The sequence below is a fragment of the Sphingobacterium arenae genome (assembly GCF_014692505.1).
Lineage (GTDB): Bacteria > Bacteroidota > Bacteroidia > Sphingobacteriales > Sphingobacteriaceae > Sphingobacterium > Sphingobacterium arenae.
The window spans coordinates 1-115,343 of record NZ_JACNYK010000007.1; the positions used below are offsets into that span (position 1 = coordinate 1).

A 115,343-nucleotide genomic window follows, 5' to 3' on the forward strand; every position below is an offset into this window, starting at 1 on the left:
CTTCCCATTCCGAACAGAGCAGTCAAGCCCGCCAGAGCCGATGGTACTGCCGTAACAGGTGGGAGAGTAGGTCGGTGCCGATCTTTATACAGAGCCCCTGCAGCATATGCAGGGGCTTTTTTTATGGCCGGATATCAAAGTTCGTTCATTACTCGCTACTAATTATTACCTTTGTTTAATATCGCTTTGCCATTTTACAGATGATAAAAAGAGAGACTATTGAGAAAGTTTTAGATGCTGCTAGAATAGAAGAAGTAGTAGGTGACTTCGTAGATTTAAAAAAGCGAGGCACTTCTTTCATTGGTAACTGTCCTTTTCATAATGAAAAAACGCCATCTTTTCATGTATCGGTAGCTAAAGGCATTTATAAATGCTTTGGTTGTGGCGCCGGGGGGGATGCGTTAAAGTTTGTTATGGAGCTGGAGAAATATTCCTATCCGGAGGCAATACGTTATTTAGCTGATAAATATAGTGTTCCGGTAGAAGAGATAGAGCGTTCCCCTGCCCAGCTTGCTGCTCAAGATAGACGAGAAAGCCTGTATGTGCTCAGCACATGGGCCGGTAAATATTTTAAGGAACAGCTATGGCATACGGAATCGGGTCAAAGTGTAGCCTTATCTTATTTTAAAGAACGTGGATATCGAGAGGATATCATTAAGAAATTTGATTTAGGTTATTCATCGGATCAATGGTCTGCTCTTGCAGATGCAGCTGCCGAAAATGGGTTTCACAAGGATTATTTAAAGGAAATCGGACTTGCTATCGAACGAGATGATGGGAGTCTATACGATCGTTTTAGAGGTAGGGTCATCTTCCCTATCCATAATTTAACGGGACGAGTTATCGGTTTTGGTGGTCGTACATTGAAAACAGAAAAAACGGTTCCAAAATATGTGAACTCACCTGAAAGCGATATATACCACAAATCGGATGTTCTGTATGGGCTTCATTTTGCGAAGAAAACCATCAAGGATAATGATGTATGTTATCTCGTAGAGGGGTATGCTGATGTTCTATCGATGCATCAAGCAGGAGTGGAAAATGTGGTGTCCTCTTCTGGAACTTCTTTGACTTCTGGCCAGATTCGTCTGATTTCTCGCTTTACGAATAATGTTGTTATTCTATATGATGGAGATGCAGCCGGTATTAAGGCTTCCTTGCGGGGAACAGACATGTTGCTGGAAGAGGGGCTTAATGTGAAAGTGGTGTTGTTTCCTGATGGTAATGATCCCGACTCTTATGTACAGACGTACGGATCAACCGGATTTAAGAAATATATCGCCGAGCATCAGGAAGATTTTATTTTCTATAAAACAAATATTTTATTAAAGAATACCGGTGGGGACCCGATCAAACGCGCAGAAGTCATTAGAGAAGTAATAGAGAGTATTGCTTTGATACCTGACGAGATAAAGGTTTCCGTCTTTATCCAACAATGTTCACATTTGCTCGATATTGAAGAGCGTGTATTGCTAACCGAGTTGAATAAAATACGGATTCAGAAAGCAAAGGCACAGGATAAGAAGATACAGCAAGCATCTAAGAGCTCAAATGAGAGTAGTCCGCCAGATATGCCTCCTGCTGATTTCTTTCTGACTGATGCAGAACGAACGAAAGAAGTTTCGTCGGAAGGAGTTACTCCTCAGACCCTTACATCAGATACCTTACAAGAAAGAGAAATCGTACGTATTTTATTAAATTACGGTGAGGAACTTGCCGAATGGGAAGGTGACGGGGACGTTCCCATAGCGCCCTTACTTTTAAACGCTTTGGACGATGTTACTTTTGAGGATAGACCAAGTGCGTTTATTGTTAATGTTTTTAAACAAAAAGCAGAACATTTTGAAATTCCGGATGTAAAGTATTTTTTCTCACATAAAGACAGGGAAGTTCAAGATTTAGCGATCACATGTGTGGCAACGCCCTATGAACTTAGTCCAAATTGGAACGATGATAAGCGAAAAATTTATGTTCGCCAGGAGCGTGAACATCTCCGTGAACTTACCATACAGGGTATTTACCGTATAAAAAAGCGAAAGATTGAAAAGGAGATGATCAAAATCCGAGAGGAATTAAAGATAATCGATGTCGGAGAAAATATGGAGATATTATTAGCTAAATATCAAAAGCTGAAAGAAGCAGAGAAGACGTTAGGAGAGTTTTTGGGAAATATTGTCGTGAAATAGGTGTGTGAATGATGTTGTCATTTTATTTCTGTAAATTTGCCTCGCAAACACGCGAAAGATGAAATTGAATATACATAACATGCTGGTCTTTGTTGCATCTGTTGCACTACTATTGGCCGGATGTAAATCACAGAAGGGAAAATTTGAATTTTTATCACCAAAATCTGGTGAAACGCTTATTTTAGGAGAAAAAGTAGCAGTACGCATGCAGTTTCCAGACAGTACACTTGATTCTGTTGTGTATTCATTAGACGGGGAGATTATTGAAAGAAAGAAGGATACAACGGAACTCCTACTAGACACCGAATCTATCGGTCTTGGAGCACGTAACCTCGTAGCCAAACTCTACCGGGAGGGAAAAGAGGAGGTGGCCTTTAGTAATGTGATCATTTTACCGGAATCGCCTCGTCAATATACATTCGAGGTGGTGAATGAATATCCGCATGATACAACGGCGTTTACGCAGGGGCTGGAATTTGAAAATGGTTTTTTGTATGAATCCACCGGTGCGGGGAACGATTTGATAACGTCTTTAAGAAAAGTAGAACTTACTACGGGAAGGGTTATTCAGAAAAGAGAAATTACAGGGAGTGATGCATCTGGTGAACCTTACTTCGGTGAGGGAATGACTATTGTTGGAGATAAAATTGTAATGCTAACCTGGCGGAATAAGTTGGGATATGTATTTAATAAAGAAACGTTCGAGCAGGTTGGAACATTTAATTATCAACAAAGTACGCAGGGTTGGGGATTGTGTTATGATGGGAAGCGGCTTATTAAAACAGATAGTTCCAACAAATTATATTTTCTAGATCCTAACACCTATCAAGAATTGGGGTTTATCCCCGTGTATGATCACAATGGGGCAGTTGATTATATTAATGAATTGGAACATATCGACGGGAAAGTATATGCCAATATATATGGAAAGGATATTGTCGTTATTATTAACCCTGAAACAGGTGCCGTAGAAGGACAAATAAATTTTGTAGGTCTGTATAAAAATGCCAAGAGAAACGCGGTAGATGAAGAAATGAACGGGATTGCCTATGATAAAGTGAGCAAGCGATTCTTCGTTACAGGCAAACAATGGAATAAGCTCTACGAGGTAAAAGTAGTAGAACGTTAAGAAAGTGAAAGCTGGTGTTGACTAGTATTCGTATGTTTGTGCAAACTGACACATATGCGCGTTATGGCTTTTGATTACGGGACGAAGCGGATAGGCATTGCGGTTACCGACCCCATGCAGCTTATCGCAACGTCTCTAACGACTATCCATCCGAAGGAGATTTGGACATTTTTAGCGGATTATCTTTTAAAAGAAGGTGTAGAAACATTTGTCGTGGGTAAGCCCTTACAGATGGATGGAACAGCATCTCAATCTGCACAGCATATTGTTGGTTTTATGCGAAAGTTGAAGAAGACTTATCCTCGTATCCCGATTGTCGAAATCGATGAGCGTTTTACATCTAAAATGGCTTCTAGCATTATTGCTCAAAGTGGTATGAAAAAAAATAAACGACAGGAAAAGGGGTTGGTCGATGCTGTATCAGCAACTATCATTCTACAAACTTACATGGATTCCAAAGCATTTTAATACGATGGCGTTAAAAGATATTTCATTTTTCACCGAAGACACGGATTATAAAATTAAGGATAAACAAAAAATAAGGCAGTGGGTGGGTGCCACGGTGACCGCGGAGGGCTTTGATCGAATCGGCGAATTGAATTTGATTTTCTGCTCAGATACTTATTTGTTAGCGATTAATAAACAATATCTGCGTCACGATACATACACGGATATTGTGACATTTGATTCTTCAGAAGAAGATCATGTTATTGCGGGCGATATTTTTATATCCGTAGAAAGAACAACAGAAAATGCGTTGAAGTTTGGCGTCTCAGAACGGGATGAGCTGCATCGTGTGATTATTCATGGTATATTGCACCTTTGTGGATATCTGGATAAGAAAAAGGAAGATAAAGAATTGATGACCGCGAGGGAGAACGAATATTTGAGCAAACGCGCGTTTTAATAAGGATAAAAAAGGGAAATCGTTAGATTTCCCTTTTTTATCCTTATATACCGAACTTTAAAATTTCTCGAACTGAGAGAAAAAGAAACCACCTTCAATTTCTGCATTTTCGTCTGAATCCGATCCATGAACAGCATTAGCTTCGATGGATTTAGCATATTTATTACGAATAGTTCCTTCCGCTGCCTCAGACGGATTTGTCGCACCGATTAATTTGCGAAAGTCCTCAACCGCATTGTCTTTTTCTAAAATAGCAGCTACGATTGGCCCCGAAGTCATAAAGTTGACTAAATCACCATAAAAAGGTCTTTCTTTATGTACAGCATAAAAATTTCCGGCAGTTTCTTTTGTAAGCTGTATGTATTTCATAGCGACGATTTTGAAGCCGTCTGCGATTATATCATTTAAGATAGCACCGATGTGACCATTTGCTACGGAGTCTGGTTTAATCATCGTAAAAGTTTTATTTGTTGCCATATTGATAAATTTTTTTTGTGCAAAATTACATAAAAAGCTTTGTATTCGCGAATACCAATAAGATCCGTTTGCGCGGATTTCTTCTGTCTTGAAAAGTTCTTGCAGGGTAGAAGGAACATCGGGGTTAGTAAAAGATATAAAACAGCAAAAATATAGACTGAAAAATTTGTTTTATCCAAGAGTTTTATTATATTTGTTATGCTCGCATAGTAAATATATAAATCGAATTATGTCTCAAGACAATACTATAGACTACTTTCTGAAAACCTGTTGGCAGACGGTAGCTAACAAGTACAACATCATTGCTTCGCAGTTTGGATTCACGCAGGCTACTGGCTATATTTTAATCAATATACATAAGGAAGGAACCTCGGTTTCGCAAATTGCAAATGCTACCGGTGTAAAAACAACATCGTTGTCTCGAGTATTAAACAATTTAGAGACGTTAGGGTTTATCTATAGGGAGGTAAATGCATCCGATAAGCGTTCGGTAAAGGTCTACTTGACGCCATTGGGTGTGGAGAAGCGAAAGTTAGCGAAAGACGTTGTTCGGAGCTTTAATGAATTTTTAGAGTCTCAGATTCCCGAAGAGGAGCGAATGCAGTTGATTCGAACGTTACAAAAGATCAATACATTGACGGCAAGTTATCAATTGCAACAAGAAGTACGGGTAGAGAAAAAGGCTGAGGGAGTGCGGGACGTCGGTATTAGAAAATAGTTGTGAGACATTTGTACTAAAACGTAACAGAATGGATAAACATATTAAGAAAGTAGCCGTTTTAGGTTCGGGGGTGATGGGTTCGAGGATAGCCTGTCACTTTGCGAATGTTGGTATTGAGGTACTCTTGTTGGATATTGTGCCAAGGGAGCTGTTACCACAGGAAGAAGCTAAAGGATTAACATTAGAAAGTCCGGTCGTTCGAAATCGGATAGTGAACAATTCTTTGGATACGGCGTTGAAAACCAATCCGTCACCCATTTATAGCAAACACTATGTAAAGCGTATACATACCGGAAATTTTGAAGATGATATGCCCGCTATTGCAACGTGTGATTGGGTTATTGAGGTGGTTGTCGAACGATTAGATATAAAAAAAACTGTTTTTGAACAGGTAGAAGAACACAGGAAGACAGGTACGCTCATTACATCGAATACTTCCGGAATCCCCATTCATTTGATGACAGAGGGGAGATCAGATGATTTTAAAGCGCATTTTTGTGGAACGCATTTTTTCAATCCGCCACGTTATCTGGAGTTGCTGGAAATTATTCCAACTGCTGATACCGAACCGGAGGTCATCGATTTTCTATTGCATTTTGGAGACAAAATGTTAGGTAAAACCGTGGTGTTATGTAAAGATACGCCAGCTTTTATTGGAAACCGTGTTGGGGTATACTCCATGTTAGCGCTGACACATCTGGTCGAGCAGATGGGGCTATCGGTTGAGGAGGTTGATAAATATACGGGACCGGCTATGGGACATCCAAAATCGGCCACCTTTCGGACAGCAGATGTCGTGGGATTGGATACATTAGTCAATGTAGCGCAGGGGTTGACACAAAACGTACCTAACGACGAGGCAAAGGAAGTTTTTCAGTTGCCGTCATATATCACCAAAATGGTAGCGAACAAATGGCTGGGTGAAAAATCGAAACAAGGCTTTTATAAAAAGGTAAAAGACGAGAAGGGTAATTCGGTCATTCTTGCACTCGACCTAAAGACACTGGAATATAAAGAACAAGAGAAAGTTAAATCGGCAACCCTTGAGGCAACTAAGCCTGTAGAAGATATCCGTAAACGGATGAAAGTTTATGAGCAAGGTACCGATAAAGCCGGTACATTATTCCGTGCCATGCATTATCCATTATTCGAATATGTCTCCCGTCGTATTCCAGAAATTACCGATGACTTTTATCGGATAGATGACGCGATGCGTGCGGGATTCGGTTGGGAACTGGGGCCGTTTGAGGTGTGGGATGCACTGGGCGTGCGGGAAACAATTGATCATATTCGGACAGAAGAGAAAAGGTTACCGGGACAGCAAGGTGACGTAGCACAGTGGGTACATGATATGCTGGAAGCCGGACACGACTCTTTCTATAAAGTGCAAGATGGTGTAAGGCATTATTACGATATAGGTTCGAAATCCTATAAACCGATTCCAGGAACCGAAGATTTAATCATTTTAGACCATATTCGGGACACAAAAACCATTTGGAAAAATTCTGGGGTAACTATTACGGATTTGGGTGATGGTATCCTCAATTGTGAGTTTCATACCAAGATGAACACTATTGGTGGGGATGTTATCCAGGGCATCAATAAAGCGATTGATTTAGCGGAAAAGGACTACCGAGGTCTTGTTATTACGAACGATGGTAAAAATTTCTCAGCGGGAGCTAATATCGGGATGATTTTCATGATGGCGGTCGAGCAGGATTATGATGAGCTGAATACAGCGGTGCGTATGTTCCAAAATACGGCCATGCGGATTCGCTATTCATCTATTCCCGTTGTCGTCGCCCCATTCCAATTGACGTTAGGTGGTGGTTGTGAGTTTTCGATGCACGCCGACTTCGTACAATTGCATGCGGAGACGTATATGGGGTTAGTAGAATTTGGCGTTGGTGTTATTCCAGGTGGAGGTGGCTCCAAGGAGTTTGCTCTTCGCGCCTCGGATGAATATAAACCCGATCAAATTGTACAGAACACGTTAAAAGATCGCTTCTTAACGATAGGACAGGCGAAGGTGTCAACTTCTGCTGTAGAAGCTGCAGAACTTGGCTATTTGAAAGAAGGCAAATATGCCATTACGATGAATCGTAAGCGGTTGCTAGCGGATGCGAAGTCAAAAGCGTTGGAACTCGCTCATGCAGGGTACATACAGCCCGCTCCACGAACGGATATTAAAGTGCTCGGAAATCAAGGATTAGGAATAGTTTATGTGGGAGCCTCTTCCATGCGGGAAGGGAATTATATCTCCGACCATGATAAGAAGATCTCCGAGAAATTGGGGTGGGTGATGTGTGGGGGCAACCTGTCAGAACCTACCGAAGTCTCCGAGCAATACCTACTCGATATAGAACGGAAAGCGTTTTTGGAATTATGTGCGGAGCGTAAAACATTGGAAAGAATACAACATATGTTGACGAAAGGGAAACCTCTTAGAAATTAATGAAAACATGGAAGCATACATTATAGCAGGATACCGTACAGCAGTAGGGAAGGCTCCGAGAGGGAGTTTTCGTTTCATGCGTGCAGACGATCTAGCGGCCGAAGTTATTAAGCACATGGTGACAACTATGCCGCAATTGGATGTGGCGAAAATTGATGACGTCATTGTAGGCAATGCTATGCCAGAGGCAGAACAGGGATTAAATGTTGGGCGGTTGATTTCGTTGATGGGTTTGGATACCGACAAAGTCCCCGGCGTCACGGTAAATCGTTACTGTGCATCTGGTCTAGAAACCATTGCAACGGCTGCAGCGAAGATTAAGTCCGGGATGGCCGATTGTATTATTGCCGGTGGAGTAGAAGTTATGTCGGGAATGCCGTTTGGCGGTTGGAAAATTGTACCAAATCCGGTGGTAGCGAAAGACCATCCCGATTGGTATTGGGGGATGGGACTAACGGCGGAAGCGGTAGCGAAAGAATATCATGTTTCGCGTGAAGATCAAGATGCCTTTGCACTTCGATCGCACCAAAAAGCAATCGCTGCGATAGAAAACGGTCATTTAAAAGACGGAGTTGTGCCGATTAAAGTTACCGAAAACTACCTAAAGGATAATAAAATTGCGACACGCGAATATGTCGTGGATACAGATGAAGGACCAAGACCGGATTCTTCTGCGGCGGCGTTAGCAAAGCTAAAACCAGTCTTTGCAGCAGACGGTTGTGTTACAGCGGGAAATTCGTCACAAACATCCGACGGGGCGGCCTTTGTTTTGATTGTATCAGAAAAAATGTTGAAGGAATTGAATGTTAAACCGATAGCACGTTTGGTGAGTTATGCGGTAGCAGGAGTACCGCCGCGGATTATGGGAATAGGTCCAATATTCGCGATCCCAAAAGCGCTGGAAATGGCAGGACTACAAAAAGAAGATATAGACCTTATCGAATTGAACGAAGCTTTTGCTTCACAATCCCTGGCCGTTATCCGTGAATTGGGGTTAGATGAAGAAAAAGTGAACGTCAATGGTGGGGCAATTGCTTTAGGGCATCCCTTAGGCTGTACAGGGGCTAAATTGACCGTACAAATCTTGAACGAGTTAAGGCGTCGTGAGAAAAAATACGGTATGGTGACGATGTGTGTAGGAACGGGACAAGGTGCAGCGGGAATCTTTGAGATGTTAGATTAAGGAATATATAAACAATGGAGACAAAAGCTATGAAAGGCGGGGAATTCGTGGTCCGTGAAACCCCTTATACGGAAGTTTTTATTCCGGAAGAGTTTGATGAAGAAGCAAAAATGATTCGCCAGACTTGTTTGGATTTTCTTGATGCAGAAGTATTAGATAAGCTCGATAGAATTGATGCACAGGAAGAGGGCCTGATGCAAAACCTGTTGGATAAAGCCGGAGAATTAGGGTTACTGGGTGTCTCTATCCCGGAGCAATATGGGGGATTTGGCAAGAACTTCAATACATCTATGTTAGTTGGCGATGCCGTAGGTGGTGGCTATTCATTTGCCGTGGCACTGTCGGCACATACCGGCATTGGTACATTACCTATCTTGTATTATGGAAATGACGCACAAAAAGAAAAATATATTCCAAAGTTAACGTCAGGAGAATGGAAAGCAGCCTATTGTTTGACGGAGCCTAACGCAGGATCGGATGCGAATTCGGGACGTTCCTCAGCAAGGTTAAATACAGAAGAGACACAATATCTACTCAATGGGCAAAAAATGTGGATTACAAACGGTGGATTCGCCGATGTATTCATTGTATTTGCAAAAATTGATAACGATAAAAATCTCAGTGCTTTTATTGTAGAAAGAGATTTTGGGGGGATTACCATGAATCCCGAAGAGCATAAGATGGGTATCAAAGGGTCATCCACAAGACAAATATTTTTTAATGATTGTCCGGTTCCGGTAGAGAACCTATTGTCTGAAAGGGAAAATGGCTTTAAGATTGCCGTTAATATTCTAAATATTGGACGGATCAAATTAGGTGCCGCGACCATTGGTTCTGCACGTTCTGTCGTTACGCAAGCCATAAAATATGCGAATGAGCGCGTACAATTTAACTTGCCCATATCCAAATTTGGGGCAATTCGTCATAAATTGGCTGAAATGGCTATCCGCCTGTACGCTAATGAATCTGCTGCTTATCGGGCCGGACAGAATATTGATGATGCTTATGCTGCGCTTGTTGCCGGCGGAATGGATGAAGCTAAAGCCAAATTAAAATCTACAGAACAGTTTGCTATCGAATGTGCGATTATAAAGGTATGGTGCTCTGAGATGCTGGATTATGTCGTCGACGAAGGCGTACAGATTTATGGAGGTATGGGTTATTCGGCTGAAGCGCCGATGGAGAGAGCCTACCGGGATTCGCGTATCAATCGGATTTTTGAAGGTACAAATGAAGTGAATCGCTTATTGGTCGTGGATATGCTATTAAAACGTGCCATGAAAGGAGAGTTGGATTTAATGGGGCCTGCGACGGCTGTTGCAAACGAGCTGATGGCTATTCCTGATTTGGGAGAAGAAGATACCGCCATTTTTGCCCCGGAGAAGAAGATTATAGCAAATTTAAAAAAGATCGGTTTAATGGTGGCGGGTGCTGCCGTACAGAAACTGATGATGAGCTTATCGAAAGAAGAGGAGATATTGATGAATATTGCCGATATCATTGGGTATGTTTATGTAGCCGAGTCGATATTGCTGCGGGCAGAAAAGATTTATCACACTCAAGGAGAAAATGCGGCTATTTTTCCGTTAGATATGGCGAGGGTATATTTATATACTACGCTAGATAAAATAGCTATTGCAGGTAAAGAAGCACTGTACGCCTTTGCGGAAGGAGATGAATTGAAGATGATGCTGGTTGGTCTGCGTCGGTTTACGAAAGCCGAGCCATTCAATACAAAAGCAGCTCGTCAGCGTATCGCGAAAAGAATGATCGAAGAGAATATATATTGTTTTTGAGAATTCATTTTAATTGAGTGAACCTGTTACACACCATGTAACAGGTTTTTTTTATGTTAAAAAATCTATATGTTTGATAGACTTTATGTAGAATGTTTTTATATTTGCGAGGTCTTTACAGAAGCGAGACGAAGACATTTGAAAATAATAAATAAAATAATTAATGGAGAAAGCAATAGCGGTTTTAGGATTAAACAATGTGAGTAAGAAAATCACGTTAAAACACGTAGGCTGGGCTATAATAGCCCTCAAACTGGCTATTGCGGGTTATTTTATTTTTCTTTTAGTGGAAGGTATTAGTGCAAACGCTTTCGAATTTGGAGAACGATTTCTTTGGTTTATTTTGGCAGGTTTTGTTGCCCAGCTGATTGATGGCGCCCTAGGAATGGCCTATGGTGTGAGTTGTACAAGTTTATTACTTTGGTTGGGTATTCCACCAAAATTTGCGTCCGCAAGTGTCCATACGTCCGAGATATTTACAACAGGTGTTTCTGGATTATCTCATATTCGCTTTGATAATATAGATAAAAGGTTGTTTTTCCGGATTGTGATTACGGGCAGTATTGGTGCGATTATCGGTGCTTATTTCATTTCGGATATCCTTGATGGCGAGGTCATAAAGCCTTTTATATCTTTTTATCTGCTTTTATTGGGTATATATTTATTATACAAAGCATTTAGAAAGCAGAATAATGCAAAGAAGAACGTTAAGAATACCCCGCTATTAGCTTTTGCTGGTGGACTCTTAGACGCTATCGGCGGCGGCGGCTGGGGGCCAATCGTTACGTCTAACCTGTTGAGTCGCGGAAACAGTCCGAGGCATACCATTGGGACGGTCAACACGGCAGAGTTTTTCGTGACCTATTTTGCTACCGTCGTATTTATTTTTGTATTAGGTGTCCAGCACCTGGAAATTGTTTTGGGCCTGATTGTCGGGGGGGTAATAGCGGCTCCGTTAGGAGCATATATAGCCTCGCGGATTAATCAGCGTCTGCTTTTAATTTTGGTGGGGATATTGGTTGTTCTCACATCCGGTTGGGGGATTTGGGCTGCGCTATGGTTATAATTTAAGAAATTTCTTTTCTTAAAAACCGTTTCGAAATGAAATTATATTGTTTATTTTCAACCAGTTAAGGGTTCGTGTGTCTTTTTTTAAAATAAAATCTACTTATTTGATAGACTTTATATAAAATGTTTTTATATTTGTCCTGTTCGTTTCAATTGGCGTTGGCAACGATAGTATAAAAAACTAAAAAAACAGATAGTTCGAATGAAAAACTACAACCTAATTTTAGACACAAAAGTCAAAGTAGATTACAATTTAGTCCATCTTTATTGTTTTGCACTTCGCATGCGAATGTGTTGTTATTGATATTTCCCTCTCTATAAAACACAGCAAAGGGAAACATTGCTGTTTCCCTCCTGTGTTCAATAAGTAAATTACAAGTTCAATTGGCGTTGGCACTTGTTAGTATTCACTATTAAACACCCGAAAATATGAAAAATTATGGAGTATTACGATACTCAGCGGTCTTATTGTTTGTTTTTCTATTAAAACAGGACCTATTTGCACAAGTACAATCACAACCCATCATCAATGCTACATTAGAAGGTATCGTGGTTGATTCTATTTCTAAAGAACCAATTGAAGGAGCGACGATCCAACTCGAGGCAGTTACGCATAGTGTCCGCACCGACAGAGATGGAAATTTTGTGTTTGTCACCGGACAGAAATTACCGCTTACTTTAACCGTTTCTGTTGTTGGTTACCAAGCCAAAAAAATTATCGCACATACGTCACCCATTACTATAACATTATCGTCTAAACGAGAAACGTTGGATCAGGTCGTGGTGACGTCTCGAAGGAGAAGAGAACAACTTCAAGATGTACCCATTCCAGTTTCTACGGTGAGAGCAAGTACAATAGAAGATGCAGGGGCATTCAATGTCACCAGAATTAAGGAAGTGGTTCCCACGGTACAGCTTTATTCGTCTAATCCGCGTAATACAACATTGAATATTAGGGGGTTGGGCTCTACATACGGTCTTACTAATGATGGTATCGATCCTGGGGTAGGATTTTATTTAGATGGTGTGTACTTGGCGCGTCCTGCAGCGACTTCATTAGACTTTATTGATGTAGAGCAGATCGAGGTGTTGCGCGGACCTCAAGGAACTTTATTTGGAAAGAATACAACCTCAGGAGCATTTAATATCACGTCGCGTCAGCCGGAATTTACGCCAAGTGCAAATTTTGAATTGAGCTATGGTAACTATGGCTACATACAGGCTAAAACGTCGTTAACCGGCCCTCTGGTGAAAGACAAATTAGCCGCTCGGGTTTCTTTTTCAGGAACACAACGTGATGGAACGTTATATAATGTGCATTCAGATCGGAATATCAACGATATTAACAATCTGGGCGTAAGAGGACAGTTGTTATACACCCCGACGGAGAATCTGAAGATATCATTGGCAGGAGATGTTACGGCGCAACGTCCAGATGGGTATGGTTGGGGTATTGCCGGCGTCGTGGAGAATCAACGCTCGGAATACAGACAGTTTAATAGTATCATCAAGGATCTTGGGTATGAAATCCCATATAACAGTGCCTTTGAAAGAAAAGTGGATTTAGATACCCGCTCTAAAGCAGATAATGAATTAGGAGGGGTATCACTCAATGTAGATTATAAAATTGGAAATGGCACGCTGACTTCGACATCGGCATGGCGTTATTGGAATTGGGTGCCTTTAAATGATCGTGATTACCTGGGGGTACCTGCTTATACCGTTTCCGCCGGAAATTCTGTACATGATCAATGGTCGCAAGAATTTCGATATTCAGGAGATATTAGTGAGACTGTAAGTGGTGTAGTGGGTATTTTCGGCTTGTGGCAGGATTTGAGAACTGATCCGGTTCATACGGAGGAAGCTGGTGATGCGTTATGGCGCTTTCAGCAAAGCGATCCTTCACAAGTGCAATGGGCACGGGGTCTGATTGATCGAGTGGGGATTCGTACGAAGTATGGCATTAAGAGTACGAGCTTGGCTGTTTTCTCACAGGTTGACTGGGCGATTACTCCCAAATTGCATCTATTGCCAGGCATACGATACAACTATGATAAAAAAGTAGCCAATTATGATAGAACAAAATACATCGATAATAATATCGAGTACACTCCCGAGCAATTTGCTGCAGTTAATGGTATTTATGCTGATCAGACTTTTGATGTAAATGCCGATGCCGGAAATCTATCTGGCCAATTGTCACTACAATATAAGTTTACCCCCAACTACAATGCCTATGCAACGTATTCTAAAAGTTATAAACCAATAGGTATCAATGTGGGTGGATTGCCTGTTATTGATGGGGAAGTAGCAACTCATTTAGCGGAAGTAAAGCCAGAATCTGTGAACCATGTGGAATTTGGCGTTAAAACCAGCCCGAGCAGAACTTCTTTCTTGAATCTAACCGTCTATCAAACAAATATTAAAGACTACCAAACGCAAGTCCAAACACCGGATCCGGGTGTAAATAGAGGCTATTTAGCCAATGCGGAGAAAGTGAGAGTACAAGGGATTGAACTGGATGGGAGTGTGAGACCATGGGATTTTCTAAGATTGAACGGAGCCTTGGCTTATACGGATGGTAAATATATCTCGTTTACAAATGCACCCGTACCGCTAGAAGAGGTGGGAGGTGCAGAAGCTTTCAAGGATGTTTCTGGAGGAGAACTCCCCGGAATTTCGAAATGGTCCTGGTCGCTTGCAGCCGAATTGACAGCAAAGGGACGTTTGTTGGGATTACCGGGCAATTATTTCCTAGGCACTGATCTTTTTTATCGATCGAAATTTTCTTCCAGTTCATCCCCCTCGCAATATCTGAACATCGATGCGTATGCTTTGCTGAATGCACGGGTAGGCTTTCGTGCTGCAACAGGAATATCTGTCATTGTATGGAGTAGAAACCTTACAGATAAAGATTATTACGAGCAATTACTGGCCGCTCCGGGCAACTTTGGCCAATATGCCGGTGTGATTGGTGATCCGCAGACCTATGGGGTGACATTAAGATATAGTCTGCGGTAATTTGTTGACGTACGCGGGAAGAGGCATCTATTACGATTCAAATTCTTAAATTGCAGGTATAATACACAATACACTTGTCTTGAAAAAATACGACGCTATTATAGTGGGCTCCGGTCCGAATGGATTTGCTGCAGCGATTACTTTGCAGCGACAAGGACTTTCTACGTTGATCGTGGAAGGCGCTGATACCATAGGAGGAGGTATGCGTACAAAAGAGTTGACCCTGCCGGGCTTTAAACATGATGTTTGTTCAGCGATACATCCCATGGCGATGGCATCTCCTTTTATGCGCTCCCTACCCTTAAAAGAATACGGATTGGAATTTACCCAGGCGACTTATCCCGCTGCACATCCTTTAGATAAGGGAGATGCAGCCGTACTACACCATAGTCTAGAAGAAACCGCACAAGATTTAGGCGTTGATGCGCGAACCTATACAAAATTGATTCTACCCATCATTAACCGATGGGAAAGCTTGGCCTTAGATACTATGGGGCCATTGCGTTTCCCTCGTCATCCGCTGGATTTGGCAAGCTTTGGGTTAAAAGCTTTAAAGCCGGCTACGTGGACAGCCTCGGCCTTTAAAACCCAAAAAGCAAAAGCACTATGGGCAGGAATGGCGGCCCATAGCATACAACCCCTATCTAACTGGGCAACCTCTGCCATTGGCTTGGTGCTGATGGCGGTAGGGCACCGTTATGGATGGCCTATTCCCCAAAGCGGTTCACAGACTATCGCTGATGCGCTGGCCGCCTATTATATTTCGCTCGGCGGCGAAATACAAACAGGATGCTGGGTAAAAGATACACGGGAGCTTCCCCAACATAAGACCTTGATATTGGATCTAACACCCAAGCAAGTGCTGAGCTTGCAGGGGTTGCACTTGCACGATTCCTATCGGAAACAATTGAGAAATTATCGTTATGGCATGGGTGTGTTTAAGGTTGATTGGGCTCTTTCTGATACGACACCCTTTAATGATGGATACAGTCAACAAGCGGCAACGGTGCACCTCGGTAATACCTATGATGAAATAAGGCGGAATGAGCTTGATTCCCATAGAGGCCAGGTAGTAGACAAGCCATTTGTTTTGTTTGCCCAACCGAGTCAATTTGATAAAAGCCGAGCCCCAGAAGGTAAACATACGGGGTGGGCCTATTGCCATGTCCCCAATGGTTCTGCTATTGACTTTACAGCACATATTGAGAATCAGATTGAACGTTTTGCTCCTGGGTTTAAAGACACTATTCTGGCGCGACATACTTTTAATCCTACGCAGATGGAAGCATATAATCCAAACTATATTGGCGGAGACATAAACGGTGGTATTATGGACATCTATCAACTATATACCCGACCGACATTCTCGCTTACGCCGTACCGTACGTCGAATAAAAATGTATATATCGCCTCTTCTTCTACACCTCCGGGAGGTGGAGTCCATGGAATGGCGGGCTTCCATGCGGCCAAATTAATTTTGAAGGACCATTTTAATATGGACGTGAAATTATGAAAAAGATTGTACTTGCCGGAGGAACCGGACATTTAGGAACGCTATTAAAGAAGGTTTTTCTGGATTTAGGATGGGAAGTCGTGATTTTGTCGCGACAGCGGAATAAGAAAGAAGACAAGGTAACGTATGTATTCTGGGACGGAGAACATCTGGGTACTTGGACGAATGTGTTAGAAGGTGCTGACACCGTGATCAACTTGAGTGGTAAAAGTATCCAATGCCGCTTCACGTCGAAAAATAAGGCGATCCTAGAAGATTCCCGTCTCTTGCCCACCAAAGTCTTAGGGAGAGCTATTGCACGATGCTCGAAACCGCCGAGGCTATGGATAAATTTTTCCGGTATATCTATTTTTACAGGATTAAACGAGTTACAGGATGAGACGAGTATAGCGGTTGGAACGGGCTATCTAGCTCGATTAACCCGAAGATGGGAGAGCGCGTTTTCCACATTTGATCTTTCGGATACAACGAAAGTGATACTTCGTGTCAGTCCCGTTTTATCTAAACAACAGGGCATGTTTGCGGAGTTACTTCCTTTAGCGAAATGGGGATTGGGGGGCAAAGTTGCTAACGGACGTCAATATATCAGTTGGATTCATCAGCATGATTTTGTGTCGTTGGTAAGGTGGATAATCGAGCAAACCCATCCACGACGGATTTATCATGCGTGTAGTCCTTATCCCGTGACAAATGCTACTTTTATGAACGTTCTCCGAAACCGCGTGGGGATTTCTTTTGGGTTGCCTCTTCCCCGGATACTCGCCCATATCGGCTCGTTCGTCAGGGGAGTCGACCCGAGTATATTACTCCAAAGTGTTCCGGGGACGACCAAGTCGACCCTGGAAGACGGGTTTACTTTCGAATTTGAGAAGATTAATGGTGCGCTGGCTAATCTCGTGAAATAATAAATACTTATATTGTCCATCATTTACAAAAAACCTTAACTGTATATTATAATGTCATCTTCTAAATCAAAGGTAATGATTAGCGAAGACTGGGTGGTCGTGATACTCGGGTTAGCTATCATTTTTTTAGCGCTGTTTGGTGTCGTTGTACCCAGGCCAACTTTTTCTTGGGATACATCTGCTGTACTTTTTGCAGAAGTCCTATCCCCAGAAAACCTATTGACTATCGGTGCGCAATTTTTATTGGTATTCGCTGCTGCTCTCGTGGGGGCCGTGTTGTTGGGAAAGCCGTTAAAGCCACTTTCGATCGTTTTCCCTTTCATTTTTGTGTTAACCCTATTTGCGTTGATTATAGCAGGCAACAATACCGTACGAGAGTATAACCTCGAAGCCGTCATATTTAGCTTAGGTATCGGTTTGCTGATCAGCAACTTTTTTAAATTACCTTCTTGGTTTAAAGATGCACTTTCTACCGAATTGTATGTTAAAATCGGTTTGGTGCTATTGGGAACGACGGTTATTTTTAGCGAAATATTGAAAGCGGGAGCTCTCGGGCTGATTCAGGCCTTGGTCGTTGTATTGTCGGTCTGGTATTTTGCATTTTGGTTATGTAAGAAACTGAAAATCGATCAGGAAATGGCAATGATGCTTTCGTCGGCCGTTTCCATTTGTGGTGTGTCCGCCGCTATTGCTACTTCTGGCGCAATTAAAGGAGACGCCAAGAAGCTATCCTATGTGGTTTCGTTGGTTTTGATTACCGCGGTACCGATGATGATTTTTATGCCCTATATTGCCGAATGGATGGGTTTGTCGCAAGAGGTCACGGGTGCATGGCTCGGTGGCAGTATTGATACGACTGGTGCGGTGGTTGCGTCAGGATCTTTGGTAGGCGAGCGTGCCTTAGAAATCAGTACCATCGTGAAATTTTCGCAAAATGTTCTACTCGGTATCGCCGCCTTCGCCATCAGTATTTACTGGACGTATTCACATTCCAAAAGCGCGGAACATGCGGAGAAACCAACCTTAAAAATTATTTGGGAACGTTTCCCGAAATTTGTAATCGGATTCGTATTTGCTTCTCTCTTGTTTTCTTTTGTTATTAATCCGGAGCAAGTCAGCGGCGTAAAAGCGGAATTGAAAAGTATACAGGGCTTATGGTTTGCGTTGGCGTTTACATCCATCGGTCTGGAAACGAATTTTAAAGATCTATTTGTGCATAACAACAAGAAACCGCTTTATGCGTTTCTGATCGCACAGGGGTTCAATATTGTGGTTACCTTGGTAATCGCCATGTTGTTGTTTGGATAAGTTATTAACGCCAAAGAAGCTGCCTTGGTAAATTATAGGCAGCCTTTGCGTTTAAGCGATGATTCTGCCAGAATCCACTTATGCAATGTTAAACGCACCCACAATACTTGCTGGGTGAAGGGCTCTGGAATTAATTAATAGATCCCTGCCGCGGGAGTTATTAAAATACAAAACCGATAACCCAACAAAAATTATACATCCCTTGACTGGCGTGCAATCCACCTCTATTCGCTCCGCTTCGCGCCACCCTTCTAACTGCGTACAATTAATTTCTATTTCTGTGTACGATACGATGTGATAGTGTGCTTTGACGAAATCGATAGCCATGGCGTTTATGACAACAATCATCTTTGCGGCAGCATCAAGAAATGTGATATCACGATCTTTTTTAAACGTTGGAATTTCTATAGCGAGTACGTTGTTCTCGTTAAGGGATAATTCGATGTCAAAATAGAGATAATCCTGTGTATTACTTTGTTCATTGAACTGGAAGTTAGCTAGGCGATTCAGTTTGCCGTGTTGAAGACACATTTTACCAGATATTTGGTCGGGGTTAGCGCGCATGGCACGCAATATTTGTCCGTTAAGTCGTCCCACCATATTGCTATCGTATAAGTTTAGGTGTGTGTCTGATAAAGCCGACCGTACAAAGCCTCCAGCATGACTGGCTTGACCAAAATCGACAGAGGCTTTCTTGGTGGCCATGGTTTGCTTCGCCTTGCGAGGTCTAGACTGTAGAATCTGTTGATTTCCAATTTTTCGTGCCACGAGATTTCCTGCTAAACCTCGAATTGCACCATGTGCTGCTATTTTCATAACAGTGAAATTAAGAAATCAAATGTTTGTAAATCAAATAAATGTGAATTTTTAAGAAATTTAAAAAGCGTGTATGTGTGCTTTTGCGATTTTCGTAACCTCCTTTCGAGAACACCTTACCATTTTCGCAACGGGCTGTAACAAGATAATTTTGATGTTGAAGAAGCATCGGGACAAACAGAAGGAACTTCAAGACATCAGAAGAGAGAATGGGAGTGGCTTGTCACCAGACCCTGAGCAACTTGCCCCTGAAAAAAGATTGTCCGTATGATGATAGCTTGATGAATGCAAATTTAAACAGAAATATGTGGAATTATAGTGCAGTTAATATGGACGCAACATGGACTCATGGGCAATTTGGGGTGAGGCTGTATTATCCTTATCCGCATCCTGACCCTGCCTCATCGTCGGGTTTACCTCGTTTCGTGGATGATATTATTTCTTTATAGTTTTCTTATGGAATTTACTATCTTTCCGCATCCTCTAATTGGGTAATGGCGTATGGACGAAAAAGAACAACTCGTATATTATAAGCAGACGGGCGATTTGCACGTATTGGGGAAACTATATACACCCTATATGTCTTTGTTATACGGTGTATGTTTTAAGTACTTTCAGGAACAGACAGCGAGTCAAGATGCAGTTATGCAGATCTTTGAGCAACTCGTACACAAGCTTCGTATACATGAAGTAGATAATTTCAAAAGCTGGTTATATGTGTTTGCCCGAAATTATTGCTTGATGGAACTTCGAAAGCAGAAAGGCAAAATGCATGTGGATATCGAAGAAAACATGCCTGAAAGTGAACAGAAGCTCGTAACCGAAGAGGAAACGAAATGGACGGAAGCTGATTTCGATAAAGTACACGACTGTCTGGCGTCTCTTTCCCCTGAGCAGGCAGTTTGCGTACGCCTGTTCTATCTGGATCAAAAATGCTACAAGGATATTGCAGAAGAGACTGGATACGATTTGAATAAGGTCAAGAGCTATATTCAAAATGGGAAAAGAAACTTGAAAATTTGTATGGAGAGCGGGAAAAATGGAAAATAACTATCAACTGTCTAGAATACATAACTATATCCACGGCTTAATGAGCCGGGAAGAAATGCACGCGTTAGAGCGGGAGGCGTTGGAAGATCCATTCTTGCAGGATGCAATTGATGGCTATAAGATGCAGCAAGGAGTTGACGTGAAATCATTAAGCCTATTGCAACAACGGCTCGAAAGGCGTATAGCAGAACATACCCAACGCAAAAATCGATTCTATTTTAGCTGGCAGCGTTTGGCCATAGGGATGGTAGCTGCGGTGATGTTTATCGCGGTGTGTACACTCTTGTTGATTCGCTATCTCCCTAACCGACAGCACACTAACGTGACCGAAGTAGAGCTGATGGATGATGTTCTTACACAGGCGGTTGTGCATGCATTGCCTGACGGTGATGCGCAGCCGGTAGGTGGCTGGGAAGCATTTTCTGCATTTGTTTCGGAACATTATTCGGGGGTAAACATGGAAAAACGTTTAGAGGTTCGTTTTAAAGTGGGGCAAGACGGGCTTCCGTACGATATACAACCACAAATAGCCAAGCGTCATCAAATCCATAGAGAGATTTTACAGATCTTACAAAAAGGACCCAAGTGGCAAGGAAAAGAAGGACATATTGAGATTGTGTTTCCAGAGTAATTTTTTGTTGTACTTTTTTTAGAAAAAAGTACGGAAAAAATCGTCGCTGCGGATATTTGAGAGGATGGCATCGTGCTAAGGATGTATTTCTACATACCTCAAACATCCGGAGGCGACCCAAAAGGTTAAAGAGGGGGGTGCTATTATTACTACCTAATGTGTATATCGTTCGCGTTTCTTGGCTTTCTTTTCAGCGTATTGACTTGTCCGACGTTACTGGTAATCTTGATGGTGTTTTTATCGATGATTTCAATGTGAAGACGGCTTTCATGTAGTTTCTTTTCCGAGACTAAATCTTTTGTATATACATTCAACGAGATATTTTGAGGATAATTATCAAGGCTGGCATATTCATATTTTTTAAGAATTTTTTGGAAATCCGGAGCGCCGCGAAAAGTAAATGTAATACAGTTAGCACCTAAAAAATCCATACTTTCCAATGGGGAATCAGTGGTCTTCTCGGCAAACCATTTCCCATTGAAAAATTTATCGATCTGATCGAATCGGCCGTCTTTTTCCGCAGCAGGAAATATAAACAACAGCGTTATGAAACCAATAACTTTCGAAATCATCATCTTTCTATATTATTCGTCCAACAAAATGATAACTATTTTAACGATAGAAAGTTACGAACTTTTTTTTATATAGACAAAATATTAGAACCCTATAAAGGCAAACGCTCCAAGACTCTAGTTCTTGGAGCGTTGCCACTTTAATTAATTATAAGTGTTATTTTATATTAAAAAGGTAAATCGTCATCATCTGCTCCCGAAGACGATATGTCGACAGGAGGCATATCCATTTGACCGGGTGCTTGAGCCTGTTGTGGTGTATTGGCAAGCTTTGTTACTCTCCACGCAACCAAGGAGTTGAAATACGTTGTAACCCCTTCTTTATTTGTCCACGGACGGCCACGTAGGTTAAAAGAAACTTCTATATCGTCGCCAACGGCCAAGTTATCAAATATAGAGACGCGGTCTTGCGTTGCCTCAAAGCGAATGTATTCTACAAATTGTGGGTTTTCTGCGTAAGCAACGATCAAATCTCTTTTCTTGAAAGATTCGGTAACCTGTTGCGTAGCACCTATCTCATGAACTTTTCCTCTTATTTCCATATCAAAAACGTATTAAACTGTAAAATTAAGCATTTTTTGCTAAGCAGAATAGTAACTTTGCAAAAAGATGATGGAAGTTTTCAACACACCTAATAAAGTTGTTATTACATGTAATCGACGCTTGTCGCCTTATTTGGCGCAAGAAGTGGAAGCATTAGACTTTGAGATTGTCCGCGCCTTTAATACAGGTGTGGAGATTAACGCTTCTGTAAATGAATGTGTTCGGTTAAACCTAAATTTGCGAATAGCGAGTCAAGTCCTTTATGAAATAAAATCATTTCGTGCCCGAAATGCCGACGAACTTTACAAAGAGCTAGTCGCTATTGCGTGGGAAGAGCTGCTACCGTTTGATGGATATTTCTCTGTTACATCGAATGTGCACAATGAGACCATTACGACACCCCTATTTGCAAATGTCAAAGTAAAAGATGCGATTGTCGACCGTATTAAAGATAAGAAAGGTGTGCGACCCAATACCGGGCCAGAATTAAACCGGGCGGTTATTCATCTGCATTGGATAGACGACAGAGCAGAAATCTTCTTAGATACATCCGGCGAAACACTCGCCAAGCATGGCTATCGAAAGCACCCAGGTAAAGCACCCATGCTGGAAGCATTGGCCACAGCGACTATTATGGCTACACAATGGGATGGTAAATCACCCTTTATCAACCCGATGTGTGGTTCGGGAACCTTGGCTATTGAAGCCGCCCTGATGGCACAAAAGCGGATGCCCGGTTTGCAACGGATGAATTATGCTTTCATGCATTTTATAGGTTACGATGAGGCGGTATTTTTTGAAGAACGTCGTCGCCTGAAAGAGTTGACGGACAAAACGAACCTTCCTCAGATTGTTGCATCCGATATATCCGATGTGGCCATAGAAATTGCAAAATCGAATGCGAAGACCGCAGGTGTGGAGCATCTGATCACGTTTGAAGTAGGGGATTTTGCAAAAACGACTGTCCCAGACGAGAAAGGCATCATTATGTTTAATCCGGAATACGGTGAGCGTCTAGGTGTACATACTAAATTGGAAGCAACCTATAAACGCATCGGCGACTTTATGAAGCAGGAGTGCAAAGGGTATCGAGGTTATATTTTTACTGGAAATCTCGATCTGGCAAAAAAGATTGGCTTACAGGCTTCTCGTAGATTCGAGTTTTTTAGTGGCAAACTAGATTGTCGGTTGTTACAGTACGAACTTTATGAAGGATCGAAGGAACGACCGGGTACTGTCGCTACATCGCAGGAGATTCGGGAGAGAACACCAGAAATATATCCTGAAAGGAGAGCGGACGAGCGCACTAGCGAACGTAAAATACACAAACTTATCCGCAGACGAGACCAGAATAATGACTAAGCTGGATATCATACAGCGTACGGCAGAATTCGTACAGGAAAAACTGAAAAATGCCGAAGCGGGACATGATTGGTGGCACATTCAGCGTGTATGGAAGAATACGAAGTTGATTTTGGAAACCGAAGAAGCTGATGCGCTGGTTTGCGAATTGACCGCATTGCTGCATGATATTGCCGATAGCAAGTTTCATGATGGTGATGAGCACATAGGCCCACGCATTGCTGGCGAATTCCTACTTGACAATGGTTTAGATAGCGATCGGATAGCGCATGTCCAACAGATTATATACAATATGTCATACAAAGCGTCTTTAGGGCAAGTTGATTTCCATTCCAAAGAATTAGAGATCGTGCAAGATGCGGATCGTCTGGATGCTATTGGGGCAATTGGTATTGCGCGGGCTTTCCATTACGGAGGATTTAAAAATAGAGAAATATACAACCCGGACATCCCTCCTCAACAACAATTAAGTAAGGAAGTATATAAAAATGCAACGACGCCCACTATGAACCATTTTTACGAAAAATTATTGCTGTTACGGGACAAGATGAATACGAATAAAGCAAAACAGATTGCTGAACATCGTCATCGTTTTATGGAATCCTTTTTGCAACAATTTTATGGCGAATGGAACGGAGAAATGTGATTTAACACTATGTTAATGGGAATTGGGTATATTCGTGCATAATAAATGTGGATATTTTATATGGCCTTTAAAAGACAAACCGAGTGTAACGAAGTCATTTTTACAAATGATACCTACACTTATAAATAATTATATACATATGAAAGCAACATTAGTAATCTTTACCTTATTAACGGCCATGCATGTGAGCGCTATCGCGCAGACAGAAATGATCGCGCATCGTGGATCTTGGAAAAACACGAAAGTCCCTCAAAACTCACTTGCATCCTTGAATAAAGCGGTAGAACAAAAAGCTTGGGGAGCAGAGTTTGATGTACATCTAACAAAAGATGATGTATTAGTGGTAACCCACGATCAAGATTTTTACGGGATCGACATAGCGACATCAACCTATCAGGAATTGCTTGCTAAGAAACACCCCAACGGCGAAAACATCCCCACTGCGGAAGAATACTTAAAAGAGGGATTGAAGCAAAAAAACACCAAACTGATCTATGAACTTAAAACGAATAAACTTGGTACAGAAAGAACGTTGAAAGCGGCGGAACTAACGGTGGCTTTAGTAAGGAGTTTAAAAGCTGAAAAACAAATAGAATATATTGCATTTAGTTATGATGCGTGTCTGAAACTTAGAGAACTAGATAAGAAAGCAAAAGTTCACTACCTCAATGGCGACAAATCTCCAACAGAAATAAAAGCGGCAGGTCTGACCGGACTGGATTATCATTTGTCTGTTTATAAGAAACACCCCGAATGGATTGGAGAAGCGAAGAAGTTAGGCCTTAAAACCAATGTTTGGACGGTGAATCGGGAAGATGATATGCATTATTTCATCGATCAAAAGATTGATTATATCACGACAGATGAACCGGAATTGCTCAACACCGTACTAAAAAAATAATATTCGATGTATCGCTTAAGAATAAGTATTCTTGTCAGTATTTTCTTTTTTGTTACCACTACGTTTGCACAAGAGAACCAGGATTCCTTGGCGATCGTTACCAACGATTGGAAAAAAACGAAAGTGCACAAAGGGGTAGTATGGAAACAAGGACATTTTAATAATCTCTTTGATAGCGAACAGGAGATTAATTATGTGGAAATCGACCTTAAAAAGAATGGAAAGAACCTTTATTTTGCTGCAGAGCCTTCTGAGTTGAAGCCTACTTCACAATTGGCATCGGAACATCAGGCATTGGTGGCTGTAAACGGTGGTTTCTTTGATATGAAAAATGGTGGGGCAACTGATTTTATTCAGGTAGATAATAAAGTCGTCAACCCCACCAGGAAAAAATCAGACCGCGGGAATGCCCTGCTTTTACTTTCAAAACAAGAGATGAAAATTAAAGCTGCCGTCGATACGCTTTATGAGGCAGAGCGTTATCCAAACGTCATGCTTTCCGGCCCGTTGCTTGTCGTGAACGGGGATTCTTATCCATTAGCCAAAAATGCTTTTAACGAGAACAGACACCCGCGTACTGCCGCTGCATTGACACGGGATGGTAAGTTGCTTCTACTTGTCGTTGACGGAAGGAATAAGGCTTCGCATGGTATGAACCTTCATGAACTTTCCAGCGTATTGCGCTGGTTGGGAGCGAAGGAGGCGATGAACTTGGACGGTGGGGGGAGCTCCACATTGTATATAAAAGGGGCTACCGAAAACGGTGTAGTCAATCATCCGTCGGATAATAAATTATTCGATCATGAGGGGGAACGTGCTGTGGCCAATATCATTTATCTCAAATAATAATATTTATATCCTATGAAAAAGATTTCAATATCCCTGTTGCTTCTTTTCGTCTTTTCCTATACTTTATCAGCACAACAGCTGACAGTAGCTTCTTTTAATATACGTTTGAAAACAACATCCGATGTGGGGAACTTGTGGGATGATAGGAAGCAGGCCGTGACCAACCTCATTCAATTTCATGAATTTGATATTTTTGGTATCCAGGAAGGTTTCTACGAACAGGTACAGGATATGAAGGGTCAATTGCCGGGTTTTGAATATATTGGTGTAGGACGAGATGACGGCGCAAAGAAAGGCGAACACTCAGCTATTTTCTACAATACAGCACGCTTTAAAGTCATAAAACAGGGAACTTTCTGGCTTTCGGCTACAGACACGCAGCAACCGAATAAGGGATGGGACGCCGCGTTGCCGAGGATTTGTACGTGGGGTGTATTTGAAGATAACCAAAATGGAAAGCAGTTTATCTTTATGAATACCCATTTTGATCACGTAGGGGTAGAGGCACGCCGTGAAAGCGCGAAACTTATTTTAGATAAGGCCAAAGAACTAGCAAAAGATTTACCCATTATCTTGACGGGCGACTTCAATGTTGATGAAACGAACGAAGCCTACTTCACGCTTGCAAAAAGTGGGATTGTACAGGATACACATGAATTGGCAAAAATAGTATACGAACCGAACTCCTCGTTTAATGGCTGGGGAAAAGGCCTTAAGCCTAAACAGCGTATCGATCATATTTTTATTACTAAGCCGTTCAGCGTACGGAAATATGGAATTTTAACAGATACGTATATGGGGAAATTTCCTTCCGATCATTTTCCTGTAGTTAGTGTGCTACATTGGTGAGCTCATGTAGTATAAGAGCCAAAATAGGTTTTTTTATAGCTTTGCTGTTATAAACAAGATAGGATATGAAGAAAAATTTAATGGCACTTTGTGCAATAGGAATTTTTTTAGGAACATGCTCTCATGCGGAAGCACAAATAGGAAACAGGTTAAAGGGGATTTTCGGAATGGACGCCACCTCTAGCGATACCGTGAAGTCCGCTAAGAATGTCACTTCACAATCTGCAGGGCAAGAAGTGACTAAATTGGAAGCGAACAGCGCTATCAAGCAGGCGCTGGGAAATGGACTGCAGGCAAGTATCCATATGTTGTCTGCAAAGGATGGCTATTTAGGGGATGCTGCTGTGAAAATCTTGATGCCCGAGCAAGCGCAGAAGGTAGAAAAGGCGTTGCGTGCTGTGGGTATGGGCTCTTTATGTGATCAATTTATCACGAGTATGAACCGTGCAGCGGAAACTGCAGTGAACGAAGCTGGAGAGGTATTTGTTAACTCCTTGTCCCAAATGACCATCAACGATGCGTATAATATTTTGCTTAGCGGACAGGAAGATGCTGCAACATCCTATTTCAAAACAAACACAACAGCCGAATTGAGCCAACGATTTACGCCGGTGATCGAATCGGCAATGGGTGAAAACAACGTTGCAGACTATTGGACACAACTCACTTCGGCCTACAATAGATTGCCGTTATCCAGTAAAGTGGAAACTAACCTCACCACCTATGTGACCCAAAAAGCGATAGATGGACTTTTTGTCAAAGTGGCTGATCAGGAACTCAAAATCCGAAACAATCTCGGCGGTTCCCGTTCAACGGATTTGCTGTCAAAGGTATTTGGTTGGGCAGATAAGCAGAAATAATTCATGCAAGCTTCGTTGCGTTAAGAAGAAGTTATTACAACGAAAAATATTTGGACGGATTGAGTTTCCTGTTGTTTAAGAGAACTTCATAATGTAAGTGAGGTCCGGTGCTGCGACCAGTGCTGCCGAGCAAACCCACAATATCTCCGGCTTCTACAGCCTGTCCTCTTTTAACACGCGTACGGGTTAAGTGTGCGTATCGCGTTTCATAGCCATTCTTATGTTTGACCATGACGACATATCCGTAAGCTCCTTTCCAACCGGCAAACGTCACTCTACCCTTTGCTGTAGACTTAACGGGGTCTCCCGTTCTTCCCTTCAAGTCTACGCCTTGATGCATTTCACGACCTCGATTTGTGAAGGGATTCCGACGGTACCCATAAGGCGATGTGATTCGCCCATGATGTGGCTTGCCTAGCGGCAAACCTTCTAATTTGGATTCAAGGTCTTCCAGTTGCTTTTTGTAAAAAATAGAAAGTTCTACCAGATCGTCCTCTCCTTTTTCGACTGGGCCTCCCATGTTAGGATTCATCTTGATTTCTTTCAGCCCACGCTTTTTCATCTTTTGGTTGATGCGGTCAATAGTACTATCAATAGAGCTAAACGATTTCTTTATTTCTTCCGTTGTGAGCTGATTGTTGAACTCGTCTAGTTCCAATAGGCGGTTTTCAGCTTTCAGCTTGTTTATTTTTTGATCGTAAACCCTAATATATTTTTCGGTTGTCTGCTGTTTTACCACATATACCACGGATAGAACCGTTATAACAGTAAGGGCAATAGCAGCGCCGAGGACCTTTTTCCAGTGCGTTATGACATAGGTGGGTACTTGCATTCTTTTGGTAGATGTACCATCCGGTTCAACGAAAAGCACGGCGGTTTTTTTCTTTAGCATGAGCCTCAACAATAAAAACTTTTATGATACGAAAGCACAAAGGTAACGTATCATGCCACGTAAGGTCAATATTTTACAATTTTTAACATTTTTTAAGACTCTTTTTGTCGAGGAACCTGCAGAGGGCGCTATTTAGAAAAAAATAAATGTAACAGCTCATGCGAGCTTCATGGCCTAAAAAAGCAATAATTTAAAGAAAAAATAAGCAACTTTGTGTATGTCATTCGCTGTAACACTAATGAATTGGTACCGTGAGAAAGGGCGTGATTTGCCTTGGAGGACCACGCATGACGCCTACACTATATGGCTTTCGGAAATTATCCTGCAGCAAACGAGAGTGGAGCAGGGAACACCCTATTTTCATCGCTTTTTGGATGCATTTCCAATGGTAACAAAACTTGCGGAAGCCAGTGAAGATGAAATTTTGCGGTTATGGCAAGGTTTAGGGTATTATTCGCGTGCCCGGAATATGCATAAAGCAGCAAAAATGGTGGTGGAAGATTTTGGTGGAAAATTTCCTCGCGCCTATAAGGACGTTATTTGTCTCCCAGGCGTGGGCGAATACACAGCGGCGGCTATTGCATCTTTTTCGTCGAATGAGCCGAGGGCGGTGGTCGATGGAAATGTGTATAGGGTACTTGCGCGCTATTTGGGAATAAGCGTACCTATTAATGCTACACAAGGAAAAAAGATGTTTGCTGAGATTGCCCAAGAGATGTTGGATAAGCATAATCCGGCTATATATAATCAGGCCATTATGGATTTCGGCGCGTTGCATTGTAAACCCAAGAATCCACTATGCGAGGATTGTATCTTTCGGATGGAATGTGTTGCCTTTCAAGAAAAATTGGTGGAAAAACTACCCGTAAAATTAAAAGGAAAGGGAAGTCGCAATAGATATTTCCATTACTTTATCGTGCTGGAGGACGAGCAGATTTTGATGTCGAAGAGGGGGAAAGGTGACGTGTGGACAAATCTATATGAGTTTCCAATGATAGAAACGATGGAAGATATGTCGATACCAGACTTGATGGCACAGGCTGATTTTGTTCAATACTTTGAGGAAGACACCGCGCTGGAGTATGTTGGTAAACAAGTAAAGCATGTACTCAGCCATCAGAACATTTACGCACGTTTCTATGTAGTGGGCGATTCCGGTACGTTAAAAAATAAAAAAAGAGGCTGGAATTATTATTATTGCGAAAAAATAGATAAATTAGCTAAACATAAACTTATATTCTCTTTTCTGGAAAAAAATGTTGATCTTATCGCAGCCAAACAACTGTAGTGAAATCATAGGTGTTCTTCTAGCCATCGAGTGTATAGTGTAGAAGAAATACGATTGTTTGGAGCCTGTTTGATTGTATTATAAAGTTTTTATAGGCTTTTTTGAATGGGTACAAAAAAAATAAATTTAATCAGGCTCTTAACCCTAAATTATAAAGTATGGCGAGTGTTAACAAAGTGATTTTAGTCGGGCATTTGGGGAAGGACCCCGAAGTACGTTATTTAGATAATAATGTCTCTGTTTGCAGTTTTCCTTTTGCAACTTCTGAAACGTATACCAAAGATGGTGTGCGCGTGAAACATACCGAATGGCACAATATTGTCATGTGGCGTAATCTGGCAGAGATGGCGGTTAAATATCTTCAAAAAGGGAAATTGGCCTATATAGAGGGGCGGTTGCGAACACGAAATTACGAAGATAAAGAGGGGACACGTCGGTATGTTACGGAGATTGTTGGTGAGAGCTTTAAATTATTGGGGCGTCCTTCTGATTTTGGGCAAACAGGAAAAACGACGTCATCAGATGACGAGAAAAATGAGAGTGAAAAAGAGGAAGAGGTCGACTTTACGGAAAACAACCAGGATACAGACGGCTTACCTTTTTAGATTTTGAATGCCGTTACACAAATAAATGAGCCCGTTCGTACGCTGGATTTGCTATTGTACCTTGTAATATTTTAATATTTTGCCGTATCTTTGGCACTATGTTGCAGGACAAAATTAAGCAGTTTACAGCGGAAATAAAGGGATTTACTCCCGCCTCGGTAGTTGATGTTGAGAATTTTCGTTTAAAGTTTTTAGTTGCTAAAGGCATCGTTAAAGCGTTATTTGAAGAATTTAAAACCGTGTCAGCGGAGGAAAAGCGTACGTTGGGTAAAATTTTAAACGAGTTTAAACAACTCGCTGAACAAACATATAGTCATGCTCAGGAACAGTTTGCGGATACAGAAAAGAAAACGCAACGTGAGGAGGGCGACTTAACGCTCCCTGGGGAGGGTTTTCAATTAGGATCCAGACATCCCCTATCGTTGGTACGAAAAGAAATCGTAGAGATATTCAAAAAACTAGGTTTTATCGTGACCGAAGGACCGGAAATAGAAGATGATTGGCATAACTTCTCTGCACTCAATTTTCCCCCTGAACATCCTGCGCGGGATATGCAGGATACTTTTTTTGTGGAAAAGAAAGATGGTAATGATATTGCTCTGCGCACGCACACATCTTCTGTCCAAGTCCGTTTGATGGAAATGGGAAAGCCACCGTTTCGCGCTATTATGCCGGGGCGTGTTTATAGAAATGAAGCGATATCTGCTCGAGCACACTGTTTTTTTCATCAGGTAGAAGGACTGTATGTGGATGAAAACGTTTCTTTCGCGGACTTAAAACAAACCTTGTTTCATTTTGTACAGGAACTATACGGTAAAGATACAAAAGTGCGTTTCCGCCCATCATATTTCCCTTTTACAGAACCCTCTGCTGAAATGGACATCTCCTGTACGATATGTAAGGGTGCAGGCTGTCAGCTTTGCAAACAATCTGGCTGGGTGGAAATTTTAGGATGCGGTATGGTCGATCCAAATGTGTTGGAGAACTGTGGTATCGATAGTAAAATATATTCCGGTTTTGCATTTGGAATGGGGATTGAACGAATAACGAATCTGAAATATGAAATTCGGGATTTACGTCTATTTTCGGAGAATGATGTACGTTTCTTATCCCAGTTTGAGACCGAGCTTGTTTAACCCCCAAGGAATATATGGAGTCTGACCTGGTCATATTATCAATAAAGAAGTCGGCGCGCGAACTTTTCAGACGTTATGGCTATAACAAAACTAGTGTAAATGAACTGGCGAAACAGGCGCGTATAGCAAAAGCAACTTTTTATAAACATTTTGCCAGTAAGGAACTCATCCTGCATGCTGTGTTAATGGATTATATACAGGAAAATGTAGAGGATATCTTAAATAAAAATATTCGGGAAAAGGATCTTTCTACTTTTCTGGCAAATACCATTCTTCGGGTAAGTCGCGTGACATACACGGTGTGTAATGAGTTTGTAGGATGGGAATTTATTCGGGAGTCGGCCAATGCACAAGAGTACTTAAAAACGCTTTCCGACGACTTGGAGTTCTTGTTGCTCAGTTCTTTTATACAGAATGAAACCATTGCACTAACCGTACCCGAAGAAAGATTGACCTTTCTTATCAAATCCAGTAAAAATATAGTCTTTTCATTTGCTTTTACCGCGGTGACGGATGCCGATGTACGTAAAAATTTTATTTCTTTCCAAAAAGAAATTCTTCCTTACCTTGTGCAAGCGACGTTATTAGAGTCGTAGTTTTTCTTCTTCTTTTCACGGGGAAAAGAACATAAAAAAAATCTGTATTTTTGCCCCCATTATGGGTAGACGAATTCCACAGGACAAGCGGTTTGTATCCGATGTCCAAATTATTGATATAGCGGAGGAAGGCAAAGGAGTTGCTAAGCACGACGATTTGGTGCTGTTCATTGAGCAGGCCGTGCCCGGTGATGTCGCTGATGTAGAGTTGCTCCGCAAGAAGAAAAATTTTGCGGAAGGACGCTTAGTGGCGTTAAAGGAAACCTCGAAATATCGTGTAGACCCGTTTTGCCCACATTTCGGGGTATGTGGAGGATGCAAGTGGCAACATATGCAATACCCTGCCCAGTTGTTGTTCAAGCAGCAATACGTTGAGAACGCTTTAAAGCGCTTGGGCAAGGTGGATGTCTCTTCTATTGAGCCTATTCTTGCGTCGGCTGAAACGGAATATTATCGAAACAAGCTAGAATTTACATTTTCCAATAAACGGTGGTTGACGTCGGTGGACGAAGAAGTAAAACCAGATGATTTAAACGCACTGGGGTTTCACGTGCCGGGAAGGTTTGACAAGATTTTAGATATAGACCATTGTTTTTTACAACAGGACCCGTCGAACGCTATTCGAAATGCCGTAAGGTCTTTTGCCCTAGCAGAGGGAATCTCTTTTTATGATTTGCGTGCACATGAAGGTATTTTGCGTAACCTGATAATTCGTACTTCTTCGACGGGAGAAGTGATGGTGATTGTCGTTTTTGCCTATCCGGAAGAAGGGCAGGTCGATTTATTGATGAACTATATCAACGCGCAGTTCCCCACACTTGCCTCCCTACTATACATCATCAACCAGAAGCGTAACGATACTATCTTTGATCAAGATATCCATACCTTTAGCGGTCGTGACTTTATATACGAAGAAATGGAGGGATTGAAGTTTAAAGTGGGCGCAAAGTCTTTTTATCAAACGAATTCTGCTCAAGCGTATGAACTGTATAAGATAACCCGCGATTTTGCGGGATTAACAGGAAATGAATTGGTATACGATTTGTATACCGGAGCGGGAACGATTGCCAATTTTGTGGCTCGTAACGCGAAAAAAGTTGTAGGTGTCGAGTATGTGCCTTCCGCGATTGAAGATGCGAAAATCAATTCGCAGATAAATGGAATCGGTAATACTAGTTTCTATGCGGGGGATATGAAAGATGTGCTGACATTGGACTTTGTACGTGAGCATGGTCGTCCTGATGTGGTGATCACCGATCCCCCTCGCGCCGGAATGCATGCGGATGTCGTGAACCGTATCTTGGAAATGGAAGCAGAAAAAGTAGTGTATGTAAGTTGCAATGCAGCAACACAGGCACGCGATTTAGCTTTATTACAGGAAAAATACCAGGTCGAGCGTATTAAACCTGTGGACATGTTTCCACATACGCAGCACGTAGAAAACGTGGTATTATTAAAATTGAAAAGGGAGAGTTGATTAAACATGGATATAGAAGATTTAATGGCAAGAATGGGGGCGGGGGAAGATCCCACCGCCAACAGCCCGCTGAAAAGTTTGAAAATTGATTTGGATTTCTACCGTGATTCTATAAAAGAAGTAGCTATAGAGATGATAGCGGAAGGATATACATTGTACCCTATTTTTATAGCGCACCAGCATGAGGTCAGTATCGGGGAACTGTTGTTAAATAAGGATGAACTGAACACACAATGGACTATTAACGTTAGCTCGTTGGAGGAATTTATAGATCGCGGCCTTATCAAGGAAGATCGAAAAGACTATTTTACGAAACACTTCAAAAATACCAATGAATATATGTGTCTCTTTGTTATTGTGCCAGAGGGAGCAAACTTTGTGTTCTATCCCTATAGTTAGTTTTGGGTTAGATTTAAAACTTTTTAACATTGGTTAGTCTAAACATTTACTAAATTTATATGAATGTATATAAATAGCAAATATATCGGAGCGCTTTTGAGTTGTGTCGTGCTCTTATTCACAGGGATAGTAGGCGTGTACGCGCAGCAAGCCAGCGGTGTTTCGGGCATGGTGGTGGAGAAGGGCGGAAGCGCACGGCTTTCTGATGTAAATGTAACCAACCTGCGTACAAAAAAGCGTGTACAAACAAATACGTTTGGTGTATTTATTATTGAAGCATCTGTGGGAGATAGTCTTTATTTGACAAAAACAGGCTACGGGCCGGTAAAGACGATTTTGCAGACAACCGAAGACATCCTTATGGAGATGCAGGCCGGCTTAACCCTCGAGACCGTTGTGGTGAGCAGGATGAGCAAAGAAGCCGAAATGCGGGATATGTTGGATGACTACCGGAAGAAAGGCGTATACAATGGTGGGAAGAATACCCTCGGTACCTATTTAGGAAGCCCTGCAACGGCGCTGTATAACTTGTTTGGGCGTGACGCAAAAAATGCTAAACGGTTTGCAAACTTGATGGATAGAGAGCTGGAAGAGAGTCAGGTAGATCGAGTTTTTAACAAAACGACGGTAAGCTCAGTGATTGATTTGGAGGGTGATGAACTCCAATCGTTTATGGATATGTACCGTCCTTCCTATAGTATGGTAAAAAATTGGGGACAATACGATTTTATGCATTATGTGAAGCGGTCGTTCGACTCTTGGGATAAAAATGGCCGCCCTCGTTCTGAACGTCTACCAAAGCTCGATATTCCGCCACAAGAACGGTAATTCTTTTTGTTTTTCCTTTAGATTATGTCGAGATTGACTATTTTGGCATTTACTTTGTTTAAAAAGTAAGTAATAAAGTGAACATAGAAAATAATTAATTATGAAATGTCCATGATTGTCAAACACAAACACCGATGAATATAATCGGGCGAAGAGAACGAGCTCATCGAAGATAATCTAGACATTCCATATGACCATTTAAAATTAAATTTTTACATATGAAACTCAACAGAAAAATAGCTGTATACGGCTTGTCAGTAGCCACTTCAGCAATGTTGTTTGCTAGCTGCGCTACTATACAGAATGCCAGCAGTACAACGAAAGGGGCTGCGATCGGAACAGCGGCGGGTGCTGGTTTGGGTGCATTGATTGGGGGAAAGGCTGGTAATACAGCAGTAGGCGCGATTGCAGGTGCTGCTATTGGCGGTGTAGCGGGCGGTTTGATCGGTAAAAAAATGGATAGACAGGCGAAGGAAATAGAGAATACCGTAGCCGGAGCAGAAGTTATCAAAGCCGATGAAGGTATTATTGTGAAATTTGACGAGGGTATTTTATTCGACTTCAATAGCTCCACCCTAAAGGCGGCCGCGAAAACAAATATTTCGAAACTGGTCGAGACCTTAAACAAGGAGCCAGGAACTAATATCTTGGTTATTGGACATACAGACAATGTTGGTACGTTAGCTGCAAACCAAAAAGTGTCGGAGTCGCGCGCTGCTTCCGTGCGGTCGTATGCCGTGTCGCAGGGATTGAGTGGCTCGCGGATAAAAACCGAAGGCAAAAACTATTCAGAGCCAATTGCTTCAAACGATACCAATGAAGGCCGTGCTGAAAATCGCCGTGTGGAAATCGTTATCGTAGCAGGAGATGACATGATTAAAGAAGCGCAAACTGAAGCTGGAAATTAGATACTAATTTTTAGTGTATGTACGATAAGAGCACTATCCTATTGAGGATAGTGCTTTTTTGTCTATTACGCCCATAAAGGAATTTTTTACAAGCTCTGCCAAACTGTCATCGGTTTGAGTTTTTATTCGTAACTTTGTAGTCTTTTAGTTGATGCTATGATCGAATTACAACACACGACAAAAACACACGACGAGTCTCGCCAAGGTGAGGCTTTGGATATGCTCCCTACCGGACAATCTACTGGAAGAAAGCTGTATATCGAAAGCTATGGTTGTCAGATGAATTTCTCTGATAGCGAAATAGTTGCCTCCATTTTATTGGACAACGGATTTGAAACGACCAGAGATTATAAGGAAGCCGATGTTGTATTTATAAATACTTGTTCTATCCGGGAAAATGCAGAACAACGCGTGCGGAATAGGTTGAAAGAGTTTGAATCTGCCAAAGCGAAGAATCCGGGGATGATAGTTGGTGTATTGGGGTGTATGGCGGAGCGTTTGAAATCAAAATTTCTCGAAGAGGAAAAATTGGTAGATGTTGTTGTGGGGCCGGATGCTTACCGGGATTTACCCAATTTAATCGATAAGGTTGACGACGGAAGCAAGGCGGTTAATGTATTATTGTCCAGAGAAGAAACGTATGCAGATATTAGCCCGGTACGTTTAAATTCCAATGGTATTTCGGCATTTATTTCCATCATGCGTGGATGCGACAACATGTGCTCGTTTTGTGTGGTCCCTTTTACGCGTGGACGAGAAAGAAGCCGTGATTGCCACTCCATTGTGAAAGAAGCACAAGATTTGTTCCATGCGGGGTATCGGGAAGTGACCTTATTAGGTCAGAATGTCGACTCGTATAAATACACAAAACCAATAGGAGAAGGCGAAATACCAGAACCGACGGTGAACTTTGCTCAGCTCTTGGCGATGGTGGCGGAAGTAAGTCCGGAGCTTCGCGTACGCTTCTCTACGTCGCATCCGAAAGACATTACAGATGAAGTATTGTATACCATGGCCCGCTACGAGAATATTTGCAAATATATTCACTTGCCGGTGCAATCTGGGAATTCAAGAGTATTGGAATTGATGAACCGTACGTACGATCGGGAATGGTATATGGATCGGGTCAATGCCATCCGTCGTATTATTCCTACATGTGGTATATCGACTGATGTTATTACCGGTTTCTGTTCCGAAACGGAAGAAGAACATCAAGAAACGCTTTCCATGATGGACTACGTTAAATATGATTTTGCTTATATGTTTGCTTATTCCGAGCGGCCGGGAACATTGGCCGCTAAACGTTATGAAGATGACGTGCCGGAAGAGGTGAAGAAGAGACGCTTGACCGAAGTCGTTAATAAGCAGCAAGAACACAGCCTTTATCGTTTGCAAAATTTTGTAGGCAATGTGCAGAAAGTACTGGTCGAAGGATTTTCAAAACGTTCGGACCAAGATTATTGTGGCCGGAACGATCAAAATACAATGGTTGTTTTTCCTGTTGACGAACGTGTCAAACCTGGGCAGTATGTTCATGTATTGATTGAACGTTGTACCTCAGCAACGTTGATAGGTAGGATTGTAACGTAAAGATCGGGAAGAAAGATGGATATTCAGGATATTAAAAATAGATTTGGAATCATTGGAAATTCCCCCTTGCTAAATCGAGCAATTGATGTAGCCTGGCAGGTGGCACCGACCGATATATCGGTGTTGATACAAGGTGAAAGTGGAGCAGGTAAAGAGGTTTTTTCGCATATCATCCATCAATTAAGTGCGCGAAAACATGGTCCTTTTATAGCGGTAAACTGCGGCGCGATTCCGGAAGGTACGATAGATTCCGAACTGTTTGGCCATGAGAAAGGTTCGTTTACGGGCGCACACGAGGCGCGGAAGGGATATTTTGAAGTCGTGGATGGTGGCACTATTTTTTTAGATGAAGTAGGTGAGCTTCCTTTGGGTACACAAGCGAGGTTGTTGCGGGTGTTAGAGACGGGAGAATACCTTCGCGTGGGCTCTTCGAAAGTGCAAAAAGCAAATGTGCGGGTGGTTGCAGCGACCAATGTCGATGTATTCGAAGCCGTAAAAAAAGGTAAATTTAGAGAAGATTTATATTACCGTTTGAATACCGTCCCGTTGCGGATTCCTTCTTTGCGGGAACGTAAAGAAGATATCAATCTCCTGTTTAGAAAATTTATTGTTGATTTTTCCGATAAATACCGATCTCCAGGAGTACAATTGACACCCGATGCCCAAGAAATGCTGATGAACTACGGCTGGCCTGGAAATGTACGACAGTTAAAGAATATTGCAGAGCAAATTGCTGTGTTAGAAAAGGAGCGTGTTGTCGATTCTACGATATTATCTAAATACTTGCCTATCGTGCAACCTGTATCGTCGTTGCCTGTCTTTGTTAAAGATGCTGGAAAAGAAGATTTTTCAGAACGAGACCTACTATATAAAGTTCTTTTTGACATGAAAAAAGATATGGTAGATTTGAAAAAATTAGTCGTAGAACTTCTCAAAGAAGGTGTAAACCCACGTACTTATGAACAAAATTCACCGTACATTAATCAGCTATATGATGACGTCAAGCCTTCTGCTGGCTATATAGGAGAGGAAGGAACGCATCCCACGTTAACGATACATAATCCGAATCAAGTTTCGAAGAATAATGACTATATGTCGTATGATGCACAGGATGCAGAAGAAGTGGAGGAGTCTCTTTCTTTAGTAGAAAAGGAATCCGATCTAATCAAAAAAGCATTAAAGAAACATAAAGGAAAACGTAAGGCTGCTGCACGGGAATTGGGTATCTCTGAACGCACGTTGTATAGAAAAATTAAGGATTTAAATTTAGATTGATAAATGCCATGGATAGATGGAATAGGTATATAATATATCCTTTGTTAGCTATCGTCGTATGTTTCTTGTTTAATGGCTGTGGGGTAAAATATGGCTTTACGGGAGGATCCATTCCGGAAAATATGAAAACCGTGCACGTAGCTTATTTTGAAAATATTGCCCCGATGGTTTACCAAACCCTCGGTCAGAACTTTACCGAAGGATTGAAGGAGCGTATCCGAAACCAATCTAGGTTAAGTCAAGTAAACGGGGAAGCAGATGCGATGTTTGAAGGGGTTATAACAGGATATGACATTGCTCCTGCTGCTGTAGAAGCGAATACGGACCGTGCGGCCCTGAACCGTTTGACAATTACGGTCAAGGTTAAATATACGAACCGCTTGGATGAAACGGGCGAAAGTAATTTTGAACAATCCTTTTCGCAATTTAGAGAGTTTTCCGGTTTAATACAGAGCCAAGAAGAAAACTTGACAAAGGAAATTATTAATTTACTGACGGAAGATATTTACAATCGAGCATTCGCTAACTGGTAAAATTTATGGGAAATCAAGGGGCCTCATTCATACATTTATATCACCAAGCTTTGGTCAATCCAAAGGATATGACCCTGACAGATTTTGAACAATTGCTTGCTCGATATCCCTATTCACAACCGCTACATTTTGCCTTTGAAAGATGTAAATTTTTGAAGGGGGAACAAAACAGTCCTTTAGGAAATAAGGCGATTCTTTTGTCAAATAATGCCAATTGGTTGGTGGAATATGTTCAATTGCAGGTGGAAGAGGTGCCCATGGTAGATGTGGAGGATGACGATTATGTGCCCTATGAGGATATAGCGACATCATCCGAAGGACGGGAAACACCCTCCATACAAGAAAGTTTAAAAGAAAAGAGCCGATGGCCAGACGAGGAGAAGGATGAATCACAGACGCAGTCTAATGAAGATGAGGAAGATAATGACGTCTTAGAAACCTTAGTGCAAGAAGGAATAGGGGGCGGAGATTATTTTGCCGTGCATGCTAAGGACATACATTTTGAGCAGCCGGAAGATCTTGATCAAACAGAAGAGGGTAGTGAGGGAGAGATAAACGAAGAAAATATCAGTCTCTATAATGACGAGTTAATGCCCTATAGCTTCCGTTGGTGGCTGCATAAGACCCGACTAGAACATGCGGATACTTATCAACCATTTGCGAGTCCGCAACTTCCGGTAACAAATAAATCGTCGTTCGATCCGGCGGAATTAGATCGCGTTATCCTAGACCAACAGATCCGGGAACACATTATTCATTTGCAAAGCCCGGAAGATAAGCTGAGTGAAGAAGTTAAGGGGCGTGAAACCGCCTCGAATGAAACAAGCAAAGTGGCCGAAGTAATAGAGCGGTTCATTCGAGACGAACCGCAAATACAGCCTCCCCAACCGGAGCATCTAAATGTAGAAAATAAAGCTAGAAAAAGTTCAGAAGAACAATTTGATTTAGTGACAGAAACACTTGCCAGTATCTATGCTGACCAAGCGATGTATGTAAAGGCGATAGAGGTCTTTAAAAAATTAATTTTGAGGTTTCCCGAAAAAAAATCGTATTTTGCGACCCGAATTAAGGAATTGGAAGAAAAACTATATTAACGAAATAAGATAATGCAAACATTTTTAATTATCCTGATCATATTGGCGAGCGCTTTATTAGGATTTATTGTATTAATTCAAAACCCTAAAGGGGGAGGCTTGGCATCCGGGTTTGCGGGTAGCTCTAACTTGATGGGCGTACAACGTACAGGTGATTTCTTGGAAAAAGGAACTTGGGGCTTGGCAATCGCGTTGATGGTATTCTGTTTAGCCATGAACATTCTGGGGCCGTCAGCAGGCGGAAGAGCGGGTGGTTTGGGCGATCAGATTGACGCTCCAGCGCAGACTTCTCCATTGAACCTTAATCCAAATCCAACCCAACAGGAAACAGCGCCGCTGACGGAAGGGGTTGTACCGACTGCACCTGTTGATAGCGCAAACTAAGATGTCCATTTTATAGGTATTGGAAGACCTTGTAGATTATCTGCAAGGTCTTTTTTTCTGAAAGTGTCTGTTTAAAAGATCGTCAATAACCTCCATGGCAATTTCCTTACTATGGGGACTCGTACGTTCGAATTGAAAGTTATTGAAATACTGTCTCGTTTAATATGACAGGATGACACGGGTAGGGGAAAAAATGGCAAGAATTTCCTTGTTTCTTCATTTGGCATAGTTGGTGATGGAGATGAAGAGAGAATTTAAAATCAAATATCAAATAAAAAATAAACTAGATTACTATGGCATTAAGTATTAAACCTATCGGAGACAGAGTTGTCGTAGAGGCAGCTCCCGCAGAAGAAAAAACAGCATCAGGAATCTACATTCCAGACACAGCAAAAGAGAAGCCTTCTCAAGGTACGATCGTTGCGGTGGGAGCGGGTAAGCCAGAAGAGCCGTTAACTGTTAAAGTGGGCGATAACGTTTTATATGGCAAATATGCGGGTACAGAAATCACTTACGAAGGTAAGGAGTATTTAATTATGCGTGAATCTGACATTTACGCAGTTTTGTAAGTCAAAGGTAAAATCAATCTCAACAAGGAGTTAGAAAGATCTAAATACTTTATAACTACTAAATACTAATTTAAAAAAATGGCAAAACAAGTAAGATATAACGTAGAGGCGCGTGACGCGCTGAAAAAAGGTGTAGATACCTTGGCAAATGCAGTAAAAGTTACGTTGGGTCCTAAAGGGCGTAATGTAATTATCGAAAAGAAATTTGGTTCTCCTGCAATCACAAAGGACGGTGTAACTGTCGCTAAGGAAATCGAATTGAAAGATGCTTTGGAGAATATGGGTGCTCAAATGGTCAAAGAGGTTGCTTCAAAAACAGCTGATCAAGCTGGTGATGGCACAACCACTGCGACGGTACTAGCACAGGCTATTGTTGCTCCGGGTTTGAAATCAGTAGCAGCGGGTGCTAATCCAATGGATTTGAAACGCGGTATCGACAAAGCCGTTGCGGCTGTTGTTGCTAACTTGCAATCACAATCTCAAGTGGTGGGAGCAGACAATAATAAAATCAAGCAAGTTGCTACAATCTCGGCAAACAATGATGAGGTAATCGGTTCGCTGATTGCTGAAGCTATGGAGAAAGTGGGAAATGATGGTGTCATCACGGTAGAAGAAGCGAAAGGTACAGAAACGGAGGTGAAAACAGTAGAAGGTATGCAATTCGACCGCGGTTATTTGTCGCCATATTTCGTGACCAACTCTGATAAAATGGAGGCGGAACTGGAAAGCCCATATATCTTAATCTACGATAAGAAAATCAGCAATATGAAAGAATTATTGCCGATCTTGGAAAAACAAGTACAAACCGGTAAACCCTTGTTGATTATTGCAGAAGATTTAGATGGCGAGGCATTAGCAACCTTGGTTGTGAACAAAATTCGTGGTTCGCTGAAGGTGGCTGCGGTTAAAGCACCAGGTTTCGGCGATCGTCGTAAAGCGATGTTAGAAGATATCGCCATCTTGACAGGTGGTACAGTTATCTCTGAAGAAAGAGGCTATAAATTGGAGAATGCGGAGCTTTCTTACCTAGGTCAAGCGGAGAAGGTTGTTATAGATAAAGATAACACCACGGTGATCAATGGTTCTGGAAGTGCAGATGATATCAAAGCACGTGTTACGCAGATCCGTTCACAAATCGAAACGACTACTTCAGATTACGACCGTGAGAAATTGCAAGAGCGTTTAGCAAAATTGTCAGGCGGCGTAGCGGTACTTTATGTAGGAGCAACTACAGAAGTAGAAATGAAGGAGAAAAAAGATCGTGTAGACGATGCATTGCATGCTACTCGCGCAGCAGTAGAAGAAGGTATCGTTGCTGGTGGTGGCGTTGCTTTTATCCGAGCTACAGCGGCGTTAGCAGACATTAAGGGTGCTAACGAAGATGAAACGATCGGTATTGATATTATCAAACGTGCCATTGAAGAACCTCTTCGTCAAATCTGTGATAATGCGGGTATTGAAGGAGCGGTAGTTGTTCAAAAAGTTAAAGAAGGTTCCGCTGACTTTGGTTATAATGCACGGACAGATGTATACGAGAACTTGATCGGTGCTGGTGTTATCGACCCGACTAAAGTTTCGCGTGTAGCTTTGGAAAACGCAGCTTCCGTTGCATCGATGCTATTGACTACAGAATGTGTACTAGCCGATGAGCCAGAAGAAGGCGGTGCGGCAGGCGCTGGTGCTCCCCCAATGGGTGGCGGAATGCCAGGCATGATGTAAGATCGGGATCATTTTATCCTATAGAATGGAAACAAAAAGGCTTCGGATATTTTCTGAAGCCTTTTTTCTTTTTTATATTTAATCCATTATATTCATATCAGATGCAAAAATATCATTACACAGATGGATCAAATACATTCGGACCTTTCTCTGTAGAGGAGCTGAAATCTAAGGGTATCACTGGCGATACATATGTATGGGCGGAAGGTATGCCTAACTGGGTGCATGCTAAAAATGTACCTGAGTTAAGCGATATTTTGCCGAACGACTCGCAGCCTTATTTCAAGGAATCATCACAAATTCCACCTCAATTTCCGAATACACCAACTTCGTCGCCTTACAGCCAACGCATGGAACAACCTCCAAAAAGTTATTTGCTGGAAACGATTCTGACGACAATCTTTTGTTGTTGGCCGTTAGGGATTCCGTCGATTATTTACGCTTCCCGAGTAGAAAAGAAATTCTATGCAGGCGATGTAATGGGGGCTGAACTGGATTCCGCGAATGCAAAAAAATGGATGTGGATCAATGTGGGTGTCTGTGTTGGTCTATGGGTGCTTTATTTCATTATTTTTGGTTTCGCTATGTTTGGAGCCGTTATGTCAGGAGACTTTTAACACCATGTCGGAGAGGTCTCGTTGGGCTCTTTTAGGAGCTAGTATACTCCTATTGGGAGCAGCAACCTACATTTATTACACGTATGATCCTGCTGCACATAGTTGGTTCCCACGATGTCCGTTTAAAGCTTTGACGGGCTTGGATTGCCCTGGATGCGGATCCCAGCGTGCCGTTCATGCGATATTACATGGAGATTTTCGGGAAGCATTTCGTTATAATGCGTTGCTGTTTCCTTTTATCCCTTACTTGACCATTGGCTTTGGTTACCGATGTGTGAAAGAGCCGAACCAACGACTATTGAAATGGCGTAGAATCCTATTCGGTGAATATGCTATTAAAGTAATAGCAGCTATAATTTTTGTCTATTTTATTTTGAAAAATATAATGTAGATCTTATAAAAAAGGAATGCATGATTTTAATCGTTGACGATCAAATAGAAAATATCTATTCATTAGAAAAACTGCTAAGATCAAAGGGGTTCGAAGTAGATTCCGCTCCTTCCGGCGAAGATGCGCTAAAAAAGGTGCTGAAAAATGATTATGCTTTGATCATTTTGGATGTACAAATGCCAGGAATCGATGGTTTTGAAGTAGCAGAAACGTTATCAGGTTATAGCAAAACCAAGGAGGTGCCTATTATATTTTTATCGGCTGTAAATACGGATAAGAAATTTATAGCCAAAGGGTATGCTTCTGGAGGGATAGATTATATTACCAAACCGGTTGATCCTGATATTTTAATGTTGAAGGTTAAAACTTTCTACCGGTTATATGAGCAGACCTTGGCATTAAATGAAACCCAAAAGATACTGCAGTCGGAAATTGAATCCAGAAAAAAAGCACAGCAGGAGCTTAAGGATAAGGTCGAGCATTTACATACAACACTGGAGAGCTTGCCGCAAATAGCTTTTACTGCTGATGCGCGGGGCAATATAACGTTTGTCAACGAGAGATGGTATAATTTTTCCCGGTGCCCAGAAACATTTCCAGAAGTGCACCCAAATGACATGTGCATCAAAAAGGTTTGGGAACGTTGCATTGAATCTAGCCAACCACTCGTGTTGGAAGTGCGTATAAAGGAGCTGAAATCGGGCCATTTCTGTTTTCATCTTTTGCGTATCATTCCGGTAAAAGATAAATCTGTTGTACGAAGTTGGGTAGGGACGTTCACGGATATTCATGAGCAGAAAGAAGCAGAAAGAAAAAAAGATGAGTTTCTGAGTATTGCGAGCCATGAACTTAAAACTCCACTGACGAGTATCAAGGCTTATATCCAGTTATTAGAAAGGATGCCGGATGTACACAAAGACAGTAAATTTGCAACTTATATTAGCCGGGCCCAAAACCAAGTGAATAAATTGGATAGTCTGATCGCCGATTTATTGGATATTTCCAAAATCGAAAACGGAAAACTGAAGGTAAATAAAAAACCGTTTGACATGGAAGCGCTTATCGAAAGTGCTATCGAAACGATTCATTATACCCATAGCCACGTACAGGTTAAAATTGAACGGAAAGGGGAGGCGATTACGCGAGAGGTCGATGGGGATGCTTTCCGTATCGAACAGGTGCTTATCAACTTTTTAACGAATGCCATAAAATACTCTCCCGATAGTGATCAGGTGATCATACATACTGCTGTTAATAAAGGGCAGCTAACTATTGCCGTTCAAGATTTTGGTATCGGTATTCCGGAACATAAAAAAAACAATATCTTTACGAAATTCTACCGCGTGGAAGAATCATCGGTGAAATTTCAGGGGCTGGGGATTGGTTTGTATATCTGTGCAGAAATTATTAAGCAACATAACGGCACGTACGGAATAGAAAGTTCTTCAAGCCAAGGAACTACCTTTTATTTTACGATACCATTTAAATAAATCATTATGTCCAAGAAGCTCATTCGGAAATTGCAGGTTGGCTTTGGATTTTCGTTGTTTGTATTGTTGTTAAGTTCATCTGCGTCCTATATCAGTATAAAGACACAGATGAATAACCGCAGCCAGGTTATCAAAACGCAACGAACAATCGATTCGGTTAATCAGATATTGATTAATTTGCAGAACGTGGAAACTGGACAACGGGGATATCTCCTAACAGGAGAAGTGAAGTTTTTAGAACCTTATTATGAAAGTCGAAATTCCCTACCGTTAGCCTTGTCTTCAACTCGAGAATTGACTAAGGATATGCCAGAACAAGCAAGACGCATAGACAGTGTTGAAACATTAATCACAACGAGGCTCGATATTTTAAAAGAACTTATTGCGTTAAAAAAAGAAGGGGGAGCCGGCACGGTTGAGCAGTTGGAGCAGGGTAAACTGTATATGGATAGCTGTAGGAATATTATCGGCCGCTTTGTGACAGAAGAAGCCCGTACGCTCGATTTGCAGACTACGAGAATGGAACGAAATTCCGATTTGACTTCCTTTTTGATATTTTTTGCAGCTTTCGCTTCGTTTATCATCACGATCTTATTCTATTTACAGATTAGAAATGAATTCCGCAGAAGGGAGAGCATGCAGGCGTTGCTTCGTGAAAAAGATGCGGATACCACCTCCCGTTTGGATATTATACAAAACATGGCGCAACAGATCGCAGGTGGGGATTATTCCGTAAGAGTAGAGAACGAGGAAAAGGACACGTTGGGTTATATTGCTTCTTCCCTAAATCGGATGGCGATAGCGTTGGAGGAATCATTTGGAAAGCTTCATGATAACGAATGGAGACAAACCGGATTGGCTAAAATAAACGATATTTTGGCAGGTAACAAGACGGAAGAAATAGTTGCTAATGATGCGTTGGAACTGTTGGTGTCGTATACAGAATGTATGAATGGGGCTTTCTACACATGGGATAAAGGACTGTTGGTACGATCCGCTTCTTATGGGTTAGAAGCGCATATGAAAAAAGAATATCGCCCCGGTGAAGGGGTTGTAGGGCAAGTGTTTAAAGATAAGCGAGTTAAAACGCTTGATAACGTCGCAGATGAGGAGTTTGTCGTTAGCTTTTCTTCAGGACAGATCAAGGTTAATCACCTTCTCTGGTTGCCACTGATGGTGAAGGGACAGTGCTTTGGCGTCATTGAATTAGGAAGTATACTGCCCTTTGAGGAACTTGACCTCGCATTTTATCAAGAAGCTTGTTACAATATTACACTAGAAATCCTAGCGGCAAAAGGGAGGAAGCAGATTCAAACACTATTAGAAGAAACGCAAGCACAGACAGAAGAGCTGCAAACACAGCACGCCGAACTGGAAAACCTAAATACGGAGCTGGAAGCGCAAACGCAAAAGTTACAAGCGTCTGAAGAAGAGTTACGTGTCCAGCAGGAAGAGCTGATGCAGTCTAATCAGGAGTTGGAAGAACGTTCGAAGTTACTAGAAGAAAAGAACCAGCTTGTTGCAGAACGAAATTTAGAAATTCAGAAGAAAGCGGAGGAGCTAGCATTGAGCACAAAATATAAATCCGAATTTCTCGCCAATATGTCGCACGAACTTCGGACGCCCCTAAATTCTATTTTATTGTTATCTCGGTTGATGGTCGAGAACGTTGATGATAACTTGACAGAAGACCAGATCGAATCGGCTAAAGTTATACAAAGCTCAGGCTCCAGTTTATTGAGTCTCATTGATGAAATTTTGGATCTATCAAAAATAGAGGCGGGGAAGATGGAACTCGAGTACGAACATGTGGCATTAACGGATTTGAGAAACGATCTGTTGAGTCTGTTCTTGCCGATAGTGGATGAAAAAGGGCTCGTGTTAAAAGTGGAGATAGCGGAAGGAATACCGGGCTATATCGAAACGGATAAACTACGGGTTGAGCAGGTGCTCCGTAATCTCCTTTCGAATGCGATTAAATTCACGCCAAAGGGTAATGTAAAGTTATCGATATCGCAAAACCCTGAGCGTCCGGATTATATACAGTTTGCCGTCAAAGATACTGGAATCGGCATTAGCCCCGAAAACCAAAAGATCATATTTGAAGCTTTCCAACAGGCAGACGGTTCTACAAGACGTAAGTTTGGTGGAACGGGATTGGGTCTTTCGATCAGCCGCGAAATTGCTCGATTATTAGGCGGGGAAATAACATTAACGAGTACATCAGGGGAGGGTAGTACCTTCTGCCTGGTCATTCCTGTCAGGAAACTTTCAGGATCGTCGGTCTCTCCAGCCGATATTCTGGTAGAGCACATTGTGCAGGATGTGGAGGAGATGACAGCGTTGATTGCTGATACAACATCGTCATTAGCGATATCCAATATCCCGGAAGAGGTGGATGACGATCGCGGTGATATTAAACCAGGTGATAAAGTTATTCTCATTGTTGAAGATGATACACCTTTTGCTAAGATATTACTTAAGTATGCGCACCAAAGCGGTTATAAAGGCGTTATTATTGTGCGGGGAGATTGGGCGGAGGAAGCAGCTGAAAAATATCAACCACTGGCGATTTTATTGGATATACAGCTGCCGGTGAAAGATGGATGGCAAGTGATGGACGAAATTAAGAATAATCCCAAAATCAGACATATACCGGTACACATTATGTCATCGTTAGAAGTAAAGCGGGAGAGCTTGTCCAAAGGAGCCATAGATTTTATTAATAAACCAATTGCGTTGGAGAAGATGGGGCAAATGTTCAATAAGATAGAAGATGCGCTTACCCGGAACCCGAAAAAAGTATTGATTGTCGAAGAAAATCCTAAACATGCCACGGCGTTATCTTATTTTCTAAGTAATTTTAGCATTGCATCAGAAATTAAAAGTAATGTGGAAGATAGTATTCGTGCATTAGCGTCCGAGGATGTTAACTGTGTGATCTTGGATATGGGCGTGCCGGACGATACCGGATATGAAACTTTAGAGGCTATTAAGCAAAAAGAAGGTCTAGAAAACTTACCGATCATTATTTTTACTGGGAAAAATTTATCACAAGCTGAAGAACGTAAAATAAAACAGTATGCAGATTCGATTGTTATAAAAACGGCACATTCTTTTCAACGTATTTTGGATGAGGTGGGCTTGTTCCTTCATCTGGTGGAAGAAAGTAGTCTGGAACCTGAAAAAAGAAAGACCAATAAGCTCGGTTCTCTCAACGAAGTGCTTAATGGAAAAACGGTGCTGATTGCAGACGATGACGTACGGAATATTTTTTCGTTGACTAAAACGTTGGAACGCTATCAAATGAACGTGATTTCGGCTATAGATGGAAAGGAAGCATTGCAGCAATTGGAAAAACATCCGAAGACATCGATTATCCTGATGGACATGATGATGCCTGAAATGGACGGTTATGAAACGATCAGACAGATTAGGAACATGCATGACTATGCTAGGCTGCCTATCATAGCCGTAACGGCGAAGGCGATGACGGGCGATCGAGAGAAATGTATAAAAGCAGGGGCGTCGGATTATATTTCCAAACCAGTCGATAAAGATCAGTTGTTATCCCTGTTGAGGGTTTGGTTATATGAGCACTAACATGGGGACTTAAATGATGATGAAAACGCAAAAGATAATCTTGCTTATCGATGACGACAACCGGAATATTTTCGCTTTGGAATTAACATTAAAAGCTCGGAAATATAGGTTTTTGTCGGCTCAAAATGCCACGGAAGGTTTGCAGCTTTTACACTCCAACCCGGATATCGGGTTGGTTTTGCTGGATATGATGATGCCTGAAATGGATGGTTATGAAGCTATACAGTGGATCCGGAGCTCGGATCAGTTTGGAGGTGTTCCTATTGTTGCCGTTACGGCGAATGCAATGAATGGAGACAGAGAAAAATGTTTGGCGGCTGGTGCCGATAGTTATGTCGCGAAACCTATTGATGTTGATCGGCTAATGTATATTATTGAGGAGTTATTATAGATGATCGAGCTGGATATCGTGAAAGACGACGATATGGAAATGTTGTTAAAAGATATTTCTCATTTGTATGGTTATGATTTTACCCAATATAGTAAGGCTTCTTTAAAAAGACGTCTTAATAGGATCTGTATGCTCGATAAATTCACGAGCTTTGCGGAATTACGATATAGGCTTATTCATGACGATGCTTACCTGTCCCGTTTTATCGAAGAGATAACGGTCAACGTCACGGAGATGTTTAGAGATCCTCATTTCTATGCCGCATTACGGCATCATATTTTACCTATATTGAGAACCTATCCATTCATTCGTATTTGGGTTGCAGGTTGTTCTACAGGAGAGGAAGCCTATTCATTGGCCATACTGTTGAAGGAGACGGATTTATTTAATAAGACGCTGATTTATGCTACGGATATCAATCCTAGCGTGCTAGAGAAGGCCTCTAAAGGTATTTTCCCGCTAAACCAAATGAAACAATATTCCAGAAATTATATCTTATCCGGTGGGAATCGTGACTTTTCTTCTTACTACATGTCGATGTATGATGTCGTAAAATTTAATTCAGATCTAAGTAGCAAAATGATTTTTTCTACACATAATCTGGTGTCGGATTCGTCCTTTAATGAATTTCAGCTTATTTTGTGTCGGAATGTTCTTATTTATTTTGATAAAGACCTTCAAAACAAGGTGTTTAAGCTTTTTGACGACAGTCTTCAACCATTTGGTTTTTTAGCTTTAGGAGCCAAAGAGACGCTTCGGTTTTCCAACGTAGAATATCGCTACAAACAGTGGGACGAAGATAAGATTTGGAAAAAGATATCTTAATGTAATGGAAAATAGAAAGACGACGGAGATTTTATTGATAGGAGGATCTGCGGGTAGCATCAGCGTCTTATTAGAGGTATTGCCTCAGCTTCAGGATCATCTTTCTTTTCCCTTGGTGGTGGTTGTGCACCGTACATCACATCCGGAAAGTATGCTGGAAGACCTGCTGCGGTTCCGTAGCCGTCTACCAGTGGAGGAAGTCTACGACAAGATGACGTTGAAAGACGCGTGTATTTACTTGGTGCCGGCAGATTATCATCTTTTGTTCGAAAACAAGCGAATGGTATCGTTGGATTGTTCTGAAAAGGTGAATTACTCCAGACCATCTATTGATGTTACTTTTCAGTCTGCCGCGCAGATATTTGAGGAACACACAGCTGCGTTATTGTTATCGGGGGCCAATGCGGATGGTATAGAGGGGCTGCGTTGTATAGCTGAAAAGAAAGGTGCCGTGTTTGTACAAGATCCTGAAACAGCCGAAATTGCCTATATGCCTCGACAGGCTCTTCTTAATTTACAGGTTGATACTGTTCTGGAACCAAGAGAAATGGCTTCCTTTATCAATCAGTTAAGTACATATTATTAACGTTTATTATACCATGAAGAATAAAACAATACTTGTGTTTGATGATGATATCAATATTTTGGATGTCTTTACCATTGTACTTGAATCCTCCGGGTACCATGTAGAGATTTCTGAGACCTCTCATAATATTTTGGAACGGGTCAAGGAAGTAAATCCAGACATGATTATTATGGATAATTGGATTCCGAATATTGGGGGAGTAAAAGCCACACAGATACTGAAGGGCGAGCCCGACTTTAAACACATACCCGTTATTTATTGCTCGGCGAATAATGATGTGAGTTTTCTTGCAGAACAGGCCGGAGCGGATGCCTATTTGGCGAAGCCATTTGATTTGGATGAATTGGAGAATAAAGTGGCAGAGTTGCTCCGAAACGTTTGAGCTGCTTAAGGTGTTCTATAATTATGACTATAATAGAGAACAATAAAAAGTTGCTACAAGGGCTACTACGGCTTTTGGTATTATTGCTGTATAGTACTATTCATCCTGTTGCTCAATCTCAAGATTCGCTTCTTTATTCCCAACAAGTCATTTGGAAAGAGCGACAAGCTCAAGTGCAGCATTGGAGACAGGTACAGGATACGATTTCAACTAATGTCGATAGTATAAAAAAAAGTCTTTTTTTCGAACGTGATACGCTCGATTCCGCGGAGTTAGATAGCACTTTGATTTTTCTAGGCACGAAAAAGAAACAGATTTCACAATATATCTATGATATTAAAACAGCTCGAACCACATGGTTGTCGGCATCTACCCAGGCACAGGTCGAAGAAGACAGTTTGACGGAAGGCGACAGCTTGAATGTGGAAGAACTGCTTGGAACGGATTCCGTCGAAAAAATAACGAAAGATTTGGTAGACACTTTGCCGCAGCTAATTCGGGGTTATGAAAGGTTGCTTGGCGATGTGGTTTATTTGGAAAGATGGTTCGGACGTCAACAAGCAGAAATAGGGATAGCTGATGTCGATTCTGGCACCGTTCAGATGCACCCTGTCCGACGACATATGGTGCGAACTGTGCAGACTAATTTAGGGAAAGACGGTTCCTCTTCGGATTTTTTTGATTATCCGGCATGGAGTAGTCGCCTCTTTTTAATTCTAATAAGCCTACTTTATTTTTATTGGATGTATAAATTGGGGCGCAAAACAGAACAGGGGAACGAGGAATTTCGATTATATCAGAACGAACCCTTATGGATCCCGTTTTTAAAAGCATCTATCTTCTTTTTGGTTTTATTACCTTTTACGTCCTTTTCCGTACCTGTCCTTATTCTTGAAATTAGCTATTTTCTTGTCTTTGTTTTCCTTTATATTCTTTTACATAAAGAGCTTTCTGTCTTTAAGCGTAAAGTACTTGGACTAATTTTCATTTCTTACTTTATATTGATAACCGCCAATCTTCTTTTGTCCACACTATGGTGGATGAAGGCTTTCGCTATAGTGGCTAATGCGCTCAATATGGCTGTTGTCTGGTCTATGGGACGTCGGACTGATGTCGATAATCCGATAGGATATATTCATCGATATGCCCGTTGGTTGATTATATTAGGGCATTTTATTGCTATTGCATTAATTATAATGGGATATGCCAGCTTTGCGCGTATGTGGGGTTTGGCAGCAGGTATTGGCCTGTTGCAAGTAATCGCATTGCGTGCGGTACGCGACATGTTACTTCATGATATTGAACAGCAATACGAACGAGCTACACCTGAAGCTATGCTTCGCCGTTTCGATATGAAACGGATGCTGCTCAGCTTTGAACGCTTATTCCGTTTTTGTTCGGCGGTATTAATTGTGCTGGTGTTGTTGAACAATTTTCACCTCGTTCGCGAAGCGAGTGCGTTGTTGGAACGTTTACTCATGACAGAACACAAAATTGGAGGTATAACATTCTCCTATGGTGATTTTTTGCTTGCAGCTGCGGTTATTTGGATAGCAAACTGGGTTCAGAAAAACTTAAAAAATTTGTTAGACGATTCATCTCCTAAAAATGAATTGCAGGTTCGGAAGATGACACTGTTTCCCTTGCTTAGATTACTTATTATTGTTGTAGGTTTTTTGATAGGTATAAGCATATTGGGCTTAGGTCTGGATAAATTGACCGTTATTATCGGTGCACTGAGTGTGGGGATAGGATTGGGGTTGCAGAATGTCATTAATAATTTCGTGTCGGGTATTATTCTGGTTTTTGAAAAACCTTTCAAAATCGGTGATTATGTAGAATTGGCGGATAAAAAAGGGCAAGTGATGGAGATTGGTATTCGTTCTAGCACCTTATTGACTGATGAGGGGGCCCGCGTAATTATACCTAATGGCGATTTGCTTTCCGGAAGATTAGTTAATTGGACATTCAGAGAGGCGGATATTCGTGTAAATTTAAAGTTAACGGTAGATCATACTATTCCGGTAGAAGAAGTCAAGAAAGAATTGAAAACAAAGCTTGCAAGCTTTGAAGAGATAGACCGATCTATTCCAATAAAAATATATACAAAGGAAATTACGGCGGATAACTATCAGCTTGGCATTCAGGTAGGTATCAAAAATGTTCGTTACATTGAACGCTTTCGAAGCCGTTTTTTAGAATCTTTCAAAGAGGATATGGATGCTCGAGGTGCTAAGGTGTCATCGAGTTAAGTGCCTCCATATCATGGCTCTTCTTCTCGCAGAAGTAAGAGAGGGGTATGCGATTTTTTGATCAAATGTTTACTTATGCTCCTATGGAATAGACTTCTAAAAAAGCCATACGATTTGGGGATAGTGATAATTAACCCTGCGCCATGTCCTTCCGCAAAATGCTCTATTTCTTCTGCTATGTCATTGCTTGTACCGTAATGATACTCCGGTTGGAAGATGTCTAGTAGAGCATGCATTTTATATTGCTCCATAATCATATCCGGACTTATCTGTTTTCCTTCTAATGCAACATTTAATACTAGTAATTTTGCTTTCAGTATTTCTAACCACTTGCCAATTTCCACTACAGGCGTACTATGCGATACTTTTCTCAAGTCGCATGCGAAGACGATCTTCTGGATAGGTTGATAATCAGCATTTGCTGGAATGATTAACAGCGGGAGTTTCAAGGATGAAGCTAGATTAACCGTATTGCTGCCGATTAACACTTGTTCTAGATTGCTCCTTCCTGTTGCGCCTGCCACGACCAAGTCTGCTCGCCATTCTTCAGCAATCTCTTCGATTCCACGTAGCAAGGGAAAGTTATTTGTTACCAAATGGACACGCACACTATTATTCTCTCCAAGAACCTGCTCCAGTTCTGCCTGTACGGCTTCCAAATTAGCTAAACTTTGTTCCTTTACAAGCGGAGGGGCTATATCTGTCATGGGAAGATCTGTGGCCGTATTCAAATTGTCGTATGCGTGATAAAGTATAATCTGTTCCACTTCTATGGATTTCGCCATTTTTGCGGCGTATCGAACAGCATTTGATGCTGATTTCGAAAAATCCGTTGTAATAATAATCGTTTTCATCTCGTTTGTTTTTTCGTTACATGTTTGTTTTCACCTGAAGTATTTAATAAACAATCCGTTGGAAGGGATTGTTTCTATAATAAATTTTTAAAAACGAGATAGATACGAAACAAGCGTGAGATACGTGTTTACATGGCGTGAAATACCCAAATTTGATTTTTTGCCAACTATTTTCCCTTCCAACCCTTTTATTAAGAGAGGTATATATTTTTATACTTGAAGTTTTCGATGCGAGCATGTATATGTGCTACCGCCTAAAAAAGTAGGGAAAGAAGAATAGATGGTTCAATTAAAAAAAAATAACATGGAGAATTTACAGAAAAACGTAGATGTGAAAGAAGGAGAGATGACCAAGGACATGGAAAGCAAAACAGCAAAAGTTCCGTCAAAGGTATATCTATGTATTGCACTTACGACGATGGCAGCGTCAGCGACATTGAAATGTATGGGGCATAAACACACGGCTTTGTTTGTTGGGCAGTGGGTCGCTCCCTTTTTACTTTTCGGTATTTACAACAAAATTGTAAAAACGCAGGGACATGACTAGCAAAAATGAGTGGGAACTGTGGCCATCCAGCTATAAATGGAATGGCTTTCGTTCCTGGCGCAGACGACAGTAGAAAAGTTATAAATAAAAGGGCTATGGTAACAAAGGTAGAAAATGAAAATACAGGGATCGGAGAAAAAAGGAAAAAAAGAGAACTGAAAACCTATCGCGAACTCGGTTCGGTTGTCAAAAAGACAGTGCCTACCAAGGGCGGGGACGGGGAGGCTGGAGTAGATCCACAAGTCGAACAATTGAACGATATGCCGAACGATCCTACGGACCGTCCTTTGGAGTCGAAAAAGCCAAAAGACAGAAAAGCCAAATAATAGTTTTACTAATCCGTCAGGTTATATTATATTAGGGTTTTCCATATAGATCGTCATGTATCTATGTATAAACCCGAAATGAATGAAAAAAATAGCTTTACATTGGCAGATATTAATAGGTATAGTAGGCGGTATATTAGTCGGCTTTTTGTGCATTCAATTTGCGGTTGGTAAGGAATTCGTAATTGATTGGATTAAGCCGTTCGGTACTATTTTTATAAATCTATTGAAATTAATTGCTATTCCGCTTATTATTGTTTCTCTCATTAAAGGCGTTTCGGACTTAAAGGATACCACGCAATTGTCGGGTTTGGGGCTGCGTACATTGGGGCTTTATCTCCTTACTACCATCATTGCTGTTACACTGGGGTTGGGGTTGGTTAACCTGGTACAACCAGGAGGTTTTCTTTCTAACGAGACCCGAGAGGAAATGCTACGCTCATTTGGTGGTGTCGTCGATGAAAAAGTGGAAGAAGTTACAGCTATCGAGGAAATGCGAGGGCCGCTGCAACCTCTTGTTGATATCGTTCCGGAAAATATTTTTGAGTCGGCATCCGCTAATAGCAATATGTTACAAATCATATTTTTTAGTATTATCGTGGGTATCGCGATGATTTTACTTCCTTTCAACCAGGTGGAAGCTTTTAAGCGAATAATGGACTCGGGAAATGCGATTGTGTTGAAAATAGTTGATATCATCATGTTCTTTTCGCCTTATGGCGTTTTTGCACTGATGGCTGCGCTTGTTGCCGAGGCCCCTTCTCTGGATGTTTTCAAAGCATTGGGAGTATATTCACTCACGGTTGTGGCAGGATTGCTGATAATTGTGTACGGGGTGTATTCGCTGTTTATCTACTTCTTTAGCCACATGAGTCCGGTACAGTTTTTTAAAGGTATTTTCCCCGCACAATTACTCGGTTTTTCGACGAGTTCCAGTGCAGCGACATTACCTGTGACTATGGAGTGTACAGAAAAGAATCTAAAGGTAAGAAAAGATGTGCTGAGCTTCGTTCTGCCCATTGGTGCGACCGTGAATATGGATGGTACTTGCTTATACCAGGCCGTTGCTGCTATTTTTATTGCACAAGTAATGGGGTATGATTTAAGTACAGCCGAGCAACTGAGTGTTATCGTGACGGCAACCTTAGCTTCTATCGGAGCCGCGGCCGTGCCGGGAGCCGGGTTGTTGATGTTGGTTATTGTGTTAGAATCCATAGGTGTCAGTCCGGCGGGTATCGCGTTGATCTTTGCCGTGGATAGACCACTGGATATGTTGCGGACATCCGTCAACATTACGGGTGACGCTATGGTTGCTGTGTTGATGAACAAATACGGCAAAGAGTAGATTATATCGTCGTCTCCGCATCATACCATTTCACACCATTAGGAGAGGACGAACAGACGGATCAGAATCCTGCCAGCACCTAATAAAAAAGCATCAACCGTTTGTGATTGATGCTTTATCTGGTAGCCCGTAGGGGAATCGAACCCCTGTTTCCAGAATGAAAATCTGGCGTCCTAACCCCTAGACGAACGGGCCGAACTTGTGTTTCGGTGTGCAAATATAGGAATGATTATTTATTATGCAAAATTAAAGTTTAAAAAGAGTGATTTTTGTGTCGAACCGTGTGATTATAATATCGAAAATCTTGTTTCTTCCATTTCCGTAAAGGCAGCTACCGTAGGAAATAGAAGAGTTTTATTGCTGTCTTCGAGATTTCTAAAAGTTGTAGGAAGAAATAATCCTCCACCTATATCTTTATAGTCATTTACAAGATAGGTGTCGCCTTCTTTATCAACAAACTGTTTAATCCGTCCTGTTTCTTCATTAAATAACACTTCACCTGACAATCCTTCTTTCAGCTGAAATGGAAGTGATTTTAATTTTTCTGCATTGAAAATGGTTGAAGATATTTCGCCCGTTTTTGTTTCGGGTTGATCAATTAAGACGGGTAAGAAAAGAAAAGTAACATCCTTTTTAAACTGTTCATTGATTTTGATAAAAAGCTCGTTTGTTTCTGGATTGGTCTGTTTTACTTCATTGCCATTGATGAAAAACTTAGCTAATTTATTCGTCTTAAAGTTGAACAACGATACAATATTGTTTCCGTCGCTAGATTTTCCTTCGAAACGCGCTTTCCCAGACTTCATGTCAATGAGGAACTTTCTACTGTTTTGAAAATGCTCGGTGAGACTCCCTGTTGCTGTAAAAAGAATATAGTTGGTACTATCCCATTTGCTCTGCCCCCCAATCCCCTTTAATAGTATCTTACCTGCTTCTTGTCCTTCCTGCGCCTGCATAGGTGTGTTTGAAAGGAAAAGAATACCGATAATAATTGTTGTTAGGAATGTTCTCATAGTTACCCCCTAATTTTAAAATGTAGCAACAATTATTTATATTTCTTACTGATGAGCGCCATTTGGATGGCTGTGATGGCGGCTTCTTCTCCTTTATTCCCATGTTTTCCACCTGCGCGATCCAAAGCTTGTGCTAGATTGTCTGTAGTTAATACGCCAAAAATAACAGGTTTATTGTGTTTAATAGCGACGTTAGCGAGGCCGTTGCCTACAGCATCACATATAAAATCGAAATGACGTGTTTCACCTTGAATGACACAGCCGAGGCATATTATGGCGTCAAATGATTTGTCGCGAAGCGCTATATCTGCTCCAGAAATTAATTCATAGCTACCCGGAACTTGGATAATATCGATATCATTCTCTACGGCACCGTGTTGCTGTAACCCTTGCAAAGAACCAGTTAACAAAGCTCCCGTAACTTCAGCGTTCCATTGCGAAACAACGACTGCGAATTTTAAACCTTTTGCGTTGCCAACTTCGATATGCGAGAAGTCTGACAAATTTTTCATGCTACTAGACATGGGGCAAAGATATTAAAAAAAGGCTGCTTATAAAAAATAAGCAGCCCGTGTATACGAATAAACTATTTCTTATTATTGTTGTTTTGCCCGTGCACGAGCTATAAGGCCATCTATCATGTTAGCCTCAGGGCTATTTGGATAATCGGACTTGATAGATTGATATGACTCTTCCGCACTTTTGAAGTCTTCTAATGCTTCATATACGATACCTAATTTCTTAAGGAATAGCGGCGTAGTATAGGTGTTTTTACTCTTTTGTGCCGCTTTTTTATAATGCTTTGCAGCACTCTTATAATCTTTAGATTCAGCGTAAGCATCTCCAATTAATCCGGTAACCAAGGGATCTAAAATCTCACTTCCGGTATCAGCGTATTTTTGGAGGCTTTTTATAGCTTCTTGAAAGTTGCCTTGGCGAAGATAGAGTCCACCTAAATAAGCATTGGCAATGTTGGCAGATTTCGTGTTGGAATATTCTTGTGCAATCTCTTTAAAGCCAAGGAACGATCCATCTCCCTCAATAGCTTTGGCTTGCAGGGAATCAATAGCCGCATATTCTTCGGCCTTATATATCTGATTGGACGCCTTTTCCGCGCGCGGGGCTAGATATAGTCGTTGATAGCCTAAATACAACAAAATCAAAAGAATAATACCACCAACGATGAAGGTGATGCTTTTTTGATTATCCTGAAAAAATGAACCGGACGTTTTTTTAGGTTCAGTTTGATTTACGTTTTTATTTGACATTTGTTATTATCGTATAATAAATATGGAACGCAAAATTACACTTTTAAAATTTTAATACAAGTTTTCTTCTGTATTTTACTTGTCTTTTGTCGACAATGGTGTGTGCGGCCGATCAGAGGGTGTACTTTCTATCTCGTTGTTGGGGAGGTAATCTCGCCGTCCAACTGCTCGTATATGGAGTTTTGACTTTTAAATTCGGGTACAATAACTTTCATCTGACGTACGATTTCCACATTGTTGTTTGTTTTAACACGTTCCTCAAGTTGGTTGATCTGTTCGACGACTTCCAAAAGATTGTTTTCTCGTACTTTTGCAATCATAATCTTTTGATGGTGTGTAGGAAGTGTGTTTTCGAGATCATTGAGTAATTCCTCGTACAGTTTTTCACCGGGACGCAGCCCTGTAAACTTAATATCAATATCTTGGTAAGGAATAAACCCAGAAAGTTTAATCATCTTTTCTGCAAGATCAACAATTTTGACCGATTTCCCCATGTCGAAGACGAATATCTCTCCGCCATTGCCCATACATCCCGCTTCGATAACCAACTGGCAGGCTTCTGGAATGGTCATGAAATAACGAGTGATATCGGGGTGGGTCACGGTGAGTGGCCCGCCTTTTTCAATTTGCTCGCGAAAGCGTGGAATAACAGAGCCGTTGGATCCAAGGACATTTCCGAAGCGTGTTGTAATGAATCGAGTTTTCGTATTTGGATGATTTTCTTCCAAATCATTATTCAGCGACTGTACGTACATTTCGGCGATACGTTTGGTTGCTCCCATAACGTTCGTCGGATTGACCGCTTTGTCTGTGGATACAAAAACAAATTTCGATACTTCAAATTCAATCGATAAATTTGATAAAATAAAAGTTCCAAATACATTGGTCCGCACGCCCTCAATCGGATGGTTTTCCATCATAGGCACGTGTTTGTAAGCTGCCGCATGGTATACGTATTGAGGTTTGAACGTTTCAAATAAGATACGCATCCGGTCTTCATTTTTGACATCGGCGATAAAAGATTGGTACGCTTGATTCTTAAAACGATCTTGTAGGTCCAGATGCAGGTTATGTAAGGGGGATTCTGCCTGATCGCATAAGATGATCAGCTGCGGTTCGAAATGACCAAGCTGTTTCGCTATCTCACTTCCAATAGAACCAGCTGCGCCTGTTACCAAGATGCGTTTCCCTCTCAGTTGTTCTAAAAGGGAGTCATTTTTTAATTTTATGGGGGCCCGTTCCAATAGATCCTCTATCTTCACTTTTTTGATCTGTGTAGGGGAAACGGTTCCGTTGATGATTTCACTCACAGGAGGAAGCGTAAGCACATTTATTTTATGCTCTAAGCATATATCGATAACTTGATTCTTTTTTTCGGTACTGATTCTGTGTGACGCAAAAATTAATTCATCAATGGCCAGTTTATTGATTAGACGCCCCAAATCTGCAGAACTGAATATTTTAATACCGTCGATATACTTGCCGATTTTGCTTTCATCATCATCCAGATAGGCCACGATATAGTTATTCGATTTAAGATCGTGGTCGAATGTCCGCTTTACCGCGATGCCTAAGTCACCAGCACCGTATACGATGACATTTTTCTTATCGGACGTTTTCGTTTTATTGTATTGAAAAAATATTTTTATTAATGTTCGGTACGTTGTTAAACCCGTAAAAGCAAACAAACTATATACAATAATAATATTTGTCGGGATGAGCGTGGGAATATTGCCAGCAATCAGGATTAATTTAATGGCGAACAGAACAATAACGTTAAACAGCAATGTCGAGAGAATTCGAATAGAATCCACTGCGCTGGTGTAGCGTACAATGCCGGAGTAAAGTTTGAAAATTAGAAAGGAAACAGAAGTAATTCCTAAACAGTAGATCAATTCAACGGCGAAATTGGGTGTTGCATAAGCGCCGATATCGAAAGAATAGAACAAGCCGTATGCAAATACAAAAGCTATCGCGGCAATGGTCAAGTCAAAAATAAAAATGGTCCATCGGGGAACGATGCCAATTTGATTAAAAACGGGAAACTTCTGCATTGATTTTTTTTTACATAGATTGTAAAAATAGGAAAAAAAGTGGATTTATGAATCTTATTCCCAAAATATCAAGAATAATATCTAAATTCACAAGTGATAAAATAGATAGGATTGTAGCATGAGCGACATGTCAAAAATTGCCCATAAGGCGATATTTCAGCCGAAAGAAGCGCTGGCAAGTGTGGGCAAAAGTCGGCACGCATTAAAAATTGGGGTACCCAAAGAAATTTCTTTTCAGGAGAAGCGGATAGCGTTAACGCCGCTATCGGTTGCTTTACTCGTTGAATACGGCCATGAAATCGTGATAGAGGCGGGAGCAGGGGAAGCCTCGAACTTCTTGGATACCCATTATGCCGAACAGGGAGCACGAATCAGTCACGATAAACAGGAGGTTTTTGAATGTGATCTTGTTGTTAAGATAGCAAGCCCGACTATGGAAGAAGTGAATCTGATGAAAAATAGGCAGGTGCTGCTTTCTTCTCATCAGCCCTCGCTAATGAAACTACCGGTACTACAGGCTTTAATGCGAAAGCAAATCACGGCGGTTTCTTATGAATATTTGCAAGATGAAGGAGGACATTTAACGGTCGTGCGTGCCATGAGTGAAATAGTAGGTGCCACCTCCGTACTCATCGCGGCCGAATATCTGAGTAATATTTTTGATGGGAAGGGTCTGATGTTAGGCGGTATAACAGGGGTCCCGCCGACAGAAATGGTTATCATCGGAGCGGGTACGGTAGGGGAATATGCCGCTCGGGCTGCGATAGCTCTCGGCGCACAGGTCAAAGTATTTGATAGCTCCGTATACCGATTACGAAGATTACAAAACAATGTGGGCAGTCGTGTTTTTACGTCCACGATACAGCCTATCGTATTAAATAAAGCGGTTAAATCTTGTGATGTCGTTATCGGTGCCGTGCGAGCAAAGAATGGTCGTTCTCCTTGTATTATTTCCGAAGACACGGTTTCCAATATGAAGCCAAATGCTGTTCTTATCGATGTCAGTATTGATCAAGGAGGCTGTTTTGAAACCTCCGAAGTGACAACACACGACAAGCCGGTATTTCGAAAATACGATGTTATACATTATTGTGTGCCTAATATTGCTTCAAGGGTTGCACGTACAGCAACCTATGCGTTCACAAACATAATGACTCCGCTGCTTCTCCAAATAGGGGAGTGCGGCGGAATGAACAATATGATCTGGTCTGATAAATGTATTCGAAGTGCGGTCTATCTCTATCAGGGGATGCTGACGAATAAAGACATTGCGGAAAAGTTTAACTTGCCATCAAAAGATTTGGATTTAATTATCGTAGCTAATCAATAAAAAGATGAAATTTATTTATTCTATACTATTTGTCGTGTTATTAAACTATTATACACTTGCGCAAGAAAAAGTTGCACTATATGCCGAGATCCCCAATGCAACAAAATCTGTAGAAGATCTAGGAGATGAAAATATCCCCGTTTTATATAAATATGAACTGCCAAGTGCGAAGCAAGCGGTATTGGTAATCCCCGGCGGAGGATACTCCCATGTTGCTATTAATCATGAAGGGCATGAAATAGCCAAAGCATTTAACGAGGAAGGCTATAGTGCTTTTGTATTGTATTATCGTTTACCTAAAGATGCGTATATGGATGTGCGGAAGATAGGTCCTCTACAAGATGCCCAAAGAGGTATACAATATATTAAAGAACATTACGATTTTGACCGGGTTGGTGTGATCGGGTTTTCGGCCGGCGGCCACTTGGCATCGTCTTTATCAAACCATTTTGACGATGTGAAGATTCGGAATGAAAATGCCATTAATTTAGCACCTGATTTTTCGGTATTGATTTATCCTGTTATTTCGATGGATGATGAAATTACACATAAAGGTTCTAAGAACAACTTGATAGGCGAGGAACCGGGAAACGAAGATCTGATGTATTTTTCGTTAGAGAAACAGGTGTCCGCAAAAACTCCACCTACTTTTTTGGTACACGCAGAAGACGATAAAGCGGTTCCCGTGGCAAATGCAATACGTTATAAAGAGGCGTTGGACAGTACCGGGATAATGAATGATATATTTATTTATAAGACGGGAGGGCATGGTTTTGGATTGCATAACAAAACTGATGCTAGAAAATGGTCAGAAGCCATGTTTAGTTGGCTAAAAGATTTGAAATGAAGAAAATTATATTCACGTTCATGTTGGGTGTTGGATTTTTAACCAGCCAATCTCAAGAATGGAAGGTACCTTTGTATGATAGGGTACCAGCGTTTACGGTGCAGGACAAAGAAGGGAACTCCATTGCGATCGAATCCTTGCGCGGAAAGGTCGTATTGTTGACCTTTTTTGCGACCTGGTGTCCTTCTTGTCGAGAAGAACTGCCTCATATTCAAAAGGACATATGGGATCGTTGGAAAACGCGAGATGATTTTACCGTTATGGTGTTAGCAAGGGAAGAAGGTTGGGATAAGCTGGATCCCTTTATGAAGAATACAGGCTATACTTTTCCAATATACCCTGATTTAGAAAGGAAGGTTTTTAGCTTATTTGGTGATTCCTATATTCCTAGAAATGTATTGATCGATAAAGAAGGAAAAATTATTTACCGATCTATAGGCTACACGGAAAAAGAGTTTTCAGAACTGGTTAAACGTATCGAAACCGAATTGGAAAAAAAATAGAGAAGTCTTATTCGAACGTGACATATCGTTTAATGTCGACTGTCACCTTGCTGCCGATAGAAATGTCGGCTAACGGGTGTAGAATAGCATGCAGCGTAAGCTGCTCGTTGTTCAATACCAACTCTTCGTAAAAGCCACGGAAACGAATGTCCTTTACTAAAAATGTGCCTTGAGGATTTTCCTTAAAGTCCACATCCTCCTGATGTATACCAATCGTTTGTTTTGATGATATACCGAGGCTTGTAGCCTGATCCGGCGATAGGATATTACTTTTTGCCAAAAGTTGTGCCGTGTAGCTGTGTGTAGGTTCGTAGTAGAGCTTTGTAGGAGAACCCTGTTCAATGATCCTTGCGTCTTTCATGACGATTAATTCATCGGCCATGGCTAGGACCTCTGTCGGATCATGCGAAACCAGAAGAATAGTAAGTCCTGTGTCTTCAACAATTTGTCGCATATCTTGTTGCAGTGCATCGCGAAAGGCAGCGTCGACTTGGTTGAATGGTTCGTCCATAAGCAATACCTCCGGTTCGTTCACCAAAGCCCGTGCTATAGCGACGCGTTGTTTTTCTCCCCCGCTTAAGTCAGCAACACGTTGTTGAGCAAGGTGAAGAATTTTTAATCTGTCTAACGTTTCACGTGTCTTCGATTCTTTAAGTGCGAGGTCGGTGTTCGGTAATTGCGACGCAATATTGTCCCAGACCTTTGCATAAAGATTAAGATCATCAAATCCTTGTGATACCAACTTCATAGCAGGATGTCCAGGAATAAGTTTATCTTTTCGTGTGGGGATCAACCATCCCCGATAACGCACCTCTCCTGATGAGGGTTCTAATAATCCATAAATGAGTTTTAATAGCGTGCTTTTACCGCTTCCCGACTCGCCGATAATAGCGGTGATTTTTCCTTCCGTAATACCGAAATCAACTGTATTGACGGCGGTAATGTCTTGGTGCGCATGAAAGGTATGGGAAAGATTTTCACCATTTATCAACGGTAATCCAATCCTTTGCTGGTCGGTCGGGACATATTGACAAGAAGAAGTTTGTTGCGCCATAGAGAATCTTGAACCTTGTGTGGCACAAAAGTAACATATTTTTAAGAATCATCCTTGTCCCCATGTCCCTATACTTAAAATCCTAACGACAATCCAAAAGTCAAATTATTTAATTTTTCTTGATCTGGGCTATTTTCAAACATATCGTTCATATAATATTTAGCAAAAACGCCCAATGACCCAAATCCTACTCTTGCGAATGCACCGTATTGAAAGCTCGCTAAATTGTAGTTATCCTTGAACTTTTGTTTGCCATGTTCTTCACTTTTGAATCGTTGTGTCCCTTTAAGGAGAATACCTGTCATCGCCCCAAAAGCAATTTTTGGCCGATATCCACGATGATTTCTGCGCCCCCGCCATTCGAAACTCAGTGGTGTGCGGAGGTAGGTCGAGGTAAAGATGTTCTTTTTATAGGTAATATCAGATGGCGTATAAGCTAACGGAGTTGCTTCTGTGTCTAAGATAATGTCATTTTTTAGTCGGAGGTAGTTCCATTCAAAACCCGCAGATACGTACATCTTAAAAGCATCATGGAAGCGAACGCCGAATTGTGCAACATCAAATCCAAAATTGGAGGCTTTTTTGTATTTCAAAAATTGATTTCCTTCTCCTAATGTAAAGCTTCCATCGTCCATAAGTCGGGAAAATCCCCAATCTATCCGAGTAAAGGTAAGACCTCCAAATATCCGCGGATATTTGATTACCCGACCACGGTCGTCATAATCTTTTTTTCCTAAGGTCGATTCAAGGTCGATTCTTCTGGAAACCGTATCATTGCTTTCGTCTTCTTGAGCAAAAGAGCGCATGGAGAAAAGTAGCGCTACGCCGATTAATGCAGCAAACAATAAGTTCTTTTTCATAATGTATTATCTTCTTTTTTTATTACGGTTTTTTACTAAACTATTGACTATATCGAGACGAAGAAATCCTTCTTCATCTTTACTGAATTGAATGGTTGTATGATCACTAGGGTTTAAAGCATCTGATATTTTGTTCAAAATGCCGGGTACAATACCTCCGGCTGGTTTTCGCGTGGACGCTAACATACTTTCCTCTGTTTCCGGACTATCAATTAACGGGGCGACCGGTGGAACCGTGATAACATACTCCTGCTGTGCTTTGTCATCCATATCAACACCACGTGCAAGCGGCAATGAGACACCGGCAGGTTTTAGCTCTACAAGTTCTAAACGAGGTTCTTCCGGTTGGGGTAAATGTGCCTTAATAGGTCTTCTTTGCTTGGGTCTGGAAGCATGCTGCGTGGATGCTTGCGTCTTTGTTACTTCTTGTTCTGATGGCTCCAAATATCCATCCGCAACAGCGGGTATTTGTCGAACAGATGTGGCGGAATCTTGCCATGTATTCGCTGGTGCTGTGGGTACCCCTTTTTGCGCTATGGTCGGTATATCACGTACAGGTGTAGGTTGCATCATGTTGTATACCAAGGCAATCAAGCCTAGGCATCCAATAGCTATTGCAGCATAATGTATCCAGCTAAATCTTCCGGCTGATGCAACCCTTGGTTGATCCAATTGGCTTTCAATCTTATGCCAAATATCCTTTTTGGGAGAGACGCTATGCTGTTCCAGTTGTCCCTTGAATAGTTTGTCTAGCTCTTTGTCTTTCATAACCCGATGTTTTCAATTTTCATCAATTGCTCTTTAAGTGACTGCCGCGCTCTGGACAACTGTGATTTGGAATTACCCTCGCTGATAGACAATATTTCGGCGATCTCTTTATGTGAATAACCTTCAATCACGTACAAGTTAAATACCGTACGATAACCTAAAGGAAGCGCGGTCACCATCGCTAGCAGATCTTTATAGTGTAGATGTTCGTCGCTCCCCGAGCAGCTGTCGGGCATGGCATAATCCTGTGCAAGCGGTTCAAAAGAACGTCTGTCCTTATTTCGGTGTAATTCAATGGCGGTGTTGACCATGATTTTACGAATCCATCCTTCTAAGGAACCTTTATTGTCAAATAATTGCCCTTTTGTGAACACTTTAATGAATCCTGTTTGGAGGATTTCTTCTGCTTCCGCCTCCGTTTGTGCATAACGCATGCATACGCTGAACATTCGACCGGACAACGTTTGATACAATTGAAACTGTGCTTTGCGGTTTCCCGCGAGACAGGCATTCCATATCGTATCTAAGTTCATGTAGTCCAATTTCAGTTCAGTCTTTGCTATAAAGACGATCGTAATGACACAAAGGTTGCATGATGCAAGAATTATTTTACTTCAATTGTTCTGCTGTCTGGTGATAATACACGAATTGTTATTTGCCGAGACCCGTCAGGAAGAAGATTGGGTATTTTTTCCGGCCACTCCACGAAACAATAGGCGTCTGTATAAAAATAGTCCTCGTAACCCATGTCTAAAGCTTCTACTTCGTGCTTTAGGCGATAAAAATCGAAATGATATATAGGGCCGGAGGGCGAACGATATTCATTAACGATAGAGAATGTGGGACTACTGGTGCTATCAAGCACGCCCAATGCTTTGCAAAACGAGTTGACCAATGTTGTTTTACCCGCTCCCATATCGCCATACAGCAAAAAAATCCTATCGTCCGGAAAATTGGATAATATTTGCTTCGCTGCTAAATCGACTTCTTGAAGGTTGTTTATGGTAACGTTCATAATGACATTATTTGGGGGTATAAACTGCGTACGGAATAATCATCTCTTCTAAAGAGATGCCTCCGTGTTGAAAGGTTTCATTGTAATAATTGGCAAAATGGTTGTAGTTGTTTGGGTATACAAAGAAGTAATCATCTCTAGCAAACACAAACGCCGAACTTACATGAAGTTTGGGAAGCTGCGCATCGTGCGGATTCTTAATGACAAATACTTCTTTGTTTTTGTAGTTTAAATTTCGTCCTTGTTTATATCTCAAGTTTGTGTTTGTATTTCGATCGCCGATAATCTTACTAGGCTTCTTTACCCGTATAGTACCGTGATCGGTTGTAATGATAATGCGTACATTTCGTTGGGCGAGCCACTTGAGGGCATCTAGTAGCGGAGAATGCTCAAACCAGGATAATGTTAGCGAACGATAAGCCCGTTCATCATTTGCCAGTTCCCGAATCATCGCCACATCCGTTCGCGCATGCGAAAGCATGTCTACGAAGTTGTATACCAGGACGTTTAAGTCGTTTTGCATCAGGTTATTAAGCGACTCAACAATGTCTCTGCCTTGGCTTAAAGTCAGTATTTTATGATACGAGTGTTTTAAATCGCGGCGATAAATACGGCTGATCTGGTCAGCCAAAAATTTGTCTTCATGTAAATTTTTACCTCCGTCTTCATCGTCGTTTTGCCAAAAGTCGGGAAATCTTTTTTCCATTTCCAACGGCGTTAAGCCACTGAAAATGGCATTTCTAGCATATTGGGTGGCCGTAGGCAAAATGCTGTAATAAGCGTCTTCCTCTTCCAACCTGTAATAATCCGTTATGATTTCATTTATTACTTTCCATTGGTCATACCGCAGGTTATCAATTAAGAAGAAGAAAGTAGGACGCTCCTTATCCAGTTGGGGAAATACCTTGTTCTTAAAAAGTTGATGCGATTGAATGGGGCCCTCTTCTCTATTTTGTATCCAATTTAGGTAATTTTTTTCTATGAATTTGGAAAAAAGTGTGTTGGCATCTGCCTTTTGCATCGTCAGAATCTCGTGCATACCCGCATCTTCCAATTTTTGCAACGATAGTTCCCAATAAATCAGTTTACGATACGTACTGATCCATTCTTTGTAATCGAGGTCGTCGTTAATGGTCATCCCCAGATTTCGGAACTCCTGCTGATAAGCCATCGATGTTTTTTCGCTCACCAACCGTTTATTTTCAGTGAATTTTTTTATCGTCATAAGAATTTGCTTGGGATTGACCGGCTTTATTAAATAATCGTCAATCTTAGAGCCTATCGCATCTTCCATGAGGTGTTCTTCTTCATTTTTTGTTACCAAGACCGTTGGGATAGTAGGATTGATTGTTTTCAATATCGCTAACGTTTCCAATCCCGTTTTACCTGGCATATTTTCATCGAGGAAGACTAAGTCAAAGGGTTCATTTTGAAAGGCTTCCACAGCATCGTTGCCGTTATTGACGGTTTTAACCCGGTATCCTCTTTCTTCTAATAATAAAATATGTGGCCTTAGAAATTCAATTTCATCGTCGGCCCAAAGTATATGTATCTTTTGTATCATTTATTTTTAACATTAATTAACTTCATTCTGCTTATCTTTGCGCTTAATTTAGACATCCGAAAACGCTTAAGCCCAACGGAAAAAGAGAGAGATGGACGGCTATGTTGAAGTAGAAGGAGCTTGTCCTCATTGTGTCTCAAACATAGACAAATTCATTTTTATATGCAATATAATTATAAGGCATATAAAAATGATTTGTTCTAGCTCTCCTCGGCCACTAAGTACTTTGGTTAGAGGAAATTTAAAGATAATAATTAACATCAAAGCGTAAAGTTGAATAAGAAAAAAATAATTAACGACCCTGTTTACGGATTTGTCACTATTCCGTCGGCTTTCATTTTTGACCTTATTCAGCATCCATATCTTCAACGTTTGCGTTTCATTAAACAGGTGAGTATGACGCATTTGGTGTACCCCGGAGCGCTTCATACGCGTTTCCAGCACGTCATTGGCGCTATGCATCTGATGTCGTTAGCGATGGATACGCTTCGTCATAAAAATATACCGATCAGTTCCGAAGAAGAAGAAGCTGTTCTGATTGCTATATTGCTGCACGATATAGGTCACGGCCCTTTTTCGCATTCCTTAGAACATACACTTATTGAGGGTGTATCCCATGAAATGCTTTCGTCGTTATTAATGGATAAATTGAACGAAGAATTTGACGGCAAACTGTCCTTAGCGATTACTATTTTTAACGACCAGTATCCTCGAAAATTTTTTCATCAACTTGTTTCCAGTCAACTGGATATGGATCGTATGGATTATCTCAACCGCGATAGTTTTTTTACGGGCGTGTCCGAAGGTGTTATTTCTTTTGACCGCATTATTACGATGCTCAATGTGGAAGGGGAGGAACTGGTCGTCGAAGCGAAGGGCATCTATTCTGTTGAAAAATTCTTGATCGCTCGTCGCTTGATGTATTGGCAGGTTTATTTACATAAAACGGTCATCAGTGCAGAGCAAATGCTGATTAAGATTCTATTTCGGGCAAAAGAGCTGGCGGTACAGGGAACCAAGTTATTTACCACGAGTGCGTTGAATCATTTTTTGACAGATAAGATTAATCACCTTAATTTTTTAGATGACCCTCTTCATTTAGAATGGTTTACACGTTTAGATGACACAGATATTCTTTCCGCATTGAAAGAATGGGTGTACGCCGAAGATAAAATTCTGCGTACCCTTTGTCAGAAATTGATTAATCGCGATCTGTTACGTACCGAACTTAGAAATACGCCGTTTTTGGAAGCGGAAGTTGAATTAGTGCAGAATAAGGTGAAAGCACATTTTAATTTGACGGACCATGAGGTCGATTTTTTCGTGTATACACAGGTTGTACAGAATAGTGCCTATGATATACAACATAATAACATTAAAATCATCAACAATAGGGGTTATGTTCAGGACATTACAGAAGCCTCGGATGTTTCCAATTTGGAAGCGTTAGCAAAGCGGGTGGTCAAGTTTGCTATTTCCTATCCAAAGGAAATAGGGCACCCGTTAGATGGAGGGAATAATTTCTCAAAAAATAATTAAGAAAAAGTATACATTTGTAAGATGCAATTTACTGCAAATCAAATAGCAACATTATTGAACGGATACGTTGAAGGTGATCCCGATGTTCTTGTGAATCAATTGGCTAAGATCGAAGAGGGCGAAGAAGGAGCCCTCGCTTTTCTGTCAAATCCAAAATACGAGCATTTCCTTTATGAAACGAAAGCGTCTATCGTTATCGTTAATCAGGATTTACAGTTGATCAAACCCATTAAGGCCAGCCTCATTCGTGTAAAAGACGCATACTCAGCTTTTTCGGAACTTTTGCGAATTTACGATCAATTACGTAACGAACGAAGTGGCGTCGAGGAACCTTCCTTCATTCATGAATCAGCAAGTGTTGGACTAGATCTATATCTAGGTGCATTTTCCTATATCGGACGGAATGTGACCATCGGAAATCAGGTGAAGATATACCCTCAGGTTTATATCGGAGATGGGGTTATCATTGGAGATAAAACGATAATCTATCCCGGCGTTAGAATTTACCACGATAGTAAAATCGGAAAAAATGTGGTACTTCATAGTGGGGTAATCGTTGGAAGCGATGGGTTTGGCTTTGCACCACAAAAAGATGGTACGTATAATAAAGTACCTCAGATCGGCAATGTGATTATTGAAGACAATGTGGAGGTAGGCGCTAACACCGTGATAGATCGGGCCACATTGGGTTCTACAACCATTCGTCAAGGCGTGAAACTGGATAACCTCATACAGGTAGCCCATAATGTAGAAATCGGTGCAAATACCGTAGCGGCGGCGCAAACAGGCATTTCTGGGAGTACGAAGATCGGAGAGAATGTCATCCTAGGTGGACAAGTAGGGGTTGTCGGACATATTCAAGTAGCAACAGGATCACAAATTCAGGCCCAATCTGGCGTCAATAGATCGATAGACCAAGAAAATAAGAAATGGGGAGGTACCCCTGCCATGCCCTATAACAGTAATTTACGTTCCCATGTAATTTATAGTAAACTACCGGCGCTAGAGCAACGTGTCGCAGAACTCGAAGCGCGTCTGAAAGAATTTTATAACGAAAATCGATAAATTTCCTAAATAGAATGTTAGATATGAATGTAAAACAGAGGACGATACAATCTGAAATAGCAATTTCAGGCATCGGATTGCACACGGGAAAAGCTGTGAACATGAAGATTAAACCTGCTCCGGAATTTCATTGGTATAAATTTAAAAGGGTTGATTTGGAGGGAGGGCCTATCGTGGCCGTTGATGCGGATAATGTATCCGATACATCACGTGGTACAACTATTTCCCAACATGGCGCTTCGATCAGCACGATCGAGCATTTAATGGCGGCATTGGTCGGCCTTCAAATCGATAATGTCCTCATTGAGATAGATGGTCCGGAAGTTCCCATTTTAGATGGTAGTTCGCGTATTTTTGTAGAGAAGTTAGTTGAAGCTGGCTTTGTTGATCAAGAAGCGGATCGTGATTATTACGAAATTCAGGATAATATCGTTTATGTAGAAAAAGATAGAAAAGTGGAAATTATAGCCATGCCTTTGGACGGTTACCGCTTGACTTGTATGATTGATTTTAATTCGCCGGTGCTTGGAAGTCAACATGCTTCTATCAGTAATATAACAGAATTCAAAAACGAAATTTCGAGTTCGAGAACATTTTGTTTTTTACACGAGTTGGAAAGTTTGGTCAATCATAACTTAATTAAAGGAGGCGATTTATCCAACGCCATCGTTATTGTGGATAAACAGGTGAGCAAGGAAGAGTTGGATAAGCTATCTGGTTTATTTAATAAAACGGTGGAAGTCGCTAGTGAGGGCATTTTGGATAATATCCAGTTACGTTATCAAAATGAACCAGCACGACATAAATTGCTGGATATGATCGGCGACTTGGCCTTAGTTGGCCGTCCGCTGAAAGGACATATCATGGCTGCCCGTCCTGGACATGCTGCGAATGCAGCTTTTGCGAAGAAAATAAAGATGCAAATCAAGAACGATAAGAACCGTAAAAACTTAAAAGTTTACGATCCTAATATGACACCGGTTTACGATACGGTGCAAATCATGAAGATATTGCCCCATCGTCAACCGATGTTGATGGTAGATAAAATTTTGGAATTATCGGAAACGCACGTCGTCGGATTAAAAAACGTCACCATGAATGAAGACCTTTTCATGGGACATTTTCCAGAAGCTCCCGTGTTTCCAGGCGTGTTACAAATTGAAGCTATGGCGCAAACAGGTGGTATTCTAGTCTTAAATACGGTTCCCGATCCAGAAAATTGGCTTACGTTGTTCCTAAAAATAGAAAATGCCCGTTTTAAGAATCAGGTGACTCCCGGTGATACCATTATTTTCAGTTGTGAGTTGCTAGAACCTATTCGTCGTGGAATTGCGAGAATGAAGGGGGTCGGCATGGTAGGCGATAAGGTAGTAAGTGAAGCGGAGCTTATGGCTCAAATTGTAAAAGTAAAAGGTAATTAGCATGATACAACCGTTATCATACATACATCCGGAAGCTAGGATAGCTCAAAACGTAGTAGTGGAACCATTTTCCACTATTCATCGGGATGTAGAAATTGGCGAAGGCACTTGGATCGGGTCCAACGTTACGATTATGAATGGTGCACGCATCGGAAAGAACTGTCGAATCTTTCCCGGAGCCGTTATTTCGGGTGAACCGCAAGATTTAAAGTTTGAAGGAGAAGTTACGACTGCCGAAATCGGTGATAATACAACGATCCGGGAATGTGTAACGATCAATCGAGGCACGAAAGATCGATACAAGACCTCGATTGGAAAAAATTGCCTTATTCAAGCGTATAGTCATATCGCCCATGATTGTTTTGTCGGCGACAACTGTATCTTCTCCAACTCCAGTACGTTGGCTGGCCACATCACTGTGGGGGACTATGTTGTTCTTGCCGGGATGGTCGCTGTTCATCAATTTTGTAAAATTGGGTCACATGCGTTTGTGACGGGAGGAACGTTGGTTAGAAAAGACGTGCCGCCATTTATCAAAGCAGCAAGAGAACCCATAGCCTATGCCGGAATAAACTCGGTAGGATTGCGTCGACGCGGATTCAGCGCGGAAGAGATTACGGAGATTCAGGACATCTACCGAATATTATTTGTACAGCATCGAAATTTGACCAAGGCGTTGGATTTGGTGGAAGCAGAATTTACACCGACAGAATTACGTGATGAAATACTTTCCTTTGTACGTAATTCCAATCGAGGTGTAATTAAAGGTTTTAATCAGGGAAAATCCGCTACACTTTAAAAGGAAGAATTATTGAATATAACTTTACAAAACTTAGGTAGACGGTATAATAGAGAGTGGATTTTTCGTCATCTGGATTGTACTTTTTTGTTGGGGAAAAAATATGCTGTGCTCGGTCCCAACGGCTCGGGGAAATCGACACTATTGAAAGTTCTATCTGGTAGCCTAGCCTTAAGTGAAGGGGAAATTAGCTACGAAAATAAAGATGCTCAAGCTGTACTCCCCGAAGACGTATTTCAGCAGTTGACAATTGCAGCTCCCTATATGGAGCTGATCGAAGAGTTCACACTGCGGGAGCTGATTCTATTTCATTTCAAATTCAAACCCTTTTTACCCGGTTTTAATTTAGAAGAGGTTGTTCAGATATTACAATTGGAAAGGGCGGTAGATAAAGAAATTCGGTTCTTTTCTTCTGGCATGAAACAACGTGTCAAACTAGCTTTGGCTTGTTGTTCATCCAGCAGCGTCATACTACTGGATGAACCCATGAGTAATTTGGATGCTGCTGGAGAGGATTGGTACCTGTCCTTAATCGAACGTACGACACAAGATCGACTGCTCATTATCGGTTCCAATCAGGAAAAAGAATACGCCTTTTGTGACGAGCAAATAAATATCATGTCCTATAAGTAGGCCGAATTGCTGTTTTTAAAAATGACAGATATTTCGTACTTTTGTGACACTAAACTCAAATAGATTGTTATGTCAAAAGCATCGGAAGTAAAGTCAGGAAATATACTTCGTTTTAATGGAGAGCTTGTTACTGTAGAAGAATACATCCATCGTACTCCCGGAAACTTACGTGCATTTTATCAAGCTAGGATGCGGAATGTACGTACCGGTAAGTTAGTGGAATACCGCTTTAGAACAGACGAAGAGGTAGAGATAGCTCGTGTAGAAACGAACGATTATCAATATCTATATGATGATGCTGATTTCTTCGTTGTCATGGATAACAATACATTCGAGCAATTCAATATTCCAAAAGGGTTATTTGGTGATGCGGCTCGATTTTTGAAAGAAGGTATGAACGTATTGGTAGCGTTTGAAAGCGAAGATCCTATTATGGCTAGCTTACCCGCTTCCGTAGAATTAGAGATAACGTATACAGAGCCTGCTGTGAAAGGAGATACATCAACAAGCGCCCTGAAAAATGCGACCGTAGAAACAGGTGTAGAGATTCGGGTGCCGTTGTTTATTAATCAAGGTGATAAGGTGAAGGTCGATACACGCACAGGAGATTATATCGAGCGTGTAAAATAGAAATATTAGGTTTAGGTTGATTATGCGGTCTTGTTAGCCTCTCCGGCGCAGGGCCGTTTTTTGTGATCGATGATGACGAAAGCGGAACTACGAATAACGTACAAAAAAAAGCGATCCCAGCTAACGGAGACGGAGATCAATTCGTTGAATGCTGGACTATTGCAACAGCTTTCGAAATTTGATTGGAAAGACGTGCATTACCTGCATACGTTTTTGCCCATTGCGAAGCAAAATGAGCCGGATATGTGGTCGTTTATAACGAATATCAAAATATACTCTCCTGCTGTACATATTGTTGTTAGTCGCTCTGAACCAAAAGACCATTCCATGAAGCATTTTCTGCTAGAAGATCGAATTGAGCTAGCAGAAAATGCTTGGGGAATTATAGAGCCCATGGAGGGCGAGACGATAGCCGAAACAGCACTAGATGTTGTATTGGTTCCTTTGCTGGTCGCGGACAAAGCAGGTAATAGGATAGGGTACGGAAAGGGGTTCTACGATCGTTTTTTAGCGAAGTGTCGACCTGATTGCCGAAAAATTGGCATATCGCTCTTTGACCCGGTTGAAAAAATTGAGGACGTAGGTCCATTGGATGTACCCATGGATATCATTGTAACACCCCGCCTTATTTATACAATATCCTAAACTTTATCGTGTTGTCAATCTGTTTTAATTGCTTTAGAACATTTTTGTCATATGCCGTATGAATGTCGGTCACGGCATAACCCATTTCTCCTTTTGTCATTAGAAATTGGGAAATGATATTGATATCATTTTCTGCATAGACCTTATTTATCTGGGCCATGATGCCCGGCACATTTTTATGAATATGCAATAGTCTATGTGCTTGCGTAAGACGAGGTAATGTCAGATTCGGAAAATTACGACTCATATAGGTGTCTCCATTATTGATGAAATCTGCCATACGTTTCGGAATAAACTCCGCATTCCGTTTTCTATATTTTTTATCGTCAAAGACTACAATTCCCTTTTCTGTGCAAATGTTTTTGTTAACATGCCCCTTTATATCGCCGAGGTATCCAATAGTCTTTAACTTGTCTGCCTGTGCTAGTTGTTCATCATCGACGTGCTCGCCATCTGCCAATAAAAGAAGACCTACATCTTTCGTGTATTTGTCTTCGAACGTATTTTTTACGCGGATGGAGAAACCATCCCGTTTAAGGATATCCACGGCAACATCGGGAACATCTCCGACGATAAGGCATAAAATTCGGTTTTTAGGGTACGAGATCGCTCGTGGAAGATCGTTCACGTATAAAAACTCATCAAAACTAGGCGTAATATGGTCTGCTTTTTCCGTCACGCTCTTACGGGAAATATTTTCGGTGAACGCGAAAAATTTTTCAATTAGGCCAGATTCCTTTAGCTGGAAATCGGAATAACCGTCTCCAATACCAAATATTCTGCCGTCCAACTTAAGCTCGTTAAGTAGTTTGACTTTGCCTCCTTCGTCGGAAAGAGGATTATTTTCGTCATACCCTATAATATTGTCGTCGCTGTCAAATTTGAATGTATTGGCGTATATATTTTCTTTTTGGATATGGTAAGGCGTTACGACCGGTGTTATAAACTCTTTGAATCCACCAGATACAATCAAGGCAGTGTCCCTATTCTTTTTGAAAAATTCCTTATTTCGACCAAACGACCTAGAAACCTTTTTTTTCAGGTGCGTTACCAATTTATCCAAATGGCTCTTATTTGCATTCAACAGCTGGACACGCCCCGTAAGACTTTCACGAAAGGATATCTTTCCTTCCATGGCAAGGTTCGTGTAGTCTTCGATCTGTTGATAAATTTTGTCCTTATCGGGATGATTTTCTAAGGATATTCTTGCCAATTCATCCAAAGCTTCGACCTGCGTAAACGTGCTATCGAAATCGATGATGTAATAATTCTTCATTTATAAGTTTTAAATTCAATACTCATTTCTTTCAAAGTTAAATCAACTGGTTTAAAATCGTATCCCGTAGTGTCGGTAAGTTTCTTATTCGAATAAGCCAAAAGAGAAGCGGAAGCTTTAGCTGTTTCCCGACTCAACGCGGGACGACCTCCTTTAAAAAAGGCGATTATTTTTGCCACTCTCCAAGCTATACTAAGCATAAAGGGCTGCGCTTTAATTTTGGGAGCTGGTTTGCCGAGTAGTTTGGCTATACGTTCTAATAGATTCTTGTTGCTGAGATTCTCACTATTGAGTACAAAACGTTCACCCCGAATGGCGCGATTGTTCATTAATAGTATCATGATTTTGACCACATCTTCGACATCCACAATACCCACAGTTCCCGGCGGATACACCTTGATCCCTTTTTGAACCAGGTTAAAAATGGCTCCCGAAGCTTTTTTGCCGGGGCCTACTCCCATAATAACAGATGGATTGACAATAACGGCATCCAACCCCTCCATGATACCTCGCCACACTTCCATTTCACTTTCATATTTCGAGCGCGCGTATTTAGCATGATCCGCACCATCATCCCATTTACTCTGTTCGGAAATCAACTCACCCGCTTTTGGAGAACCAAGTGCAGCAATGGAACTGACATGTACCAGACGGGCACCGTGCTCCAAACAAAGGTTGACTATATGTTTGGTGCCCTCGATGTTGGTGTGTAGCATGCTCGCCCAATCCTCTTTTTGATAGGATATTTTTGCGGCACAATGGTATACTTGTGTTACGCCGTTAAAGGCATCAGCTAAGGCAAAATAATCCGTGATATCAGCCGAAAACCATTCCACTAAAGAAGAGGAACGCAAGAGCTCCGGAATTTCCGACTGTTCACGCTTGATAGCCAAGACAGCATGACCCTCATCGATTAAAAATTTAATCAATGTCGATCCCAAAAATCCTGTTCCTCCAGTTACTAGTATCACCTATATCAAATTGACGTTGAAATTGTGTCGCCCAAAGATAACCTATTGGTAACGGGATTGCAAGTGTAGGAAAGAGGAAACTTTTACTTTTGCTTTCTTACTTTATTGATGTTTTGCTTACTTTTGAAATATCAATGAATCCTTCGGGATTTTACCTTTTACTTTGTTAACATGTCTTTAGCTGATTTCTTTACACCGATCCTGACACAAGAATTTTCTTCTGGAGTGGACTTTTATACCTCACAATTCGGAAAAATTATACAAGCCAATGAAGATTCTTTCCCTGATTTGGAAGACGCGGAAAAGAAGCCACATATAGCTTTACTAGGCGTTGAGGAAGACCGGGCATCGGTTCAGAACGGCGGCGCGAAGAAATCACCAAACGCGGTACGAAAACATTTCTATAATCTCTATCAGGGCGATTATGATGTACGCATTGGGGATTTAGGAAACATTCAAGCCGGAGCGACCATACAGGATACGTATATCGCATTGAAAACGGTGGTGGAAGAGTTGGTGAAGCAGGACATATTACCGGTCATCATAGGCGGTGGTCAAGATCTTACTTTTGCACAATATACAGGTTATGAAGGATTAGAGCAACGCGTGGAAGTAGCTGTTGTGGATGCTCGATTTGATTTAGATCAAGATCATGTGGAGAACACGCCGCTAAACTCCAATACCTATCTTAATCATATTATACTGCATCAACCGGACTACTTGTTCAATCTAAGTAACCTGGCTTATCAAACTTATTTAGTAAGTAAGGAGTCCATTAATATGTACGATAAGCTGTTTTTCAGTACGATGCGAATTGGTATGATGGCAGGCCAGCTTGACCAAGCAGAGCCATTGATTCGCGCGGCGGATATGGTCAGTTTCGATATTGGCGCAATACGAGCATCCGAAGCTCCCGGCAACGCTAATGCAAATCCAAACGGGCTATATGGAGACGAGGCATGTCAATTAGCGCGCTATGCAGGAATGTCAGATAAGTGTTCATCGATCGGTTTCTATGAGTACAATCCCACTTTTGATCCTATGGGGCACACGGGCAGTTTAGTAGCCCAGATGATATGGTGTTTTGTTGACGGATATTATAGCCGTAAAAATGATACACCAGTTATTCCGAAATCGGCTTATATTATTTATCGTACTACATTAAAAAATGAGGATTACGAGTTGATCTTTGTCAAAAGTAAAAAATCGGACCGTTGGTGGATGCAAGTGCCCTATTTTGGGTCAAGGTCGGTCAATGAACGTTATTACTGGGTGCCTTGCCGCTACGAAGATTATCAGCAAGCAGTAGGTGGTGATATGCCTGACCTTTGGTGGAAAACCCATCAAAAACTGCAATAGCTAGCGATTTATGGAGATATTATCATTACTTATCGTTGCGGTTTTATGCTGTATTATTTTAGGACTTCTTTGGCTGCTGGCCCAAAGGATACCGAGAAATGTTCTGCAACGAGCCGAACAGGAAAAAAATGTAACCGTAATCGAGTTAACCAAAGTGCAGGAAAGAGAGCGGATACTACAGCAAGGAAAAGAATTAGCGGAGCAGGCACTAGAATCCGAGCGACGTGAACGGGCAGCTATAGAACGTACACTAGAAGGTACGAACGCGTATTTGCAAGCACAACAAGAGAAATACCAAAGTCAGCAGGAAGAAATGCAGCAGTTGCGAAAGCAGTTCCACCTGGAGTTTCAGCAGATGGCGAATGCCATCCTCGAAGAAAAAACCCAGAAATTTACGGCCGTCAATCAACAACAATTGGATCAGATACTCACACCGTTAAAAGAAAAAATCAAAACGTTTGAGGATAAAGTAGAGCGAACTTACCAACAAGAAGCCGCCGAGCGGAACGTGTTGAAAGGCGTCGTGGAACAACTTATGCAACAGAGTATGTTGATTAAAAACGAGGCGAACAATTTGACCAAAGCGTTGAAAGGCGATAATAAAAAACAAGGATATTGGGGAGAGATTATCCTAGAGCGGGTATTGGAACGTTCCGGTTTGGTAAAAGATCAAGAATATAAATTACAAGCAATCTTTGAGGAAGATAATAATCGGAAAATTCCAGATGCCGTTATCCTACTCCCCGATGATAAACATTTGGTTATTGATTCCAAAGTGTCGTTAACGGCCTACGAACGTTGGGCGAATGAAGAAGACGAAACAGAACAGGCATCGTATTTGCGTCAACATGTACATTCGGTCGAGTCACATATTCGGCAGCTATCAGCAAAAAATTACCACGATCTATATGGTATCCATTCTCCAGATTTTGTGCTGCTGTTTATGCCGATAGAATCTGCCTTGAGTGTTGCAATCAAGGAAAAGCCAGACCTGTTTTCCGATGCCTGGGATAGGCGGGTCGTTATTGTAGGGCCATCAACATTGTTGGCCACATTGCGTACGATTGCTAGTATATGGGTGCAAGAACGCCAAAACCGTAATGTCTTGGAGATAGCGAAAGAAGCAGGCCTACTATACGACAAGTTTGTAGGCTTTCTGAACGATATGCAACAACTAGAAACCCATCTGCAACGTGCATCCGAAAAACATCAGGACGCGATGCGAAAGTTGTCGGCTGGTACCGGAAATGTGATTAAGAAAGTAGAAAATTTGAAGCAACTCGGCGCAAAAGCACATAAGCAAATCGATCCAAAATATCTGGAGTAGAGAAGTCTTGTCAATATCCCGCGGCAACATCATCTCCACGCGGATCCGCGCCTGTCTGTAATTTCCCGTTAGGAAGGATGACAATATTTTCCATACGACCTATGGCTTGTCGTGGATAGAGCGTATAACCGTCGCGTTCTAAACTTTTACGGACAGGTTCGGCGATTGCTTTTCCTTCCATATCAATGCGATCAGGTTTCCATTGATGATGGAAACGAGGTGCGTTTACAGACTCTTGTGCTCCCATACCAAATTCTAAGACATTCAGAATGCCCTGAAATACCGATGTAATGATTGTTGACCCGCCGGGTGTTCCAATGACCATCTTGAGCTGTCCATCCTGTTCGACAATGGTGGGAGTCATCGCACTTAACATCCTTTTTTGTGGTGCTATCGCGTTCGCTTTTCCTCCTAGTAGACCATACAAATTAGGTGTTCCCGGTTTTATAGAAAAGTCGTCCATCTCGTTGTTTAATAGGAATCCTGCATTATCTACCCACACATAAGCGCCATAAGACCCGTTAATAGTAGTCGTTATTGAAACCGCATTTCCGTCCTTGTCGACAATGCTAAAGTGGGTGGTTTCTTCCGATTCATAACCGGGAAAAGATGATGCCTTAACGTCGGTACTGGGCGTTGCTTTGGCTAGATTTACTTTTGCCATCCGATCTTGATTTCGCTTTTTGTCTGTTAGATATTGTACCGGTACGTTGTAGAAATCGGGATCGCCCAAATAGGAAGCCCGATCAGCGTATATACGCCGCTCAGCCTCTACCATTGCCCGTACTGTACTATCGGACTGAAAACCCCAAGCATGCAAGGGATATTGCTCCACCGATTGTAATAAAGCTACTAAGGCAACGCCACCACTAGAGGGGGGGGGCATGGAAATAATCTTGTAATCTTTATAAGTTCCCACAATGGGTTCTCGCCAAACGGCATGATAGTTCGCTAAATCAGCATGCGTCATAATGCCGTTACCACGTTTCATTTCGGCAATAATAAAATCAGCCGTTTCTCCTTTATAAAAACCGTCTCGCCCTTGTTTTGCAATCCGTTTTAACGTGCTTGCCAGTTGTGTTTGTACAAATAAATCTCCGGTCTTCCATTCTTCGTCCCGAAGAATGGCGGCTCCATTCGGATTAAACTTTTTAAACCGTTCTTGATAGCTGTTAAATTCTCTTGCTTGCTGGCTTGTTATGGAAAAACCCTTTTCTGCAAGATCAATCGCCGGTTGGATGAGCTCTTTCCACGGCATGTTACCGTATTTTTTATGCGCCTCTTCCATGCCGGCAACGGAACCGGGTACACCTACCGCAAGTTGACCGTACAGGCTGAGGCCTGTAATGGGGTTCCCTTTTTTATCCAAATACATATCACGATGTGCCTGTTCGGGTGCTTTTTCGCGAAAATCAAGGGATGCAACATGACCATCCTTGCCCCGGTATACCATAAAGCCGCCACCGCCAATATTCCCGGCATTTGGATAAACTACGGCGAGCGCAAATTGTACCGCAACAGCAGCATCCACAGCATGGCCTCCTTTTTTAAGAATGTCTACGCCAATCTGAGAAGCCAACGGGTGAGCCGTGACGACTGCAGCATGGTTAAATTCCTGTTCGGCTATTGTATGCGGTTTAACTTGTGCTTTCGTATAGGGCCCTACTAAAAATAGGGTGACGGAAAAGATTGTATAAAGTAACTTCATGGAGACAAACCCGTTTATGGTATGTAAATATAGATTAAAAATATTTTTTTGTATAACTTAGTTGTCATGAAGAAAATCATTTTCACCAGTATATTTTGTGTTTGTTTCATCTTACTCCATGCGCAGTCCGTTCGTGTATTATCGTATAACATACATCATGCTAACCCGCCGGCGCATGGGAATAAAATTGATTTGCCCCGCATAGCGAAAGTTATTAAGGAATCTGGCGCTGACGTCGTGGGTATACAGGAAGTGGATGTTCGTGTATCGCGTTCGCAAATGGTCGATCAGGCAGAAGAATTGGCGAACCTGACAGGAATGCATTATTTTTTCTCCAAAGGGATCGATTTAGAAGAAGGCGAATACGGCACATTAATCCTCACCAAGCATAAAATCGTGGGTCATAAACGATATGATTTGCCCATGGTCGAAAAAAGTGAAAACAGATCGCTCGCGGTCGTCGATGTGGAGCTGCCTAGTGGTGAAGTCCTGTCTTTTGCGAATACACATTTAGATTTAAAAGCGAAAAATAAAATTGCGCAGGCAAACTATATCAAAGAATTAGGTGCTAGAATAGAGAATCCCTTGATTCTTGTCGGGGATTTCAATGCGAAGCCTACAGACGAGCCCATTAGCATTTTGGAAGAGCAATTTATCCGAAATACGACAACCAATGGGCCAACGCATCCAAACACGGAAGCAAAAAATGAAATTGATTATATCATGGTCGGAAAACAGACAAAATTCAGCTGGAAGACTTATAAAACAATTCCAGAAACGTATGCTTCTGATCATCTACCGGTATTTGCAGAAATTGAATTAACCCTACAATAATTTTTCGTTATTTTTATGTCTGTCGGCATCGCGAATAGATTTCTTCTCCAAGTTCTTTTGCAATGCATCGGTGAGGTCTATGCCGGTTTGGTTTGCAAGACAGATAAGTACAAATAACACATCGGCCATTTCATCGGCCAGGTGAACCTCTTTATCTGATTTTTTAAACGATTGTTCACCATATTGCCGAGCCATGATACGGGCCACTTCACCTACTTCTTCCATAAGCATGGCCGTATTCGTGAGCTCGTTAAAATAACGTACACCGGTAGTGTTAATCCATTTATCGACAAGATCTTGTGCTTCTTTTATAGTCATACCTTTAAATATCATTATTCATTTGTATCTAAAATAATCGTTACTGGTCCATCGTTACGCAAATCAATTTTCATATCTGCTCCAAAAACACCCATCTGCACTTGCTTATCCAATAACATCGATAAACGTTCACCCATGGCTTGGTACAAGGGTTCTGCTTTGTTGGGTTTTGCCGCGCGGATAAAAGAAGGTCGATTACCTTTCTTAGTCTGTGCGATTAACGTAAATTGCGATATAAGGAGAACATTGCCGCTTATATCTTGAACGGACTTGTTCATCAAGCCGGCATCGTCCGAAAAAATGCGAAGATTGACTAATTTTTGAGCTAGCCATTCTGCCTCTTTCTCGGTATCATCTTCCTCTACGCCCAATAATACCAATAACCCTTGTTGAATTGCTCCGGTATATATGCCATCTACTGTACACGAGGCTTGTGTAACCCGTTGTATAACTGCTCGCATGTTGCAAGATAAAAAAATTAAAACCGGATATTCAATCCAAACAAGAAATTTGTTTCTGCTTGCGGATAATACGCATTGCCGTAAAGTCGTGTTCCACCAGGGGTAATGCCACCGTATGTATAACCGTGGGATTCATACTTTTCATTGAAAATATTGTGGATAGCTAAATTTGCATCTATATTTTCCATACCTAACAAAGCGAAATTATAGCGTACACGCAGATTGTTTACAAAGAAAGGGTCTACGCTGCGGTCTGCCGACTGTGTATTGTCCAAATATTGCCTAGATACATATTTGCTGGCGACACTAAACTCCAGTGGACGTATGGGGGAATAGGAAAGTTCATTGGACAAGATAACCGATGGAGAGAACGAGATGGTCGTGGAACGATAGTGCTGTTCTACCTGTGGTTCGTCCAACTCATTCCAGTCTTCGTCCATTACCGTAAGATATTCCGTGTAGTTTTTGATTTTGTTTTCACTGAGGCCAGCTGTCGCTTTCCATCTAAACTGTTCCGATATCTGCCAAGCACCGTCCAGCTCTAGCCCGATACGGTAGCTCTCGGGTACATTCTCGCGAATTGAACCGCCGACGTTGTTGATTTCGCCGGTCTTGATAAGCTGATCTTTATAAAACATACCATACACATTAGCCCCAATATTGAGGGATTCTCGTCTCAAGCGGTATCCGGTTTCGATATTGTGCATTCTTTCGGCTTTTGGTCTTGCATTGGGCGAAGATTCCACATAATCATCGCGGACTGGTTCTTTGTTTCCGAACGCGTAGGACACGTAGACATTTGTTGTTGGCGACAAGAGGTAGGTAGCACCTACTTTCGGATTAAAAAAGTGGTGTGTTACATTCACGTCCGCCAAGTCTAAGTTGTGGTTATATCCTTCAAAGGTATAATCTACATAACGGTATTGCAGGTCGGTGTACAATCGCATTGCCCCAAAGGCAGCATTCCATTTACCATATATATTGATGTCGTTTTTCTCCGCATCGTTGAAGTAGTACTTGTCACCGAGTTTACTGTCCGAAGCGTACTGTGCCCAGATGACTTCCCCATAATGATCGCCCCGATACTGGTTGGCGCCTCCACCCAAGATAAAGTTATGGTTTTTATTTAAGGTATGATTAATAGAGAAAACTGTCCCGTAGAAATAATTGTCCAACCAACGACGACGAATTAGATCTGTGTTATTTATCGCAGTATCACCGATCGCGACAGGTTCCAAACCATAATCACTAAATAGCTCCTTTTCTTTATACTCTTCGTAATACCCCGCCCCTCGTGTATAATGCAAAGCCATGTTTAGCGTGGTTCGATCAGACGCAAAATAGTTGTAATGGAGATGGTGGTGTGTCTGCGTATAGTTATCTGTTTGATTCTCGTAGGTAAAGCCGTTATAGCGACGGTTATCCGCTAGCATTTCTTCCGGCACGCCGTCCCAGGCCTGATAGGTTTTCTCTTTGCCAGAAAACACGGTGGCTTTCAAATGATGTTTCTGACCATAATAACCCGCATCGAAATAGAAAGATTTCAAGTCGGAGGTAGCCCGGTCTATGTATCCGTCGGAGCTAATCCGTGATAGTCGCGCATTAAATGCAAATTTATCTTGGATTAATCCTGAGCCGACTTTTACTGTGTTTTTCCATGTGTTGTAAGAGCCCGCACTATTGTTGAGCTCCGCATATGGCGTTTGTTCCAATGCATCCGACTGGATGTTCAATGAGGCACCAAAAGCTCCGGCGCCATTCGTCGACGTACCTATACCACGCTGTATTTGGATGCTTTGGGAACTCGATGCAAAGTCTGGTAAATTCACAAAAAAGGAGCCCATACTTTCCGCGTCATTTAAAGGAATACCATTTAGGGTGACATTGATCCGTTGATTATCGGAGCCTCGAATGGTCATGTTCGTATAACCTACCCCCGCACCGGCATCTGAACCGATAACGACAGAAGGGGTTTGATCGAGTAAATAAGGGATATCCTGTGCCAAATTACTCCGACGGATATCTTCCTTTGATAGATTTTTGTACGTTGTGGCTGCATTATCCCCTGCGCGGGTAGCCATAACCTGTACTTCATCTGCCATTCTCATTTCCAGATGTAATATTACGGTGATATCGTTCTGTTGATCAAGTGCAACGCGTGTCTGATAGGGAGTATATCCTATGTAACGAACATGTAAGTTGGCTGATTCACCTGTTACCTCTGTAAAGGTGGCAATACCCTGTTGATCGCTGGTTTTTGTGTTTCCTTGAAAAACGACGGTCGCCCCTCGAAGAGGTTCGCGCTTTACGTCCAGTACACGCACGGTAAATGGAGTTTGCGTAAAAGCTACAACTACTCCGAAAAGCAGAACCATGGTCATTAATCCATGTTTTAACATAAAAAAATAATTAAATGAAGTTAAACGTTCTATTGCCAGGGGTTAGCAACAGCTGATTATTTAACTAACCTTCCCTACGCCAGCATTATCTGGATCAGGTGCGTCTCGCTTAATCGCGAGACTGGGTATAATCTCAGCCCGTCTTTGCGTTTATTGAAAAAACAAGGCACCCCTTTTCGATAAATACAAAACTAAAGATTAATTTGGTATAATCAAATTATGGCTTCATTTTTGATTACATATAGATAACAAATTATTTCAATTAGTTAAATGAGGTATATTTCAGCAAGCATTGTGATTCCTGTAAAAGGGAGTTTCATGAGAAAAGGTGTCGTTGCTATGGATGAATATGGCGCGATCAAGGGTGTTTATGAGGAAACAGATCCAGCCGTATCGGATGTAAAAATAGAATTTTATGATGGCGTTTTAATACCCGGTTTTGTGAATACGCATTGCCATATCGAGCTGTCTCATATGCTTGGTAAAACAAAAAAAGGAACTGGACTGCCGCGCTTTTTGGCCGATGTTATGAAAAAGCGGGATACCAAAGAAAAAGATATTTTAGCAAAAATTCAGGCGGCCGATGAGATGATGTTTAAAAACGGAATCCAGGCTGTGGGAGATCATGTTAATACCGAGTTGTCTGCGAAAACAAAAGCCGGTAGCCCAATCAAGTACCATACTTTCGTCGAAGTCATGGCGATGACCAAGGAAGATATCCAACCACGCGTGGATAAAGCACGTGACATCGAGTTTTATTTTGACGCTAACCACACTTCCATTACACCGCACGCGCCATATTCGTGTTCAAAAGAGCTGTTTAAGGCATTTCGTAAATTGGTGAATGAGGATAATATTTTGAGTGTGCACAATCAAGAAAGTGATGAGGAGAATAAGCTTTATCGCTATAGACAGGGAGAGTTCCTCGATTTTTACAAAGAAATGGGACTGCATGCAGATGCATTCAAAGCACAGGCGAGAAATTCCATCCAATCCTATCTGACACACCTGTCGAAGAATAATCCCCTTATTTTGGTTCATAATACCTATATGTCGTTAAAGGATGTGGATTTTATTGAACGCTTGGGTAGAGATGTCTATTTCTGTATGTGTCCAAAATCCAACCTATTTATTGAAGGTAAATTGCCTAAAATACTCAATTTTATTCCCAATCAGAACCGTATGGTGATCGGGACAGACAGCCTGGCTTCGAACGACACGTTGGATATATTAGAGGAACTGAAGGTGATTTCCTCACATTACAATCAACTGGATTTCTTACAAATTCTACCTTGGGCAACGATTAATGGGGCAGAAGCATTAGGTCTTGCTGACGAGTTGGGGTCTATCGAAGTCGGAAAAACGCCAGGTCTAGTCTTGCTAGAGGGCATGAATAACCTGCGTCTGACAGAACGGGTTACACTGAAAAGAATAGTTTAGTTTTTTTCTATAAGAATTCGTGAATGCCCCGCATTTTCTCTAAGTTTGACCGTGATGAAACATCTTCGTATTACAGTTGCGGGCAAAGTGCAGGGCGTATATTATCGAGCGACATGTAAAGCTGTTGCTGATCAGCTTGGGCTTAAGGGATTTGTCATGAACCAGCCCGATGGTTCGGTGTACATAGAGGCCGAAGGCAATGCCTTTGCGCTAGACGGTTTGTTGGAATTCTGCCGCGAGGGACCGGATGGCGCAGAGGTTTCGGAGGTATCTGTTGTTGAAGAAGCCTTAAGGGGGTTTAAGAATTTTGTAGTCGTAAAAAAGAAAATATAGCCGACGTGTCTTCTATCAAAAAATTTGTAAGTGATACGGTGATTTATGGTTTTACAACCATTGTTCCCCGCATGATCGGTTTTTTGATGACGCCGATTTATCTTCGCAAATTTAAAGATGCTGCGGTATATGGCGTCTATTCAAACCTCTACGCCTGGGTTTCTATGTGGAATGCTATTCTGGCATTTGGAATGGAAACCACATATTTCCGTTTTTTGCAAAAAGTTGATTCCAAAGATAAGGATCGGGTCTTCAACAATAGCTTTGTCGTCACGTTGCTTACCTCCTTGCTGTTGTTGGCATCTGTTTTTACTTTTATTGATCCCATATCGACTTGGTTTGCCGGAGAGGGGGATGCCACAGAATATGCCAGCTATATCCAATATTTTGTATTTATTTTGGTAGCTGATGCGTTAGCGGTCGTACCTTTTGCTAAATTAAGGGCACAAGGACGCCCCATCCGTTATAGCTACATCAAGTTTATCAATATCTTCATTACTGTTCTTGCTAACTTATTTTTTATCGTTTACTTATCTAACTGGACGAAATCGTCTACCTTTTGGGCTGATTTTGCTTCAGGTTGGTTTCGGGAGGGATGGATTGGTTATGTTTTTATTTCCAATTTGCTAGCCAGTAGCATAACATTACTTTTGTTGATACCGGAAATGTTGACATTAAGGTTGCGTATCGACAGACCACTTATGAAAAGCATGCTAGCCTACAGTTTTCCCATTTTGATTGCCAACATATCGTTTATTATCAATGAGAACTTGGATAAGATGTTTTTTCCAAAATTATTACCTGGAGAATATGGAAAAACCGAACTTGGTATATACGGCGCTGTGAGCAAAATTGCTATTTTTCTAAACTTATTTATCACCGCTTTTCGTCTAGGTGCAGAGCCTTTCTTTTTTTCATACGCTAAAAATGAAAATGCCTCCCGTACCTATGCCAAGATTATGGAGTACTTTGTGATGTTGATGGTCTTGGTCATGGTGGGTATTACGGTGAATTTGGATTGGCTTAAGGACTTTATCAAAGGAAATGAACTCCAACCAGACATCTACTGGACAGGATTAAAAGTCGTGCCGTTCATACTTTTAAACTTTGTTTTATTAGGGATATATATGAACCTATCCGTGTGGTATAAATTGACTGACCAGACACGGTTTGCCTTATATATATCGTTGACCGGTGCGTTAGTGACGATCATCTTGAATTTTCTGCTGATCCCCATTTATTCATATCCAGGCGCGGTTGCTACAACCACTGCGGCCTACTTGGTTATGATCGCATTGTCACTCTACTGGGGCCAGAAATATTATCCGGTACCTTACCATTTCCTTAAAATAGCACTTTATCTTGTGGGCGGATTAGCGGTTTCTCTTGCCAGTTTCTTTATTTTTGATAGCGACTTTTGGATAGGCAACGGATTGCTGTTGGTGTTCTGTACAATCATCATTTCTTTGGAAAAGAAGAATATAGAGCAAGTGCTGGCACAGCGGAAAAAAACTTGAAATAACGTAGCATTTAATGTTTCCATACCGTTTACCTGTTTATTAACATGTAATATCATTTCTAATAATTATTGACATATGAAGAAAACCTTATTTTTAACCGGACTGTTGCTTTTTGTTTTTTCATTGCTTAGCCAAGCGCAATCCAGACGAGAAAGAATTATGGAGAAAAAAAACCACATTATGATCGATCCGTTGACCTTAATTGCCGCACCGGCTATTAATATGTCATACGAACGGGTTATCACCGAAGAATTTGGTCTGGGCGTACACGGTTTGTTTGGTGTAGGCGATACGGACGACTACGGGGATTGGATAGATCATGTTGTGCAAGTTTCTCCTTTTGCAAAAGTATTTTTGGCAGGTTCGCATGGAGCGGGTTTTTTTATGGAGGCTTTCGTGCCGATTACAAGTGAGAAGGGGTATTTTGGAACGTATGATACGGAACGTGGAAATTATGTAGAAACCGCGAGAAGAAATACATCGGTAGGTCTGGGTGTAGGATTAGGCGGCAAGTGGCTGTTAAAAAGAAGCTTAATGCTGGAAGTCGGCGGAGGTCTTGGACGTAAACTGATCAATAAAGATCAAGGTCAGGAATCACTGACTGGAAAATGGATGATTGGGCTGGGGTACGCATTTTAAGCGGCCCTACATCACCATATCTTCTGCAAACCTTTCCTTTATTTCTTCCAATACCTCGAGGATTTCATTATGGTTTCCTAGTCCTACCAATTTTGTACGATATTCCTTGAAATTCGGTATACCCTTAAAATAATTAGCGTAATGACGACGCATTTCAAAGATGCCGGTTTTATCTCCCTTCCATTCAATGGATTTAATCAAATGGGTCTTGCATACGTCCACGCGTTCGTCGATACTTGGACCTTCTAATCGCTCTCCTGTTTCAAAGAAGTGCTTGATTTCTCGAAATATCCAAGGATATCCGATGGATGCACGGCCAATCATAATGCCGTCTACCTCATATTCCATACGCCACGCAGCGGCTTTTTCCACCGAATCGACGTCGCCGTTCCCAAAAATAGGGATATGAATACGCGGGTTGCGTTTTACATCCCGTATCATGTTCCAATCGGCCTGACCTTTGTACATCTGTGCCCTTGTACGTCCGTGGATCGCTAATGCTTTGATCCCCACATCCTGCAGACGTTCCGCTACTTCATACACATTTTTCGTGTTATCATCCCAACCCAGACGGGTCTTTACGGTTACCGGCAGTGGAGTCGCATCCACAACGGCTTTGGTCATGGCAACCATTTTATCGATATCCTGTAGAAGACTGGCGCCTGCACCGCGGCAAGCAACGTTCTTTACCGGGCAACCGTAGTTGATGTCTATTAAATCCGGATGAGCTAGTGTGCATATTTCCGCGGATTGCCGCATACTTTCAATATCCGAACCGAATATCTGTATACCAATAGGGCGTTCATATTCAAAGATATCAAGCTTCTGTTTCGATTTTGCCGCGTCACGAATCAATCCCTCGGAAGAAATAAATTCCGTATACATCATATCCACGCCGTTTTGTTTACACACATAACGAAACGGCGGATCACTGACATCCTCCATCGGAGCCAGTAATAACGGGAATTTACCTAAATCAATATGTTCACCGATCTTAACAGCCATTGTGTATACTTTTTTGCAAAGTTACGGAAAAAATCTTCTACCCCATTTTCTTAACGTAAAAGAGGCAAGATTATACTAACTTTACACCGAAGTAAGAAATTTATTGAATGTATCTATTGCGGCATATTTTTTTGAGTGGCATACTGTGTTTAATGATGAGCTTGGCTTGGGCGAACAGTGTACAACAGGATAAAATTGATACCTTTGATTATGTGTTTCCGCCGGCAGATCGTCCGAATAAACTCGTTGAAGAATTATTCTCCGATGTGGAGCAGCGTAGCATACATTTAATCGCCACTTTGGATTACATCGCCTCTAAAAAAGGACCAGGCGATGGTTTGCCCCATGGGCAAGGCGAAACAAAAACCGAGCGCCCTATATGGGTATTGCTCGTCGTATTTTTACTGTTTTTCGCTGTTGCTATTGTGCGTCTCGCTTTCCCCGCAGATTTTAGTATGATTGTACAAGCTTATTATGACGAACGAACCCTGCAACAGGTCAGCAAAGAAGATAACATGCTAACGTCGTGGCCCTATATATTCCTCTATCTTATTTTTAGTTTGGCGTTGGGGCTCTTTATCGTCCTGATGGAGTCATCCTTTGTACGTTTGGATATCCTTAGTTGGGAGAACTACGTACGTACAGCCTTCTTTGTTGCTCTCTTATTTATTGTTAAGATCCTCTTAATCCGATTTATTTCGTTTGTATTTGAAATAGATCGGTCTGTGCGTGAGTATGTAACGATTCTTTATCTGGTTTACTTCAACAGTATGCTTTTTTTGATGCCTTTTCTTTTGGTAGCCATATTCGTCCCTATAGCTTACTTTAAGATTCTGTTAATTTTGTTTACGGTATCGGTATCTATCTTGTTCATATATAGATTTTTAAGGACGGCCTTCCGGCTATTCGGAAATCTGAAGTTTTCGATTTTTTATTTAATTCTGTATCTTTGCGCACTTGAAGTCGCACCGATTCTAATATTGGTTAGAACATTGAGCAATTAAAAAAATTGAATATGCAAGTAGATGAAGCAAGAGCCAAGAAGGTAAAAAGTATATTAGTTACCTTGCCTAAACCTGAAAATGATAAGTCTCCGTATTTTGCGTTAGCAGAAAAATATAACTTAAAATTAGACTTTCGAGGGTTCATTCATGTCGAAGGAGTGCCGGCGAGGGAAGTGCGTAAGGATAAGATTAATTTTACAGATTTTACAGCAGTTATCTTTACCAGTAAGAATGCGGTCGATCACTTTTTTCGGGTATGTGAGGAAATGCGGTTTGAGGTAACATCAGACATGAAATACTTCTGTATATCCGAGGCCATTGCACTTTATTTGCAAAAATATATTCAATATCGTAAGCGTAAAATTTTCTTTGGTAAACAATCTGCCAAGGACTTAGAAGAAGTGCTTACGAAGCATAGCAAAGAAAAATTTCTTTTCCCTTGTTCCGATGTTGCCAATGAAGAGACACAAAAATGGCTACAAGATAACGGGTATGACTTTACCCCCGCCGTGCTATTCCGCACCGTAATCAGCGATATTCAGGATTTGGAGAATGTGTTCTACGATGTTATCGTTTTCTTCAGCCCCTCGAGCGTGCAGTCGTTGTTTGAGAATTTTCCAGATTTCAAACAAAAAGACACCCGAATAGCTGCATTTGGAGCTACAACCCAACAGGAATTGCTTAATCATGATTTAGTATTAGATATACCAGCTCCTACGCCCGAAGCACCAAGCATGACCATGGCGGTAGAGCAATATATCAAACAGGTGAATAAATAAGAGGAAATATGGCGCTTACCGTTTCTTATTTAGAATATTCTATTTAATTTGCGTGGATATGGATGCGATAAAATTTAAATTATCGTATCGTTATTTAAGAGGAATATTTTTTTAAGTTTGTAAATAGTTGTTAAGCGTAAGAACTTGTGAAACTAAAACCAGTAAATAGTATATCAGGAATATCTCCAAAGGACTTTGTTCGAGATTATCTCAACAAGGGGCAGCCGGTTATCATTAAAGACTTTATTAGTAAAGAAAGTCCGTGCTGGAACAAATGGAGTTACGATTATTTCAAGGAAATAGCGGGTAATGAACAAGTAGATATATACGGACGTGAAGAGGAGTCCCAAAACCATGCCGCTAGTCCGCCTGTTGGAAGAATGAGTTTTGGTGAGTATCTTGATAAAATAAGTAAAGAACCAACAGAGCTCCGTTTGTTTCTTTTCAATTTGATGAAGATTAGACCAGAGTTGAAAAAAGACGTGATTTATAATGACGTTACAGGAGGTAAGGTTTTGCAATGGTTGCCTTATATGTTTTTCGGAGGAGAAGGTTCGGCAACCCGAAACCACTTCGATATTGACATGTCGCACGTCTTCATTTCGCAGTTTCAGGGAGCCAAACGGATTTGGGTTTTTCCGAATAATCAGTCCGATTTGATGTACAAGCTGCCTTATAACTTTCATAGCATCGCTAATTTGAAAACAAGTAGCCAAGAAGAGTTTCCAGCGTTAAAGCTGCTAGAAGGCTATGAAGCTGTTATTCGCGCTGGTGATACGCTCTATATGCCAGCAGGCTGGTGGCATTATATACAATATGAAACAGAAGGGTATTCCATATCGGTGCGGGCACTGGCCAATTCTCTTAGCGAAAAAATAAAAGGGGCTAGAAACCTGTTTGTCACGCGTTACTTTGATGATACGATGCGAAAAGTATTCAAAGAGAAATGGCTTGATTATAAGATCAAAACTGCTCGACTACGGGCGGACAAAGCAATGCGTAAACAGCAAAAGAAATAAAAAATAGGGGCGTATATACGCCCCTATTTTATTTTTTCTACGAATTCTTTTATCGCTTTGCTTGGATTTTTGGTCTTCATGAAATTTTCACCGATCAAAAACCCTTGGAAACCTGCTTTTCTTAACGCTTTGATCGTGTCTGGGTTCGATATACCACTTTCTGACACCTTGATGAACCCATCCGGAATTTTATTAACCAAATCATAGGAATGATTTAAGTCTACTTCGAAATCTTTTAGATTGCGATTATTCACACCGATAGCATCGATGCTATCAAAGAGATTACGTTGCAGCTCTTCCTCGTTATGTACCTCTAAAAGTACATTCAGCCCCAGTGATTTTGCGTACTGAGAATACGTTTCTATTTCTTTGTTATCCAAACAGGCTGCAATCAAGAGGATAATATCAGCCCCGTAAGCTTTGGCTTCGGCTATCTGATACGTATCAACTATAAATTCTTTGCGTAGCAAGGGGATAGTCAATGCTTCCCGCGCCACGGGCATATCTGCCAGCGAACCTTGGAAAAAATCGGAGTCTGTCAAGACCGATACAGCGGAGGCGCCGGCTTCCTGATACCCTTTGACAACCTCCTCAACAGTTGACGTTCCGTTGATGATCCCTTTTGACGGCGAGGCCCGTTTATATTCTGCGATGATACTCGTTCGTTCCGGGTGAAGTATGGAGTCTTTAAGCGAGTAACAAGTCCTGCTGAAAAGTGGATAATGCTCCAGTTCTTCCAATGAAACTTGCTTTTTCGCTTCTGCTACCTCTACTTTTTTTCGTTCGATTATTTTATCTAGTATAGTCATTTCCGATCCAATTTTCCATTAATTTCTTCCCATTTGTTGTTAACACCGACTCGGGGTGAAACTGCACACTACATACATCATACGCTGTATGTCTTAAGGCCATAATGACACCATCAGGGTCTCGTGCCGTTACATGAAGACAGCTTGGGAGATTTTCTTCGGAGACTGCCCAAGAATGATACCGTCCAATTTTAGAATCCTTTGGGAAATCTTGAAAGAGTTTCTCCGTTTCGTCGGTGATCATAATATCGGTGGCGACCCCATGCAGGGGTTTAGGCATATTGTATAACGTTCCTCCGAAAACCTCTGCAATTGCCTGTTGGCCTAGGCATATACCCAAGATGCGTTTAGAAGGAGTGTACCGACGGATCACATCCAATAATAGCCCCGCTTCCTCTGGTATACCCGGCCCGGGGGACAACAGTATACTGTTAAAAGGCTCGACGTCGTCCAATTCGAACTTGTCGTTCCTCCACACAATATAATCTTGTCCTAATTCCTGTAATAAATGCACGAGATTATAAGTGAAAGAATCGTAATTATCGATTACCAAAATCTTATTGTTATTCATATGTATATAACTATTCGTCTATTGTCTGTGTATTAATGCACGCATGAATGCTTCGTATCTTGTCTTTTAATGACCGATTTTATGGTGTATTATAGCGTTTCTGCAATTTCCAATGCACGACGTAATGCCGCGATTTTGTTATTGACTTCCTGTAGCTCCTTTTCAGGGTCAGAATCCAGAACGATCCCGGCGCCAGCTTGGTAATGCAGTACATTCTGCTTACTTAGAAAGGAGCGAATCATGATGGCATGGTTGAAGTCACCATTAAAACCCATATAGCCAATAGCTCCGGAATAGAACGAACGCTGTAAACCTTCGTATCGGTCAATCAGTGTGAGCGCTTTATGTTTTGGAGCGCCTGATAATGTGCCGGCTGGGAAGGTGTCGCCTACGACATCAAAAGGATTGGAAGCTGGGTTTAGTTTGCCCGATACTTTGGATACTAAGTGGATAATATGAGAATAATATTGTGCTTCTTTATAGGATGTTACTTTTACGTTGCTGCAATGCCGACTCAAATCATTGCGAGCTAAGTCAACTAACATCACATGTTCTGCAGATTCCTTCGGGTCATTTTTTAGTTCTTCTGCGATCTTTTCATCTGTTTCCATGTCGCCGGTACGTTTAAACGTCCCAGCAATGGGGTATATGGTAGCTTCCTCTTTTTTAATCGTCAATTGTGCTTCTGGCGACGAACCGAATAACTTGAAATCACCGTAGTCGAAATAGAAAAGATAAGGTGAAGGGTTGACGGAACGCAGTGCACGGTACACATTAAACTCGTCGCCCGAAAACGGTGTGGAGAATGCCCGTGATGGCACGATTTGGAAAACATCTCCACGCTGTATATGATACTTCATCTTGTCGACCAAGCTCCGGAAGTCCTCATCGCTCATATTAGAAGCTTCTCCACCCTGACGTTTAAAATGATATTCTGGAAAATTTTTATTCTGTATTAAATATTCCAACCTATCTAGATCAGAAGATTCGTCGGTCAGTAGATTCTCGAATATATAAAGCTGATTCCTAAAATGGTCTATAGCGATAACATAGCGATACACATGGTACTGCATGTAGGGGATTTCACGTGCCGGATGTTTGTCTACGGTTAACGTTATATCTTCGAAATGCTCCACCGCATCAAAGGTAAAGTATCCGAACAATCCAGACGAGATCACGTTCACATCTTCCATTTCTTGTTGTGAAAAGAGTTGGCGGAAAGCGGAAACTTCCTCTCGCAGATTGATTTCGTTTGCTGGTTTATAGGTAGCTTTCCCGTTAGGTTCTAGGATACGCAGATGTTCGTCATTAAGGGTGATGCCTGCAATCGGCTCGCAGCAAATATAGCTGATATTATTATCGCGGCTATGGTATTCCGAACTCTCCAACAATAGGCTGTTGGGAAAGGTATCCCGTAGGCGGAGATAGATGCTCACTGGCGTTGTTGTGTCGGCCAGTATCTTTCTGTAATTTGTTTTCAGTGTATATTTCATCATTTCCCTGATTTTTCTTTACCTTTTTCCAAAGGAACGTAATTTAACTAAAAAAGCCCGACGATTAATCGTCGGGCTTACTTTCAAAATGGTTTTGGTTGATTATGAATATTCTCAGTTACATACAAAACGCATTCCCGACGCTACTTGCTTCGAGCCACCACCAATTTGTATGTAATTTTTTCATGATCATTTGTGTAGCGCAAATTTATGAATATTTTTTATTTAGCAAACTTTTTTTGATAAAAAAATAAAAAATAACGATTAATCTTAGTCATTTAACAAATCTGGACGACGGTCTTCGGTGCGTTTCAGTTGTTGTTCGTGCCGCCAAGCGGCAATTTTCGCTTCGTGGCCACTCAGCAGTACTTCCGGAACACGATGGCTACGCCATTCGGCAGGCCTGGTGTATATAGGCGCATCCAGTAGTCCATCTTGAAAAGAATCTGACAGCGCGGAAGTTTCATCGGACAGTACGCCCGGTATTAAACGAACGACCGCATCAACCACAATGGCTGCGGGTAGTTCTCCTCCCGACAATACATAGTCTCCGATGGAAATTTCTCTGGTTACGAATACGTCCCGGATACGTTGATCAATTCCCTTATAGTGTCCGCAAAGGATAATGACGTTCTCGACCGACGACAGTGCGTTGGCTATTTCTTGGTTTAGCGTTTCCCCATCTGGTGTCATGTAGATTACTTCATCATATGACCGCTCTGCCTGTAATTTTTCGATACAGGCCGCAAACGGTTCGATTTGCATCACCATACCTGAGCCACCTCCGTAGGGATAGTCGTCTACCGATTTATGCTTGTTTGTTGCATAATCTCGTAGGTTATGAACATGGATTTCGACCAAACCCTTATGTTGAGCACGTTGTAAAATAGAATGTGCAAAAGGACTCTCCAATAAACCTGGTAATACAGTGATGATATCAAAGCGCATGGTACAAAGATAGATTTTTATGCGTATTTAACCGCCTATTTCGATGTAGCTTTTTTCTTACAAAATATAATATTTATATACTTGTCCCCGGAGATTATATCTGTTTTTAGTCTACGATATGTGATGTTTATGTTTTGTTTTTGTTAATTTATTTAGAATAAAATTTTGTGTTTTTTGTATTTTTATATTCTATTATTTTGCTGTGTTTTGTTTCCTGTTTTGTATTCTTTCCGTCGTTTTATTGATGTGATATCAGTGTTTGTGTTAGTTTTTTTGAAAAGTTGCAAGAACAAAGTTATTTTTTTATGTTTGCATAGTTTAACAATTTTTAACAGTTACAGCGTGGTGTGAATGCGTTTTCTGTTAGTGGGAGATATAGAAAAATTGATTGACTAAACAAACAACAACACAGATGAAACGGAATTTATTAACTTCTTCATTGCATTTTCTTTGTTAGGGCGGTAACTTTTTCGCATACGTATAAACTGCGTACGATAGAGGTTTAAAATCACTTGACTGGGTTTGCTTTAGCTTGTAGCGTTATCACATAGTAACGCGGTGCTGAAGTGACAATGCAACAACTTTGTCTATATGTCAGTGGTTTCTGGAACAACATAAGCAATAATCAAATTTAAAAACTAAACAAACACAACATGAAACAAAAATTACTCAGTTTATTTTTTGTGCTGACGTGCCTAATAGGAGTGTCTTTTGCACAAAGTCGACAGGTGAGTGGGCGTGTTACGTCTACAAGTGATGGGAATCCGCTAGCTGGGGTATCTGTAGCAATTGTTGGAACGTCTACGGCCGCACAAACAGATGGTTCTGGCAATTATTCCATTCAAGTTTCCGGAGACAATGCAACCTTGGCATTTTCCTATTTAGGGTATGCCAATCAGCGCATAGAAGTTGGGGCACGTTCAGTTGTAAATGTCCAATTGATCAGTGACGCCGAAATGCTGGAGGAAGTTGTTGTGCACGTGCCTTATGGAACAATTAAAAAGACGGCTTTTACGGGATCTGAATCTACCATTTCTTCAGAGACTTTTGAAAAGCAACAAGTGTCTTCCTTTACAAAAGCTTTGGAGGGCACTGTAGCAGGTCTTCAGGCAACAAATGGTGGTGGAGCTCCTGGAACAAACGCGGATATCCGTATCCGTGGTATAGGATCAGTGAATGCTAATTCCTCACCGTTGTATGTAATCGATGGGGTGCCTTATAGTGGTTCGCAAGTATCTATTTCTACGGACGATATTGAAAGTACCACGGTATTGAAAGACGCTGCTGCAACTGCGTTGTATGGTTCTCGTGCAGCAAATGGAGTGGTGATGATTACGACAAAAAGAGGCCGTGCAAACGAATCTAAGCTAAATTTTACTGCGAGATTAGGCTTTTTGAATCGTGCGATTCCCGAATATGATCGTGTGAGCATCCCACAATATTATGAAGGAATGTGGCATGCGACACGTAACCGATTAGCCAGAGCCTCCGATAATGCAGGCTTGCCGATTGACGAAGTTAATGAAATGGCTTCTGCCGGTTTGATTCCTGGATTAGTTTATAATGTTACCGACCAACCTAATAATCAGGTTGTACTACCTAATGGACAGTTTAATCCGGATGCGAAGATCCTTTATCAAGATGATTGGCAAGACGTGCTTTTTAGAACACCTTTTAGACAAGATTATAACTTAAATTATTCGGGAGGTTCCGAAAAATCCTCACATTATGTATCATTTGGTTATCTAAATGAGCCGGGATTTGTGAAGTTTTCCGACTACGAGCGTTTCAATGCACGTGCTAATATCAATAGCAACATTACGAATTGGTTAACGGGTGGCATGAACTTGGATGGTGCGTTGGGCTATCAAGACAATGTGTGGTCCCGGGGTGGCACACAAACAACGAATCCGTTCTATTATACGCGTGTAATGGGACCTATATATCCGGTATGGCAGCGTGATGCAGAGGGGAATTTTGTCCCAGATCCTGTAACGGGGGCTGATCGCATGTTGGATTGGGGCTTAAGCGAACAGATGGGTGCTAGACCGTATGCGGGAAACTCTAATTTATTAGGATCGCTTGATTTGGATGATAGAAGTGCAAAAATTGGAAATGTAAACTTCAACACTTTTTTAGAGGCTAGCTTTTTAAATGATTTTACATTTAGAACGACATTAGGGGGGAACTATTTTAATAGATATGGGACCTCTTTTCAAAACTCAGAGTTTGGTGATGCACAAAATGTAAAAGGACGTTCGACAAAAATGCAAAACAGGCAATTTTCTTTTACGTTTAACCAAGTTCTAACTTATGATAAAACGTTCAACGAAGATCATAATATCAATGTGATGGTAGGGCACGAAAACTATCGTCTGGAAAGTAATTTCTTATTGGCTACACGTAGTGGCTTCCCATTCCCAGGCAATAGTGAACTTGCGCCAGCTTCTGTATTGGAAGATGCGACTTCATATGAGAATTACCATCGTATCGAAAGTTACTTTAGTCGTGTAAATTATACTTTCACAGATAAATATTTGTTGTCTGCTAGTTTTCGACGAGACGGTACTTCTCGTTTTTATCCTGGAATAGATGGTAAGGGGAGCAATCAATGGGGGAACTTTTTCTCGGTAGGTGCGGGTTGGCGCCTTAGTGAAGAAGCATTCTTAAAGGATGTAAGTTGGATTAATGAATTGAAGTTGCGCGCAAGTTACGGCGAACAGGGCAATGAGGGGGTGGTACAAGCGCGGACGAGTGACGAAGTGGAAAGCAACGGCGAAAATCCTACCAGTACGGACATTGACAATTTTTATGGCTGGCAGAGTTTGTATGCGCTGGGCTGGAATAACGTTGGACGGCCTGGAGCGATTATCTCCACGCTGGAAAACCACACGTTAAGCTGGGAAAAGAATAGAGCAGTGAATATTGGATTAGATTTCACCTTATTCAATAGAAAAATTGATGGTACCATTGAATGGTATAACAGAGAGTCATCCAATTTGCTTTTTCAAGTACCGATCGCCATGTCGACTGGTATGACTTCTATTTGGAGAAACATCGGTGCCATGTATAATCGTGGTATTGATATCCAAATAGGTTATAATGCGATAAGGACTTTAGATTTTGACTGGAGAATCGATTTGAACGTCAGTCATTATAAAAATAGGATTACGAAACTGCCAGAGGCAAATAGAGAAGACGGTATTATCAGTGGAACCAAGAAATTGATGGAAGGGGAGGATTTATACCAATTCTGGTTAAGGGATTATGCGGGCGTTAATCCGGAAAACGGTGATGCGTTGTGGTATGTGGACGAAGTTGATGAGGGTGGCAATGTGACGGGACGCACCACCACCAATAATGTAAATAATGCTACCTTTTATTATCATGGTTCCGCTATCCCAGATGCGGTTGGTGGTTTAACCAACTCTTTTAGGTATAAACAATTTGATTTATCTGTTCTCTTGACCTACCAATTTGGAGGTAAATTTTATGATGGAAACTATGCTGCACTAATGCATATGGGTAGCTACGGTACCCACTGGCATAAGGATATTTTGAATGCTTGGAAAGCGCCGGGGGATATGACGGATGTACCGCGTCTTCAAAACGCTATCGCTGGAGCGAACGCTGGAAATTCACAGTCATCTCGCTTCCTGTTCGATGCGACATATATGAATATTAAAAACATTACGTTAGGTTATCGCTTTGATACAGCAGTAGCAACAAGAATGGGACTTTCTGGTCTTCGCATATTTGCAAACGTCGATAATGCGGCCATCTTTACGAAAAGAAAAGGAATGGATCCTACGCGCGCTTTTACAGGAACGTCGGATTATACTTATCCGGCGATGCGTAATTTCACATTTGGTGTAACTATTGGACTATAATAGCAATTAAGATGAATACAATATATAGAAAATTAGCGGTAGGCGCGTTAGCCTTTTCCATGTTAACGATAAGCTGTAAGAAAGACTATCTGGTTACTAACCCGACAGCAAGCGTGGGTGAAGAAGATGTCTTTCAAAATACGGAAGGCGCAATGGTAGCTTTGGATGGTACGATACGCACCATGTATAGTTCACTGACTAATCATGGCAATTTTGGACAAAAAGCCTACGATTTAGTTGCGGACTTGATGGGGGAAGATATGGTCGTACATACACAAGGATACAATTGGTTTAATAGTGATTACAATTATTCAATTTTTAGTAATGCGCGACCAGAGCAAAGACCGGATCGTACCTGGCGTTATTATTATCGTATCATTAATAACGTCAATCGTATTTTGATTCGATTGCCAGAGATAGAAGGAACTGATGAGGAAAAAGCGTATTTGGAAGGTCAGTCTCTGGCTTTGCGAGCACATTCATACTTTTATTTGGCGACGTTCTTCGGCCAAAATACGGAAAGTTCGCCAGGTGTACCGATTTATTTGGAACCAACGCAAGATGGAAATCCAAGAAGTACTGTGGGACAAGTCTATGATCAAATTTATACGGATTTGACCCGAGCGGAATCCTTACTGGGCAGTAGTCGTGAACATATTTCACATGTTAATCAATCCGTTGTACAGGGTATATTTGCCCGCGTAGCGTTGCAAAGAGGTGATTACCCAAAGGCTTTGGAGATGGCAGATAAGGCGATCACAAATAGCGGAAGAAGTTTATACAGTACTACGCAGTATACAGCCGCGGGCTTCAATACCGTTGGTGCTGCGGAATGGATGTGGGGAGGAGAGGTTAATGTGGAGCAGGCGACTATCTTTGCGTCTTTCTATTCCCACATGGATAACAGACCGGCTACAGGTGGTTACGCGGCATTAGGGGGGCAAAAGAAAATTACAAAGGCATTATACGATCAAATTGCAGATGACGATGTCAGAAAGACCCTATTCCAGGGCACTCCGAATGCCAGTATGCCAATTTATGCGCAACAAAAATTCCAACTGAGGACACCGGGAAATTGGGCTTCAGACTACCTCTTTATGCGTTTAGCAGAAATGTACCTAATTAAGGCAGAGGCCCAAGCGCGTGAGTCTGGACAGACAAATGCAGCGATACAAACTTTAGAGGAACTCGTGAAAACTCGTTACGCTGGTTATAGTGCTTCGGGTTTAAGCGGAAATGCTTTGATTGATGAAATTTTATTGCAACGTAAGATTGAACTTTGGGGTGAAGGTTTTGGTATTTTAGATGTTCGCCGCCTGGGCAAGGGGCTCAACCGCCCGACAGGTCCGGGCAATCATGGTGGTAGTAACTTAAATGGCAACGGAGAGAATAATTTTTCCCATGATGTTACATCGCTACCGGCAGAATCGAATAAATGGTTGTTTGCGATTCCGCAAGATGAAATAAATGCGAACGAATCGTTGTCTTCAGCAGATCAAAATCCCAGCTAAGGATTTGGTGTACAAATAATAGTTTTATCTTAAGACGAACCGTATCAGTATTACAGCTGATGCGGTTCTTTGTTAATACATGATATGCAAGCTGATATTTGTTCCAATTCTAGCGCAGCTCAAATCATGTTACATTTTTAGGTTGTTAGAGAAATAATTTAGTTGCAAAAGCATTTGTTAAAGCCTTACAATGCAGATGTTTTCCTTTCTTTTGTATAAAAAAACTTAAATCATTTTATTTTTTATAAAATGTCCTATATTTGTAATATTTAACAATTTTTAACAAAAGGTAATTTGGTATCCAAACAAGCGGAAAGAAGATTATTGCTCGTGAACTTTACAGTTAAAAAAAATCTGATTAGAGGTTTCGCAGATTGCTATTTTTGAAATATTCTATTTGTTCAGGCAGCGTTGAAAAAACTATAACAAAACAATTTTTACTAAACACACACAAACATGAAACAAAAATTACTCAGTTTAATTTTTGCGCTGACATGCCTGGTAGGGGTATCGTTTGCACAAAATCGACAAGTGAGTGGTCGTGTGACGTCGGCTAGCGATGGAAACCCTTTGGCGGGTGTTTCCGTGGCTATTGTCGGAACATCAAACGCTACTCAAACAGACGGCTCTGGAAATTATTCCATTGAGGTAACCGGGAACGATGCCACTTTAGCATTTTCGTATATTGGTTACGATAGCCAACGTGTGGCAGTGGGTAGTCGTGCGGTTGTAAATGTCCAACTCGCTGGCGGTGGCGAGGCTTTGGAAGAAGTGGTGGTGACGGCCATGGGTATAACCAGAGAGAAGCGTGCGCTAGCTACCGCCACGCAAGAGGTAAAAGGAGATGCATTAACCCAAGCGGCAAACAGCAATTTAGCAACTGCCATTCAAGGTAAGGTTTCCGGAGTAGAAGTAACACCATCTTCGGGTATGCCGGGCGCTTCTGCAAAGATTACGATTCGTGGTTCTCGTTCTTTTACAGGAGATAATACGCCTTTATATGTGATAGATGGTATGCCAATAGCTTCTACAGCAGATGTTTCAACAGGCGACGGAGTAACAGGGTCTGATTACTCAGCTAGGGGATTAGATATCGATCCCAATGACATCGAGAGTATCAACATTTTGAAAGGACAGGCAGCATCTGCACTTTATGGTATGCGTGCTTCTAACGGTGCGATTATCATCACAACGAAAAGTGGAAAAAACGCGCCAAAAGGTAAGGCTCAAATTACTTATAATTCAAATGTGTCCTTTGATAAAATATCCGTATTGCCTGATTTTCAGAAGACTTATGCGCAGGGAGTTCAAGATAGAACTACAAATTGGGTGCCTACCTTTGATCCGACATCCTCTACTGTTTGGGGCCCTCGCATAGATCAATTACACCTAAGCCCTTCGCACGGTGGGGAGACAGATAACGATTACACACAAGAATACGGTAGACAACCAGGCAAATACTATGTGCCTCAGCGGGCTGCAGCTGGATTAGACCCTTGGGCTACACCACAGGCGTACGACAATGCAAAGGAGTTTTTTAATGTGGGGAACACGTACAACAACTCGCTAAACGTGATACAAGGTCTTGAAAGAGGACATTATTCTATGTCTTTGGGGTCTACAAATTCACGTGGTATTGTGCCGTCTACGGGCTTAGATCGGTACAATGCAAAACTTGCAACACAGCTTAATCTTTCGGACAAATGGACGACTGGTTTTACCGGAAACTATGTGAACTCTAGCATTTCTAAACAGACAAGTGCGAACGATGGTATTATCGCGACGATTTTCGGCGCACCTGCTTCCTACGATCTGAAAGGTATTCCAAATCACATTGAGAACAATCCTTATTCACAAAACAACTACAGGGGAGGTTCTTTTGATAACCCTTATTGGGCTACTCAGCACAACAGTTTTACCGAGAAAACACAGCGTTTCTTTGGTAATGGTTTTGCGCAGTATGCTACAGAATTGGCAAGCAATCAGAAATTAACCTTAAAATATCAACTTGGGGTAGATTCCTATACGTCTAACTATTCTGATCTATGGGGGTTTGGTAAGGGAGGTACACCTAGAGGGCAAGTGGAAAACTACCACTATTCCGTTACCGAGTTAAACTCATTAGCCACGGCAGCTTACAACTGGAAGATAAACGAAGACTTGGTCTTTGACGCCTTGGTCGGTAATGAGATTGTGGATAGGAACCGCCGTTATGACTATGGTTTTGGATCCGGGTTTAACTTCTCGGGTTGGAATCATATGAATAATGCAACTACTTATACAGCAGAGCAGGATCTAAGACACACGCGTACGTTCGGATTGTTCGGGAACTTAAACTTAGCGTATAGGAACATGTTGTATTTGAACGTGACAGGACGTAACGATGTAGTCTCTAATATGCCACGTGATAACCGGTCATTCTTTTACCCATCTGTATCTGCATCCTTTGTCTTTACGGAACTTGAAGGATTGCAAAGTGAAGTATTGAACTTTGGTAAATTACGGGCTTCTTACGCTGAAGTAGGACAGGCAGGGAACTATTACGATTCTTATTATACTACGCCGACTTATGGTGGGGGTTTCTCATCAGGAACTCCCATAATCTATCCGCTCGGACCAAACAATACAGTCGCGTTTACACCCGATGGCATTTTATACGATCCGGCATTGAGACCGCAAAATACTAGGTCATATGAGATTGGTACAGACTTAACTTTCTTAAACGGTCTTTTCGACTTGAGTTATACGTTCTCTCGTCAGGATGTAAAGGATCAGATTTTTGAAGTTCCTTTGGGCGGTTCTAGTGGATACACCAGTATTGTCACCAATGGTGGTAAGGTGCACACCAATGCCCATGAGGTCACGTTAAATGTGGCACCTTTCCGCGAAGGAGATTTCCGTTGGGACTTCGCGTTTAATTTCACCAAAATTGATAACTATGTGGACGAACTTGCGGAAGGTGTGCAAAATATCTTTTTAGGCGGATTCGTGGAACCACAGGTTCGTGCGGGTATAGGTGAGAAATTTCCCGTTATTTATGGTACTTCCTTTCTAAGAAATGATGCAGGACAAATTGTAGTAGATGCACAGGGGATGCCGCAACCAGGTGATCAAATGGTAATTGGTCGGATAGCACCCGATTTTATTCTAGGTTTCAACACAAGATTAGAGTATAAGAAAGTCAGAGTATCCGCTGTTCTAGATTGGAAACAAGGTGGACAGATGTTGCATGCTACGTCAACCCTTTTAGATTTTTACGGAACGTCACAGAAATCTGCCGATTTCAGAGGTGGTTCTCCTTTCTTGTTTGAAGAAGCCGCAGTTAAAGAAACTGCCCCTGGCTCTGGTCAATATGTAGAAAATGATATCGCAATTGATCCAAGTAGAGCATTTGATTATTTTAACAGGTTGAATAACATATCTGAAAGCTCGGTTACAGGCAATTCATTTGTGAAATTAAGGGAGGTTTCAATAGGCTACCCGGTGTATTCGAACACTAGATTTGCAGTGGATGTAAATGCTTTTGCACGTAACCTTATTCTGTGGTCTGAACTAAAAGGTTTTGATCCAGAAGCCTCTCAAGGTAACACCAATATGTCCGGAGCGTTCGAACGCTTTTCATTGCCTGGGGCATCGAGCTATGGTTTGGGGTTGAACGTTAAATTTTAAGATAATGAAATTCAGAAACAATATATACAAACTTATGGCATTGGGTATGCTAGCAGCCCCAATAGCCTTTTCGTCCTGCTCAGAGGATAGAATGGATGAAATCAATTTCAATCCGAACAACCCTCGTGATACCGAAGCAAAATTCCTCTTGGCTGATGTAATTGTTGGTACAGCAGTAAGCAGTGTGGGAGGAGATTTAAATACCTACCTTGGAGCCTATGTTGAGCACGAAGCAGGGTCACATAATCAATTATGGAATGCGGAACATCGTGAAGGGGAACCGCAGTTAGCAACAACATTCAATAACAGTTGGAACAGTATTTATACTGTCGTTAGGAACGCTCGTATTATCGTAGAGAAATGTTCGGAGGGTGGTTCACAAGAAGGGAACTTTGCTACGTTAGGTGTAGGACAGATTATGTTGGCTTACAACATGGCCATCTTAACCGATATGTACGGTGATATACCTTTCTCGGAAGCGTTTGACCCTTTTGGTAATAAAACTCCTCAACTTGATAAACAGGAAGTGCTATATGCGGAAATCTTAGGCTTGTTGGACGCCGCCATTGAAAATATTCCAAAAGGTGATACGCACGTTACTGGAACTTATACTACCCACGACTTATTATATGGTGGTAATAATTCGAAGTGGATAAAACTGGCATATGGTTTGAAAGCAAGGTACACGATGCGTCTATTAAACGTGACTGCCGACAAAACACAGGCGCTAGAAGATGTTATTGAGTTTGTGGATAATTCATTTGTCAGTGCATCAGATGAGGCTGCATTCAATGTGTATGATGCTCAAAACTTAAACCCTTTGTTTGATTTTCAATGGTCGCGAGATGCTTTAGCTGCCAGCAAGAGTATCGCGGATAAGATGATTGAACGAAACGATCCACGACGTAACCGTAATTTCACGAATAACGATTGGAAGCAAGTTAACGAAATGGAAACTGGAAACGATTCGTATAACTTATTAGCAACAAACGGAGATAACGGTCAAATACAAGCACCTCCCTTGACTTCGACTTTTGTATACTCTCAAACGGCTTCGACACAATTGTTGAGCTATCATGAGATACTATTCTTAAAGGGCGAAGCTATGCAACGATTGCAAAGATCAACTGCAGATATAGAACCTGTTCTAAAGAGTGCGATAGAAGCGGCGATTATTAACTCAGAGAAATCTGTTGAGACAGCTTTTGTCGCGCCACTGCCTAATTTGTATGGAGGTATTTCAGAAACTGCTCCAGACATTACAGCAGACGACATTGATGCATATTTTGAGGATGAAGTGAAACCTTTATTCCAAGTCGAACCATTAAAAGAGATTGCCATACAGAAATACTTGGCATTCTTTGGCGCATCTGGTGAATCTACAGAAATGTATAACGATATCCGTAGATGGAAAGCATTAGGGGAAGATTTGATAGAATTGAAAAATCCGAACAATGCGAGTAAATTTCCATTGCGTTTACCTTATGGTGCTTCGGAAACAACAACGAATCCAAATGTAGAAGCAGCATACGGAAACGGGACTTATGTTTATTCCGAAAATGTTTGGTGGGCAGGCGGAACACGTTAATTGAGTTGCTTCCACCACAGATCATACATCTGTAATTATAAAACAAGAAATCCCGGATTTATATCCGGGATTTCTTGTTTTATAATCTTAATGGACAACTGTTTCTATGACCGGCTTCCCGCTTATACATGATACGGCTTTTGTTAAGGTTTCACATTTAATTTGAATACATGACCTATTGTCAAGTTGATGTTTTCTGTTTATTAGACGATTGTATATTTCTATTTTTTCAATTACCTCCGACACACGGATAGTTTTGTGCACTGCTATAGGTTCGAAACAACATTCAGCAAGGTAAAGCGGAAAGACGGTCCAATCAGTAGGATCGATACAGGGGGTATCATTATAGAAATTTTTGATTTCATCATAACGAATAGGCAACTCTTCGTTTATTTCTTCTATAGATAAATCTTGAACAAAAATAAGTTTTGCAATGTTGTCTTCGCATGTTTTGCGTAAGGGAGGGTTAGGTTTATAAAAGGAGTCAAAGTATATACCTTCTCGACCGGCAGCTTTGTACATTTCCGTTCGAAGTTGTTCGAGTTCTAAATATAATTTATGGAACGCGACCTTGATAGAAGGGTGGACTAAGAAATAGTCTGAGAACATGCTCCCGGAAGAGATGGTTTCAAATTCTTGAATATTCTTGCAGGATACGGATTCGGTTAACGCGATTATTTCCTCAGATTTTTCCTTGGTCAGCTGCAACCAATATTGATAAGGATATTCTTTGTCGCTTTTGCAGGCGAATAAGTACAAAGCGATAAACAGTAAAAAAAAAATTCTTTTCATTTTTATAGAGATTGGTGTTTGTAATTGATATCTAATGAAACGAATGGTCATTTGATAAAGCTACATAAGTAATGAAATAACCAACATGCCGTATTTTATAGCGATTAAATGTTGCAGAAAGTAGCTTTAATAACTTCCATTTTGGAAAAAAGATGTATTTTCACCCCACACTAAATTTTAGCCTTTATGAAATATACAATCTTTCTTTTGTTATTCTTTTTCGTGCTACAGATCGGTTCTGCCCAAGTTGCTTATGAACAAGGTTATTTTATCGACAACAATGGGAAAAGGAAGGCATGCCTGATTAAAGATAGGGGATGGAAAAATAATCCTTCGTCTATAACGTATAGATTGTCGGAAGATACCCCAGAAATCACATTGGAAAGCTACGATATGAAAGAATTTGGAATAGGGAATGGTATACGGTATTCCAGACAGCGGATCGCGTTGGAGATCTCTTCTGATAAAATCACAAATCTTTCGAATTCTCCTGACTTGAATTTAGTGGATACCGTTGTATTATTGAAACACGAGGTGGAGGGGAAAGCTTCCTTATTTTCATTTTGTTCCAATTTCCTTGCGAATCGTTATTTCTACCAGATAGACGCCGATTCGATCAAGCCTTTGATTTATAGGTTACATTCACCGGATGGGATTAAGATTATAAAAAACACCCTGTATAAAGAACAGCTCCGTGACGCTATATCTTGTGGAGAGGGTGGAAAATACGTACAAAGAATGTCTTACAATTTACCAATGTTGCGCAAGTTTTTCACACGTTATAACCAATGTCAAGAAAGTAATTATCACGTTTTAAACGAATATCAAAAGAAGGCACAGTTTACGTTTACACCAAAGGTAGGAGTGGAATACGCGTCGGTTGAAGCCTCCAATACAGCAACGAGTATGTACGGATCATTTCCAAATAAGATAGGGCCGAGAATCGGATTGGAGTTGGAATACATTATTCCTTATTTTAAGAATCAGTGGAGTATTTTTGCAGATCCTTCTTTTGTATCATATCATGCTAATAGTACCACTTCCCCGTCAATGGAAATACAATACAATTCGATCGATATCCCTATCGGATTACGAAAGTATTTTTTTATTCGAAATCATTCGGCGATATCCCTGAATGTATTTACGGCTTTCAATATCGATATAAATTCCCAACTAAATACGCGAAATACGCCTCTAAAGACGGGAAGCAATATGAATTTTGGTGGAGCTGTTGGTTACGTATGGAAGGGGAAGTATGTAGCCCAGTTGAAATATAATTTACCTAAAAACATCACAGCAGATTATTTATTTTGGCAAACAAAATATCGGAGCACCAGTTTGACATTTGGATACCGCTTCGGAGGAAGGTAGTTGCTTGAACTTGCGTTTTTTCGAAAAAAAGCGTTTCTTTAACCTCCCATAGTTATTAGGAATAATATGAGCGACGTTGATTTTATCAAAAGCATTCAGATCAGTGAATTTTCGTCTACACCGAAGTATCTGCAATTAGCAGATGCAGTTATCGAAGGTGTTCGAAAAAACCAATTAAAACAGGGGGATATCTTACCCTCTATTAACGAAGTAAGCGTATATTTTGATATTTCCAGGGATACGGTAGAGAAGGGCTACAGACACCTTAAAAGTTTGGATATTATTTCCTCCACACCTGGGAAGGGTTATTTTGTCGCCAAATCAGATGTGGTAAGCAAGCAGAAGATTGCCTTATTTCTGAATAAACTGAGTGCCCATAAAAAAATTATCTACGATGCATTTGCCCGCGAATTGGGCGACGAAACATCTTTGGATTTATTTGTGTATAACAGTGATATTTCGCACCTGCGTAGCTTGTTGTTGAATTTAACGAAGCAGTACGACCATTATGTGGTATTTCCCCACTTCAAAGAAGGAAGCGATCAGGCCCCGGAGGTGCTCGGGCTTATTCCGATAGACAAGCTGATGTTGTTAGGGAAACTAATAGACGGGCTAAACGGAAATTTTGACGCCGTTTATGAAAATTACGAAAAGGATATTTACGAAGCATTAGAAAAGATGGTCGTGCCCCTAGCTCGGTACAGGACATTGAAACTTGTTTTTCCAGACCATAGCGATTATCCGAAAGCGATTATCAAAGGTTTCTATAGGTTTTGTCAGCAGTACGCGTTTGATCACCTCCTCGTAGGTGATTTATCTGCCGAACCACTGAAAAAAGGCGAGTGCTATATTATGCTGGCTGAAGATGACCTGGTTCTTGTATTAGAGAAGTCGATTATCAAAGACTATCAAATTGGAAAAGACATCGGTGTTATTTCCTATAATGAAACACCGCTAAAAAAATTTATCCTTAACGGGATAGCAACCATCTCGACAGATTTTGAGCTGATGGGAAAAAATGCTGCACAAATCATCAAAAAACAAAAAAAGGAACAGAAAGAAAACCCATTCTACGTTAATATCCGGCCGTCCTTATAGTTCTTGATCCGGAAGAAATCATTTATAGCTCAACCGACCAGCTGGGTAGGTAGCGTAAGAACGACATAATTTTCTCTTTATAGAGATCCATATTTAAGCGATAAAAAAAGGCTCCTTTTCTGGAATTGGATTTGTCTTTTTCGTTGAGCTTGATAAGAAGGCCAGAGGAAAGAAGTTTTCGACTGAAATTTCGTTTATCCAGCTCTATATTGTACACACATTCATATAAAGAGGCGATTTGCGGGATTGTGAATTTTTGGGGCAATAACTCAAATAAAATAGGATATAGTGCCGCCTTCGTACGCAGGGTATGTTTTGCGGCAGAAATCATATCTTCATGATCAAAGATAAGTTTCGGATGTTCCTCTAACGGAAACCATTTTGCTTCATACTCCTCGCTCAAAATATGTCGGTATTGCGTAGCGTCGATCAAGGCAAAATAAACGATGCTCACTACACGGCGTTCTTCACGTCCGGGTTCACCGAATATGCCGCAGTTTTCCATATAAACATCCTTTAAATTGGTGAGCTTTTGGAGCACACGCGACGCCGCTTTTTCCGGACTCTCCTCGTCATATACAAACCCGCCCATCAAACTCCACTTGTTGCGTTCCGGGGCAATTCCTCTTTTTACTAATAATATTTCCAATGATTCGCCATTAAAGCCTAGAATGACACAATCTACGGCCAGTAATGTCTGAGGTTCATTTTTGTAAAACTCCATATGTTTATTGAAAGTTTTTTTCACGTTAACAAATTGTTGATTTGTCCGGGTAAGATATGGACAATTATATTTATTCTCATCAAAATAAAATAAAATTTTCAGTTTTCTAAAATTAAGTGTTAATTTGACATTAATTTTGATAGGAAAGTTCTTGGGATAAACCAAATAAGGTGTTCATAATGGAAAAATTGTATGTGATTGGATTGGACTACGGTAGCGACTCGGTTCGGGCTGTATTGGTGGATGTAAGTAATGGAAACGAAATGGCCTCGTCCGTCTTCTACTATCCGAGATGGAAAAAAGGAGATTTTTGTGATGCATCGGCTAGTCAATTTCGCCAACATCCATTAGATTATATAGAAGGATTGGAAGCAACTGTAAAAGATTGTTTAAAAAAAACGGAAGGAGTGCTTGCCCCACAACAGGTGAAAGCTATTTCGGTAGATACCACAGGTTCTACGCCGGTAGCGGTGGACGAGCGAGGTGTTCCATTGGCGTTGCTAGAAGAATTTGCCGATAATCCAAACGCCATGTTTGTCTTGTGGAAAGACCACACAGCGGTACAAGAAGCGCAACAAATAAACGAACATGCAGTGAAATTTGATGTCAATTATCTGCAATATGTAGGTGGCGTCTATTCTTCCGAATGGTTTTGGGCAAAATTGCTGCGTACTCTGCGGGTGGACGAGCGCGTACGTAAAACGATGCATACATGGGTGGAACACTGCGATTATATCCCGTTTTTATTGACAGGCGGGACACGTGCAGTTGATATTAAACGTAGTGTCTGCGCAGCAGGCCATAAATCGTTGTGGGCAGCGGAATTTGGGGGGCTACCGCCGAATGCATTTTTTAGTGCGTTGGATCCGCTGCTAGATGGCGTAACAGAGCGCCTGTTTACAGAAACATATACCTCCGACCAGTCTGCCGGTACATTATCCGCAGAATGGGCGGAACGGCTGGGCCTGTCTACCGATGTGGTGGTAGGCGTTGGTGCTTTTGACTGCCATATGGGCGCTGTAGGAGGAGAAATTGAGCCTTATTATGTCAGTAAGGTGATCGGTACCTCTACCTGCGATATCTTGGTTGCTCCGAAAGAGGAGGTGGCTGATACATTGGTGAAGGGCATCTGTGGACAAGTTGATGGTTCGGTTATTCCCGGTATGATAGGGATGGAAGCCGGCCAATCGGCCTTCGGTGATGCCTATGCCTGGTTCAAACAGGTGCTAACATGGCCTGTAAAAAATTTATTGGCAGATAGTGGTGTGTTGGCCGAAGCGGATTTGAAGAAGGTGTTTGACTTTGTTGATGACCAGATCATCCCGCAACTTGGCAGACAGGCGGAAGCTTTACCCGTAACGGAAACATCGGAATTGGCACTTGACTGGTTCAATGGACGTCGTACACCAGATGCAGACCAAACGTTAAAAGCGGCTATACAGGGTTTGAATCTCGGAACGGACGCGCCGCGTATTTTCCGGGCAATTGTGGAAGCAACCTGTTTCGGTGCCAAAAGTATCGTCGACCGTTTTATTGATGAAGGCATTCCGGTTAAAGGCATTATCGGGTTGGGCGGGGTAGCAAAAAAATCGCCCTATATCATGCAGACAATGGCCGATGTAATCAATATGCCGATACGTGTACACAAATCGGAACAAACCTGTGCATTGGGTGCGGCTATGTTTGCCGCAACAGCAGCAGGTATTTACAATAAGGTTGAGGAGGCTATGGAGGCTATGGGACAAGGCTTTGAGCGCACGTACGAACCGTGTCCAGAAAAGGTTGCTCTTTATGCTGAACGATATCAGCAATATAAATCACTGGGCGCTTTTGTAGAAAATAAGGAGGTGCTAGAAACGATAAAATAATAAAAAATGTATACAGCGATAAAAGAAGAGGCATACTATTGCAATATGCAGTTGCCTAAACTGGGTTTGGTTCTATTCACTTTTGGTAATGTAAGTGTTGCAGACCGGAAAAAAGGGGTTTTTGCAATTAAACCGAGTGGTGTTCCTTATGAGGAGCTGACACCAGATCATATGGTTATTGTAGATTTCGACGGAAATACGGTAGAGGGAGATTTACGTCCGTCGTCGGATACAAGGACACATGCGGTACTGTATAAGCACTGGGAGGGGATCGGTGGCATTACCCATACGCATTCTACCTATGGCACGGCCTGGGCGCAAAGCCAACGCGACATTCCGATTTTCGGAACAACCCATGCCGATCACCTAACGGTTGATATCCCCTGTGCACCGCCCATGAGCGATGAGATGATTTTGGGAAACTACGAATACGAAACAGGCTTCCAGATCATCAATCACTTTGAAGCGCAACAGCTCGACTATAAAGAAGTAGAGATGGTATTGGTTGGAAATCATGCACCTTTTGCGTGGGGAAAGACGGGTATTAAATCGGTTTATAATAGCGCAGTTTTAGAAACGGTAGCACAAATGGCGCATTTAACGGAGCAGATTAATCCGAAAGCACCTCGGTTAAAAGATGCATTGATTAAAAAGCATTACGACCGTAAACATGGTACGGATGCATATTATGGACAGGAATAACGGATAACGAGCTATTGAAGAAATAAATAACAAACAATGAATATTACGTTAAATAAACTACAGGTCTGGTTTCTAACAGGAAGTCAAGATTTATACGGAGAAGATACATTACGGGAAGTAGCCGTGCACGCTGCAGAAATTGCAGGTTATCTTTCCGCTCACGAAAAAATACCGGTAGAAGTTGTCTATAAGCCGATTGTAAAGAATAGCGATGAGATTTATAATACGATCGTCGAGGCTAATGCTACGAGAGAATGTA

107 protein-coding genes, 1 tRNA gene and 1 rRNA gene (1 of these 109 running past the window's edge) are annotated in these 115,343 nt (G+C 41.4%); 79 read left to right on the top strand and 30 right to left on the bottom strand.

What is annotated here, in order from left to right; translation table 11 throughout:
• The 5 genes from rrf to ybeY all read left to right on the top strand — a co-directional run.
• Window positions 1-83, top strand: a 5S ribosomal RNA gene (rrf, locus tag H8B17_RS20925); the annotation flags it as partial.
• 117 nt (window positions 84-200) lie between these two features.
• A complete protein-coding gene (gene dnaG / locus H8B17_RS18080; RefSeq protein ID WP_190310647.1) occupies window positions 201-2,186 on the top strand; it encodes a DNA primase in 1,986 nt (661 codons plus the stop codon).
• Between the two features lie 58 nt (window positions 2,187-2,244).
• A complete protein-coding gene (locus H8B17_RS18085) occupies window positions 2,245-3,315 on the top strand; it encodes a glutaminyl-peptide cyclotransferase (RefSeq protein ID WP_223816665.1) in 1,071 nt (356 codons plus the stop codon).
• A 54-nt stretch (window positions 3,316-3,369) separates the two neighbouring features.
• Complete coding sequence (ruvX, locus tag H8B17_RS18090) at window positions 3,370-3,783, top strand: Holliday junction resolvase RuvX (protein WP_190310648.1); 414 nt, start codon at window positions 3,370-3,372, stop codon at window positions 3,781-3,783.
• 4 nt (window positions 3,784-3,787) lie between these two features.
• Entirely contained in the window at window positions 3,788-4,222 is a 435-nt protein-coding gene (gene ybeY, locus H8B17_RS18095) for an rRNA maturation RNase YbeY (protein ID WP_190310649.1), read from the top strand.
• 57 nt (window positions 4,223-4,279) lie between these two features.
• Here ybeY and H8B17_RS18100 read toward each other — a convergent pair whose 3' ends face one another.
• On the bottom strand, window positions 4,280-4,699 hold the full coding sequence (locus H8B17_RS18100) for a nucleoside-diphosphate kinase (RefSeq protein ID WP_190310650.1): 420 nt from the start codon (window positions 4,697-4,699) through the stop codon (window positions 4,280-4,282).
• A gap of 229 nt (window positions 4,700-4,928) precedes the next feature.
• On the opposite strand from H8B17_RS18100, the gene H8B17_RS18105 reads away from it, so the two are divergent.
• The 9 genes from H8B17_RS18105 (at window position 4,929) to H8B17_RS18145 (ending at window position 18,669) form a co-directional block, all read left to right on the top strand.
• Window positions 4,929-5,417 carry a MarR family winged helix-turn-helix transcriptional regulator gene (locus tag H8B17_RS18105; RefSeq protein ID WP_190310651.1) on the top strand — a complete coding sequence of 163 codons (489 nt, stop codon included), beginning with the start codon at window positions 4,929-4,931 and terminating at the stop codon, window positions 5,415-5,417.
• Between the two features lie 31 nt (window positions 5,418-5,448).
• Entirely contained in the window at window positions 5,449-7,875 is a 2,427-nt protein-coding gene (locus tag H8B17_RS18110) for a 3-hydroxyacyl-CoA dehydrogenase/enoyl-CoA hydratase family protein (protein ID WP_190310652.1), read from the top strand.
• 7 nt (window positions 7,876-7,882) lie between these two features.
• A complete protein-coding gene (locus tag H8B17_RS18115; RefSeq protein ID WP_190310653.1) occupies window positions 7,883-9,058 on the top strand; it encodes an acetyl-CoA C-acyltransferase in 1,176 nt (391 codons plus the stop codon).
• 14 nt (window positions 9,059-9,072) lie between these two features.
• The gene (locus H8B17_RS18120) at window positions 9,073-10,854 is read left to right on the top strand and encodes an acyl-CoA dehydrogenase family protein (RefSeq protein ID WP_190310654.1); all 1,782 of its coding nucleotides are present in this window, start codon (window positions 9,073-9,075) and stop codon (window positions 10,852-10,854) included.
• A 163-nt stretch (window positions 10,855-11,017) separates the two neighbouring features.
• Window positions 11,018-11,920 (top strand): sulfite exporter TauE/SafE family protein, encoded by a 903-nt coding sequence (locus H8B17_RS18125; protein ID WP_190310655.1) that lies wholly within the window; start codon window positions 11,018-11,020, stop codon window positions 11,918-11,920.
• A gap of 431 nt (window positions 11,921-12,351) precedes the next feature.
• Window positions 12,352-14,943 (top strand): TonB-dependent receptor, encoded by a 2,592-nt coding sequence (locus tag H8B17_RS18130; protein WP_190310656.1) that lies wholly within the window; start codon window positions 12,352-12,354, stop codon window positions 14,941-14,943.
• Between the two features lie 79 nt (window positions 14,944-15,022).
• A complete protein-coding gene (locus H8B17_RS18135; protein WP_190310657.1) occupies window positions 15,023-16,456 on the top strand; it encodes a phytoene desaturase family protein in 1,434 nt (477 codons plus the stop codon).
• On the top strand, window positions 16,453-17,361 hold the full coding sequence (locus H8B17_RS18140) for an epimerase (RefSeq protein ID WP_190310658.1): 909 nt from the start codon (window positions 16,453-16,455) through the stop codon (window positions 17,359-17,361). The genes H8B17_RS18135 and H8B17_RS18140 overlap by 4 nt, the downstream gene beginning before the upstream one ends.
• 75 nt (window positions 17,362-17,436) lie before the next feature.
• Window positions 17,437-18,669: a YeiH family protein gene (locus H8B17_RS18145; protein WP_223816666.1), complete on the top strand. Its 1,233-nt coding sequence runs from the start codon at window positions 17,437-17,439 to the stop codon at window positions 18,667-18,669.
• A gap of 78 nt (window positions 18,670-18,747) precedes the next feature.
• On the opposite strand, the gene H8B17_RS18150 is transcribed toward H8B17_RS18145, so the two are convergent.
• The gene (locus H8B17_RS18150) at window positions 18,748-19,485 is read right to left on the bottom strand and encodes a hypothetical protein (protein WP_190310660.1); all 738 of its coding nucleotides are present in this window, start codon (window positions 19,483-19,485) and stop codon (window positions 18,748-18,750) included.
• Between the two features lie 215 nt (window positions 19,486-19,700).
• On the opposite strand from H8B17_RS18150, the gene H8B17_RS18155 reads away from it, so the two are divergent.
• The 3 genes from H8B17_RS18155 to H8B17_RS18165 are packed head-to-tail and all read left to right on the top strand — an operon-like array spanning window position 19,701 to window position 21,166.
• Window positions 19,701-19,934 carry a hypothetical protein gene (locus H8B17_RS18155; protein ID WP_190310661.1) on the top strand — a complete coding sequence of 78 codons (234 nt, stop codon included), beginning with the start codon at window positions 19,701-19,703 and terminating at the stop codon, window positions 19,932-19,934.
• A 52-nt stretch (window positions 19,935-19,986) separates the two neighbouring features.
• Window positions 19,987-20,535: an RNA polymerase sigma factor gene (locus tag H8B17_RS18160; protein WP_190310662.1), complete on the top strand. Its 549-nt coding sequence runs from the start codon at window positions 19,987-19,989 to the stop codon at window positions 20,533-20,535.
• Window positions 20,525-21,166, top strand: a complete 642-nt coding sequence (locus H8B17_RS18165) for a hypothetical protein (protein ID WP_190310663.1) — start codon at window positions 20,525-20,527, stop codon at window positions 21,164-21,166. Before H8B17_RS18160 ends, H8B17_RS18165 begins: the two co-directional genes overlap by 11 nt.
• Before the next feature lie 149 nt (window positions 21,167-21,315).
• Here the strand turns inward: H8B17_RS18165 and H8B17_RS18170 are convergent, their stop codons facing one another.
• Window positions 21,316-21,741: a hypothetical protein gene (locus H8B17_RS18170; RefSeq protein ID WP_190310664.1), complete on the bottom strand. Its 426-nt coding sequence runs from the start codon at window positions 21,739-21,741 to the stop codon at window positions 21,316-21,318.
• Window positions 21,742-21,905: 164 nt separating this feature from the next.
• Window positions 21,906-22,280, bottom strand: a complete 375-nt coding sequence (locus H8B17_RS18175) for a DUF3127 domain-containing protein (RefSeq protein WP_190310665.1) — start codon at window positions 22,278-22,280, stop codon at window positions 21,906-21,908.
• 70 nt (window positions 22,281-22,350) lie between these two features.
• Here H8B17_RS18175 and H8B17_RS18180 point away from each other — a divergent pair, with 70 nt between their 5' ends.
• From H8B17_RS18180 to H8B17_RS18205, 6 genes are all read left to right on the top strand, one after another.
• Window positions 22,351-23,643, top strand: a complete 1,293-nt coding sequence (locus tag H8B17_RS18180; RefSeq protein WP_190310861.1) for a THUMP domain-containing class I SAM-dependent RNA methyltransferase — start codon at window positions 22,351-22,353, stop codon at window positions 23,641-23,643.
• Window positions 23,636-24,289, top strand: coding sequence for an HD domain-containing protein (locus tag H8B17_RS18185; RefSeq protein ID WP_190310666.1), 654 nt, complete (start codon window positions 23,636-23,638; stop codon window positions 24,287-24,289). Before H8B17_RS18180 ends, H8B17_RS18185 begins: the two co-directional genes overlap by 8 nt.
• A 139-nt stretch (window positions 24,290-24,428) precedes the next feature.
• Window positions 24,429-25,190: a glycerophosphodiester phosphodiesterase family protein gene (locus H8B17_RS18190; RefSeq protein WP_190310667.1), complete on the top strand. Its 762-nt coding sequence runs from the start codon at window positions 24,429-24,431 to the stop codon at window positions 25,188-25,190.
• A 6-nt stretch (window positions 25,191-25,196) separates the two neighbouring features.
• Window positions 25,197-26,036, top strand: a complete 840-nt coding sequence (locus H8B17_RS18195) for a phosphodiester glycosidase family protein (RefSeq protein ID WP_190310668.1) — start codon at window positions 25,197-25,199, stop codon at window positions 26,034-26,036.
• 15 nt (window positions 26,037-26,051) lie between these two features.
• Window positions 26,052-26,888 (top strand): endonuclease/exonuclease/phosphatase family protein, encoded by an 837-nt coding sequence (locus H8B17_RS18200; protein ID WP_190310669.1) that lies wholly within the window; start codon window positions 26,052-26,054, stop codon window positions 26,886-26,888.
• A gap of 65 nt (window positions 26,889-26,953) precedes the next feature.
• Entirely contained in the window at window positions 26,954-27,748 is a 795-nt protein-coding gene (locus H8B17_RS18205; protein WP_223816667.1) for a DUF4197 domain-containing protein, read from the top strand.
• A gap of 34 nt (window positions 27,749-27,782) precedes the next feature.
• On the opposite strand, the gene H8B17_RS18210 is transcribed toward H8B17_RS18205, so the two are convergent.
• Window positions 27,783-28,640, bottom strand: a complete 858-nt coding sequence (locus tag H8B17_RS18210) for a M23 family metallopeptidase (protein WP_190310670.1) — start codon at window positions 28,638-28,640, stop codon at window positions 27,783-27,785.
• Between the two features lie 217 nt (window positions 28,641-28,857).
• Here H8B17_RS18210 and mutY point away from each other — a divergent pair, with 217 nt between their 5' ends.
• From mutY to H8B17_RS18330, 24 genes are all read left to right on the top strand, one after another.
• On the top strand, window positions 28,858-29,928 hold the full coding sequence (gene mutY / locus H8B17_RS18215) for an A/G-specific adenine glycosylase (protein ID WP_190310671.1): 1,071 nt from the start codon (window positions 28,858-28,860) through the stop codon (window positions 29,926-29,928).
• A 158-nt stretch (window positions 29,929-30,086) separates the two neighbouring features.
• The gene (locus H8B17_RS18220; protein WP_190310672.1) at window positions 30,087-30,533 is read left to right on the top strand and encodes a single-stranded DNA-binding protein; all 447 of its coding nucleotides are present in this window, start codon (window positions 30,087-30,089) and stop codon (window positions 30,531-30,533) included.
• Between the two features lie 98 nt (window positions 30,534-30,631).
• Window positions 30,632-31,669: a phenylalanine--tRNA ligase subunit alpha gene (gene pheS / locus H8B17_RS18225; RefSeq protein ID WP_190310673.1), complete on the top strand. Its 1,038-nt coding sequence runs from the start codon at window positions 30,632-30,634 to the stop codon at window positions 31,667-31,669.
• A gap of 14 nt (window positions 31,670-31,683) precedes the next feature.
• On the top strand, window positions 31,684-32,265 hold the full coding sequence (locus H8B17_RS18230) for a TetR/AcrR family transcriptional regulator (protein WP_190310674.1): 582 nt from the start codon (window positions 31,684-31,686) through the stop codon (window positions 32,263-32,265).
• Between the two features lie 61 nt (window positions 32,266-32,326).
• Entirely contained in the window at window positions 32,327-33,742 is a 1,416-nt protein-coding gene (gene rlmD, locus H8B17_RS18235; RefSeq protein ID WP_190310675.1) for a 23S rRNA (uracil(1939)-C(5))-methyltransferase RlmD, read from the top strand.
• A gap of 6 nt (window positions 33,743-33,748) precedes the next feature.
• A complete protein-coding gene (locus tag H8B17_RS18240; RefSeq protein ID WP_190310676.1) occupies window positions 33,749-34,141 on the top strand; it encodes a hypothetical protein in 393 nt (130 codons plus the stop codon).
• Between the two features lie 63 nt (window positions 34,142-34,204).
• On the top strand, window positions 34,205-34,969 hold the full coding sequence (locus H8B17_RS18245; protein WP_190310677.1) for a hypothetical protein: 765 nt from the start codon (window positions 34,205-34,207) through the stop codon (window positions 34,967-34,969).
• 218 nt (window positions 34,970-35,187) lie between these two features.
• Window positions 35,188-35,877: an OmpA family protein gene (locus H8B17_RS18250; protein WP_190310678.1), complete on the top strand. Its 690-nt coding sequence runs from the start codon at window positions 35,188-35,190 to the stop codon at window positions 35,875-35,877.
• 156 nt (window positions 35,878-36,033) lie between these two features.
• Window positions 36,034-37,467, top strand: coding sequence for a tRNA (N6-isopentenyl adenosine(37)-C2)-methylthiotransferase MiaB (gene miaB / locus H8B17_RS18255; RefSeq protein WP_190310679.1), 1,434 nt, complete (start codon window positions 36,034-36,036; stop codon window positions 37,465-37,467).
• Window positions 37,468-37,482: 15 nt separating this feature from the next.
• On the top strand, window positions 37,483-38,742 hold the full coding sequence (locus tag H8B17_RS18260; protein ID WP_190310680.1) for a sigma-54-dependent transcriptional regulator: 1,260 nt from the start codon (window positions 37,483-37,485) through the stop codon (window positions 38,740-38,742).
• Window positions 38,743-38,750: 8 nt separating this feature from the next.
• A complete protein-coding gene (locus H8B17_RS18265; RefSeq protein ID WP_190310681.1) occupies window positions 38,751-39,275 on the top strand; it encodes an LptE family protein in 525 nt (174 codons plus the stop codon).
• A 5-nt stretch (window positions 39,276-39,280) separates the two neighbouring features.
• Entirely contained in the window at window positions 39,281-40,369 is a 1,089-nt protein-coding gene (locus H8B17_RS18270; protein WP_190310682.1) for a hypothetical protein, read from the top strand.
• Window positions 40,370-40,381: 12 nt separating this feature from the next.
• Window positions 40,382-40,753 (top strand): preprotein translocase subunit SecG, encoded by a 372-nt coding sequence (gene secG / locus H8B17_RS18275; RefSeq protein WP_190310683.1) that lies wholly within the window; start codon window positions 40,382-40,384, stop codon window positions 40,751-40,753.
• A gap of 293 nt (window positions 40,754-41,046) precedes the next feature.
• The gene (locus H8B17_RS18280; RefSeq protein WP_190310684.1) at window positions 41,047-41,322 is read left to right on the top strand and encodes a co-chaperone GroES; all 276 of its coding nucleotides are present in this window, start codon (window positions 41,047-41,049) and stop codon (window positions 41,320-41,322) included.
• A 78-nt stretch (window positions 41,323-41,400) separates the two neighbouring features.
• Entirely contained in the window at window positions 41,401-43,041 is a 1,641-nt protein-coding gene (gene groL, locus H8B17_RS18285) for a chaperonin GroEL (RefSeq protein ID WP_190310685.1), read from the top strand.
• Between the two features lie 101 nt (window positions 43,042-43,142).
• A complete protein-coding gene (locus H8B17_RS18290; RefSeq protein WP_190310686.1) occupies window positions 43,143-43,658 on the top strand; it encodes a CD225/dispanin family protein in 516 nt (171 codons plus the stop codon).
• Window positions 43,659-43,662: 4 nt separating this feature from the next.
• Window positions 43,663-44,049: a DUF2752 domain-containing protein gene (locus H8B17_RS18295; RefSeq protein WP_190310687.1), complete on the top strand. Its 387-nt coding sequence runs from the start codon at window positions 43,663-43,665 to the stop codon at window positions 44,047-44,049.
• Window positions 44,050-44,069: 20 nt separating this feature from the next.
• Window positions 44,070-45,539, top strand: coding sequence for a sensor histidine kinase (locus H8B17_RS18300; protein ID WP_190310688.1), 1,470 nt, complete (start codon window positions 44,070-44,072; stop codon window positions 45,537-45,539).
• A gap of 6 nt (window positions 45,540-45,545) precedes the next feature.
• Window positions 45,546-49,142, top strand: coding sequence for a response regulator (locus tag H8B17_RS18305; protein ID WP_190310689.1), 3,597 nt, complete (start codon window positions 45,546-45,548; stop codon window positions 49,140-49,142).
• A gap of 13 nt (window positions 49,143-49,155) precedes the next feature.
• Window positions 49,156-49,533, top strand: coding sequence for a response regulator (locus tag H8B17_RS18310; protein ID WP_317171065.1), 378 nt, complete (start codon window positions 49,156-49,158; stop codon window positions 49,531-49,533).
• Window positions 49,534-50,358, top strand: a complete 825-nt coding sequence (locus H8B17_RS18315) for a CheR family methyltransferase (protein WP_190310690.1) — start codon at window positions 49,534-49,536, stop codon at window positions 50,356-50,358.
• Between the two features lie 4 nt (window positions 50,359-50,362).
• Window positions 50,363-50,944, top strand: a complete 582-nt coding sequence (locus H8B17_RS18320; RefSeq protein WP_190310691.1) for a chemotaxis protein CheB — start codon at window positions 50,363-50,365, stop codon at window positions 50,942-50,944.
• Window positions 50,945-50,957: 13 nt separating this feature from the next.
• Entirely contained in the window at window positions 50,958-51,326 is a 369-nt protein-coding gene (locus tag H8B17_RS18325) for a response regulator (RefSeq protein WP_190310692.1), read from the top strand.
• A gap of 23 nt (window positions 51,327-51,349) precedes the next feature.
• Window positions 51,350-53,578: a mechanosensitive ion channel family protein gene (locus H8B17_RS18330; protein WP_190310693.1), complete on the top strand. Its 2,229-nt coding sequence runs from the start codon at window positions 51,350-51,352 to the stop codon at window positions 53,576-53,578.
• An 11-nt stretch (window positions 53,579-53,589) separates the two neighbouring features.
• On the opposite strand, the gene H8B17_RS18335 is transcribed toward H8B17_RS18330, so the two are convergent.
• Window positions 53,590-54,432, bottom strand: coding sequence for a universal stress protein (locus H8B17_RS18335; protein ID WP_190310694.1), 843 nt, complete (start codon window positions 54,430-54,432; stop codon window positions 53,590-53,592).
• Between the two features lie 304 nt (window positions 54,433-54,736).
• On the opposite strand from H8B17_RS18335, the gene H8B17_RS18340 reads away from it, so the two are divergent.
• The 3 genes from H8B17_RS18340 (at window position 54,737) to H8B17_RS18350 (ending at window position 56,650) form a co-directional block, all read left to right on the top strand.
• A complete protein-coding gene (locus tag H8B17_RS18340) occupies window positions 54,737-54,979 on the top strand; it encodes a hypothetical protein (protein ID WP_190310695.1) in 243 nt (80 codons plus the stop codon).
• 5 nt (window positions 54,980-54,984) lie between these two features.
• Window positions 54,985-55,305 (top strand): hypothetical protein, encoded by a 321-nt coding sequence (locus H8B17_RS18345; RefSeq protein WP_190310696.1) that lies wholly within the window; start codon window positions 54,985-54,987, stop codon window positions 55,303-55,305.
• 82 nt (window positions 55,306-55,387) lie between these two features.
• Window positions 55,388-56,650, top strand: coding sequence for a dicarboxylate/amino acid:cation symporter (locus tag H8B17_RS18350; RefSeq protein WP_190310697.1), 1,263 nt, complete (start codon window positions 55,388-55,390; stop codon window positions 56,648-56,650).
• A 120-nt stretch (window positions 56,651-56,770) separates the two neighbouring features.
• Here H8B17_RS18350 and H8B17_RS18355 read toward each other — a convergent pair.
• From H8B17_RS18355 to H8B17_RS18375, 5 genes are all read right to left on the bottom strand, one after another.
• Window positions 56,771-56,845: transfer RNA gene (locus H8B17_RS18355), tRNA-Glu, on the bottom strand.
• A 92-nt stretch (window positions 56,846-56,937) separates the two neighbouring features.
• Entirely contained in the window at window positions 56,938-57,663 is a 726-nt protein-coding gene (locus tag H8B17_RS18360) for a hypothetical protein (protein WP_190310698.1), read from the bottom strand.
• A gap of 32 nt (window positions 57,664-57,695) precedes the next feature.
• Window positions 57,696-58,187, bottom strand: coding sequence for a 6,7-dimethyl-8-ribityllumazine synthase (ribH, locus tag H8B17_RS18365; protein WP_190310699.1), 492 nt, complete (start codon window positions 58,185-58,187; stop codon window positions 57,696-57,698).
• A 72-nt stretch (window positions 58,188-58,259) separates the two neighbouring features.
• A complete protein-coding gene (locus H8B17_RS18370) occupies window positions 58,260-58,931 on the bottom strand; it encodes a tetratricopeptide repeat protein (protein WP_190310700.1) in 672 nt (223 codons plus the stop codon).
• Between the two features lie 128 nt (window positions 58,932-59,059).
• Window positions 59,060-60,985 carry a polysaccharide biosynthesis protein gene (locus H8B17_RS18375; protein ID WP_190310701.1) on the bottom strand — a complete coding sequence of 642 codons (1,926 nt, stop codon included), beginning with the start codon at window positions 60,983-60,985 and terminating at the stop codon, window positions 59,060-59,062.
• Between the two features lie 118 nt (window positions 60,986-61,103).
• Here H8B17_RS18375 and H8B17_RS18380 point away from each other — a divergent pair, with 118 nt between their 5' ends.
• The 3 genes from H8B17_RS18380 to H8B17_RS18390 are packed head-to-tail and all read left to right on the top strand — an operon-like array spanning window position 61,104 to window position 63,665.
• A complete protein-coding gene (locus H8B17_RS18380) occupies window positions 61,104-62,315 on the top strand; it encodes an alanine dehydrogenase (protein WP_190310702.1) in 1,212 nt (403 codons plus the stop codon).
• Between the two features lie 4 nt (window positions 62,316-62,319).
• Entirely contained in the window at window positions 62,320-63,162 is an 843-nt protein-coding gene (locus tag H8B17_RS18385) for an alpha/beta hydrolase (protein ID WP_190310703.1), read from the top strand.
• Window positions 63,159-63,665: a TlpA family protein disulfide reductase gene (locus tag H8B17_RS18390; RefSeq protein WP_190310704.1), complete on the top strand. Its 507-nt coding sequence runs from the start codon at window positions 63,159-63,161 to the stop codon at window positions 63,663-63,665. Before H8B17_RS18385 ends, H8B17_RS18390 begins: the two co-directional genes overlap by 4 nt.
• A gap of 7 nt (window positions 63,666-63,672) precedes the next feature.
• Here the strand turns inward: H8B17_RS18390 and H8B17_RS18395 are convergent, their stop codons facing one another.
• From H8B17_RS18395 to porX, 6 genes are all read right to left on the bottom strand, one after another.
• Complete coding sequence (locus H8B17_RS18395; protein ID WP_190310705.1) at window positions 63,673-64,719, bottom strand: ABC transporter ATP-binding protein; 1,047 nt, start codon at window positions 64,717-64,719, stop codon at window positions 63,673-63,675.
• A gap of 74 nt (window positions 64,720-64,793) precedes the next feature.
• Window positions 64,794-65,579, bottom strand: coding sequence for an outer membrane beta-barrel protein (locus H8B17_RS18400; RefSeq protein WP_190310706.1), 786 nt, complete (start codon window positions 65,577-65,579; stop codon window positions 64,794-64,796).
• A gap of 6 nt (window positions 65,580-65,585) precedes the next feature.
• Complete coding sequence (locus H8B17_RS18405; RefSeq protein WP_190310707.1) at window positions 65,586-66,347, bottom strand: hypothetical protein; 762 nt, start codon at window positions 66,345-66,347, stop codon at window positions 65,586-65,588.
• Window positions 66,344-66,880, bottom strand: coding sequence for an RNA polymerase sigma factor (locus tag H8B17_RS18410; protein WP_190310708.1), 537 nt, complete (start codon window positions 66,878-66,880; stop codon window positions 66,344-66,346). Before H8B17_RS18410 ends, H8B17_RS18405 begins: the two co-directional genes overlap by 4 nt.
• Window positions 66,881-66,951: 71 nt before the next feature.
• Window positions 66,952-67,362, bottom strand: a complete 411-nt coding sequence (tsaE, locus tag H8B17_RS18415) for a tRNA (adenosine(37)-N6)-threonylcarbamoyltransferase complex ATPase subunit type 1 TsaE (protein ID WP_190310709.1) — start codon at window positions 67,360-67,362, stop codon at window positions 66,952-66,954.
• A 7-nt stretch (window positions 67,363-67,369) separates the two neighbouring features.
• Window positions 67,370-68,923 (bottom strand): T9SS response regulator signal transducer PorX, encoded by a 1,554-nt coding sequence (gene porX / locus H8B17_RS18420; protein WP_190310864.1) that lies wholly within the window; start codon window positions 68,921-68,923, stop codon window positions 67,370-67,372.
• 276 nt (window positions 68,924-69,199) lie between these two features.
• On the opposite strand from porX, the gene H8B17_RS18425 reads away from it, so the two are divergent.
• The 7 genes from H8B17_RS18425 to H8B17_RS18455 all read left to right on the top strand — a co-directional run bounded on the left by H8B17_RS18425 (window position 69,200) and on the right by H8B17_RS18455 (window position 75,658).
• Window positions 69,200-70,465 (top strand): HD domain-containing protein, encoded by a 1,266-nt coding sequence (locus H8B17_RS18425; protein ID WP_190310710.1) that lies wholly within the window; start codon window positions 69,200-69,202, stop codon window positions 70,463-70,465.
• A gap of 21 nt (window positions 70,466-70,486) precedes the next feature.
• Window positions 70,487-71,530, top strand: coding sequence for a UDP-3-O-(3-hydroxymyristoyl)glucosamine N-acyltransferase (lpxD, locus tag H8B17_RS18430; protein ID WP_190310711.1), 1,044 nt, complete (start codon window positions 70,487-70,489; stop codon window positions 71,528-71,530).
• A 23-nt stretch (window positions 71,531-71,553) separates the two neighbouring features.
• The gene (locus H8B17_RS18435) at window positions 71,554-72,951 is read left to right on the top strand and encodes a bifunctional UDP-3-O-[3-hydroxymyristoyl] N-acetylglucosamine deacetylase/3-hydroxyacyl-ACP dehydratase (RefSeq protein WP_190310712.1); all 1,398 of its coding nucleotides are present in this window, start codon (window positions 71,554-71,556) and stop codon (window positions 72,949-72,951) included.
• A 1-nt stretch (window position 72,952) separates the two neighbouring features.
• A complete protein-coding gene (gene lpxA, locus H8B17_RS18440; protein WP_190310713.1) occupies window positions 72,953-73,750 on the top strand; it encodes an acyl-ACP--UDP-N-acetylglucosamine O-acyltransferase in 798 nt (265 codons plus the stop codon).
• Between the two features lie 12 nt (window positions 73,751-73,762).
• The gene (locus H8B17_RS18445; RefSeq protein ID WP_190310714.1) at window positions 73,763-74,383 is read left to right on the top strand and encodes an ABC transporter ATP-binding protein; all 621 of its coding nucleotides are present in this window, start codon (window positions 73,763-73,765) and stop codon (window positions 74,381-74,383) included.
• 69 nt (window positions 74,384-74,452) lie between these two features.
• Entirely contained in the window at window positions 74,453-75,013 is a 561-nt protein-coding gene (gene efp, locus H8B17_RS18450) for an elongation factor P (protein ID WP_190310715.1), read from the top strand.
• Between the two features lie 69 nt (window positions 75,014-75,082).
• Complete coding sequence (locus H8B17_RS18455; protein WP_223816669.1) at window positions 75,083-75,658, top strand: 5-formyltetrahydrofolate cyclo-ligase; 576 nt, start codon at window positions 75,083-75,085, stop codon at window positions 75,656-75,658.
• On the opposite strand, the gene H8B17_RS18460 is transcribed toward H8B17_RS18455, so the two are convergent.
• Window positions 75,639-76,934 (bottom strand): HAD-IB family phosphatase, encoded by a 1,296-nt coding sequence (locus tag H8B17_RS18460; protein ID WP_190310716.1) that lies wholly within the window; start codon window positions 76,932-76,934, stop codon window positions 75,639-75,641. The two genes, H8B17_RS18455 and H8B17_RS18460, sit on opposite strands and share 20 nt — an antisense overlap.
• Window positions 76,931-77,905 carry an SDR family NAD(P)-dependent oxidoreductase gene (locus H8B17_RS18465; RefSeq protein ID WP_190310717.1) on the bottom strand — a complete coding sequence of 325 codons (975 nt, stop codon included), beginning with the start codon at window positions 77,903-77,905 and terminating at the stop codon, window positions 76,931-76,933. The genes H8B17_RS18460 and H8B17_RS18465 overlap by 4 nt, the downstream gene beginning before the upstream one ends.
• 171 nt (window positions 77,906-78,076) lie before the next feature.
• Between H8B17_RS18465 and H8B17_RS18470 the strand changes: the two genes are divergently transcribed.
• On the top strand, window positions 78,077-79,264 hold the full coding sequence (locus H8B17_RS18470; protein ID WP_190310718.1) for a formimidoylglutamase: 1,188 nt from the start codon (window positions 78,077-78,079) through the stop codon (window positions 79,262-79,264).
• Between the two features lie 10 nt (window positions 79,265-79,274).
• The gene (rmuC, locus tag H8B17_RS18475) at window positions 79,275-80,591 is read left to right on the top strand and encodes a DNA recombination protein RmuC (RefSeq protein ID WP_190310719.1); all 1,317 of its coding nucleotides are present in this window, start codon (window positions 79,275-79,277) and stop codon (window positions 80,589-80,591) included.
• A 10-nt stretch (window positions 80,592-80,601) separates the two neighbouring features.
• On the opposite strand, the gene ggt is transcribed toward rmuC, so the two are convergent.
• Window positions 80,602-82,299, bottom strand: coding sequence for a gamma-glutamyltransferase (gene ggt, locus H8B17_RS18480; RefSeq protein WP_190310720.1), 1,698 nt, complete (start codon window positions 82,297-82,299; stop codon window positions 80,602-80,604).
• Window positions 82,300-82,365: 66 nt separating this feature from the next.
• Here ggt and H8B17_RS18485 point away from each other — a divergent pair, with 66 nt between their 5' ends.
• A complete protein-coding gene (locus H8B17_RS18485) occupies window positions 82,366-83,133 on the top strand; it encodes an endonuclease/exonuclease/phosphatase family protein (RefSeq protein WP_190310721.1) in 768 nt (255 codons plus the stop codon).
• Here H8B17_RS18485 and H8B17_RS18490 read toward each other — a convergent pair.
• The 3 genes from H8B17_RS18490 to H8B17_RS18500 are packed head-to-tail and all read right to left on the bottom strand — an operon-like array spanning window position 83,125 to window position 86,293.
• Window positions 83,125-83,451, bottom strand: a complete 327-nt coding sequence (locus H8B17_RS18490) for a nucleotide pyrophosphohydrolase (RefSeq protein WP_190310722.1) — start codon at window positions 83,449-83,451, stop codon at window positions 83,125-83,127. The genes H8B17_RS18485 and H8B17_RS18490 overlap by 9 nt on opposite strands.
• A 14-nt stretch (window positions 83,452-83,465) precedes the next feature.
• The gene (gene dtd / locus H8B17_RS18495) at window positions 83,466-83,912 is read right to left on the bottom strand and encodes a D-aminoacyl-tRNA deacylase (protein WP_190310723.1); all 447 of its coding nucleotides are present in this window, start codon (window positions 83,910-83,912) and stop codon (window positions 83,466-83,468) included.
• Window positions 83,913-83,929: 17 nt separating this feature from the next.
• Window positions 83,930-86,293: a TonB-dependent receptor gene (locus H8B17_RS18500; protein WP_223816670.1), complete on the bottom strand. Its 2,364-nt coding sequence runs from the start codon at window positions 86,291-86,293 to the stop codon at window positions 83,930-83,932.
• Window positions 86,294-86,629: 336 nt separating this feature from the next.
• Between H8B17_RS18500 and H8B17_RS18505 the strand changes: the two genes are divergently transcribed.
• The 4 genes from H8B17_RS18505 to H8B17_RS18520 all read left to right on the top strand — a co-directional run bounded on the left by H8B17_RS18505 (window position 86,630) and on the right by H8B17_RS18520 (window position 90,243).
• Window positions 86,630-87,751, top strand: a complete 1,122-nt coding sequence (locus H8B17_RS18505) for an amidohydrolase family protein (RefSeq protein WP_223816671.1) — start codon at window positions 86,630-86,632, stop codon at window positions 87,749-87,751.
• Window positions 87,752-87,805: 54 nt separating this feature from the next.
• The gene (locus H8B17_RS18510) at window positions 87,806-88,084 is read left to right on the top strand and encodes an acylphosphatase (protein ID WP_190310726.1); all 279 of its coding nucleotides are present in this window, start codon (window positions 87,806-87,808) and stop codon (window positions 88,082-88,084) included.
• Between the two features lie 5 nt (window positions 88,085-88,089).
• Complete coding sequence (locus H8B17_RS18515) at window positions 88,090-89,601, top strand: MATE family efflux transporter (protein ID WP_317171068.1); 1,512 nt, start codon at window positions 88,090-88,092, stop codon at window positions 89,599-89,601.
• A 78-nt stretch (window positions 89,602-89,679) separates the two neighbouring features.
• Complete coding sequence (locus H8B17_RS18520) at window positions 89,680-90,243, top strand: hypothetical protein (RefSeq protein WP_190310727.1); 564 nt, start codon at window positions 89,680-89,682, stop codon at window positions 90,241-90,243.
• A gap of 6 nt (window positions 90,244-90,249) precedes the next feature.
• Here H8B17_RS18520 and dusB read toward each other — a convergent pair whose 3' ends face one another.
• Window positions 90,250-91,248: a tRNA dihydrouridine synthase DusB gene (gene dusB, locus H8B17_RS18525; protein ID WP_190310728.1), complete on the bottom strand. Its 999-nt coding sequence runs from the start codon at window positions 91,246-91,248 to the stop codon at window positions 90,250-90,252.
• Between the two features lie 152 nt (window positions 91,249-91,400).
• Here dusB and H8B17_RS18530 point away from each other — a divergent pair, with 152 nt between their 5' ends.
• From H8B17_RS18530 to H8B17_RS18540, 3 genes are all read left to right on the top strand, one after another.
• On the top strand, window positions 91,401-92,252 hold the full coding sequence (locus H8B17_RS18530) for a DUF4271 domain-containing protein (protein WP_190310729.1): 852 nt from the start codon (window positions 91,401-91,403) through the stop codon (window positions 92,250-92,252).
• 11 nt (window positions 92,253-92,263) lie between these two features.
• On the top strand, window positions 92,264-93,031 hold the full coding sequence (locus H8B17_RS18535; protein ID WP_190310730.1) for a uroporphyrinogen-III synthase: 768 nt from the start codon (window positions 92,264-92,266) through the stop codon (window positions 93,029-93,031).
• A gap of 146 nt (window positions 93,032-93,177) precedes the next feature.
• The gene (locus tag H8B17_RS18540) at window positions 93,178-94,050 is read left to right on the top strand and encodes a cupin-like domain-containing protein (RefSeq protein ID WP_190310731.1); all 873 of its coding nucleotides are present in this window, start codon (window positions 93,178-93,180) and stop codon (window positions 94,048-94,050) included.
• Between the two features lie 23 nt (window positions 94,051-94,073).
• On the opposite strand, the gene trpC is transcribed toward H8B17_RS18540, so the two are convergent.
• From trpC to trmD, 4 genes are all read right to left on the bottom strand, one after another.
• A complete protein-coding gene (gene trpC / locus H8B17_RS18545; RefSeq protein WP_190310732.1) occupies window positions 94,074-94,859 on the bottom strand; it encodes an indole-3-glycerol phosphate synthase TrpC in 786 nt (261 codons plus the stop codon).
• On the bottom strand, window positions 94,843-95,430 hold the full coding sequence (locus H8B17_RS18550) for an anthranilate synthase component II (RefSeq protein WP_190310733.1): 588 nt from the start codon (window positions 95,428-95,430) through the stop codon (window positions 94,843-94,845). Before H8B17_RS18550 ends, trpC begins: the two co-directional genes overlap by 17 nt.
• 89 nt (window positions 95,431-95,519) lie before the next feature.
• A complete protein-coding gene (locus H8B17_RS18555; protein ID WP_380934022.1) occupies window positions 95,520-96,926 on the bottom strand; it encodes an anthranilate synthase component I family protein in 1,407 nt (468 codons plus the stop codon).
• Window positions 96,927-97,193: 267 nt separating this feature from the next.
• Window positions 97,194-97,871 carry a tRNA (guanosine(37)-N1)-methyltransferase TrmD gene (trmD, locus tag H8B17_RS18560; protein WP_190310734.1) on the bottom strand — a complete coding sequence of 226 codons (678 nt, stop codon included), beginning with the start codon at window positions 97,869-97,871 and terminating at the stop codon, window positions 97,194-97,196.
• Between the two features lie 653 nt (window positions 97,872-98,524).
• Between trmD and H8B17_RS18565 the strand changes: the two genes are divergently transcribed.
• From H8B17_RS18565 to H8B17_RS18580, 4 genes are all read left to right on the top strand, one after another.
• Complete coding sequence (locus tag H8B17_RS18565) at window positions 98,525-101,761, top strand: SusC/RagA family TonB-linked outer membrane protein (protein ID WP_190310735.1); 3,237 nt, start codon at window positions 98,525-98,527, stop codon at window positions 101,759-101,761.
• Window positions 101,762-101,772: 11 nt separating this feature from the next.
• Window positions 101,773-103,272, top strand: coding sequence for a RagB/SusD family nutrient uptake outer membrane protein (locus H8B17_RS18570; protein ID WP_190310736.1), 1,500 nt, complete (start codon window positions 101,773-101,775; stop codon window positions 103,270-103,272).
• A gap of 456 nt (window positions 103,273-103,728) precedes the next feature.
• The gene (locus H8B17_RS18575) at window positions 103,729-106,941 is read left to right on the top strand and encodes a SusC/RagA family TonB-linked outer membrane protein (protein WP_190310737.1); all 3,213 of its coding nucleotides are present in this window, start codon (window positions 103,729-103,731) and stop codon (window positions 106,939-106,941) included.
• A gap of 4 nt (window positions 106,942-106,945) precedes the next feature.
• Entirely contained in the window at window positions 106,946-108,529 is a 1,584-nt protein-coding gene (locus H8B17_RS18580; RefSeq protein ID WP_190310738.1) for a SusD/RagB family nutrient-binding outer membrane lipoprotein, read from the top strand.
• 87 nt (window positions 108,530-108,616) lie between these two features.
• Here the strand turns inward: H8B17_RS18580 and H8B17_RS18585 are convergent, their stop codons facing one another.
• Window positions 108,617-109,321: a hypothetical protein gene (locus H8B17_RS18585; RefSeq protein WP_190310739.1), complete on the bottom strand. Its 705-nt coding sequence runs from the start codon at window positions 109,319-109,321 to the stop codon at window positions 108,617-108,619.
• A gap of 186 nt (window positions 109,322-109,507) precedes the next feature.
• Here H8B17_RS18585 and H8B17_RS18590 point away from each other — a divergent pair, with 186 nt between their 5' ends.
• Together H8B17_RS18590 and H8B17_RS18595 are read left to right on the top strand one after the other, a co-directional pair.
• Window positions 109,508-110,692, top strand: coding sequence for a hypothetical protein (locus H8B17_RS18590; protein ID WP_190310740.1), 1,185 nt, complete (start codon window positions 109,508-109,510; stop codon window positions 110,690-110,692).
• Window positions 110,693-110,758: 66 nt separating this feature from the next.
• On the top strand, window positions 110,759-111,790 hold the full coding sequence (locus H8B17_RS18595; protein ID WP_190310741.1) for a GntR family transcriptional regulator: 1,032 nt from the start codon (window positions 110,759-110,761) through the stop codon (window positions 111,788-111,790).
• Window positions 111,791-111,812: 22 nt separating this feature from the next.
• Here H8B17_RS18595 and H8B17_RS18600 read toward each other — a convergent pair whose 3' ends face one another.
• Window positions 111,813-112,514 (bottom strand): NUDIX hydrolase, encoded by a 702-nt coding sequence (locus H8B17_RS18600; RefSeq protein WP_190310742.1) that lies wholly within the window; start codon window positions 112,512-112,514, stop codon window positions 111,813-111,815.
• Window positions 112,515-112,693: 179 nt separating this feature from the next.
• Here H8B17_RS18600 and H8B17_RS18605 point away from each other — a divergent pair, with 179 nt between their 5' ends.
• The 3 genes in view from H8B17_RS18605 to araA are tightly spaced (at most 36 nt apart) and all read left to right on the top strand, a layout consistent with a single transcriptional unit that may run on beyond the window.
• Complete coding sequence (locus H8B17_RS18605) at window positions 112,694-114,382, top strand: ribulokinase (RefSeq protein ID WP_190310743.1); 1,689 nt, start codon at window positions 112,694-112,696, stop codon at window positions 114,380-114,382.
• A gap of 6 nt (window positions 114,383-114,388) precedes the next feature.
• A complete protein-coding gene (locus H8B17_RS18610; RefSeq protein ID WP_190310744.1) occupies window positions 114,389-115,084 on the top strand; it encodes an L-ribulose-5-phosphate 4-epimerase in 696 nt (231 codons plus the stop codon).
• Window positions 115,085-115,120: 36 nt separating this feature from the next.
• A protein-coding gene (araA, locus tag H8B17_RS18615) for an L-arabinose isomerase (protein WP_190310745.1) crosses the window boundary here: on the top strand, window positions 115,121-115,343 show its 5' portion. The gene runs 1,280 nt beyond the window's last position; 223 of the gene's 1,503 nt are visible here — the first part of the coding sequence; its start codon is at window positions 115,121-115,123; its stop codon lies off the right edge, out of view.

What these genes read in the sequence shown, in the direction of transcription:
- H8B17_RS18595 (WP_190310741.1), top strand. Translation starts at nt 110,759, where the DNA reads ATGAGCGACGTTGATTTTATCAAAAGCATTCAGATCAGTGAATTTTCG.
- H8B17_RS18485 (WP_190310721.1), top strand. Translation starts at nt 82,366, where the DNA reads ATGAAGAAAATCATTTTCACCAGTATATTTTGTGTTTGTTTCATCTTA.
- H8B17_RS18160 (WP_190310662.1), top strand. Translation starts at nt 19,987, where the DNA reads ATGGACGAAAAAGAACAACTCGTATATTATAAGCAGACGGGCGATTTG.
- tsaE (WP_190310709.1), bottom strand. Translation starts at nt 67,362, where the DNA reads ATGAACGTTACCATAAACAACCTTCAAGAAGTCGATTTAGCAGCGAAG.
- H8B17_RS18170 (WP_190310664.1), bottom strand. Translation starts at nt 21,741, where the DNA reads ATGATGATTTCGAAAGTTATTGGTTTCATAACGCTGTTGTTTATATTT.
- H8B17_RS18570 (WP_190310736.1), top strand. Translation starts at nt 101,773, where the DNA reads ATGAATACAATATATAGAAAATTAGCGGTAGGCGCGTTAGCCTTTTCC.
- H8B17_RS18590 (WP_190310740.1), top strand. Translation starts at nt 109,508, where the DNA reads ATGAAATATACAATCTTTCTTTTGTTATTCTTTTTCGTGCTACAGATC.
- H8B17_RS18330 (WP_190310693.1), top strand. Translation starts at nt 51,350, where the DNA reads ATGACTATAATAGAGAACAATAAAAAGTTGCTACAAGGGCTACTACGG.
- pheS (WP_190310673.1), top strand. Translation starts at nt 30,632, where the DNA reads ATGTTGCAGGACAAAATTAAGCAGTTTACAGCGGAAATAAAGGGATTT.
- H8B17_RS18405 (WP_190310707.1), bottom strand. Translation starts at nt 66,347, where the DNA reads ATGAAAGACAAAGAGCTAGACAAACTATTCAAGGGACAACTGGAACAG.
- H8B17_RS18435 (WP_190310712.1), top strand. Translation starts at nt 71,554, where the DNA reads ATGAATGTAAAACAGAGGACGATACAATCTGAAATAGCAATTTCAGGC.
- H8B17_RS18455 (WP_223816669.1), top strand. Translation starts at nt 75,083, where the DNA reads ATGATGACGAAAGCGGAACTACGAATAACGTACAAAAAAAAGCGATCC.
- H8B17_RS18315 (WP_190310690.1), top strand. Translation starts at nt 49,534, where the DNA reads ATGATCGAGCTGGATATCGTGAAAGACGACGATATGGAAATGTTGTTA.
- H8B17_RS18190 (WP_190310667.1), top strand. Translation starts at nt 24,429, where the DNA reads ATGAAAGCAACATTAGTAATCTTTACCTTATTAACGGCCATGCATGTG.
- dusB (WP_190310728.1), bottom strand. Translation starts at nt 91,248, where the DNA reads ATGGCTGTTAAGATCGGTGAACATATTGATTTAGGTAAATTCCCGTTA.
- H8B17_RS18195 (WP_190310668.1), top strand. Translation starts at nt 25,197, where the DNA reads ATGTATCGCTTAAGAATAAGTATTCTTGTCAGTATTTTCTTTTTTGTT.
- H8B17_RS18110 (WP_190310652.1), top strand. Translation starts at nt 5,449, where the DNA reads ATGGATAAACATATTAAGAAAGTAGCCGTTTTAGGTTCGGGGGTGATG.
- H8B17_RS18165 (WP_190310663.1), top strand. Translation starts at nt 20,525, where the DNA reads ATGGAAAATAACTATCAACTGTCTAGAATACATAACTATATCCACGGC.
- H8B17_RS18490 (WP_190310722.1), bottom strand. Translation starts at nt 83,451, where the DNA reads ATGACTATAAAAGAAGCACAAGATCTTGTCGATAAATGGATTAACACT.
- H8B17_RS18505 (WP_223816671.1), top strand. Translation starts at nt 86,630, where the DNA reads ATGAGAAAAGGTGTCGTTGCTATGGATGAATATGGCGCGATCAAGGGT.
- H8B17_RS18535 (WP_190310730.1), top strand. Translation starts at nt 92,264, where the DNA reads ATGCAAGTAGATGAAGCAAGAGCCAAGAAGGTAAAAAGTATATTAGTT.
- H8B17_RS18600 (WP_190310742.1), bottom strand. Translation starts at nt 112,514, where the DNA reads ATGGAGTTTTACAAAAATGAACCTCAGACATTACTGGCCGTAGATTGT.
- groL (WP_190310685.1), top strand. Translation starts at nt 41,401, where the DNA reads ATGGCAAAACAAGTAAGATATAACGTAGAGGCGCGTGACGCGCTGAAA.
- H8B17_RS18210 (WP_190310670.1), bottom strand. Translation starts at nt 28,640, where the DNA reads ATGCTAAAGAAAAAAACCGCCGTGCTTTTCGTTGAACCGGATGGTACA.
- miaB (WP_190310679.1), top strand. Translation starts at nt 36,034, where the DNA reads ATGATCGAATTACAACACACGACAAAAACACACGACGAGTCTCGCCAA.
- dnaG (WP_190310647.1), top strand. Translation starts at nt 201, where the DNA reads ATGATAAAAAGAGAGACTATTGAGAAAGTTTTAGATGCTGCTAGAATA.
- efp (WP_190310715.1), top strand. Translation starts at nt 74,453, where the DNA reads ATGTCAAAAGCATCGGAAGTAAAGTCAGGAAATATACTTCGTTTTAAT.
- H8B17_RS18125 (WP_190310655.1), top strand. Translation starts at nt 11,018, where the DNA reads ATGGAGAAAGCAATAGCGGTTTTAGGATTAAACAATGTGAGTAAGAAA.
- H8B17_RS18180 (WP_190310861.1), top strand. Translation starts at nt 22,351, where the DNA reads ATGGAAGTTTTCAACACACCTAATAAAGTTGTTATTACATGTAATCGA.
- H8B17_RS18580 (WP_190310738.1), top strand. Translation starts at nt 106,946, where the DNA reads ATGAAATTCAGAAACAATATATACAAACTTATGGCATTGGGTATGCTA.
- H8B17_RS18130 (WP_190310656.1), top strand. Translation starts at nt 12,352, where the DNA reads ATGAAAAATTATGGAGTATTACGATACTCAGCGGTCTTATTGTTTGTT.
- H8B17_RS18585 (WP_190310739.1), bottom strand. Translation starts at nt 109,321, where the DNA reads ATGAAAAGAATTTTTTTTTTACTGTTTATCGCTTTGTACTTATTCGCC.
- H8B17_RS18260 (WP_190310680.1), top strand. Translation starts at nt 37,483, where the DNA reads ATGGATATTCAGGATATTAAAAATAGATTTGGAATCATTGGAAATTCC.
- H8B17_RS18120 (WP_190310654.1), top strand. Translation starts at nt 9,073, where the DNA reads ATGGAGACAAAAGCTATGAAAGGCGGGGAATTCGTGGTCCGTGAAACC.
- H8B17_RS18175 (WP_190310665.1), bottom strand. Translation starts at nt 22,280, where the DNA reads ATGGAAATAAGAGGAAAAGTTCATGAGATAGGTGCTACGCAACAGGTT.
- H8B17_RS18555 (WP_380934022.1), bottom strand. Translation starts at nt 96,926, where the DNA reads ATGATGAAATATACACTGAAAACAAATTACAGAAAGATACTGGCCGAC.
- H8B17_RS18410 (WP_190310708.1), bottom strand. Translation starts at nt 66,880, where the DNA reads ATGAACTTAGATACGATATGGAATGCCTGTCTCGCGGGAAACCGCAAA.
- H8B17_RS18500 (WP_223816670.1), bottom strand. Translation starts at nt 86,293, where the DNA reads ATGACCATGGTTCTGCTTTTCGGAGTAGTTGTAGCTTTTACGCAAACT.
- H8B17_RS18335 (WP_190310694.1), bottom strand. Translation starts at nt 54,432, where the DNA reads ATGAAAACGATTATTATTACAACGGATTTTTCGAAATCAGCATCAAAT.
- H8B17_RS18565 (WP_190310735.1), top strand. Translation starts at nt 98,525, where the DNA reads ATGAAACAAAAATTACTCAGTTTATTTTTTGTGCTGACGTGCCTAATA.
- trpC (WP_190310732.1), bottom strand. Translation starts at nt 94,859, where the DNA reads ATGACTATACTAGATAAAATAATCGAACGAAAAAAAGTAGAGGTAGCA.
- H8B17_RS18360 (WP_190310698.1), bottom strand. Translation starts at nt 57,663, where the DNA reads ATGAGAACATTCCTAACAACAATTATTATCGGTATTCTTTTCCTTTCA.
- ruvX (WP_190310648.1), top strand. Translation starts at nt 3,370, where the DNA reads ATGCGCGTTATGGCTTTTGATTACGGGACGAAGCGGATAGGCATTGCG.
- trmD (WP_190310734.1), bottom strand. Translation starts at nt 97,871, where the DNA reads ATGCGCTTTGATATCATCACTGTATTACCAGGTTTATTGGAGAGTCCT.
- H8B17_RS18140 (WP_190310658.1), top strand. Translation starts at nt 16,453, where the DNA reads ATGAAAAAGATTGTACTTGCCGGAGGAACCGGACATTTAGGAACGCTA.
- H8B17_RS18520 (WP_190310727.1), top strand. Translation starts at nt 89,680, where the DNA reads ATGAAGAAAACCTTATTTTTAACCGGACTGTTGCTTTTTGTTTTTTCA.
- H8B17_RS18575 (WP_190310737.1), top strand. Translation starts at nt 103,729, where the DNA reads ATGAAACAAAAATTACTCAGTTTAATTTTTGCGCTGACATGCCTGGTA.
- H8B17_RS18270 (WP_190310682.1), top strand. Translation starts at nt 39,281, where the DNA reads ATGGGAAATCAAGGGGCCTCATTCATACATTTATATCACCAAGCTTTG.
- H8B17_RS18230 (WP_190310674.1), top strand. Translation starts at nt 31,684, where the DNA reads ATGGAGTCTGACCTGGTCATATTATCAATAAAGAAGTCGGCGCGCGAA.
- H8B17_RS18470 (WP_190310718.1), top strand. Translation starts at nt 78,077, where the DNA reads ATGTCTTTAGCTGATTTCTTTACACCGATCCTGACACAAGAATTTTCT.
- H8B17_RS18250 (WP_190310678.1), top strand. Translation starts at nt 35,188, where the DNA reads ATGAAACTCAACAGAAAAATAGCTGTATACGGCTTGTCAGTAGCCACT.
- H8B17_RS18150 (WP_190310660.1), bottom strand. Translation starts at nt 19,485, where the DNA reads ATGAAAATAGCAGCACATGGTGCAATTCGAGGTTTAGCAGGAAATCTC.
- H8B17_RS18240 (WP_190310676.1), top strand. Translation starts at nt 33,749, where the DNA reads ATGGATATAGAAGATTTAATGGCAAGAATGGGGGCGGGGGAAGATCCC.
- H8B17_RS18550 (WP_190310733.1), bottom strand. Translation starts at nt 95,430, where the DNA reads ATGAATAACAATAAGATTTTGGTAATCGATAATTACGATTCTTTCACT.
- H8B17_RS18305 (WP_190310689.1), top strand. Translation starts at nt 45,546, where the DNA reads ATGTCCAAGAAGCTCATTCGGAAATTGCAGGTTGGCTTTGGATTTTCG.
- lpxA (WP_190310713.1), top strand. Translation starts at nt 72,953, where the DNA reads ATGATACAACCGTTATCATACATACATCCGGAAGCTAGGATAGCTCAA.
- rlmD (WP_190310675.1), top strand. Translation starts at nt 32,327, where the DNA reads ATGGGTAGACGAATTCCACAGGACAAGCGGTTTGTATCCGATGTCCAA.
- H8B17_RS18185 (WP_190310666.1), top strand. Translation starts at nt 23,636, where the DNA reads ATGACTAAGCTGGATATCATACAGCGTACGGCAGAATTCGTACAGGAA.
- H8B17_RS18100 (WP_190310650.1), bottom strand. Translation starts at nt 4,699, where the DNA reads ATGGCAACAAATAAAACTTTTACGATGATTAAACCAGACTCCGTAGCA.
- H8B17_RS18115 (WP_190310653.1), top strand. Translation starts at nt 7,883, where the DNA reads ATGGAAGCATACATTATAGCAGGATACCGTACAGCAGTAGGGAAGGCT.
- rmuC (WP_190310719.1), top strand. Translation starts at nt 79,275, where the DNA reads ATGGAGATATTATCATTACTTATCGTTGCGGTTTTATGCTGTATTATT.
- H8B17_RS18340 (WP_190310695.1), top strand. Translation starts at nt 54,737, where the DNA reads ATGGAGAATTTACAGAAAAACGTAGATGTGAAAGAAGGAGAGATGACC.
- H8B17_RS18380 (WP_190310702.1), top strand. Translation starts at nt 61,104, where the DNA reads ATGAGCGACATGTCAAAAATTGCCCATAAGGCGATATTTCAGCCGAAA.
- H8B17_RS18220 (WP_190310672.1), top strand. Translation starts at nt 30,087, where the DNA reads ATGGCGAGTGTTAACAAAGTGATTTTAGTCGGGCATTTGGGGAAGGAC.
- H8B17_RS18200 (WP_190310669.1), top strand. Translation starts at nt 26,052, where the DNA reads ATGAAAAAGATTTCAATATCCCTGTTGCTTCTTTTCGTCTTTTCCTAT.
- lpxD (WP_190310711.1), top strand. Translation starts at nt 70,487, where the DNA reads ATGCAATTTACTGCAAATCAAATAGCAACATTATTGAACGGATACGTT.
- H8B17_RS18610 (WP_190310744.1), top strand. Translation starts at nt 114,389, where the DNA reads ATGTATACAGCGATAAAAGAAGAGGCATACTATTGCAATATGCAGTTG.
- H8B17_RS18145 (WP_223816666.1), top strand. Translation starts at nt 17,437, where the DNA reads ATGATTAGCGAAGACTGGGTGGTCGTGATACTCGGGTTAGCTATCATT.
- H8B17_RS18370 (WP_190310700.1), bottom strand. Translation starts at nt 58,931, where the DNA reads ATGTCAAATAAAAACGTAAATCAAACTGAACCTAAAAAAACGTCCGGT.
- H8B17_RS18295 (WP_190310687.1), top strand. Translation starts at nt 43,663, where the DNA reads ATGTCGGAGAGGTCTCGTTGGGCTCTTTTAGGAGCTAGTATACTCCTA.
- H8B17_RS18310 (WP_317171065.1), top strand. Translation starts at nt 49,156, where the DNA reads ATGATGATGAAAACGCAAAAGATAATCTTGCTTATCGATGACGACAAC.
- H8B17_RS18205 (WP_223816667.1), top strand. Translation starts at nt 26,954, where the DNA reads ATGAAGAAAAATTTAATGGCACTTTGTGCAATAGGAATTTTTTTAGGA.
- H8B17_RS18345 (WP_190310696.1), top strand. Translation starts at nt 54,985, where the DNA reads ATGAGTGGGAACTGTGGCCATCCAGCTATAAATGGAATGGCTTTCGTT.
- ggt (WP_190310720.1), bottom strand. Translation starts at nt 82,299, where the DNA reads ATGAAGTTACTTTATACAATCTTTTCCGTCACCCTATTTTTAGTAGGG.
- H8B17_RS18350 (WP_190310697.1), top strand. Translation starts at nt 55,388, where the DNA reads ATGAAAAAAATAGCTTTACATTGGCAGATATTAATAGGTATAGTAGGC.
- H8B17_RS18375 (WP_190310701.1), bottom strand. Translation starts at nt 60,985, where the DNA reads ATGCAGAAGTTTCCCGTTTTTAATCAAATTGGCATCGTTCCCCGATGG.
- H8B17_RS18460 (WP_190310716.1), bottom strand. Translation starts at nt 76,934, where the DNA reads ATGAAGAATTATTACATCATCGATTTCGATAGCACGTTTACGCAGGTC.
- H8B17_RS18290 (WP_190310686.1), top strand. Translation starts at nt 43,143, where the DNA reads ATGCAAAAATATCATTACACAGATGGATCAAATACATTCGGACCTTTC.
- H8B17_RS18300 (WP_190310688.1), top strand. Translation starts at nt 44,070, where the DNA reads ATGATTTTAATCGTTGACGATCAAATAGAAAATATCTATTCATTAGAA.
- H8B17_RS18265 (WP_190310681.1), top strand. Translation starts at nt 38,751, where the DNA reads ATGGATAGATGGAATAGGTATATAATATATCCTTTGTTAGCTATCGTC.
- H8B17_RS18400 (WP_190310706.1), bottom strand. Translation starts at nt 65,579, where the DNA reads ATGAAAAAGAACTTATTGTTTGCTGCATTAATCGGCGTAGCGCTACTT.
- H8B17_RS18280 (WP_190310684.1), top strand. Translation starts at nt 41,047, where the DNA reads ATGGCATTAAGTATTAAACCTATCGGAGACAGAGTTGTCGTAGAGGCA.
- H8B17_RS18105 (WP_190310651.1), top strand. Translation starts at nt 4,929, where the DNA reads ATGTCTCAAGACAATACTATAGACTACTTTCTGAAAACCTGTTGGCAG.
- H8B17_RS18390 (WP_190310704.1), top strand. Translation starts at nt 63,159, where the DNA reads ATGAAGAAAATTATATTCACGTTCATGTTGGGTGTTGGATTTTTAACC.
- mutY (WP_190310671.1), top strand. Translation starts at nt 28,858, where the DNA reads ATGTCATTCGCTGTAACACTAATGAATTGGTACCGTGAGAAAGGGCGT.
- H8B17_RS18385 (WP_190310703.1), top strand. Translation starts at nt 62,320, where the DNA reads ATGAAATTTATTTATTCTATACTATTTGTCGTGTTATTAAACTATTAT.
- dtd (WP_190310723.1), bottom strand. Translation starts at nt 83,912, where the DNA reads ATGCGAGCAGTTATACAACGGGTTACACAAGCCTCGTGTACAGTAGAT.
- H8B17_RS18530 (WP_190310729.1), top strand. Translation starts at nt 91,401, where the DNA reads ATGATGAGCTTGGCTTGGGCGAACAGTGTACAACAGGATAAAATTGAT.
- H8B17_RS18245 (WP_190310677.1), top strand. Translation starts at nt 34,205, where the DNA reads ATGTATATAAATAGCAAATATATCGGAGCGCTTTTGAGTTGTGTCGTG.
- H8B17_RS18085 (WP_223816665.1), top strand. Translation starts at nt 2,245, where the DNA reads ATGAAATTGAATATACATAACATGCTGGTCTTTGTTGCATCTGTTGCA.
- H8B17_RS18320 (WP_190310691.1), top strand. Translation starts at nt 50,363, where the DNA reads ATGGAAAATAGAAAGACGACGGAGATTTTATTGATAGGAGGATCTGCG.
- H8B17_RS18395 (WP_190310705.1), bottom strand. Translation starts at nt 64,719, where the DNA reads ATGGCGCAACAAACTTCTTCTTGTCAATATGTCCCGACCGACCAGCAA.
- H8B17_RS18510 (WP_190310726.1), top strand. Translation starts at nt 87,806, where the DNA reads ATGAAACATCTTCGTATTACAGTTGCGGGCAAAGTGCAGGGCGTATAT.
- H8B17_RS18325 (WP_190310692.1), top strand. Translation starts at nt 50,958, where the DNA reads ATGAAGAATAAAACAATACTTGTGTTTGATGATGATATCAATATTTTG.
- ybeY (WP_190310649.1), top strand. Translation starts at nt 3,788, where the DNA reads ATGGCGTTAAAAGATATTTCATTTTTCACCGAAGACACGGATTATAAA.
- secG (WP_190310683.1), top strand. Translation starts at nt 40,382, where the DNA reads ATGCAAACATTTTTAATTATCCTGATCATATTGGCGAGCGCTTTATTA.
- H8B17_RS18605 (WP_190310743.1), top strand. Translation starts at nt 112,694, where the DNA reads ATGGAAAAATTGTATGTGATTGGATTGGACTACGGTAGCGACTCGGTT.
- ribH (WP_190310699.1), bottom strand. Translation starts at nt 58,187, where the DNA reads ATGTCTAGTAGCATGAAAAATTTGTCAGACTTCTCGCATATCGAAGTT.